The 114437-nt window shown below is 71.6% G+C and carries 102 protein-coding genes and 4 pseudogenes (2 of these 106 cut by a window edge); 50 read left to right on the top strand and 56 right to left on the bottom strand.

The features are described from left to right. The 7 genes from ACFO3J_RS14295 to typA form a co-directional block, all read right to left on the bottom strand. Positions 1–830 carry the 5' portion of a peptide ABC transporter substrate-binding protein gene (locus ACFO3J_RS14295; RefSeq protein ID WP_386429740.1) on the bottom strand. Its footprint begins 823 nt before the window's first position, so the window shows 830 of its 1653 coding nt (coding positions 1–830); it begins with the start codon at positions 828–830; its stop codon lies beyond the left edge, outside the window. Positions 831–1010: 180 nt separating this feature from the next. Next, positions 1011–2054, bottom strand: a complete 1044-nt coding sequence (locus ACFO3J_RS14300) for an ABC transporter ATP-binding protein (RefSeq protein ID WP_386429742.1) — start codon at positions 2052–2054, stop codon at positions 1011–1013. Further along, positions 2047–3075, bottom strand: a complete 1029-nt coding sequence (locus ACFO3J_RS14305; protein WP_386429744.1) for an ABC transporter ATP-binding protein — start codon at positions 3073–3075, stop codon at positions 2047–2049. The genes ACFO3J_RS14300 and ACFO3J_RS14305 overlap by 8 nt, the downstream gene beginning before the upstream one ends. Positions 3076–3086: 11 nt before the next feature. Continuing rightward, on the bottom strand, positions 3087–4019 hold the full coding sequence (locus tag ACFO3J_RS14310; protein WP_386429746.1) for an ABC transporter permease: 933 nt from the start codon (positions 4017–4019) through the stop codon (positions 3087–3089). Further along, complete coding sequence (locus ACFO3J_RS14315) at positions 4012–4935, bottom strand: ABC transporter permease (RefSeq protein WP_386429748.1); 924 nt, start codon at positions 4933–4935, stop codon at positions 4012–4014. The genes ACFO3J_RS14310 and ACFO3J_RS14315 overlap by 8 nt, the downstream gene beginning before the upstream one ends. Positions 4936–5070: 135 nt before the next feature. Then, on the bottom strand, positions 5071–6726 hold the full coding sequence (locus tag ACFO3J_RS14320) for a peptide ABC transporter substrate-binding protein (RefSeq protein WP_386429750.1): 1656 nt from the start codon (positions 6724–6726) through the stop codon (positions 5071–5073). A gap of 408 nt (positions 6727–7134) precedes the next feature. Beyond that, the gene (gene typA / locus ACFO3J_RS14325; RefSeq protein ID WP_386429751.1) at positions 7135–9003 is read right to left on the bottom strand and encodes a translational GTPase TypA; all 1869 of its coding nucleotides are present in this window, start codon (positions 9001–9003) and stop codon (positions 7135–7137) included. A 330-nt stretch (positions 9004–9333) separates the two neighbouring features. On the opposite strand from typA, the gene ACFO3J_RS14330 reads away from it, so the two are divergent. Next, positions 9334–10461 (top strand): hypothetical protein, encoded by a 1128-nt coding sequence (locus tag ACFO3J_RS14330; RefSeq protein WP_386429753.1) that lies wholly within the window; start codon positions 9334–9336, stop codon positions 10459–10461. Between the two features lie 95 nt (positions 10462–10556). Here the strand turns inward: ACFO3J_RS14330 and ACFO3J_RS14335 are convergent, their stop codons facing one another. Next, positions 10557–12371, bottom strand: a complete 1815-nt coding sequence (locus tag ACFO3J_RS14335) for an ABC transporter family substrate-binding protein (protein WP_386429755.1) — start codon at positions 12369–12371, stop codon at positions 10557–10559. 406 nt (positions 12372–12777) lie between these two features. Between ACFO3J_RS14335 and ACFO3J_RS14340 the strand changes: the two genes are divergently transcribed. From ACFO3J_RS14340 to ACFO3J_RS14365, 6 genes are all read left to right on the top strand, one after another. Beyond that, the gene (locus ACFO3J_RS14340; protein ID WP_386429757.1) at positions 12778–13065 is read left to right on the top strand and encodes a hypothetical protein; all 288 of its coding nucleotides are present in this window, start codon (positions 12778–12780) and stop codon (positions 13063–13065) included. 126 nt (positions 13066–13191) lie between these two features. Then, positions 13192–14046, top strand: coding sequence for a hypothetical protein (locus tag ACFO3J_RS14345; RefSeq protein WP_386429759.1), 855 nt, complete (start codon positions 13192–13194; stop codon positions 14044–14046). Continuing rightward, positions 14047–16086 carry a fumarate reductase/succinate dehydrogenase flavoprotein subunit gene (locus ACFO3J_RS14350; RefSeq protein ID WP_386429761.1) on the top strand — a complete coding sequence of 680 codons (2040 nt, stop codon included), beginning with the start codon at positions 14047–14049 and terminating at the stop codon, positions 16084–16086. It begins immediately after the preceding gene. Beyond that, positions 16083–16853 (top strand): succinate dehydrogenase/fumarate reductase iron-sulfur subunit, encoded by a 771-nt coding sequence (locus ACFO3J_RS14355; RefSeq protein WP_386429763.1) that lies wholly within the window; start codon positions 16083–16085, stop codon positions 16851–16853. Before ACFO3J_RS14350 ends, ACFO3J_RS14355 begins: the two co-directional genes overlap by 4 nt. Before the next feature lie 405 nt (positions 16854–17258). Beyond that, the gene (locus tag ACFO3J_RS14360; protein WP_386429764.1) at positions 17259–19592 is read left to right on the top strand and encodes a TPM domain-containing protein; all 2334 of its coding nucleotides are present in this window, start codon (positions 17259–17261) and stop codon (positions 19590–19592) included. Between the two features lie 109 nt (positions 19593–19701). Further along, positions 19702–20418 (top strand): PspA/IM30 family protein, encoded by a 717-nt coding sequence (locus tag ACFO3J_RS14365; protein ID WP_386429766.1) that lies wholly within the window; start codon positions 19702–19704, stop codon positions 20416–20418. A 16-nt stretch (positions 20419–20434) separates the two neighbouring features. On the opposite strand, the gene ACFO3J_RS14370 is transcribed toward ACFO3J_RS14365, so the two are convergent. The 7 genes from ACFO3J_RS14370 to ACFO3J_RS14400 all read right to left on the bottom strand — a co-directional run bounded on the left by ACFO3J_RS14370 (position 20435) and on the right by ACFO3J_RS14400 (position 28672). Further along, entirely contained in the window at positions 20435–22981 is a 2547-nt protein-coding gene (locus tag ACFO3J_RS14370; RefSeq protein ID WP_386430213.1) for a SpoIIE family protein phosphatase, read from the bottom strand. A gap of 251 nt (positions 22982–23232) precedes the next feature. Continuing rightward, on the bottom strand, positions 23233–25698 hold the full coding sequence (locus ACFO3J_RS14375) for a SpoIIE family protein phosphatase (RefSeq protein WP_386429768.1): 2466 nt from the start codon (positions 25696–25698) through the stop codon (positions 23233–23235). A gap of 242 nt (positions 25699–25940) precedes the next feature. Beyond that, positions 25941–26327 carry an NUDIX domain-containing protein gene (locus tag ACFO3J_RS14380; protein ID WP_386429770.1) on the bottom strand — a complete coding sequence of 129 codons (387 nt, stop codon included), beginning with the start codon at positions 26325–26327 and terminating at the stop codon, positions 25941–25943. After that, positions 26324–26500 (bottom strand): SPOR domain-containing protein, encoded by a 177-nt coding sequence (locus tag ACFO3J_RS14385; RefSeq protein ID WP_386429771.1) that lies wholly within the window; start codon positions 26498–26500, stop codon positions 26324–26326. Before ACFO3J_RS14385 ends, ACFO3J_RS14380 begins: the two co-directional genes overlap by 4 nt. Next, a complete protein-coding gene (locus ACFO3J_RS14390; protein ID WP_386429772.1) occupies positions 26500–26949 on the bottom strand; it encodes an RpiB/LacA/LacB family sugar-phosphate isomerase in 450 nt (149 codons plus the stop codon). Before ACFO3J_RS14390 ends, ACFO3J_RS14385 begins: the two co-directional genes overlap by 1 nt. Positions 26950–27142: 193 nt before the next feature. Further along, positions 27143–27895, bottom strand: a complete 753-nt coding sequence (locus ACFO3J_RS14395; protein ID WP_386429773.1) for a GntR family transcriptional regulator — start codon at positions 27893–27895, stop codon at positions 27143–27145. Positions 27896–28006: 111 nt separating this feature from the next. Next, on the bottom strand, positions 28007–28672 hold the full coding sequence (locus tag ACFO3J_RS14400) for a DUF4190 domain-containing protein (protein ID WP_386429774.1): 666 nt from the start codon (positions 28670–28672) through the stop codon (positions 28007–28009). 486 nt (positions 28673–29158) lie between these two features. Between ACFO3J_RS14400 and ACFO3J_RS14405 the strand changes: the two genes are divergently transcribed. Beyond that, positions 29159–30562, top strand: a complete 1404-nt coding sequence (locus ACFO3J_RS14405; protein WP_386429775.1) for a glycoside hydrolase family 18 protein — start codon at positions 29159–29161, stop codon at positions 30560–30562. 129 nt (positions 30563–30691) lie between these two features. Here ACFO3J_RS14405 and ACFO3J_RS14410 read toward each other — a convergent pair whose 3' ends face one another. After that, on the bottom strand, positions 30692–31519 hold the full coding sequence (locus tag ACFO3J_RS14410; protein ID WP_386429776.1) for an oxidoreductase: 828 nt from the start codon (positions 31517–31519) through the stop codon (positions 30692–30694). 146 nt (positions 31520–31665) lie between these two features. On the opposite strand from ACFO3J_RS14410, the gene ACFO3J_RS14415 reads away from it, so the two are divergent. Then, positions 31666–32571, top strand: a complete 906-nt coding sequence (locus ACFO3J_RS14415) for a LysR family transcriptional regulator (RefSeq protein ID WP_386429777.1) — start codon at positions 31666–31668, stop codon at positions 32569–32571. Between the two features lie 229 nt (positions 32572–32800). Next, on the top strand, positions 32801–34243 hold the full coding sequence (locus tag ACFO3J_RS14420) for an MFS transporter (protein ID WP_386429778.1): 1443 nt from the start codon (positions 32801–32803) through the stop codon (positions 34241–34243). A 61-nt stretch (positions 34244–34304) separates the two neighbouring features. On the opposite strand, the gene dhaK is transcribed toward ACFO3J_RS14420, so the two are convergent. The 4 genes from dhaK to ACFO3J_RS14440 form a co-directional block, all read right to left on the bottom strand. Continuing rightward, positions 34305–35300: a dihydroxyacetone kinase subunit DhaK gene (dhaK, locus tag ACFO3J_RS14425; protein WP_386429779.1), complete on the bottom strand. Its 996-nt coding sequence runs from the start codon at positions 35298–35300 to the stop codon at positions 34305–34307. Between the two features lie 103 nt (positions 35301–35403). Continuing rightward, a complete protein-coding gene (gene dhaL, locus ACFO3J_RS14430) occupies positions 35404–36057 on the bottom strand; it encodes a dihydroxyacetone kinase subunit DhaL (RefSeq protein ID WP_386429780.1) in 654 nt (217 codons plus the stop codon). 56 nt (positions 36058–36113) lie between these two features. Next, positions 36114–36926, bottom strand: a complete 813-nt coding sequence (locus ACFO3J_RS14435; protein WP_386429781.1) for an HAD-IA family hydrolase — start codon at positions 36924–36926, stop codon at positions 36114–36116. Positions 36927–36932: 6 nt separating this feature from the next. After that, a complete protein-coding gene (locus ACFO3J_RS14440) occupies positions 36933–37793 on the bottom strand; it encodes a class II fructose-bisphosphate aldolase (protein ID WP_386429782.1) in 861 nt (286 codons plus the stop codon). A 32-nt stretch (positions 37794–37825) separates the two neighbouring features. Between ACFO3J_RS14440 and ACFO3J_RS14445 the strand changes: the two are divergent. The 5 genes and pseudogenes from ACFO3J_RS14445 (at position 37826) to ACFO3J_RS14465 (ending at position 40008) form a co-directional block, all read left to right on the top strand. Beyond that, positions 37826–38034: pseudogene (locus ACFO3J_RS14445) on the top strand (type II toxin-antitoxin system prevent-host-death family antitoxin). Continuing rightward, positions 38027–38290: a type II toxin-antitoxin system RelE family toxin gene (locus ACFO3J_RS14450; protein ID WP_386429783.1), complete on the top strand. Its 264-nt coding sequence runs from the start codon at positions 38027–38029 to the stop codon at positions 38288–38290. The pseudogene ACFO3J_RS14445 and the gene ACFO3J_RS14450 overlap by 8 nt, the downstream one beginning before the upstream one ends. Positions 38291–38974: 684 nt before the next feature. Next, complete coding sequence (locus ACFO3J_RS14455) at positions 38975–39241, top strand: hypothetical protein (protein WP_386429784.1); 267 nt, start codon at positions 38975–38977, stop codon at positions 39239–39241. Continuing rightward, entirely contained in the window at positions 39238–39630 is a 393-nt protein-coding gene (locus tag ACFO3J_RS14460; RefSeq protein WP_386429785.1) for a type II toxin-antitoxin system VapC family toxin, read from the top strand. The genes ACFO3J_RS14455 and ACFO3J_RS14460 overlap by 4 nt, the downstream gene beginning before the upstream one ends. A gap of 6 nt (positions 39631–39636) precedes the next feature. Beyond that, complete coding sequence (locus ACFO3J_RS14465; RefSeq protein WP_386429786.1) at positions 39637–40008, top strand: hypothetical protein; 372 nt, start codon at positions 39637–39639, stop codon at positions 40006–40008. A 107-nt stretch (positions 40009–40115) separates the two neighbouring features. Here the strand turns inward: ACFO3J_RS14465 and ychF are convergent, their stop codons facing one another. Next, positions 40116–41204 carry a redox-regulated ATPase YchF gene (gene ychF / locus ACFO3J_RS14470; protein WP_386429787.1) on the bottom strand — a complete coding sequence of 363 codons (1089 nt, stop codon included), beginning with the start codon at positions 41202–41204 and terminating at the stop codon, positions 40116–40118. A gap of 280 nt (positions 41205–41484) precedes the next feature. Between ychF and ACFO3J_RS14475 the strand changes: the two genes are divergently transcribed. Further along, positions 41485–42036 carry a DUF6542 domain-containing protein gene (locus tag ACFO3J_RS14475; RefSeq protein WP_386429788.1) on the top strand — a complete coding sequence of 184 codons (552 nt, stop codon included), beginning with the start codon at positions 41485–41487 and terminating at the stop codon, positions 42034–42036. Here the strand turns inward: ACFO3J_RS14475 and ppgK are convergent. After that, entirely contained in the window at positions 41957–42694 is a 738-nt protein-coding gene (ppgK, locus tag ACFO3J_RS14480) for a polyphosphate--glucose phosphotransferase (protein WP_386429789.1), read from the bottom strand. The two genes, ACFO3J_RS14475 and ppgK, sit on opposite strands and share 80 nt — an antisense overlap. 30 nt (positions 42695–42724) lie before the next feature. Then, positions 42725–43720, bottom strand: coding sequence for a 4-hydroxy-3-methylbut-2-enyl diphosphate reductase (locus ACFO3J_RS14485; protein ID WP_386430214.1), 996 nt, complete (start codon positions 43718–43720; stop codon positions 42725–42727). A 48-nt stretch (positions 43721–43768) separates the two neighbouring features. On the opposite strand from ACFO3J_RS14485, the gene xseA reads away from it, so the two are divergent. Together xseA and ACFO3J_RS14495 are read left to right on the top strand one after the other, a co-directional pair. Beyond that, on the top strand, positions 43769–44977 hold the full coding sequence (gene xseA, locus ACFO3J_RS14490; protein ID WP_386429790.1) for an exodeoxyribonuclease VII large subunit: 1209 nt from the start codon (positions 43769–43771) through the stop codon (positions 44975–44977). A 99-nt stretch (positions 44978–45076) separates the two neighbouring features. After that, positions 45077–45361, top strand: a complete 285-nt coding sequence (locus ACFO3J_RS14495) for an exodeoxyribonuclease VII small subunit (protein WP_386429791.1) — start codon at positions 45077–45079, stop codon at positions 45359–45361. 51 nt (positions 45362–45412) lie between these two features. On the opposite strand, the gene ACFO3J_RS14500 is transcribed toward ACFO3J_RS14495, so the two are convergent. Next, entirely contained in the window at positions 45413–45964 is a 552-nt protein-coding gene (locus tag ACFO3J_RS14500) for a DUF4245 domain-containing protein (RefSeq protein WP_386429792.1), read from the bottom strand. 218 nt (positions 45965–46182) lie between these two features. Between ACFO3J_RS14500 and glpX the strand changes: the two genes are divergently transcribed. Continuing rightward, on the top strand, positions 46183–47217 hold the full coding sequence (gene glpX / locus ACFO3J_RS14505; RefSeq protein WP_386429793.1) for a class II fructose-bisphosphatase: 1035 nt from the start codon (positions 46183–46185) through the stop codon (positions 47215–47217). 202 nt (positions 47218–47419) lie between these two features. On the opposite strand, the gene ACFO3J_RS14510 is transcribed toward glpX, so the two are convergent. Continuing rightward, positions 47420–47773: a WhiB family transcriptional regulator gene (locus ACFO3J_RS14510; RefSeq protein WP_386429794.1), complete on the bottom strand. Its 354-nt coding sequence runs from the start codon at positions 47771–47773 to the stop codon at positions 47420–47422. Between the two features lie 397 nt (positions 47774–48170). After that, positions 48171–48878 carry a DUF1707 SHOCT-like domain-containing protein gene (locus ACFO3J_RS14515; protein WP_386429795.1) on the bottom strand — a complete coding sequence of 236 codons (708 nt, stop codon included), beginning with the start codon at positions 48876–48878 and terminating at the stop codon, positions 48171–48173. A gap of 273 nt (positions 48879–49151) precedes the next feature. Here ACFO3J_RS14515 and ACFO3J_RS14520 point away from each other — a divergent pair, with 273 nt between their 5' ends. The 12 genes and pseudogenes from ACFO3J_RS14520 (at position 49152) to ACFO3J_RS14575 (ending at position 63475) form a co-directional block, all read left to right on the top strand. Next, entirely contained in the window at positions 49152–50807 is a 1656-nt protein-coding gene (locus tag ACFO3J_RS14520; RefSeq protein WP_386429796.1) for a fumarate hydratase, read from the top strand. Between the two features lie 129 nt (positions 50808–50936). Next, positions 50937–51139 (top strand): annotated as a pseudogene (locus ACFO3J_RS14525) (hypothetical protein). Continuing rightward, a pseudogene (locus tag ACFO3J_RS14530) lies at positions 51123–51677 on the top strand (DUF6879 family protein). Before ACFO3J_RS14525 ends, ACFO3J_RS14530 begins: the two co-directional pseudogenes overlap by 17 nt. Then, the gene (locus ACFO3J_RS14535; RefSeq protein ID WP_386429797.1) at positions 51602–52081 is read left to right on the top strand and encodes a DUF5753 domain-containing protein; all 480 of its coding nucleotides are present in this window, start codon (positions 51602–51604) and stop codon (positions 52079–52081) included. The pseudogene ACFO3J_RS14530 and the gene ACFO3J_RS14535 overlap by 76 nt, the downstream one beginning before the upstream one ends. A 487-nt stretch (positions 52082–52568) precedes the next feature. Further along, positions 52569–53954, top strand: a complete 1386-nt coding sequence (locus ACFO3J_RS14540; RefSeq protein WP_386429798.1) for a class II fumarate hydratase — start codon at positions 52569–52571, stop codon at positions 53952–53954. A 23-nt stretch (positions 53955–53977) separates the two neighbouring features. Then, a complete protein-coding gene (gene fomD / locus ACFO3J_RS14545; protein ID WP_386429799.1) occupies positions 53978–54655 on the top strand; it encodes a cytidylyl-2-hydroxypropylphosphonate hydrolase in 678 nt (225 codons plus the stop codon). 273 nt (positions 54656–54928) lie between these two features. After that, positions 54929–55690, top strand: coding sequence for a class I SAM-dependent DNA methyltransferase (locus tag ACFO3J_RS14550; protein ID WP_386429800.1), 762 nt, complete (start codon positions 54929–54931; stop codon positions 55688–55690). A gap of 67 nt (positions 55691–55757) precedes the next feature. Next, positions 55758–57911 (top strand): ATP-binding SpoIIE family protein phosphatase, encoded by a 2154-nt coding sequence (locus ACFO3J_RS14555; protein WP_386429801.1) that lies wholly within the window; start codon positions 55758–55760, stop codon positions 57909–57911. Between the two features lie 236 nt (positions 57912–58147). Beyond that, positions 58148–59605: a catalase gene (locus ACFO3J_RS14560; RefSeq protein WP_386429802.1), complete on the top strand. Its 1458-nt coding sequence runs from the start codon at positions 58148–58150 to the stop codon at positions 59603–59605. Between the two features lie 224 nt (positions 59606–59829). Then, on the top strand, positions 59830–60354 hold the full coding sequence (locus tag ACFO3J_RS14565) for a PadR family transcriptional regulator (protein WP_386429803.1): 525 nt from the start codon (positions 59830–59832) through the stop codon (positions 60352–60354). Beyond that, positions 60351–61040: an ABC transporter ATP-binding protein gene (locus ACFO3J_RS14570; protein WP_386429804.1), complete on the top strand. Its 690-nt coding sequence runs from the start codon at positions 60351–60353 to the stop codon at positions 61038–61040. Before ACFO3J_RS14565 ends, ACFO3J_RS14570 begins: the two co-directional genes overlap by 4 nt. Then, entirely contained in the window at positions 61037–63475 is a 2439-nt protein-coding gene (locus tag ACFO3J_RS14575) for an FtsX-like permease family protein (RefSeq protein ID WP_386429805.1), read from the top strand. Before ACFO3J_RS14570 ends, ACFO3J_RS14575 begins: the two co-directional genes overlap by 4 nt. A 79-nt stretch (positions 63476–63554) precedes the next feature. Here ACFO3J_RS14575 and ACFO3J_RS14580 read toward each other — a convergent pair whose 3' ends face one another. From ACFO3J_RS14580 to ACFO3J_RS14595, 4 genes are all read right to left on the bottom strand, one after another. After that, positions 63555–65252: an AI-2E family transporter gene (locus tag ACFO3J_RS14580; RefSeq protein WP_386429806.1), complete on the bottom strand. Its 1698-nt coding sequence runs from the start codon at positions 65250–65252 to the stop codon at positions 63555–63557. A 186-nt stretch (positions 65253–65438) separates the two neighbouring features. Further along, positions 65439–66119, bottom strand: a complete 681-nt coding sequence (locus ACFO3J_RS14585; protein ID WP_386429807.1) for an aggregation-promoting factor C-terminal-like domain-containing protein — start codon at positions 66117–66119, stop codon at positions 65439–65441. 463 nt (positions 66120–66582) lie between these two features. Beyond that, positions 66583–67902 carry a PhoH family protein gene (locus ACFO3J_RS14590; protein ID WP_386429808.1) on the bottom strand — a complete coding sequence of 440 codons (1320 nt, stop codon included), beginning with the start codon at positions 67900–67902 and terminating at the stop codon, positions 66583–66585. Positions 67903–68145: 243 nt separating this feature from the next. After that, complete coding sequence (locus ACFO3J_RS14595) at positions 68146–68907, bottom strand: isoprenyl transferase (protein WP_386429809.1); 762 nt, start codon at positions 68905–68907, stop codon at positions 68146–68148. Positions 68908–69169: 262 nt separating this feature from the next. Between ACFO3J_RS14595 and mgrA the strand changes: the two genes are divergently transcribed. Further along, complete coding sequence (mgrA, locus tag ACFO3J_RS14600) at positions 69170–70213, top strand: L-glyceraldehyde 3-phosphate reductase (RefSeq protein WP_386429810.1); 1044 nt, start codon at positions 69170–69172, stop codon at positions 70211–70213. Between the two features lie 148 nt (positions 70214–70361). After that, a pseudogene (locus ACFO3J_RS14605) lies at positions 70362–71569 on the top strand (IS30 family transposase). Positions 71570–71779: 210 nt separating this feature from the next. Here the strand turns inward: ACFO3J_RS14605 and ACFO3J_RS14610 are convergent. Then, entirely contained in the window at positions 71780–72493 is a 714-nt protein-coding gene (locus ACFO3J_RS14610) for a prepilin peptidase (RefSeq protein ID WP_386429811.1), read from the bottom strand. Positions 72494–72573: 80 nt separating this feature from the next. Between ACFO3J_RS14610 and ACFO3J_RS14615 the strand changes: the two genes are divergently transcribed. Next, positions 72574–72930, top strand: coding sequence for a DUF192 domain-containing protein (locus ACFO3J_RS14615; RefSeq protein WP_386429812.1), 357 nt, complete (start codon positions 72574–72576; stop codon positions 72928–72930). A gap of 65 nt (positions 72931–72995) precedes the next feature. Here the strand turns inward: ACFO3J_RS14615 and ACFO3J_RS14620 are convergent, their stop codons facing one another. From ACFO3J_RS14620 to ACFO3J_RS14675, 12 genes are all read right to left on the bottom strand, one after another. Continuing rightward, entirely contained in the window at positions 72996–73526 is a 531-nt protein-coding gene (locus tag ACFO3J_RS14620) for a hypothetical protein (RefSeq protein ID WP_386429813.1), read from the bottom strand. Positions 73527–73642: 116 nt separating this feature from the next. Next, a complete protein-coding gene (locus ACFO3J_RS14625) occupies positions 73643–74290 on the bottom strand; it encodes an OmpA family protein (RefSeq protein ID WP_386429814.1) in 648 nt (215 codons plus the stop codon). A 25-nt stretch (positions 74291–74315) separates the two neighbouring features. Continuing rightward, a complete protein-coding gene (locus ACFO3J_RS14630; RefSeq protein WP_386429815.1) occupies positions 74316–74903 on the bottom strand; it encodes a hypothetical protein in 588 nt (195 codons plus the stop codon). A gap of 31 nt (positions 74904–74934) precedes the next feature. Beyond that, complete coding sequence (locus tag ACFO3J_RS14635; RefSeq protein WP_386430215.1) at positions 74935–75528, bottom strand: pilus assembly protein TadG-related protein; 594 nt, start codon at positions 75526–75528, stop codon at positions 74935–74937. Then, on the bottom strand, positions 75525–75728 hold the full coding sequence (locus ACFO3J_RS14640) for a hypothetical protein (protein WP_386429816.1): 204 nt from the start codon (positions 75726–75728) through the stop codon (positions 75525–75527). The genes ACFO3J_RS14635 and ACFO3J_RS14640 overlap by 4 nt, the downstream gene beginning before the upstream one ends. 275 nt (positions 75729–76003) lie before the next feature. Further along, a complete protein-coding gene (locus ACFO3J_RS14645; RefSeq protein ID WP_386429817.1) occupies positions 76004–76909 on the bottom strand; it encodes a DUF5936 domain-containing protein in 906 nt (301 codons plus the stop codon). 10 nt (positions 76910–76919) lie between these two features. After that, a complete protein-coding gene (locus ACFO3J_RS14650) occupies positions 76920–77927 on the bottom strand; it encodes a type II secretion system F family protein (protein ID WP_386429818.1) in 1008 nt (335 codons plus the stop codon). Continuing rightward, positions 77924–79258, bottom strand: a complete 1335-nt coding sequence (locus ACFO3J_RS14655) for a CpaF family protein (RefSeq protein ID WP_386429819.1) — start codon at positions 79256–79258, stop codon at positions 77924–77926. Before ACFO3J_RS14655 ends, ACFO3J_RS14650 begins: the two co-directional genes overlap by 4 nt. Next, complete coding sequence (locus ACFO3J_RS14660; protein WP_386429820.1) at positions 79255–79710, bottom strand: TadE/TadG family type IV pilus assembly protein; 456 nt, start codon at positions 79708–79710, stop codon at positions 79255–79257. Before ACFO3J_RS14660 ends, ACFO3J_RS14655 begins: the two co-directional genes overlap by 4 nt. Continuing rightward, complete coding sequence (locus ACFO3J_RS14665) at positions 79707–81275, bottom strand: AAA family ATPase (protein ID WP_386429821.1); 1569 nt, start codon at positions 81273–81275, stop codon at positions 79707–79709. Before ACFO3J_RS14665 ends, ACFO3J_RS14660 begins: the two co-directional genes overlap by 4 nt. Next, entirely contained in the window at positions 81272–81994 is a 723-nt protein-coding gene (gene cpaB, locus ACFO3J_RS14670) for a Flp pilus assembly protein CpaB (RefSeq protein WP_386429822.1), read from the bottom strand. The genes ACFO3J_RS14665 and cpaB overlap by 4 nt, the downstream gene beginning before the upstream one ends. A 12-nt stretch (positions 81995–82006) precedes the next feature. Further along, on the bottom strand, positions 82007–82861 hold the full coding sequence (locus ACFO3J_RS14675; protein ID WP_386429823.1) for a hypothetical protein: 855 nt from the start codon (positions 82859–82861) through the stop codon (positions 82007–82009). A 232-nt stretch (positions 82862–83093) separates the two neighbouring features. Between ACFO3J_RS14675 and ACFO3J_RS14680 the strand changes: the two genes are divergently transcribed. Then, positions 83094–84653 (top strand): chitinase, encoded by a 1560-nt coding sequence (locus ACFO3J_RS14680; protein ID WP_386429824.1) that lies wholly within the window; start codon positions 83094–83096, stop codon positions 84651–84653. 109 nt (positions 84654–84762) lie between these two features. Here the strand turns inward: ACFO3J_RS14680 and ACFO3J_RS14685 are convergent, their stop codons facing one another. From ACFO3J_RS14685 to ACFO3J_RS14695, 3 genes are read right to left on the bottom strand one after another with little or no spacing between them, the layout of a single operon-like run. Then, positions 84763–85173 carry a RidA family protein gene (locus tag ACFO3J_RS14685; protein ID WP_386429825.1) on the bottom strand — a complete coding sequence of 137 codons (411 nt, stop codon included), beginning with the start codon at positions 85171–85173 and terminating at the stop codon, positions 84763–84765. Continuing rightward, positions 85170–85970 (bottom strand): IclR family transcriptional regulator, encoded by an 801-nt coding sequence (locus tag ACFO3J_RS14690; RefSeq protein WP_386429826.1) that lies wholly within the window; start codon positions 85968–85970, stop codon positions 85170–85172. Before ACFO3J_RS14690 ends, ACFO3J_RS14685 begins: the two co-directional genes overlap by 4 nt. Beyond that, a complete protein-coding gene (locus ACFO3J_RS14695; protein ID WP_386429827.1) occupies positions 85967–87025 on the bottom strand; it encodes a sugar kinase in 1059 nt (352 codons plus the stop codon). The genes ACFO3J_RS14690 and ACFO3J_RS14695 overlap by 4 nt, the downstream gene beginning before the upstream one ends. A 193-nt stretch (positions 87026–87218) precedes the next feature. Between ACFO3J_RS14695 and ACFO3J_RS14700 the strand changes: the two genes are divergently transcribed. The 3 genes from ACFO3J_RS14700 (at position 87219) to ACFO3J_RS14710 (ending at position 91423) form a co-directional block, all read left to right on the top strand. Further along, positions 87219–88508: an alanine racemase gene (locus ACFO3J_RS14700; protein ID WP_386429828.1), complete on the top strand. Its 1290-nt coding sequence runs from the start codon at positions 87219–87221 to the stop codon at positions 88506–88508. Between the two features lie 19 nt (positions 88509–88527). Then, complete coding sequence (locus ACFO3J_RS14705; RefSeq protein ID WP_386429829.1) at positions 88528–90093, top strand: N-acyl-D-amino-acid deacylase family protein; 1566 nt, start codon at positions 88528–88530, stop codon at positions 90091–90093. A 118-nt stretch (positions 90094–90211) separates the two neighbouring features. Further along, positions 90212–91423, top strand: coding sequence for a pyridoxal phosphate-dependent aminotransferase (locus ACFO3J_RS14710; protein ID WP_386429830.1), 1212 nt, complete (start codon positions 90212–90214; stop codon positions 91421–91423). 45 nt (positions 91424–91468) lie between these two features. On the opposite strand, the gene ACFO3J_RS14715 is transcribed toward ACFO3J_RS14710, so the two are convergent. Then, positions 91469–93352, bottom strand: a complete 1884-nt coding sequence (locus ACFO3J_RS14715) for a phosphoenolpyruvate carboxykinase (GTP) (RefSeq protein ID WP_386429831.1) — start codon at positions 93350–93352, stop codon at positions 91469–91471. Positions 93353–93591: 239 nt separating this feature from the next. Here ACFO3J_RS14715 and trhA point away from each other — a divergent pair, with 239 nt between their 5' ends. Continuing rightward, positions 93592–94290: a PAQR family membrane homeostasis protein TrhA gene (gene trhA, locus ACFO3J_RS14720; protein WP_386429832.1), complete on the top strand. Its 699-nt coding sequence runs from the start codon at positions 93592–93594 to the stop codon at positions 94288–94290. A 28-nt stretch (positions 94291–94318) separates the two neighbouring features. Here trhA and ACFO3J_RS14725 read toward each other — a convergent pair whose 3' ends face one another. Beyond that, positions 94319–96352, bottom strand: coding sequence for a thioredoxin domain-containing protein (locus tag ACFO3J_RS14725; protein ID WP_386429833.1), 2034 nt, complete (start codon positions 96350–96352; stop codon positions 94319–94321). A 121-nt stretch (positions 96353–96473) separates the two neighbouring features. On the opposite strand from ACFO3J_RS14725, the gene ACFO3J_RS14730 reads away from it, so the two are divergent. The 4 genes from ACFO3J_RS14730 to ACFO3J_RS14745 all read left to right on the top strand — a co-directional run bounded on the left by ACFO3J_RS14730 (position 96474) and on the right by ACFO3J_RS14745 (position 99665). Continuing rightward, complete coding sequence (locus ACFO3J_RS14730) at positions 96474–97040, top strand: Uma2 family endonuclease (RefSeq protein WP_386429834.1); 567 nt, start codon at positions 96474–96476, stop codon at positions 97038–97040. A gap of 112 nt (positions 97041–97152) precedes the next feature. Continuing rightward, positions 97153–97518 (top strand): YciI family protein, encoded by a 366-nt coding sequence (locus ACFO3J_RS14735; RefSeq protein WP_386429835.1) that lies wholly within the window; start codon positions 97153–97155, stop codon positions 97516–97518. 81 nt (positions 97519–97599) lie between these two features. After that, positions 97600–98916, top strand: coding sequence for an RNA polymerase sigma factor (locus ACFO3J_RS14740; protein WP_386429836.1), 1317 nt, complete (start codon positions 97600–97602; stop codon positions 98914–98916). Between the two features lie 257 nt (positions 98917–99173). Next, positions 99174–99665: a S26 family signal peptidase gene (locus ACFO3J_RS14745; protein ID WP_386429837.1), complete on the top strand. Its 492-nt coding sequence runs from the start codon at positions 99174–99176 to the stop codon at positions 99663–99665. Between the two features lie 39 nt (positions 99666–99704). Here ACFO3J_RS14745 and ACFO3J_RS14750 read toward each other — a convergent pair whose 3' ends face one another. Together ACFO3J_RS14750 and mca are read right to left on the bottom strand one after the other, a co-directional pair. Next, positions 99705–100001, bottom strand: coding sequence for a hypothetical protein (locus ACFO3J_RS14750; RefSeq protein ID WP_386429838.1), 297 nt, complete (start codon positions 99999–100001; stop codon positions 99705–99707). 14 nt (positions 100002–100015) lie between these two features. Beyond that, positions 100016–100888, bottom strand: coding sequence for a mycothiol conjugate amidase Mca (mca, locus tag ACFO3J_RS14755; protein ID WP_386429839.1), 873 nt, complete (start codon positions 100886–100888; stop codon positions 100016–100018). Positions 100889–101015: 127 nt separating this feature from the next. Here mca and ACFO3J_RS14760 point away from each other — a divergent pair, with 127 nt between their 5' ends. Together ACFO3J_RS14760 and greA are read left to right on the top strand one after the other, a co-directional pair. Beyond that, entirely contained in the window at positions 101016–101474 is a 459-nt protein-coding gene (locus ACFO3J_RS14760) for a DUF4307 domain-containing protein (RefSeq protein WP_386429840.1), read from the top strand. A gap of 254 nt (positions 101475–101728) precedes the next feature. Continuing rightward, positions 101729–102226, top strand: coding sequence for a transcription elongation factor GreA (gene greA, locus ACFO3J_RS14765; RefSeq protein WP_386429841.1), 498 nt, complete (start codon positions 101729–101731; stop codon positions 102224–102226). A gap of 72 nt (positions 102227–102298) precedes the next feature. On the opposite strand, the gene ACFO3J_RS14770 is transcribed toward greA, so the two are convergent. The 3 genes from ACFO3J_RS14770 to ilvA all read right to left on the bottom strand — a co-directional run bounded on the left by ACFO3J_RS14770 (position 102299) and on the right by ilvA (position 105646). Further along, a complete protein-coding gene (locus ACFO3J_RS14770) occupies positions 102299–103153 on the bottom strand; it encodes an ABC transporter permease (RefSeq protein WP_386429842.1) in 855 nt (284 codons plus the stop codon). Next, positions 103150–104232 (bottom strand): ATP-binding cassette domain-containing protein, encoded by a 1083-nt coding sequence (locus ACFO3J_RS14775; protein ID WP_386429843.1) that lies wholly within the window; start codon positions 104230–104232, stop codon positions 103150–103152. The genes ACFO3J_RS14770 and ACFO3J_RS14775 overlap by 4 nt, the downstream gene beginning before the upstream one ends. A gap of 193 nt (positions 104233–104425) precedes the next feature. Beyond that, positions 104426–105646: a threonine ammonia-lyase gene (ilvA, locus tag ACFO3J_RS14780; protein WP_386429844.1), complete on the bottom strand. Its 1221-nt coding sequence runs from the start codon at positions 105644–105646 to the stop codon at positions 104426–104428. Between the two features lie 259 nt (positions 105647–105905). Between ilvA and ACFO3J_RS14785 the strand changes: the two genes are divergently transcribed. The 3 genes from ACFO3J_RS14785 to ACFO3J_RS14795 are packed head-to-tail and all read left to right on the top strand — an operon-like array spanning position 105906 to position 107460. Further along, positions 105906–106496 (top strand): MarR family winged helix-turn-helix transcriptional regulator, encoded by a 591-nt coding sequence (locus ACFO3J_RS14785; protein WP_386429845.1) that lies wholly within the window; start codon positions 105906–105908, stop codon positions 106494–106496. A 32-nt stretch (positions 106497–106528) separates the two neighbouring features. Beyond that, a complete protein-coding gene (locus tag ACFO3J_RS14790) occupies positions 106529–107197 on the top strand; it encodes a sigma factor-like helix-turn-helix DNA-binding protein (protein WP_386429846.1) in 669 nt (222 codons plus the stop codon). Next, the gene (locus ACFO3J_RS14795) at positions 107194–107460 is read left to right on the top strand and encodes a hypothetical protein (RefSeq protein ID WP_386429847.1); all 267 of its coding nucleotides are present in this window, start codon (positions 107194–107196) and stop codon (positions 107458–107460) included. Before ACFO3J_RS14790 ends, ACFO3J_RS14795 begins: the two co-directional genes overlap by 4 nt. A gap of 43 nt (positions 107461–107503) precedes the next feature. On the opposite strand, the gene ACFO3J_RS14800 is transcribed toward ACFO3J_RS14795, so the two are convergent. Next, positions 107504–108670, bottom strand: coding sequence for a cystathionine gamma-synthase (locus ACFO3J_RS14800; RefSeq protein ID WP_386429848.1), 1167 nt, complete (start codon positions 108668–108670; stop codon positions 107504–107506). 95 nt (positions 108671–108765) lie between these two features. Here ACFO3J_RS14800 and ACFO3J_RS14805 point away from each other — a divergent pair, with 95 nt between their 5' ends. After that, on the top strand, positions 108766–110385 hold the full coding sequence (locus tag ACFO3J_RS14805; RefSeq protein WP_386429849.1) for an MFS transporter: 1620 nt from the start codon (positions 108766–108768) through the stop codon (positions 110383–110385). A 104-nt stretch (positions 110386–110489) separates the two neighbouring features. On the opposite strand, the gene ACFO3J_RS14810 is transcribed toward ACFO3J_RS14805, so the two are convergent. Continuing rightward, complete coding sequence (locus ACFO3J_RS14810) at positions 110490–111260, bottom strand: transglycosylase SLT domain-containing protein (protein ID WP_386429850.1); 771 nt, start codon at positions 111258–111260, stop codon at positions 110490–110492. Between the two features lie 777 nt (positions 111261–112037). Here ACFO3J_RS14810 and ACFO3J_RS14815 point away from each other — a divergent pair. Then, positions 112038–113027 (top strand): hypothetical protein, encoded by a 990-nt coding sequence (locus tag ACFO3J_RS14815; RefSeq protein WP_386429851.1) that lies wholly within the window; start codon positions 112038–112040, stop codon positions 113025–113027. A gap of 88 nt (positions 113028–113115) precedes the next feature. On the opposite strand, the gene ACFO3J_RS14820 is transcribed toward ACFO3J_RS14815, so the two are convergent. After that, positions 113116–114437, bottom strand: partial view of a glycosyl hydrolase family 28-related protein gene (locus ACFO3J_RS14820; protein WP_386429852.1) — the 3' portion only. It continues 757 nt past the right edge of the window; only the last 1322 of its 2079 coding nucleotides appear in the window; its start codon lies beyond the right edge, outside the window — the gene reads right to left on this strand; its stop codon occupies positions 113116–113118.

Below are 114437 nucleotides of genomic sequence, written 5' to 3' on the forward strand. Positions count from 1 at the left end.
ATGTCGTCGACGAGGTCGATGTTGCCGGCCTGGAGGTCGGTGTAGGCGGTGTTGTTGTCGGTGTAGACCCGCAGGTCCACGCCCTTGTTCCGGGCCGGGTCGGGGCCCTTGTAGCCGTTCCACTTGCGCAGGCTCATCATCGAGCCGCGGGTGTACGACGAGATGGTGTACGGGCCGTTGCCGACCGGCTTGCGCAGCCAGGCGGCGCGGTCGGTGAAGAACGCCTTGGGCAGCGGGTAGAAGGCCGAGTAGCCCAGCGTGTCGGGCCAGAGCGAGAACTTCTGGTTGAGCTTGACCGTGAACTCCAGGTCGGAGACCTTGCGCAGCCCGGACAGGGTGGTCGCGGTGGGCTTGGCGCCGGTCGCGGTCGGGTGGACCTTGGCGTAGCCGTCGACATAGCTGAAGAAGGGAGCGTTGAGCTGGGCGTTCTTCAGGGCGGCGCCGAAGTTCCAGGCGTTCATGAAGGAGTCGGCGTCGACCGGCTCGCCGTTGCTGAACTTCCAGCCGGACTTCAGCTTGATGTCGAAGTTCTGCGCGTCGGCGCTGGTGACCGACTGGGCGACCCAGTTCTCGGCCTTGGCGGTCCTCGGGTCGTACTTCTTCAGTCCGCGGAAGATCAGGTCGAGCACCTTGCCGCCCTGCACCTCATTGGTGTCGCTCGGCTCCAGCGGGTTCTGCGGGTCTCCCCAGGAGGCGCGCACGACGCCGCTGCTGCCGCCGCTGCTCAGGCTGCCGCTGCCACCGCCGTCCTCGCCGCCACCGCAGGCGGCGGCCGTCAGGCCGACGGCCAGCACACCGACGGCCCACCTCAGGCGGGTGGCTCCACGCATCGCGTGCCTCCTCATGGGTCACAAATGACACTCCCTTCCCCATGACACAGCAATACGGTCGTAGTCGCACATTACGGCTGATACCGGGTCAGAAGTTCACCCGTGCGGGCGCAAACGAAAGGGCGCCCCGGGCCGTTTGTCACGGCTCGGGGCGCCCCTGGTCCGGGCGGCGGACGCGGCTCAGGCGGCCGCGACCTCGGCGGCGAAGTGGCACGCCGACTCGTGTGCGGCCGGGGTGTCCTGACCGGCGAACACCTTCGGGATCGCCAGCAGCGGCGTCTCCTGCGCGCACCGGGCCTCCGCCTTCCAGCAGCGGGTGCGGAAGCGGCAGCCGGACGGCGGATTGGCCGGCGAGGGCACGTCGCCGGACAGCAGGATGCGCTCCCGGTGCTCGCGCGCCTCCGGGTCGGGCACCGGCACCGCGGAGAGCAGCGCCTGGGTGTACGGATGGGTCGGGTGCTCGTAGATCGCCTCGTCGCTGCCGATCTCGGCCATCCGGCCCAGGTACATCACCCCGACCCGGTCCGAGATGTGCCGCACGATGGACAGGTCGTGCGCGATGAAGATGTAGGACAGGCCGAACTCGTCCTGCAGCTTCTCCATCAGGTTGATCACCTGTGCCTGCACCGACACGTCCAGCGCCGAGACCGGCTCGTCGCAGATGATGATCTCCGGATTGAGCGCGAGGCCGCGGGCGATGCCGATGCGCTGGCGCTGGCCGCCGGAGAACTGGTGCGGGTAGCGGTTGATGTACTCCGGGTTCAGGCCCACCACGTCCAGCAGGTCCTGCACCCGCCGCCGGCGCTCGCCCTTGGGCGCGACCTCGGGGTGGATGTCGAACGGCTCCCCGATGATGTCGCCGACCGTCATCCGCGGGTTGAGCGAGGTGTAGGGGTCCTGGAAGACCATCTGGATGTTCCGCCGCACCGCCTTCAGCGCCCGGCCGCTCAGCCGGGTGATGTCCTCGCCCTTGTAGAACACCTCGCCGGAGGTGGCCTGCTCCAGGTTCATCAGCAGCCGGGCCACGGTGGACTTGCCGCAGCCGGACTCGCCGACGATGCCCAGCGTCTCGCCGCGGAACAGGTCGAAGGAGATGCCGTCGACCGCCTTGACCGCGCCGACCTGCTTCTTGAAGACGATGCCCTGGGTCAGCGGGAAGTGCTTGACCAGGTTGCGGACCTGGAGGATCGGCTCACGGTCCTGGGTCGGCTGGGAGTCACTCACCGAGGGTCTCCTTCCAGAAGTGGCAGGCGCTGCCGCGCTCGGGCCCGACCGTGTGCAGCTCGGGTACGTCGGTACGGCAGATGTCCTGCGCCATCGGGCAGCGCGGGTTGAAGGCGCACCCCGAGGGGATGTGCGTCAGGTTGGGCGGCAGGCCCTTGATCGCGTAGAGCTCCTGGCCCTTCTGGTCCAGCCGCGGGATCGACCGGAGCAGCCCCTTGGTGTACGGGTGCGCGGGCCGCTTGTAGATCTGGTGCACGGGGGCGTTCTCGACGATCCGCCCGGCGTACATCACCGCGATCTTGTCGGCCACGTCCGCGACGACCCCGAGGTCGTGGGTGATCAGGATCAGGCCCATCCGGAACTCGCGCTGGAGCTCGGCGAGCAGGTCCATCACCTGGGCCTGCACGGTCACGTCGAGCGCGGTGGTCGGCTCGTCGGCGATGATCAGCTCGGGCTCCAGGGCCAGCGCCATGGCGATCATGATCCGCTGGCGCATACCGCCGGAGAACTGGTGCGGGTAGTCGCCGATCCGCTGCTTGGCGCCCGGGATGCGTACCCGGTCCATCAGCTCGATCGCCTTGGCCTTGGCGTCCTTGCGGGACATGCCCTGGTGCACCCGGTACATCTCGCCGAGCTGGTAGCCGACCGACAGCACCGGGTTCAGCGAGGACAGCGCGTCCTGGAAGATCATCGCGATCTTCCGGCCGCGGATCCGGCGGCGCTGCTCGCCGGACATCTTCAGCATGTCCTGGCCGTGGAAGAGGATCTCGCCGTGCGGGATCCTGCCCGGCGGCATGTCGAGGATGCCCATGATCGCCTGGGCGGTGACCGACTTGCCGGAGCCGGACTCGCCGAGCACCGCCAGCGTCTCGCCGGCGTTCACCGAGTAGTCCACGCCGTTGACGGCGCGGGCCACGCCGTCGCGGGTGTGGAACTCGACGTGCAGGTCCCGCACTTCGAGCAGCGGGGCGGTGGTGACGGCGGGCGCGGAGGCCCCCGCGGTCTCATCGATGACAGTCAACGTAGGCCCTCCTAGCGCAGCTTGGGGTCGAGTGCGTCGCGTACCGCGTCGCCGAGCATGATGAACGCCAGCACCGTGACGCTCAGCGCGCCCGCGGGCCACAGCAGCATGTGCGGGGCGTTGCGGATCTGCTCGGAGGCGGCGGAGATGTCGATGCCCCAGGAGACGGCCGGCGGCTTGAGGCCGACGCCGAGGAACGACAAGGTCGCCTCCAGCGAGATGTACGTGCCCAGCGCGATGGTCGCCACCACGATGATCGGGGCGAGCGCGTTGGGCGCGATGTGGCGCAGCAGCATCCGGGAGTGGCCGGCGCCCAGTGCCCGGGCGGCCAGCACGTAGTCCTGCTGCTTGGCGGTGATCACCGCGCCGCGGGCGATCCGGGCGATCTGCGGCCAGCCCAGCAGGATCATGAAGGTGGACACGGTGGTGACCGTGCCGCCCTTGACCACGGACAGGAACACCACTCCGCCGAGCAGGATCGGGATGCCGAAGAAGATGTCGCTGATCCGGGACAGGATCGCGTCCCACCAGCCGCCGAAGTAGCCGGCCAGACCGCCCAGCACCGAGCCGAGGATCGCGACCCCGAGGGTGGAGAAGATGCCGACCGAGACCGAGGCGCGGGCGCCGTACACCACCCGGGTGTAGACGTCGCAGCCCTGGGTGTCGAAGCCGAAGGGGTGGCCGCTGGTCGGACCGGACTGCGAGTCGATCAGATTGCAGTTCAGCGGGTCGCCGCCGGCGATGAGGCCCGGCCAGATCGAGATGACGATCAGGAAGAGGATCAGCAGGCCGGATATGTAGAACATCGGCTTGCGGCTCAGGTCGTGCCAGGCGTCGTTCCACAGGCTGCGCGGCTTGTCGCGCTTCTCGGTGGGTACGGCCAGGCCGTCCGGGGTGGTGGCGGTGCCGTCTTCGAGGACCGCGGTGGGGGTGGTCTCAGACATACCGGATCCTCGGGTCCAGGACCGCGTAGAGCAGGTCGACGAGCAGGTTGGCGGCGAGGAAGACGATCACCAGGATCGTCACGAAGCCGACCACGGTCGGCGGGTTGTTGCGCAGGATGCCCTGGTAGAGCTGGTAGCCGACACCGTGGATGTTGAAGATCCGCTCGGTGACGACGGCGCCGGCCATCAGGCCGCCGATGTCGGTGCCGAGGAAGGTCACCACCGGTATCAGCGAGTTGCGCAGCAGGTGGACGGTGACCACCCGGCGCTTGGGCAGCCCCTTGGCGATGGCGGTGCGTACGTAGTCGGCGCGGGAGTTCTCCGCCACCGAGGTACGGGTCAGCCGGGCCACGTAGGCCAGCGACACACCGGCCAGCACCACGGCCGGCATGATCAGGTCGCCCAGCGGCGCGCCGTCGGCCACCGACGGGTTGGCTATGTGCCACTTGACGCCGACGAAGTACTGCAGCAGGTAGCCGGTGACGAAGGTGGGGACGGAGACCACGAGCAGGGTGAACGCCAGCACGCCGGTGTCGGCGAACCGGCCCCGGCGCAGGCCGGCCAGCAGGCCGAGTCCGATGCCGACGACCGCCTCGATGGCGAAGGCCACCAGGGTCAGCCGGGCGGTCACCGGGAACGCGGAGCCCATCAGCTGCGTCACCGGCTGGCCGGTGGCGCTCTGGCCGAAGTCACCGGTGAAGATCTGGCCCATGTAGTGGATGTACTGGGCCGGCAGCGAGTGATCCAGGTACAGCTGGTGCCGGATCTGGGCCGCCGTGGCAGGGTCGGGGGCACGGTCGCCGAACATGGCGGCCACCGGGTCGCCGAGCGCGTAGACCATGACGAAGATCAAAAACGTGGTGCCGATGAAGACCGGAACCATCTGGAGCAGTCGCCTGATGACGTAGCGCCCCATCTGCCCTCCAGGGATCGGGCAGACGCCGGCCGGGGCTGGGCCCCGGGCCGGCATCCGTACCGCGAGCGGTTGCTGTCAGTTCCCCCTGCGCGCGCCCGCCCTCCGGGGTCGGAGGGCGGGCGCGTACCGGTCAGGTCACTTGCCGTTGACCGTGATGTCCGTGAAGACGGGGTAGCTGAAGGCGTTCTCCTTCACGTTGGACACCCGCGAGGACCAGGCGGCGCCGCCGTTCTGGTACCACAGCGGGATGACCGGCATGTCCTTGAAGAGGAGCTTCTCGGCCTGCTGGTACAGCGCGGTCGCCTTGGCGGTGTCCGGCTCCGCGTTCGCCTGCTTGATCAGCGCGTCGAACTGCGGGTTGCTGTACTTCGAGTCGTTCGAGCTGCCGCCGGTCGCGTAGAGCGGCGTCAGGAAGTCGTCGATCAGCGGGTAGTCCATCTGCCAGCCGGAGCGGAAGGGGTTGGTCTCCTCGCCCTTGGTGATCTGGTTGCGGAAGTCCGCGAAGGTGCCGGTGGGGGCGCCGACGCAGGCCTTGTTGTCGCCCAGCACCTGGTTGATGCTGTTGCAGACCGCGTCGACCCACTGCTTGTGCGAACCCGTGTCGGCGTTGTAGGCGATCGTCATGTGGCCGCCGGGGATGCCGCCGCCCTCTTCGATCAGCTGCTTGGCCTTGGTCGGGTTGTACGTGGTGGCGTCGCCGGCCAGACCCGGGCTGTAGCCGCCGGCCGTGCCCAGCACCGGGGAGGTGAGGTCGGTGGCCGGGGTACGGGTGCCCTGGAAGATCTTCTCGGTGATCGTCTTGCGGTCGATCGCCATCGACAGGCCGAGGCGCACCTTGTCCATGCCCGGCTTGTTCCACGCCTTCTGGTTCAGCGGGAAGGAGATGGTCTGGTTGATGCCGGCCGGCTGGTTGAGGTAGCGGCCGTCGGTGTCCGCCTTGACGTGGCTGAGGTCCTGGGCCGGGATGGAGTCGTCGACGTCCAGGTTGCCCGCCTGCAGGTCGGCGTAGGCGGTGTTCTCGTCGGTGTAGACCTTCAGCAGCACGCCCTTGTTCTTGGGCTTGCTGGGTCCGGTGTAGTTCGGGTTCGGGACCAGCAGCATGCTGGAGCCCTTGGTGTAGGACTTCACCATGTACGGACCGTCGCCCACCGGCTTGTTCAGGTACGCGGCGTGGTCGGTGAAGAACGACGTCGGCAGCGGCGCGAACGCCTTGTAGCCGAGCCGGTCCGGCCAGGTGGAGAACTTCTGGGTCAACTTGACCGTGAAGGTCTGGTCGTTGACGACCTTCAGACCGGACATGGTCTTGGCGGTCGGCTTGGCGCCTTCGGCGGCGGGGTGCACGGCGTTGTAGCCGTCGATGTCCTCGAAGAAGTACGCGTTCAGCTGGGCGTTGGTGACCAGCGCGCCGTAGTTCCAGGCGTCCACGAACGAGCTGGCGGTCACCGGGGTGCCGTCGGAGAACTTCAGACCGGGCTTCAGCTTGATGGTGAAGTTCTGCTGGTCGTTGGTGGTGATCGACTGGGCGGCCTCAAGGTTGGCCTTGCCCGTCGAGGGGTCGTACTCCTTGAGGTCCATGAAGATCATGTCCATGACCTTGCCGCCCTGGACCTCATTGGTGTTCGCGGGCTCCAGGGGGTTCTGGGGATCACCCCACCAGGCCCGGACTATGCCGTCGTTCGAACCGCCGGCGCTGCTCTTTCCGTCGCTCGATCCGCCGGAACCGCAGGCCGTTGCTGCCAGGGCGATGACCGCCGCCCCCACTACCCACTTGGCGCTGTTGGCACCGCGCATGGGTTGCCTCCTCAGGAGTCACTGTCGCTACGTGAAAGGAAGGCCGAACGCGCTGACACCCCTGACAGCGACTGCGGCCTTCCGCGCTCGTGAGTCGGCGCCGCATACCAGCGCATGACCCATTGACCCGAGCTCAACTTCGTCCACTATCCGTCACGATGGAGGCCGGATGGACCAGCGGAAGGTCTCGCTTTGATCACATCGCAGCGTTACATGTTCCAAAATCCGGACATTCCGTAAGGTGACAGACAGCCTCGAATCGGACGATGTGACATAGCTAACGATGAAGAGCGTCCGAATAGCGGACGGTCAGAAGGCAGACCAAAGGGGTCCGGAGAGTTTTCCCCGGACCCCTTCGCTCACTCAGCGTGTCGGCTCACCCATGGCCCGGTGCCGACACCCGGCGGCTCAGCCGTGCTTGGCGCGCGAGGCGCTGCGGCCGCGCTCCTTCTGGTCCAGCACCACCTTGCGGATGCGGACCGTCTCCGGAGTGACCTCGATGCACTCGTCCTCGCGGCAGAACTCCAGCGACTGCTCCAGGGAGAGCCTGCGCGGCGGCACCACGTTCTCGGTGTTGTCCGCCGACGCGGCGCGCATGTTGGTGAGCTTCTTCTCCTTGGTGATGTTCACGTCCATGTCGTCGGTACGCGAGTTCTCACCGATGATCATGCCCTCGTAGACCTCGGTGGTCGCCTCGACGAAGATCACGCCCCGCTCCTGGAGGTTGATCATCGCGAACGGGGTGACCACCCCGGCCCGGTCGGCGACCAGCGAGCCGTTGTTACGGGTCCGCAGTTCACCGAACCACGGCTCGTGGCCCTCGAAGATGCTGTGCGCGATGCCGGTGCCCCGGGTGTCGGTGAGGAAGTCGGTGCGGAAGCCGATCAGGCCCCGGGCCGGCACGACGAACTCCATGCGCACCCAGCCGGAGCCGTGGTTCGTCATGGTCTCCATCCGGCCCTTGCGGACCGCCATGAGCTGGGTGATCGCGCCCAGGTACTCCTCGGGGCAGTCGATCGTCATCCGCTCGACCGGCTCGTGGACCTTGCCGTCGACGATCTTGGTGACCACCTGCGGCTTGCCGACGGTCAGTTCGAAGCCCTCACGGCGCATCTGCTCGACCAGGATGGCCAGTGCCAGCTCACCGCGGCCCTGCACCTCCCAGGCGTCCGGGCGCTCGGTCGGCAGCACGCGGAGCGAGACATTGCCGATCAGCTCCCGGTCGAGGCGGTCCTTCACCTGGCGGGCGGTGACCTTGTGGCCCTTGCCGCCCTTGCCGACCAGCGGGGAGGTGTTGGTGCCGATGGTCATCGAGATCGCGGGCTCGTCGACCGTGATCAGCGGCAGCGCGACCGGGTTCTCCAGGTCGGCGAGGGTCTCGCCGATGGTGATGTCCGGGATGCCGGCCACCGCGCAGATGTCACCGGGGCCGGCCATCTGGGCCGGCTTGCGGGTGAGCGCCTCGGTCATCAGCAGTTCGGTGATCTTGACCTGGCTCACCGAGCCGTCGCGCTTCATCCACGCGACCTGCTGGCCCTTGCGCAGCTCGCCCTCCTCCACCCGGAGCAGCGCGATACGGCCGAGGAAGTTGTCCGCGTCGAGGTTGGTGACATGCGCCTGGAGCGGCGCGCCCTCGGTGTAGGTGGGGGCCGGAACGGTGGACAGGATGGTGGAGAAGAACGGCTCCAGGCTGTCGCTGTCGGCCGGCACGGTGCCGTCGGCCGGCTTGGTCAGCGAGGCGACGCCGTCCCGCGCGCAGGCGTAGACGATCGGGAACTCGATCTGCTCCTCGGTGGCGTCCAGATCGAGGAACAGGTCGTACGTCTCGTTGACCACCTCGTCGATCCGCGAGTCGGGGCGGTCCGTCTTGTTGACGCACAGGATGACCGGCAGGTTCGCGGCCAGCGCCTTGCGCAGCACGAAGCGGGTCTGCGGCAGGGGGCCCTCGGAGGCGTCCACCAGCAGCACGACCGCGTCGACCATCGACAGGCCGCGCTCCACCTCACCGCCGAAGTCGGCGTGGCCCGGGGTGTCGATGATGTTGATCGTGATGACCTCGCCGCCACCCTTGGGGTGGTACTTGACGGCGGTGTTCTTCGCGAGAATGGTGATGCCCTTCTCGCGCTCCAGGTCGTTGGAGTCCATCATCCGGTCGTCCAGATGCTGGTGCGCGGCGAACGCGCCGGCCTGCTTCAGCATGGCGTCGACCAGGGTCGTCTTGCCGTGGTCGACGTGGGCGACGATGGCGACGTTACGAATGTCGTGGCGCGTGGACATGCTGGGGCGCTTCTCCCGGAATCGTGGATGACGTCGCGCCCCTCATTCGACGCGCTCGCCTGCCGGGCAAGGTCGAGCCACGGCCTCCCCCCATGGTACGGGCCCTGGCCCGTCCCGGTCGCAGGGACGGCTGGCTCGTCCGACAAGCGGCCTTAACCGCTGGTCGGACCGGGTGCAGACCTGCCAGGATCACCACTCGTGTCCACGAACCAGCCCCCGTCCGGGGCAGATTCCCGCCCGATACCCCCTACCACGGCCCTACCACTGCCCGGCGGACCGCCGCCAGGCCCGCGGGAAGCACCCGCGCGGCGGCGGATCTCCCCGCGGCTGGTGGTGCTGCCGCTCGCCGTGGTGATCGGCGGGCTGGCCGGCGGGGGCAGGCTGCACATGGGGGGATCCGACGGGCTGCTGCTGTTCTTCCTCGGCACGCTGCTGGAGGTCAATCTGAGCCAGCTGTTCCTGCTCGCGGCGACCCGTCCCGCCGGGCTGGCCGTGGTGTGGTCCTCGGTCGGTGTCGGCCGGCGGCTGGGATCGACCGTACGCGGCGGCCGGCTGGTGACCTTCCGCTCACTGCCGCTGATCCTGTGCTACGCGTGCGTGGTGGTCACCGAGCGGGCGGAGCAGGGCCTGCGGCTGTGGCGGGCGACGGTGCTCGCCGTGCTGGCGGAGCTGGCCGTCGCGGCGGCGCTGATCCTCTCCGGCGGAGCGGCGGCGCCGCTGGGCTGGGGCATGGCCACCTGGTCGGTGCTGTTCGGCGTCATCAAGCCCGGCACCGTCACCTCCCGGGCCTGGACCCTCTTCCGGCTGCCCTTCGGCGGCCGGGTGTCGGACCTCGCCGAGTGGGCGCACGACCCCGTGTCACTGGCCGCCGCCCGGGCGCTGGCGGCCGGGCGGATCGACGTGATGCGGGCCGCGCTCGCCGGGGCGGAGCCGTCCCGGCGGCCGCAGCGCCGGGCGATGGAGGCGGCGCTCGCCCTCGCCGAGGGCCGCTACGACGACGCGGCGCGGGAGAGCTGGGCGCTCCGTACCGAACTGGAGTCACGCCGGCTGCGACTCGACGCGCTGCGGACCTTCGCGGCGACGCTGGCCTGCGCCATGGAGGCAGGCCACTGGGCGCCGCAGGACGCGCTGCCCCGGTTCAACGCGGCCATGGCGGAGCTGCGCGACGAGCAGGGCCCGCAGCTGCGGGTCAACGGCCTCGCCGCCCTTGCCGCGCTCTTCGAGGGGAACCCCTCGCAGGCCGAGAAGAAGGCGGCCTACGCCGTCCGGATGGCCCCCGATTCCTCGACCCTCACCGAGGCGCATCTCACCCGCGCGGCCGCTCAGTCCGCCCTGGGCCGCCACGACGCGGCCCGGGCCTCGCTCGCGAAGGCGGCCGCGCTGGCCCCCGGCCTGCGCCGGGTGGCGGTGGTGGCCGCCGTGATCAGCGGCACGCCGGTCCGCGTCCCGGCGGGGTGATCCCCGGCGGACGAAGCCGGCGGGCCGGGACCAGGGCAAGCGCCCTGCCCCCGGCCCGCCGGGAAGCCCGCCGAGTCGCCCCGGAGCTGCCGGAGCTATTTGCGGAAGCCGAGATCCTGGTAGGCGGGGGTCTGGAAGCCGAAGGCTCCCGCGTTGGCCACCGAGGTGCGCAGGCCCACCACCTGGGGGCGCTGGTAGAGCGGGATGGAGCCGGCCGCGGCCCAGATGCGGGCGTCGGCCTTGGCGGTGAGGTCGCGGGCGGCGCCGCTGTCGAGTTCGGAGCCGGCCCTGGTGAGCAGCTGGTCGATCTGGTCGGTGCCGACCCGGGAGTAGTTCTGCGCGACGTTGAGCGAGCCGTCCGAGGCGGGGACGGGCTTGGCGAAGATCGGCGTGTCGTCGGTGGCCGGATAGGCGCTGCCCGGCCACGACCACAGGGCCAGGTCGAAGTCGCCCGAGGCGATGTGGTCCTGGAAGTAGGTCGCCCCGCTCACCTTGCTGATCTCGGTACGGATGCCGATCCCGGACAGCATCCGGGCGATCCGCCCGCCGACGTCGTCCAGCGTCGGCGAGTCCGACGGCAGGACGAAGCGCAGCGAGAGCTGCTTGCCGCCCTTGGTGACCACCCGGCTCGGCTCCACCACGGTGAGCGCCCCGGAGGCCGCCGCCCGCCCGGGCCCGGCCGCCTTCTCCCCGGTCTCGGCCGCGGACCGCTTCCAGCCGGCCGCGCCCAGCAGCGCCTGTGCCTGCTGGAGGTCGGCGGCTCCCAGGGCCGAGCTGTGGTCCGCGTAGCCGCGCTGCGAGGGCAGCACCAGGTGGTTGCCGAGCGCCACCGCCGGCAGCCCCAGCGGCTTGAGCACGGCCGCGGCGATCTTCTTGCGGTCGATGGCCCGCGCCACCGCGTGGCGGACCCGCTCGTCGGTGAGCGGGCCGCTGGTGCCGTTGATGGCCAGCTGCGCGTAGGCGGCGTCGGGTGCCTTGCGCACGGCGAGGCCGGCGGACCCGCGCACCGCGGCCAGCGCGGTCGGGTCGATCTCGGCGAGATCCAGTGTGCCGGCCGCCAGCTGGGTCGGCCGGGCGGCGCGCGGCACCGCGGTCAGCACGATCCGGTCGAGCTTGGCGGGCTTGCCCCACCAGGACGGGTTGCGCACCAGGGTGACCGTCTTCGCCTTGGCGTCCACCGCCTTCAGCGCGAAGGGCCCGGCGGAGACCGGCAGTGCGGTGCGGGCGCCCTCGTTGAAGGCGTCGGCGCTGCTTGTGACCGAGGTCGGGTAGAGCGGGCTGAACAGCGAGCGCCAGTCGGCGTAGGGCGTGGCGAAGGTGACCTCGACCTGGTGGGCGTCGGCGCCCTGCCGGATGCCGGCGATCCGGTCGTAACCGGCGTTGCGGGCGGTCCAGTAGGCGGAGTCGCGCCCGCCCAGCGCCTTCCACTGGGCGATGAAGTCGGCCGCGCCGATCGCCTTGCCGTCGGTCCACTTGGCCAGCGGGTTGAGCTGGTAGGTGACCACCTGGCGCGGTGCCTGCTTGCTCACCTCGGCCTTGGCGACGTAGTCGGGGTCGGCCTTCGGGTCGCCGTGCGCGTCGAGCCGGAACATCAGCGGCAGGGTCGCGCCGGCCACGGTGGTGGTGTCGGAGTCCGCGTCGGCCTGGAAGGCGTTGAGGGTGCGCGGCAGCTGGTCCACCGCCCAGCGCAGGGTGCCGCCGTCGCGGACCCCGCTCCGGGCGACGGTCGCCACATCGGTGCCGGCGGTGCCGGCCGCCTTGGTGCTCCCGGAGGAGCACGCGGTCAGCGTCAGCGCGGCCCCCGCGGCGAGCGCCACGGCGATCCGCACCGCCGGGCGCCGGGGCGCCGCGACGGGGAGGGCCGGTGGCGCGCCACCGCTCAGGGGGCTGCTCAGGGGGCTGCGGTTCATGGGTGTGCTACCTCCGCGGAGCCGGCGGCGGCCCGTACGGCCTGCGTACGCCATACGCCGGGGACATGATCGGCTGCTCTTATATGCCGCTGATAGGACGATTCTTGGGCTTATGCCATCGCACCCGTACCCCGTGCCGGGCCCGACGCGCCGGCCGGCGCCGCCGACACCACCCGTCCGGCCGCACGGATCACCCGAGGCGCCGGGTCCGGCCCGGCATCGCCTCCGGCACACCCCCCTGCCCCGGCCCCCGGGCCGCGCGAGGCCCCGCGTGGCCCGAACCGTGAATCCCTGCAGCCGTCTTCACAAGACGCGGTGTGACGCGCGACACTCGCATGCGCGGCAGCGTCACCACCGCGGATCACGCGTCACCCACCGCACGGCGGCAGATGGTGAGGGCACCCCCATGTCCCTGCACGACGACCTGACCTCGGTTCAGCGCCGGCTCGACGACCTGATGCGCTGCGTAGCCCGGCTGGACGAGCACGCGGGCGACAGCCTGGACATGCGCCGGGTCCGGGCGGACGCGGGCCATCTGCGCGAAAGCCTCCATCTGCTCCAGGACTCGGTGCCGATCACGGCCGGCAACCGCACCGTCGAGATGGTGTCGATCCCGGACGCGCCCTACGACCGCGGACTGTGGACGGACGCCGAGGACGAGGGGCTGGGCTCGCCCCACCGGCACGCGCCCTGACCGCGCCCGACCGCGCGCCTCCCCGTACCGGCCCCCTGTTACCGGCGCCGCCGCTCGGCGCCGCCCGGCCGGCCGCGGCGCGCCCGTCGCGCCATCCCCTCACCCCCCGCTCCTTCGGAGTCCCCTTTGGCCACCGGAACGACCCCCTCGACCGCCACCAGCCCGCCGCAAGCCGGGCCGCCGAAAGCCGCCCGCGGCGTCCGTACGCCCGGACGCGCCGCGATCACCGCCGCGCATCTGCGGACCGACCGGTGGTGGGTGCCCCCGCTGGTCACCGCGCTGGGCCTGGCCGCCTTCGTGGCCTACTCCACCTGGCGGGCCTTCGCCAACTCGCACTACTACGCGGCCCCGTACGTATCGCCCTTCTACTCGCCCTGCCTGGCGTCCAACTGCGCGGACATGAACGGCGGCGCCGACTGGCACCTGTTCGGCTCCTGGTGGGGGCTGTCCCCGGCGCTGCTGGTGCTGGTCTTCCCGCTCGGCTTCCGGCTGACCTGCTACTACTACCGCAAGGCCTACTACCGCGGCTTCTGGGCGTCGCCGCCGGCCTGCGCGGTCGCCGAGCCGCACGCGAAGTACACCGGCGAGACACGGCTGCCGCTGATCCTGCAGAACGTCCACCGGTACTTCTTCTATCTGGCGCTCCCGGTGGCGGGCATCCTCACCTTCGACACCGTGCTCGCCTTCCGCGACCCGCACGGCGCCTGGGGCCACGCGGGCCTGGGCACCCTGGTCCTGGTCGTCAACATCGCGCTGATCTGGGCGTACACCCTGTCCTGCCACTCCTGCCGGCACATCATCGGCGGCAAGCTGCGCCACTTCTCCGCCCACCCGGTGCGCTACCGGCTGTGGGGCTGGGTCGGGGTGCTCAACTCCCGCCACATGCTGCTCGCCTGGTCCTCGCTGATCAGCGTCGCCGTCGCGGACTTCTATGTGTACCTGGTGGCGAGCGGCGTCTTCGACGATCCGAGGTTCTTCTAGATGACGAACGTTGAACGGCACGCCTACGACGTGGTCGTGGTCGGCGCGGGCGGCGCGGGCCTGCGGGCCGCGATCGAGGCGCGGGAGCGGGGCATGCGGACCGCTGTGATCTGCAAGTCGCTGTTCGGCAAGGCCCACACGGTGATGGCCGAGGGCGGCATCGCGGCCAGCATGGGCAATGTCAACTCCGGGGACAACTGGCAGGTGCACTTCCGCGACACCATGCGCGGCGGCAAGTTCCTCAACCACTGGCGGATGGCCGAACTGCACGCCAAGGAGGCGCCGGACCGGGTCTGGGAGCTGGAGACCTGGGGCGCGCTGTTCGACCGCACCGCGGACGGCCGGATCTCGCAGCGCAACTTCGGCGGCCACGAGTACCCGCGGCTCGCCCATGTCGGCGACCGCACCGGCCTGGAGCTGATCCGCACCCTCCAGCAGAAGATCGTCTCGCTCCAGCAGGAGGACTTCGCCGAGACCGGCGACTACGAGGCCCGGCTGAAGGTCTTCCAGGAGTGCACGGTCACCAGGATCCTCAAGGAGGACGGCGCCCCGGACGGTTCGGGCGGCGCGGGCGGCGCGGGCGGCGGCGCCCGGGTGGCCGGCGTCTTCGGCTACGTACGCGAGTCCGGGCGGCTGTTCGTGATCGACGCGCCCGCCGTCGTGCTGGCCACCGGCGGCATCGGCAAGTCCTTCAAGGTGACCTCCAACTCCTGGGAGTACACCGGCGACGGGCACGCGCTGGCCCTGCTGGCCGGGGCGCCGCTGATCAACATGGAGTTCATCCAGTTCCACCCCACCGGCATGGTCTGGCCGCCGTCGGTGAAGGGCATCCTGGTCACCGAGTCGGTGCGCGGTGACGGCGGGGTGCTGCGCAACAGCGAGGGCGAGCGGTTCATGTTCGGCTACATCCCGGACGTCTTCAAGGAGAAGTACGCCCAGGACGAGGCCGAGGCGGACGGCTGGTACGCCGACCCCGACCACAACCGCAGGCCGCCGGAGCTGCTGCCCCGCGACGAGGTGGCCCGGGCGATCAACTCCGAGGTCAAGGAGGGCCGCGGCACCCCGCACGGCGGGGTCTTCCTGGACGTGTCCACGCGGCTGCCGGCCGAGGAGATCAGGCGGCGGCTGCCGTCGATGCACCACCAGTTCAAGGAACTGGCGGACGTGGACATCACCGCCGAGCCGATGGAGGTCGGCCCGACCTGCCACTACATGATGGGCGGCGTGGCCGTGGAGCCGGACACCGCGGCGGCGCTCGGGGTGCCGGGCCTGTTCGCGGCCGGCGAGGTGGCCGGCGGTATGCACGGCTCCAACCGGCTCGGCGGCAACTCGCTGTCCGACCTGCTGGTCTTCGGGCGGCGGGCGGGACTCTTCGCGGCGGAGTACGCGGCGGGACTGGCACCGGGCGCGGGCTCGGCGGCCGGTACCGGCGGCGCGCGGCCGGTCGCCTCCCAGCAGCAGATCGACGCGGCGGCGGCCGAGGCGCTGCGGCCGTTCAGCGCGGAGGCGGAAGCGGAGACCGCGGCCGGCGACGGGCCGCCGGAGAACCCGTACACCCTGCACCAGGAGCTCCAGCAGGTGATGAACGACCTGGTGGGCATCATCCGGCGCGGCCCGGAGATGGAACAGGCGCTGGACCGGCTGGCCACGCTGCGGCGGCGGGCCCGGCGGGCCGGTGTGGAGGGCCACCGGCAGTTCAACCCCGGCTGGCACCTGGCGCTCGACCTGCGGAACATGCTGCTGGTCAGCGAGTGCGTGGCGCGGGCCGCGCTGGAGCGCACCGAGAGCCGCGGCGGCCACACCCGCGACGACCACCCGGGCATGGACCGGGTCTGGCGCAAGGTCAATCTGGTCTGCGAGCTGGCCGGGCCGGCCGGCGGCGCGGACAGCGCGGGGTCCCGCGCGGAGCTGCCGGGCCTGGCGGACAGCCGGATCAGCCTGCGCCGCAGTCCGATGGACCCGATACGGCCGGATCTGCTCGCCCTGTTCGAACGGGACGAGCTGCTCAAATACCTGACGGACGAGGAGCTCGACCGGTGACTGGCTACACGGCGCGTTTCAAGGTCTGGCGGGGCGACGCGGCGGGCGGTGAGCTGCGGGACTACGACGTCGAGGTCAATGACGGCGAGGTCGTGCTGGACATCATCCACCGGCTGCAGGCCACCCAGGCGGCGGATCTGGCGGTGCGCTGGAACTGCAAGGCGGGCAAGTGCGGGTCGTGCAGCGCGGAGGTCAACGGCCGGCCGCGGCTGATGTGCATGACCCGGATGTCGGTCTTCGAGCGGGACGAGACGGTCACGGTGACCCCGATGCGCACCTTCCCGGTGATCCGGGACCTGGTCACCGATGTGTCCTTCAACTACGCCAAGGCCCGTGAGATCCCGGCGTTCGTCCCGCCGGAGGGCGTGGCGGCCGGCGAGTACCGGATGCGGCAGGTGGATGTGGAGCGCTCGCAGGAGTTCCGCAAGTGCATCGAGTGCTTCCTGTGCCAGGACACCTGCCATGTGGTGCGCGACCACGAGGAGAACAAGACCTCCTTCGCCGGTCCGCGCTTCCTGATGCGGATCGCCGAACTCGACATGCACCCGCTGGACGCCGCCGCCGACACCGGCCTGACCCGCGCCTCCTCCGCCCAGGAGGACCACGGCCTCGGCTACTGCAACATCACCAAGTGCTGCACCGAGGTCTGCCCCGAGCACATCAAGATCACCGACAACGCGCTGATCCCCCTCAAGGAACGCGCGGTGGACCGCAAATACGACCCGCTGGTCTGGCTGGGCTCCAAGATCGGCCGCCGCCCGAAGTAGCGACGCGCAGGCCGGGCGGCCTGCCGGGCCCGCGGCGTGCCCGGCTGCCGCCGGGAGGTGCCCCCACCATGGCCCCCGGCGAGGCAGCCGGGGCAGGCCGCCCGCGTGCCGGGCGGGCCGGGCGGCTCCAGCAGCGCGGCTGGCGCCACGGCCGAAAAACCCTGCCGGGGTGCGCGGCGTCCGGCACGCTCCCCCGGCCACCGCCGGGAGGTGCCCCCACCATGGCCCCCGGCGAGGCAGCCGGGGCAGGCCGCCCGCGTGCCGGGCGGGCCGGGCGGCTCCAGCAGCGGCGGGGCTGGGGCGGGGCGCGGAGCCGAGTCAGCGGTCGCGCCGCAGGCCATGCGGACATAGCCTCCCAAAAGGAGCCACGCGGTGGGTCGTGGCGCGGCAGCGGGAGGCGGCGCGGTGCGCAAGAGACGTCGGGCGGTCCCAGCGTTCCTCGCGGCTGTCGGTGCCGTCGCCGTATGGCTGAGCCTGCCGGCCGGGGAGGCGCGGGCCGACGACCCGGCCCGGCTGGCCCGCGCCGGGCGGATCACCGACACCGTCGACGCGCTGGGCCGCCGGGCGCCGTCCGTGCGGGCCGCGCTGCGCCTGCTCTACGACGACCGAGGCATCCAGCTGTTCGTGGTCTACGTCGGCGGCTTCTCCGGCGACAGCCCGCAGGACTGGGCCAACGCCACCGCCGTGAAGAACGGCCTCGGCCGCAAGGACCTGCTGCTGGCGGTGGCCACCCACGACCGGCAGTACGCGGTCTCCGCCGACCAGGACTCCGGGCTCACCCAGCGGCAGCTCAACGAGGTCAGCGACGCGGCGATCGAGCCCGCGCTGCGCTCCAACGACTGGGCGGGCGCCGCCATCGGCGCCGCCGACGGCTACGAGGCGGTGCTGGCCGGCCGCCCGGTGAGCGCGCCGGCCATCACCCCGGGCTCGCCCGACCCCGGCGATCCGGACACCGGTGACGGCGCCGCCGAGCTGTGGATCCCGGCGGCCGCGCTGGCGGTGGCCGCCGGGGTGGGCCTGTACGCCTACCGCCGGCGGCGCGGCGGCACGAAGCCCGCGGTCCGTCCGGCGCCGCGGGCGGCCGTCGCCTGGGAGGGCGCCCGGCCGCGCCCCAGACGGACCACTCCCATCACCCCGCTGCCGGAACTGGACGAGCAGGCGCGGCAGCTGCTGGTGGCCACCGACGACGCGGTCCGCACCAGCCAGGAGGACGTCGGCTTCGCGGCGGCCCAGCTCGGGGACGACGCGGCCCGGCCCTTCGGGGAGGCGGTGGAGTACGCCCAGAGCGAGCTGACCGCGGCCTTCCGGCTGCGCCAGGGCCTGGACGACGCCTTCCCCGCGGACGACGAGACCCGGCGCCAGATACTGGACGAGATCCTCTCCCGCTGCACCCAGGCCAACCGGCGCCTGGACGCCGAGTCGGAGGCGTTCGACCGGCTGCGCGCGATGGAGGAGAACGCCCCGCAGATCCTGGAGCGGGCCGAGGCCGCCGCCACCGCGCTGCCCGACCGGATCGCCGCCGCCGAGACCGCGCTCGGCCCGCTCGCGCGCCGCTACGCGGACTCCGCGCTGGAGCCGGTGGCCGGCCACCCGGCCGAGGCCCGCGACCGGCTCGGCTTCGCCCGTACCAGCCTCGACCAGGCCCGCGCCGCCCTCGGCGCCGACCACGGCCGGGTCGCGGTCTTCGTCCGCGCCGCCGAGAGCGCGCTCGACCAGGCGGCCACCCTCGCCGACTCCGTACCCCGCCGGGAACGCGAGCTGGCGGCCGCCGACAGCGGGCTGCGCGACGCGCTGGCCCGTACCGACGCCGGCCTGGAGCGGACCCGCGGCCTGCTCGGCGGCGGCACCCCGGGCGGGCGGCCGGGCGCGGGCCGGGAGGACAGCGTGATCGCGGAAGCGGGCCCGGCCGCCGGCCCGGGTACGGTCCCGCGCACCGAACCCGAGGCCGCCGCCCGGCCCCCGGCCGGCGGCGGGGACTTCGGGCCCGGGGTGGCCGAGGCGCGGTTGCGGGAGGGGGTCGCGCGGGCGGCGGCGGTGCTGGCGGACGTACGGCGGGAGCTGGCGGCCGGCCGCTACGACCCGATCGCCGCGCTGCGCCGGGTGGAGGAGGCGGCGGCGGAACTCGACCCGCTGCCGGCCGGGGCGCCGGAGCGGACGGACGGCGGGCCGGAGGACGGCGGGCCGCGCGGCCGGGTGCTGCTGGAGCAGGCCCTGCTGGCGGCCCGCAGCGAGGTGGCCGCCGCCCGGGACGTCGTCACCACGCACCGGGGGGCGATCGGCAGCCGGGCGCGTACCCGGCTCACCGAGGCCGAACGCCGGCTGCGGCTCGCCGAGTCGGCCGCCGACCCCGATGTCCCGGACGCGCTGGAGCACGCCCGGCGGGCCGACCGGCTGGCCCGCGACGCCCAGGCCCTGGCCCGGCAGGACCTGACCGGCTACGGGGAGCCGGGCGGTCCGGGCGGTCCCGGTGACGCCGGGGAGTCCGCCGAGCCCGGGCGGCCCGGCACCGGCCGGCGCGAAGGCGGCGGTACGGACGGGACGGTCGGCGCGGTGCTCGGCGGGATCCTGCTCAGCGGCGACCCCGGCAGCCGCGGCGACGCCGACCGCGACAGCGACAACGAGACCGACGACGGCGACAGCGACAGCGGCCGGGACCAGGACGGAGACGGCGGCCCGGGCCCCGGCAGCTTCGGCGGCGGCCGGACCCGGGGCCGGATGGGCGGCGGCGGACGGTTCTGACCGGCGCCCCGCACGGCGCCCGCATCACGCCCCCACCGCGCACGGGAGATCACCGCACGAGACCGCCAGCCGGATGGCCGAACGGAAGATCGAGGCACAGGGAGTACGTATGTCCAAGCAGACCGTCCTCGGCCGGGTGGCCCAGCTCGCCAAGGCGAACGTCGACGCGCTCCTCGACCAGGCCGAGGACCCGCAGAAGATGATCGACCAGCTGATCCGCGACTACCGGGAGACCATCACCGCCGCCGAGGAGGCCGTGACGGCCACCGTCCGCAACCTGCGGCTGATGCAGCAGGACCACGCCGAGGATGTCGGGGCCGCCGCCGAGTGGGGCACCCAGGCTCGCTCCGCGAGCCGCAAGGCCGACGCGCTGCGGATCGCCGACCGGGGAGCCGAGGGCGACCGGTTCGACACCCTCGCCAGGATCGCGCTGAGCCGCCAGTTCCAGTGCGAGAAGGAGGCGAAGATCGCCGAGCCGAGCATCGTGGCACAGACCGAGCTGGTGACCACCCTCAAGTCGGGTCTGGACAAGATGAAGCGGAAGCTGGACCGCCTCCAGACCGCCCGGGACGAGCTGGTGACCCGCTCGCGGTCCGGCACACCGCGCGATCAGCTGCTGGACGCGCTCAAGAGCATCGATGTGCTGGACCCGGCGGGCGAGTTGAACCGCTTCGAGGAGAAGATGCGCCGCGAGGAGGCCCGGGTGGCGGGAAAGCACGCGCCGGCCGCGTCCACGCTGGACGGCTGGTTCGAGCGGCTCGACCCGCAGTCGGACACCGCCGAGGTCGAGGAGCGGCTGGCCCGCCTGAAGTCGGGGACCGCCTAGCGGGCGTGCGCCGCGCTCAGAACATGCTGAGCAGGTCGTCCACCGAAGGGCCGGCCGACGCGGGGCCCGCCCCGCCGCGCAGCGCCAGTTCGAACCACACCGTCTTGCCGCGGTGGGTGCGGCGGCTGCCCCAGCTCTGGCTGAGCATCGCGACGAGCTGGAGGCCGCGCCCGCCCTCGTCGGTGTCCTGGGCGCGCCGGCGGCGCGGTTGCATCAGCGCGTTGTCCCAGACCTCGCAGACCAGCGTCCGGTCCAGCAGCAGCCGCAGCCTTATGTCGCCGTAGCCGTGCCGCAGCGCGTTGGTGACCAGCTCGCTGACCAGCAGTTCCGTGGTGTCCACCAGCTGGTCGAGACCCCAGCCGAGCAGCTGCTCATGGGCCAGCTCACGGGCCCTGGCCACCGAGGTGGGCTGCGGCTCCAGCGTCCAGTCGCCCACCTTGTCCGGCGACAGGCCGGCGATCCGGGCCATCAGCAGCGCGATGTCGTCCTCGCCGTGCGCGGTGTCCAAGGTGGCCAGCACATGGTCGCAGACGTCCTCCAGCGGCCTGGCCGGGCCGGCCAGCGCGGCCCGGAAGGCGTCCAGGCCCTCGTCCAGCGGATGGCTGCGGGACTCCACCAGGCCGTCGGTGTACAGGGCCAGCAGCGCCCCGTCGGTCAGCTCGACCTCGATCTCCTCGAACGGCTCACCGCCGACCCCGAGCGGCACCCCGCGCGGCACCTCCAGCAGCAGCGGGGTCTCGCCCGGCTCGACCACCACCGGCGGCAGATGGCCGGCGTTGGCGATGGTGCAGCGGCGGGTGACGGCGTCGTAGACCACGTAGATACAGGTGGCGAGATAGACCTCGCTGAGGTCGGCGTCACCGCGCTCCTTGGCCCGGCGGGTGCCGCCCCTGGCGGGGGCGCCGAGCCCGCTGGCCACTTCGTCCAACGCTCCCAGCACCTCGGCGGGTTCGAGGTCGAGCATGGCCAGGGTGCGTACGGCGGTGCGCAGTTCGCCCATCGCGACCGCGGCCCGCAGCCCGCGGCCCATCACGTCGCCGACCACCAGGGCCGTACGGTGGCCGGGCAGTTCGATGACGTCGAACCAGTCGCCGCCGACCTCGGTCTCCATGCTGCCGGGCAGATAGCGGCAGGCGATGTCCAGGCCGGCCGCCTCCGGGTCGTCCGGCGGCAGCAGGCTGCGCTGGAGGATCAGGGCGCGTTCGTGCTCGCGGCGGTAGAGGCGGGCGTTGTCGATGAATATGGCGGCGCGGGCGGCGAGTTCCTCGGCCAGCATCCGGTCGCGGTCGGTGAACGGCTCGCTGCCCTTGGCCCGGGAGAACTGCACCAGGCCCAGCACGATGTCCCGGGCCACCATCGGCACCACCAGGGTGGACTGCACCAGCGGGTTGCCGTGGTCCTGCTCGCTGTCGAGCACCTGCGGCTGGGCGGTGCGCAGCGCCCGGGCGCCGGCCGAGCCGAACCGGTAGCGGTGCACCGCGCCGACCGGGACCGGGCCGTCCCCGGTGCTCTCGCCGTCGTCGGCGGCCATCGCCACCGGGGCGTCCGAGATCGCGCTGGCGAACGCCACCCGGCGTACGTCGCCGCTGCGGTCGGTGGTGCTGGCCAGGTCCTCGACGCCGGACAGCAGCGCCTGGTAGAGGTCGACCGAAGCCAGGTCGCAGAAGTGCGGGACCGCCACGTCCAGCAGTTCCCGCGCGGTGGTCTCCAGGTCCAGCGAGGTGCCGATCCGGGAGCCCGCCTCGTTGAGCAGCGCGAGATTGCGGCGGGCGTGCGCGGCCTCGCGTTCGGCGCGCTGCCGCCCGGTGACGTCCATCGCGAGCCCGGCGACACCGATCGGGCGCCCGTCGCCGCTGTGCAGCCGGTAGAGCGACATCGACCAGCGGCGCCGGCGCGGGTCGCCGGGCACGGTGCCGACCAGCGGCATGTCCAGCACCGGCTCGCCGGTCTCCAGCACCTGGCGCAGCGCGCCGTTCAGCCGGTCGGCCTCCACCCGGGACAGGAAGTCGTGCGGGCCGCGGCCGTGGTGCTCCTCGGCGGAGCGGCCGAAGACGGCGGCGAATCGTTCGTTCACCCGGATCAGGCGCAGTTCGGTGTCGAAGAGCACGAAGCCCATCGGGGACTGCCCGAAGACGGCCTGCGAGGCGGCCAGGTCGGTCTCGATCTGGCGGAGGGTGGCCACATCCACCGCGATGCACAGCGCGCCCTGGTCGGAGGGCATCAGATAGACCTCGGCGAGCCCCTCGGCGCCGCTGGCGTCCTTGTACGGCACCAGGCCGTTCCACTCGCGGCCGTCGAGGATCTGAGAGAGGCGCTCATGGCCGCGCGCCTGGACGTCCGGCGGGGCGAAGGCGGCGATCGGGTCCTGGCCGAGTGCCTCGGCGGCGGTGACGCCGAAGAACTCCTCGGCGCGGTGGCTCCACTGCTCGATCCGGCCGTCCCGGTCCAGCGCGAAGGCGGCGAGGCGTATGTAGTCGTAGATGGAGCCGGGCGGACTCGACCGCCAGACGGCGTCGCGCGCCTCGTCGGTGCCGTCTGGGGGCGGAACCGCACCTGCTGGCATGTCGCTCACTCGCCCGACCCCTCCAGCTCAGCACACATGGACCGGTTGGAGCTGAGTATTCAGCATGACGACCGTCCAGCACACGGTCTTGTCGATCACAGCATCATCTCGGCCCCTGGGGTATGCGGCTCGTCCCCGGAACACCACGGCCACCCTTCTGTCTCCTGCCCCTTCGGCATACCCGGCACGATGCCTTCGAACCATGGCGGCGGACCGCCCCGCCACCCGGGTGACCGCCCGCACAGCGGCCGTCATGGCAGCGCCAGTTCGAACCAGACGGTCTTGCCCTGGGAGCCGTGCCGCGTCCCCCACCGCCGCGAGGCGCCGGCCACCAGTTGCAGGCCCCGGCCGCCCTCGTCGTCCACCGCGGCCACCCGCTCGCGCGGCGGGTCCGGCAGCGGGTCGGAGACCTCCACCAGCAGGGAGGCACCGCGGACCATCCGGACCCCGATCGGGCCGTGCGCGTACCGCAGCGAGTTGGTGACCAGCTCGCTGACCAGCAGCACCGTGACATCCGACAGCGGGGCCAGGCCCCACTCCACCAGGGTGTCACGGACCCTGCCGCGCGCCAGTCGTACGGCGCCGGCCTCGGCGGGGAAGTTCCAGTGCGCGGTGGAGCCGGCCGGCAGCCCGCCGAGCCGGGCCATCAGCAGCGCCACGTCGTCCGGGTCCCCGCCGGGCACCATGGCGGCCAGCAGGTCGTCGCAGGCGTCCTCCAGCGAGTCCAGCCGGCGGCACAGCGTGACCCGCAGCCGCTCCAGGCCGGTGCCGATGTCCTGTCCCCGGGACTCGACCAGGCCGTCGGTGAACAGCACCAGGACCGAGCCGTCGGGTACGTCCAGCTCGGTGGTCTCGAAGCGCACTCCGCCGACGCCCAGCGGCACTCCGGTGGGCAGGTCGAGCAGCCGGGCGTCGCAGACCGTGGGGTCGGCCTTGGCCTCCACCAGCACGGGCGGCATATGGCCCGCCTGGGCGATGGCGCAGCGGCGCGAGGAGGGGTCGTAGACGGCGTAGACGGCGGTGGCCATCCATCCCTCGGCCTGGCTCTGGGCGAGGTCGTCGCCCAGGTCGTTGACCCGGCGCAGCAGTTCGTCGGGCGGCATGTCCAGACCCGCGAGGGTGCGTACCGCCGTCCGGAGCCGGCCCATGGTCGCGGCGGCCCGCAGTCCGTGGCCCATCACATCGCCGCAGACGAAGGCGATCCGGCCGCCGGCCAGCGGGATCACGTCGAACCAGTCGCCGCCCACCTCGGCGCCGCTGCTGCCCGGCACGTACCGGAAGGCGATGGTCACGCCCGGCGGGGTGGCCACGCGCTGCGGCAGCAGGCTGCGCTGGAGGGTGAGGGCGCCCTGGCGCTCCCGTACGTACAGCCGGGCGTTGTCCAGGGCGGTGCCGGCGCGGTCGGCGAGCTCGACGGCCAGGGTGAGGTCCTCGCCGTCGAAGGGTTCGCGGCCCCGGGCCCTGGCCACCACCAGCAGTCCCAGCACCACGCCCCGGGCCCGCAGCGGCAGCACCAGCATCGAGGCCAGGCCCAGCTCGATCGACGCCAGCACCGAGGGGTCGCCCGGATAGGTGATCTGCCGCAGCTCCTCCACCGAGTTGATCATCCGGGGCTGGCCGGTGTTCAGCACGCTGGCGAACACCGAGTCCTCGTAGTAGCCGATCCGGCCGCCCGGCCGCAGCATCTGGTGCACCAGCGGCCCCCAGTGCACCGCGGCGCTGCCGATGTGCCGCAGCTCGGTGCCGACGTTGTAGGGCAGGGTGGGCAGGTCACCGCCCGAGGCGATCCCGGTGTCCATGATCACCCCGGCGAAGTCGGCGAAGGTCGGTACGACCGCCTGGGCGAGGGCCTCGGCGGCCCGGCGCACATCCAGCTCGTCGGCGATCCGCGAGCCCACCTCGTCGAGCAGCAGCAGCCGGCGGCGGGCGCGTTCCGCCCGTTCGGCGGCCAGCACGCGTTCGGTCACGTCGATGACGGTGGCACTGACGCCCAGCACCCGTCCGGCCCGGTCCACCAGCCGGTGGTAGGACAGCGAGCGGTAGCCCTTGCCGGTCGGGGAGAAGGCCACCAGGTCGATGACCGGGCGCCCGGTGGCCAGCACCTCGCGCTGCAACTCGGCCAGCTCGCCCGCCGAGACCGGGTCCAGCACCTCGGTGACGGTACGGCCGAGGTGGGCCGAGACGGGCAGGCCGTTCATCCGGGCCAGCGCCTCGTTCACCCGTACGTAGCGCAGTTCGCTGTCGTAGATCGCGACGCCGAGCGGGGAGGTGGCGAACAGCGAGTCCAGGGCGGCGAGGTCGTGCTCCAGGGTGCGCAGCCGGCTGGTCTCCACCATCGACGCCAGTACGAAGGGACGGCCGTCGCCGTCGAGCAGCAGGCTGGCCCGGGTCTCCACCTGCACGGCGTGCCCGTCCCGGTGCCGCAGCGACAGGATGCCGTTCCACCGGCCGTCGCGCAGCAGTTCCCCGAGGATCTTCTCGGCCGGACCGGGCTGCTCCGCCCCGCCGGGCCCCGCCCGGGGCGGCCCGAACAGTCCGCCGACCCGCCGCCCCACGATGTTCTCCCCGGACCAGCCGAGCACGTCCTCGGCGAGGGGGCTCCACAGCAGGACGCGGCCGCTGGTGTCCAGCATGACGACGGCGACCCGGAGCGAGTCCAGCAGGGTGCCGCCGCGCGGGTCCCCCACCCGCCACTCCCGCTCGGCGTCGCCGCCCATCCGTCCACCCCCGCACCGGGTCCGGTCCGGGCCGTACCCGGCTCCACAAGAGGTTTCATCCCGTCCTACCCGATATTGCCCCGATCCGTACGCATCCAGCGACCGGGCGGCGGCCGTCGGCGGGGAGGGCGCGGCGGGGGCGCGGGGCGCGGAAACTCACCCGGGCGGGTGGTCCGTCCGGGTGGTGGCGGCGGTTGGGGCGATGGCGGGGGAAGCGCGGGCCGGAGGGATCAGGGCCCGTCTCAGAGGCGGCGGGCGGCCCAGTCGACGGCGGGGCGGTCGGGGTCGAGCCAGTCGAGCGCGGCGGCCTCGGGCGCGCTCACCCAGCGCAGCACGTCATGGTCCTGGAGGGCCCGCGGCTCGCCCTCCAGCAGGGCGGCCGTCCAGACCTGGAGGACGTATCCGGAGTGCAGCTCCCACTCCCCCGGCACCCGCTCCAGCGGCAGCACCGTCACCCCCAGCTCCTCGCGCAGCTCGCGCACCAGCGCCTGCGGCGGGGACTCGCCGTCCTCCACCTTGCCGCCGGGCAGTTCCCAGCGGCCGGCCAGTTCGGCCGGCGCGGTGCGCCGCGCCGCGAGCAGCCGCCCCCGGCGCAGCAGCGCCCCGCCGACGACGACACGTCCGCTCACGCCGGCGCCGCCCGGGGCGCGGGCACCCGTTCGATCACATAGGAGACGCGCTCGCGCCCGCTGACCAGCGCGTCGGCGACCCGCTCGGCCTCGGCGCGGGTCGCGTAGCGCCCCACCCGGTACCGGTTGGCGCCGCCGTCCTGCCGTATGAGGACCCACATCAGTTCGGCCATCACGAGGAAACCCCCTCCAGCGCGCTCACGTGCGCCACGTTCTGCCGGTCCTCCGGCTCCCGGCTCGGCGAAGCCGCGAACCACGCGTCGAGGATCTCCCCGAGCACCGGTCCGGACAGCGTACGCAGGCTCAGCGCCAGCGCGTTGGCGTCATTCCAGACGCGCGCCCCGCGCGCGGTGTACGCGTCGGCGCACAGCGCCGCCCGTACGCCCGGGACCTTGTTGGCGGCGATGGAGGCGCCCGTCCCGGTCCAGCAGCAGACCACCGCCTGGTCGGCCGCACCCTCGGTCACCGCCCGCGCGGCGGCCTCCGCGCTCCACGCCCAGTCCTTGCGGTCACCGGGGCGCAGCGCCCCGTAAGCCAGCACGGTGTGGCCGCGACGTCTCAATTCGTCGACGGCGTGACGGGCCACGGGTTCATCCATGTCCGATGAAACGGCGATGCGCATATGCCCGACCCTACGCCCGAGGTTCACAGCGCGGGTACGGAATAACACGAAGAGGCACTGATCCGGCCAGCCGTTCGACCAAAAGTTGACGCAGCGTCAATTCAACCTGGGAGCAAGGGTGTTACCGCTGCCACGCGTCACGGGCCGTCGTACGCGCCGCGGCGCGTACGACCGCGCGCACTACGGCGCGCGCTCACCGCACCGGGAGGTGGTAGACCGCGCGGTAGCGCTCCGCCGGGATCACCACGTCCGCGGTCTCCACCGGGCGGCCGGACGCGAAGTAGGTGCGCCGGATCTCGATCACGATGTGCCCCGGCACCCCGCCGAGCGCCGCCGTCTCCTCGGCGAGCCCCGGGCGCGCGGCCACCTCTTCGGCCATGTGGTCCACGAGGACGTCGATCGCGGCCATCCGGGGCACCACGCCCTGTCCGCCGACCGGCCCCTCCTCCGGCAGCAGCACGGGGGTGCGGGCGGTCAGCGCCATCGGCTCCCAGGAGGTGGAGATCATGGCCGGCTCGCCCTCGGCGCGCAGCAGATACTGCGTGCGCATCACCCGGTCGCCCGGCTCGATGCCGAGCCGCTCGGCGACCTCCACCGACGCGGCGTCCTGCACGGTGCGGGACTCCCAGGTCCCCTCACTGGCCTCGTCGGCCTGCTCCTGCCGGTAGACACTCGGGGCGCCGGAGGGGCGGAAGCCGCTGCGGACGATCCGGCGCGGCCGGGGTCGCTCACGCACGTACGTCCCCGAGCCGGAGCGGCCCTCCACGAAGCCCTCGGCCATCAGCACCTTGCGGGCTTCCAGGGCCACGGTGTCCGATACGCCGTATTCGGTACGGATGCGGGCCTGTGACGGCAGCCGGGCGTGCGGCGGCAGCGTTCCGTCGAGGATCTTCCGCCGCAGATCCCCCGCCACGCGAAGGTAGGCGGGCTGCTCACCGAAGGCCACGTGCCACTCCCAGGGGTTGACTGTGTGCGACAGCTTGGCAACGGTCGGTACTCGACCGCAAGCCTTCCCCTGAGCATTACCCTCCGCAGTGCGAGCCGCCCCGCCGCCGGATCAGACCCCGAAGCCGGACCCGCTGCCGGCGTCCGCCACCGAACCGGTGACCTTGCCCGACGGGCTGCCGAAGAAGCAGGTCACATCGCGGTCGCCGCGGTCCCAGCTCACCTCCGCGGGCGTGAAGGAGTAGATGTCCATGCTGTCCGACAGCGCGTTGCCGGCGAGATAGTCGTCCGCGGAGTCGGCGCACTGGGCACCGGCCGCCTCCGCGGCTTCGTGCTGTCCCGGATAGCCGCCGTCGAGGCCGGCGTTCAGCGGGAAGACCCGGAACGTCTCGGCGTCGTGCCGGTCCGAGCAGGGCACCACGTCCACGGTCGCCGCCCGCAGACCCACCCCTCCGTCGGCGGGCAGCGAGCCGTGCACCGTGTTGAAGCAGTCGCCGGCCACCAGGTCCGTCACCCGCGTATTGCCCTCGTCCAGCGCGCCGGTCACCGCCAGGGCGATGAGCAGCGCCGCCAGCACCGTCATCACGGCGGAGACGACGACGCCGGCTATCGCCAGGCCCTTGCCGCGCTCGCCGCGGCGCCTGATCTGCACCAGCGCGACGATGCCGAGGATCAGACCGACGGGGTACGCACAGCACAGGGAGGTCACCAGCGAGGCGACGGCCAGCCCGTTCATCGGCCGCTGGACGTACCAGCCCTGCTGCTGCGGGTAGGGCATCGGATAAGGGGCGGGGTAGGGGGCCGGATACTGGCCCGGATAGCCGTACGGGCCGGGAGCGCCGTAGGGCCCGCCCGGGTAAGGCGGCGGCGTCCCCGGGCCCGGGGCGGCGTGGACCGGCTGCCCGCCGTAGGGGCCTTGCGGATACGTGGGCAGGGCGCCGTGCGGCGAAGCCGGGGAAACCGGCGCACTCGGCGCGTCCGGCGCACCCGGCGCGCTCGGCGATGGAGACGGCGGGGGCGGCGGAGGCGGCGGTCCGACCGGCCCGGCACCGGGCGGCGGGGTGTCGTCCGGGGACGGCGGCGGAGGCGGCGGAGGTATGTCCACCAGGGGAGTTTACGGTCTGTTCGAACACCCAAGTCCCCGGCCGGCGCCCAGGATCGCGGCCGGACGGCGCCCGCTCCGGTACGAATTCCCGTACGCACCCGGCGCCGGTTTCCCCGTTCCGCTTGACCGGCATTGGTCCAGACCAATACGTTGCCCGCCATGCGTCGAAGAATCCTCGGCCGTATGGCCGCGACGGCCGCCACGCTTTCGGTGGTCGCCGTCCTACCCGCCCTCACCGGCGGCAGCTCCGCGCAAGCCCACGACGGGCACGGCTCCGGCGGGCATTCCGCCCCCGCATCCGCCGACTCGGCTTACAAGAGCGTCGGTTACTTCACCCAGTGGGGCATCTATGCCCGCGATTACCAGGTGAAGAACGTCCAGACCTCCGGCACCGCCGCCAAACTCACCCATCTCAACTACGCGTTCGCCAACATCGGCGCCGACGGCAAGTGCTTCGAGGCCAATGTCGCGGGCGAGGGCGACGCCTGGGCCGACTACCAGCACCCGGTGGACGCCGCCACCTCGGTCGACGGCACCGCCGACACCGCCGAGCAGCCGCTGGCCGGCAACTTCAACCAGCTGCGGGAACTCAAGGCGAAAAACCCGAAGTTGAAGGTGCTGATCTCGATCGGCGGCTGGGGCTGGTCCACCAACTTCTCGGACGCGGCCCGGACTCCCGCCTCCCGCAAGGCACTTGTCGCCTCCTGCCTGGACATCTTCGTCAAGGGCAATCTGCCGCTGCTCGACGGCAAGGGCGGCCCGGGCTCGGCGGCCGGCCTCTTCGACGGCGTCGACATCGACTGGGAGTGGCCCGGCTCCTCCGGCGACGTGGACACCGTCTACCGCCCCGAGGACAAGCAGGACTTCACCGCGCTGGCCGCGGAGTTCCGCAAGCAGCTCGACGCGTACGGCCGTACGACGCACAAGCACTACGACCTGACCGCCTTCCTGCCCGCCGCCCCGGCCAAGATCGACGCCGGCTTCGAGGTCAGGAAGATCTTCAAGTACCTCGACTTCGGCACCGTGCAGGGCTACGACTTCCACGGCCCCTACGAGGCCACCACCAACCAGCAGTCCGCGCTGAAGGCCCCGCGCGCCACCCCGGTGCCGAACGACTTCAGCGACACCCAGGCGATCGGCGACTGGCTGCACCGCGGCGCCCCGGCCCGCCAGCTCGTCCTCGGCGTGCCGTTCTACGGCCAGGGCTGGACCGGCGTCCCGGACGGCGGCACGGCCGGCCTCTTCCAGTCCTCGACCGGCCCGGCCCCGGCCACCTGGCAGGCCGGCAACGAGGACTACCACGCGCTGAAGGCGCTGGCCCAGTCCGGTACGTACACCGTCCACCGCGACACCAAGGACGGCTTCGCCTGGCTGTACGACGGCACCAACTTCTGGACCTACGACGACCCGCAGGTCATCGCCCAGAAGACCGCGTACATCCGGCAGCAGCACCTCGGCGGCGCCATGGCGTGGTCACTGGACGGCGACACGTCCGACGGTGAGCTGATGACCGCGATCCACAGCGGCCTCAACTCGGCCCCGCCGCACCACGGGCACCACTGACGCCCGTGACCCCTGGGGCTCCGGCCTCCTGATCCGCCCGCTCGACGACCGTGCCCCGGTCTCCCCCCACCCTGCCGGGGGGAGCCCGGGGCACGGTCGTGGTGCGGGCTGTCGTGGTGCGGCTTGCCGCTACGCGTCGAACGCGGTGGCCCGGGCGCGGCTCTCCCACCGCTCGATCTGGGCCCGCGTCGCGTCGAGGTGGCCCAGCACCGCGTCCACCCCGTCGTCGCCGAGCGGCAGCCGCAAGGGCGTGTCGTCCGCCTGGAGCGCCTCGATGATCAGTGCGGCGGCCTTCGCCGGGTCGCCGGGCTGGGCGCCGTCGCCGGCCGCGACCATCTTGCGGGTGGCGCCGACCGTGGGCTCGTAGTCGGGCAGTTCGGCGCTGACGCTGCCGTTGCCCATCAGCGAGGTGCGGAAGGCACCGGGCTCCACGATCAGCGCCTTGATGCCCAGCGGCCCGACCTCGTCGATCAGCGCCTCCGTCATCCCCTCCAGCGCGAACTTCGTACCGCTGTAGGCGGAGAAGCCGGCGAAGGACATCTGTCCACCCATACTGCTGAGCTGCACGATCGCCCCCGAGCGGCGGGCCCGCATCCCCGGCAGCACCGCCCGGACCAGCGCCGCGGGGCCGAAGACATGGACGTCGAAGAGGCTGCGCAGCTCCGCGTCCGTGGTCTCCTCGAACGCCCCGACATGGGTGCGCCCGGCGCTGTTGACCAGCACGTCGATCCGGCCGTGCCGCCCGCTCACATCGGCCACCGCCGCGTCCACCGCGGCCAGGTCCGTGACGTCCAGCCGCAGCGGCTCCACCTGGTCGGGGTGCTCGGCCACCAGATCCGCCAGCGCCTCCACCCGGCGGGCCGCGGCCACCACGACGTCCCCCGCGGCCACGGCGGCCTCGGTGATCGCCCGGCCGAAACCGCTGTTCGCACCTGTGACCAGCCAGACCTTGCTCATCGCTGTCTCCCCTTGTTCGGCTCGCGTCTTCGACCCGAGTGTTCGGCCCGCGTGTCCGGTCCGCGCTCTCGCGTCCCGTGTTCCCGCGTCGTCCGCAACCCTGCCGGGAGGCGCCCTTGCCGGTCCAAGACCTCCCGTGATAACCGATGGTTATGGATGTTCACGGGCGGGACCTGCGCTACTTCGTCACGGTCGCCGAGGAACTGCACTTCACCCGCGCCGCCGAGCTGCTCTACGTCTCCCAGCCCGCGCTGAGCAAGCAGGTGCGGGCACTGGAGCGGCAGTTGGGCGCGACCTTGTTCGTACGGGACCGGCAGGGCGTCGCCCTCACCCCGGCCGGCCAGGCCCTGCTGCCGTACGCCCGGCAGCTGCTGGAGACCTGGGACGAGGCCTGGACGGTCGTGGAGGGGGCGAAGGCGGCCCAAGTCAGCACCCTGGTGGTGGGGATGAGCACCAGCCCCGGCCGCGGCGGCCTGCTCCCGGCGATACGCTCCCGCTTCACCGCGGCCTGCCCCACCGCTACCCTGCGGCTGCGCCAGGTCGGCTGGGACGATCCCACCGCCGGGCTCGCCGACGGCGACTGCGATCTCGCCTTCGTCTGGCTGCCGCTGCCGGACCAGGGGCGCTACGACCATCTGCTGGTCGCCGAGGAGCCCCGGCTGGTGGCCCTGCCGGACACCCACCCGCTGGCCGCCCGGGACAGCGTGGACTTCACCGATCTGCTGGACGAGCCCTTCCTCGCGCTGCCCGCCTCCGCCGGTCCGCTGCGCGACCACTGGCTCGCCGTCGACGCGCGCGGCGGCCGCCCGCCGGTGGTCGGCGCCGAGGTGGCCAGCAGCGAGGAGACGTACGAAGCCCTCGTCGCCGGGCTCGGTGTGGTGCTGCTCGCGGCCGGCAACGCGCCCCTGATCAGCCTGGGCGGCGTCACCACCCGCCCGGTGCGCGGGCTGGCCCCCAGCCGTTTCGCGCTGGCCTGGCCGCGTACCGCCGCCAACCCCCTCGTCCGCGCGTATGTCACCGCCTGCCGCCAGGCGCGCGACCGGGTGCGATGAGCGGCACGCGGGTGGATTTGTCCGCATGGTGTGTCAGATGTGGAATGGGGTGATCTGCGGCATACGCTGAGTCGGCGACCTGGGCAGATCGCATGAGACGCGCCAGAGGATGCCACAGCTGCCGGTGCCGAGCCCGTGTCCGGGAGGTGCGTCTTCCCCGCTCACGACCTCGGAGGCGACCATCCAACCCAGTTCCTCGACGCCTCCCCACCCCAGGGGAGTCCCGCTGGTGGGCAACTACCCCGCCGCAGTGGCTCTGGTGCTGCTGGCGCTGAGCCCCTTCCTGGTGCTCACCACCGCCGTCTCACTGTTCCAGCCGACGCTCATGAAAGACCTGCACGCCACCCGGTTCGAGCTGCAACTGGCCGGCGGCATGTCCAACGCCGGCTACGCGTTCGGTGCGGTCGCCGCGGCGGACCTCACCCAGCGCCTGGCCCGCCGCCATGTCTACATCTTCTGCGAGGGCGGCTTCGTGGTCGCCTCCGTGGTGGCCCTGACCGCCACGGGCATCGGCCAGTTCGCGACCGGTGTGGTGCTCCAGGGCCTGTTCACCGGCATGCTGCTGGTGGCCGCGCTGCCGCCGCTGATCACGACCCACGGCGCCGACAAGGTGCCGAACACCGCCGCGGTCATCAGCCTCGGCCTGTTCGGCATGGTGACCGCCGGGCCGGTGGTCGGCGGTCTGGTCGGCAGCGAGGGCGGCTGGCGGCTGCTCTACACCTCCGTCACCGTCCTGGCCGCGATCGGTCTCACCATCGGCGCCATGACCTTCGAGGGCAACGACCCGCCGGCCCGCCGGGCCCGCTTCGACTGGCTGGCCATCCCGCTCGCCGCCGGGACCACCGCGCTGCCGTTCTTCGGTGTCTCCTGGCTGTCGCGCGGCGACTTCAGCGACACCGAGTTCATCGCGCCGGTGGTGGTCGGCCTGGTCATCGGCATCATCCTGGTGGCGGGGCAGTACCAGAAGGCCGTCCCGCTGATGCCGATGCGGCCGATCAGCAACACCCTGCCGGTCACCGGCGTCGCCGCCGCGATGGTCGTCGGCGCCACCTTCACCACCCTGCTGGAACTGTCCGAGGTCTATCTGGTCCAGGTGTCGCACCTGTCCCCGGTCCGGACCGGCCTGCTGCTGGCGCCCCAGCTCCTCGGCGTGGCCATCTCCGCCGCCGTCTTCCACCGGCTGGTGCTGACCCGGTACACGCCCTATCTGGCGCTGTCCGGCCTGATCAGCGTGGCGGTCGCGGCCGGGATCCTGCTCGGCATCACCCCGTCGAACTCCTCCCCCATCGTCGCGGTGGCCGCGTTCTTCCTCGGCTACGGCGCCGGCGCGGGTGTGACCCCGGGCCTGTTCCTCGCCGGTTTCTCCGTATCGGCGGCGCAGCTGGGCCCCACCTTCGCCCTGGTCGAGCTGCTGCGGTCCGAGGCGGCGTTCCTGCTGGGCCCGATCCTGCTGCGCCTGGCGGAGACCCAGACCTCGTTCCACAAGGGGTTCCACCTGTCGGTGCTGGTGATGCTGATCTTCACCGCGGTCTCCGGGGTCCTCCTGGTCGGCCTCTTCTGGGCCGGCGGACGAGCCCCCAGGGCGCCCGACATCGACTCCTGGATGGCCGCGACCGGTCCCGGCTACCACTCCCCGCCGCTGAACGCGCGGTTCCTGAAGAACACGGGATGACCTGGTCCGGCCCGCTCGATCACGAGCGGGCCGGACGCCGTTGGACCAGAGAGGGGTCCGGTCAGAAGACGTGGACCGGGATCTCGGCGGGCGCGGCCAGCAGGTCGGAGATCTCGTCGTCCAGCCGGAGCAGGGTGATCGAGGCGCCGGCCATATCGAGCGAGGTGCAGTACTCCCCCACGTAACTGCGGCGGATGTCGATCCCGCGCTCCACCAGCTGCTTGTGGGCCAGCCCGTACACCAGGTAGAGCTCGCCGAGCGGGGTGCCGCCGAGGCCGTTGACCATCAGCGCGACGCCGTCGCCCGAGGTGTAGGGCAGGTCGTCCACGACCGCGGTGAGCAGTTCCCGTACCAGCGCGTCGGCGGGCTGCAGCTTCTCGCGCTTCCGGCCCGGCTCGCCGTGGATGCCCACACCCATCTCGACCTCGTCGGCGGGCAGGTCGAACAGCGGGGACCCCTTGGCGGGCGGGGTGCACGCGGTCAGCGCCATGCCCATGGTGCGGGCCACCGAGTTGACCTTCTCACCGATGCGGTACAGCTCGTCGAGGTCGACGCCGCGCTCGGCCGCCGCGCCGACCGCCTTCATCACGAAGAAGTTGCCCGCCACACCGCGCCGGCCGACCGTATAGGTCGAGTCCTCCACGGACACGTCGTCGTCGATGAACAGCGTACGGACCTCGATGCCCTCGGCCTGCGACAGCTCCTCGGCCATCTCGAAGGCCATCCGGTCGCCGGTGTAGTTGTTGACCAGCAGCAGGACGCCCTTGGGGGACGCCACCAGCTTCACCGTCTCGTACACGAAGTCGGCCGGCGGGGCGGAGAAGACATCACCGGGGCAGGCCGCGTCGAGCATGCCCTTGCCGACGGTCATCACATGCGCCGGCTCATGGCCGGACCCCGAGCCCTGGACGATAGAGACCTTGTTCTCCTGCGGGGCGTCGGCACGCATGATCAGGTTGTACTCGGGGACGTAGCGAAGGGTCTCGGGGTTGGCCAGGGCCAGCCCCTGGAGCATCTCCGCGACGTAGTTCTTGGGGTCGTTGACGAACTTCTTCATGCGTCGCTCCAGGGTCTCGTCGTCGAGTTCGGCGGTCTCGCTTCCGGGGAGGTCTCCGGTGGGAGAGGGTCGGGGATCGGATTTTCCGGGGGTCGGGTGCGGCTCAGCGGTGGTCGGGCCATCCGGCGGCGACCCGTTCGGCGATCACCGCGACGGCCACCGCGCCCGGGTCCGGTGAGCCGATGCTGCGCTCACCGGTGTAGCTCTGGCGCCCGCGCATGGCCCGCATCGGGGTGGTCGCGTCCGCCGCCGTACGGGCCGTCGAGGCGGCCACCGCGGCGAGTTCGGCCGGCGCGCCCGGGTCGCCCGTCCCCAGGTGCTGTTCCAGCGCCTCGGTCATCGGGATCAGCGCGTCCAGCATGGTCTTGTCGCCGAGATCGGACTTCCCCCGTACCTTGATGCCCTCGGCTGCCGCGCGCAGCATCGCGACCGCGTCCGAACCGTCCAGCTCAGCCCGGTCCTTGACCGCGCCGGACGCCCGGAGGAAGGCGGTGCCCCACAGCGGGCCCGAGGTCCCGCCGACCCGCTTGGAGATCACCAGGGCGACCTTCTTCAGGAACTCCGCGGGCGAACTGCGGTCGAGCGTGTCCCAGTCGGCGAGCACGATCTCGAAGCCCCGGGCGAGCGAGTAGCCGAAGTCGCCGTCGCCCGCGACGGCGTCGAGTTCACCGAACTCGCGTTCGTTGTCCACGGCGGTCTGGGCGATCGTCCTGACGACGAACTCGAGATCACCGGCTGTTGTCGAAGGCGAAGACATGTTCTCTCCTGACTGCCGTGACACCGGTTCGGCGGGGGTCGGGGGGATGGACGGGTTCACCGGGACGGGCGGGGCCCGGTGGCCGGGTCGGTCCCGGTGGCGAGCAGGAAGGCCAGGTCGGCGAGCCGTACCAGCGAGCGGGGCTCCGAGCCGAGCGGATCGCTCAGCACCCGGGTGACCGTCTGCTCCGGCGGCGGGTCGCCGAGTGACGTCACGACCAGCGACGCCCCGGTGAAATCCTCTTCCCCGGTGTAAGCGCTGGTGGTGACGGTGCAGACCAGGCCGGCGCCCAGCGCCGACAGCATGCCGTTGCGGCTGTCCTCGACCACCAGGACGCCGGAGGGTTCCAGTCCGAGCCGGTCCACGGCGAATTCGTAGATGTCCGGGGCGGGCTTCTTGCAGGGCACGATGTCGCCGGCGAACACACTGAAGTGCGGGCTGAGTTCGGGCCCGGCGGCCACTTCGAGCACACTGCGCACGGACGGCTCGGCCGAGGTGGAGGCGACCGCCAGCGCCCAGCCGGCGTCGTGCGCCTCGGTGGCGAGGCGCCGTACGCCGGGCCGCGCCGGGATCGCTCCGCTGCGGATGATCTCGGTGTAGATCTCGGTCTTGCGCCGGTGCCAGCGGGCGACCTCGTCGTTCAGCGCCTCGGGATCACCGGGCAGCCCCGCCTCGGCGACGAACTCCGGCGTGAGCAGCGTCTTCATCCGCTCCTTCCCGCCGCCGACCTTCACCTTCTCGGCGTACTCGCTGTCGCTCCACCGCACCGGCAGGCCGAACTCGTCGAAGGTCTGGTTGAACGCGGGCAGATGCCCGTAGCGCTCGGTGTCGGCGAGGACACCGTCGCAGTCGAAGACCAGAGCGGGCATGGCGGCTCACCTCGCCCGGCCGGCGCTGCCGAAGAGGGTCATGAGCGACCCGGTCATCCCGATCACGTCCTCGCGGACCGAGCGGAAGAGGGACGGCGGGTCCCATTTCTGCTTCTCGGCCGCCGATTCGAGAAACTCCAGGCTCGACTTCATGAACTTCTCTTTGAGCGCCGTAGAGATATTGACTTTCGCGCATCCCCGCGAGATCAAATCACGGAACTGCTCGTCCGAAAGCCCGCTGCCGCCGTGCAGCGCGATCGGCATCGGGTAGGCCTCCACAATGTCCGAAACCCGCTGGAAGTCGAGTTCCGGCGCCTGCTTGTACGACCCGTGGGCGTTCCCGATCGCCGGCGCGAAGACATCGACCCCGGTGGTCCTGAGGAATTCCAACGTGACATCGAGGGCCTGCTGCTCGGCCGCCCGATCGGACCCGACGCCGTCCTCCACCCCGGTGATCGACTCGATCTCGCCCTCGACCTGCGCCCCGTATCCGCGCGCTTCGGCGACCACCTCGACGGTCTGCCGCATGTTCTCCGCCACCGGCAGCTTGGAGGCGTCGAACAGCACGGAATTCCAGCCCTGCCGCAGACACTCGGTGATCACCGCGCGCTCCGGGCAGTGGTCGAGATGCAGCGTGACCGGCACTTCGATTCCGGCCGTCATCGACGTCCACATCGTATAGAGCACATCGCTGCCGATCGATTTCACCGTCTTGACGGACGTCTGCACGATCAACGGCGACGACTTCTCCACGGCGGCGGCCAGCACGGCCTCCAGCGTCAGATCGTTGAACACATTGATCGCGGGCACGCCGTAACGCTCTTTGAACGCGTCCGACAGGATTTCGTTCAGGGGTACGACAGACAAGATGCCCTCCAGAGCTCGTTCTCGCCCATCCCATTCCACGCCCCCTGAGCACCCCCCGCCACTCGGGCGGTCCACCCCACGGTGAGCAGGTCGCCGCCGTCGTTTCGACGACGTCCTGCGCAAGTACCAGGAATGGGAAGAGCGGGAGATCAACCGGATCATCGATGAGCGGATGGCGAACCCCTCGGCCGGCACCGCGATCGAGGACGTCATGAGGGAGACGCTGGCGCGCGGTGAGTGACTACCGGACCGTTTTCCACCCCGAGGCCCAGGCCGAGCTGCGAAAGATCCCACGGGCCATGGCCCTCCGCATCCTGGCCAAACTGACCGAACTGGAAGGCGACCCTTTCGGCTTCAACACCACCGCCCTCGTCTCCCACCCGGAACGCCGCCGCCTACGGGTCGGCGACTACCGGATCAGCTACACCCTCGACCACGGCGAACTCGTCGTGTGGGCTGTCCATGTCGCCCACCGTTCCACGGTCCACGACGCCTGAAATTCCGTCGTCCACAGGTCCTACGCCACCGGCTACGGAGGCGGACGCCCTGGTGCTCAGTGCCTCGGCATGGGTGGCGTTGTACTGCGCACGGGCCGCTTTACCCTCCGCCTCCAGCTTCGCGTAGAAATCGTCCCCCGATCCGTCCTCACGCCTACCTGCCGCCACCAACCACTGCAGATCCGCGTCTATCCAGACAGCTCCACGCCGGCGCTGCACCTTGACCTTGAACAAGACGTGGTCGTCGATGGCAGGAATACGCTCGTGTTTGGCCTCGATATCGGCGAACTGTTCCGCCACCTTGGCGATGATCGGATGATCGGTCTCGTCCAGTGGCGCAGTGACCGGCGGGAGCGGAAGCCCCAAGTCCTCCCGCGGACAGCGCAGGGTAGGACGTGCTGAGCGCATGAGGTTCTCGGTCCGTTACTCGTCGATCCCGCCGCCGACAAGCGTTTACGACTGTCCTGCGGACTGTTTGCGGACCGATTGGCCAGGCCGTTTCGTTCGGCTCATCACGTGGACCTGATGAGCCGTTGCTATGAGCACGCTTGCGGATTCGATACCGACCTCTGGTCTCGCCCTGACCGCTCCGCCGGGGTCAGGCGGGCTCAACTCGGGTCCGGCAGTCTCGTCGGCAGGTGATCCCGTACGCCGACATGAGGCATACCGTAGTATGGTTGATGTATGGCTACCAAGAAGGTGACTATCACTCTCGACGAATCTCTGGTCGAAGCCCTGGCCGGAGCCGCCGAGGAAGAAGGCATTCCGCTCTCCCGCCTCGTTGCCGGAGCAGCCGAACGCGAGCTGCGGCTGCGGGCCGGGCGGGCGGTCATCCAGGAGTGGCAGGCAGAACACGGCTCGTTCACCCCGGAAGAGCTCGCCGCCGCCCGCGCGGACTTGGCCGGCGCCGACGCCGAGTACCTCAGCAGCCCGGGAGCCTCCGCCGCGTGAACATCCCTTACCTGTACGACGCGGGCGTACTGATCGCAATCGACAACGACGACCGGCGCATGTGGGCACGCCACAGCCTGGCACTGGACGACGGCCGGGACATCCACGTCCCGGCCGTCGTCGTCAGCCAGGCATGGCGGGACTCCCGCCGCCAGGTGCGGCTCGGCAGGTTCCTCGCCGGGTGCCACGTGGTGCCCGTAGGCCTCGAAACCGCCAAAACCGCAGGCATTCTCTGCGGCAAGGCCGGCACCTCCGACATCGTCGACGCCACCGTCGTGACCATGGCAGCCAGCCTCGGCGCCATTATCTGGACGTCGGACCCCAACGACATCCGCACCCTCATCGACGCCCAGGACGTCAAACCTGCCCCCGTCATCCGCACTGTCTGACCATCGATGGCACGCTGCGTGTGCAGGTCGGGCAGCGCGACGGGAAGGTCCCGCAGCACGTCGCGTGAGATCGTCTTCATCGCCAGGCTCCCCCGTCGAACGGGCTTCCAGCCGTGCGCGTGCGCCAGGAGTGCACAGGTAGGTGGCGAAGTAGTCGGCGTCCAGTTCGGCGGGTGGACGAAGCACGAAGCACCCCGTGCCGCAGATCCGGCCTGCCTGCTCGGCTCGGACCACCGCGCAGCGACCCAGCTCGCCCCGCCGGGCGAGTACGACATCGCCGGGCTGAAGGTGGAAGCGGGCCAACCGCTCGCCGCCGTCGACAAGGCGTACGCGGACCGCCCCGACGAGGGCGACGCGACGGCGGACAAGGCCGCGTAACTACTCCCCCGCACTGACCGCACGTCAGCGCGCTTGCGGACTGGGTGCGGACCGCCGAGCCGCCCAACCCGCTCCGCCGCAGGTCAGACGGCCTTCCGCCCGGTCAACTAGACGTTGAAGCGGAACTCCACCACGTCCCCGTCCTGCATGACGTAGTCCTTGCCCTCCATGCGCGCCTTGCCCTTGGCGCGGGCTTCGGGGACGGAGCCGGTGGTGAGGAGGTCGGTGTAGGAGATGACCTCGGCCTTGATGAAGCCTTTTTGGAAGTCGGTGTGGATGACGCCGGCGGCTTCGGGGGCGGTGGCGCCGCGCTTGATGGTCCAGGCGCGGGTTTCCTTGGGGCCGGCGGTGAGGTAGGTCTGGAGGCCGAGGGTTTCGAAGCCGACGCGGGCGAGGGTGGCCAGGCCCGGTTCGGGCTGGCCGACGGACTGGAGGAGTTCGAGGGCCTCGGCGTCGTCGAGTTCGGCCAGTTCGGATTCGAGCTTGGCGTCGAGGAAGATCGCCTCGGCGGGGGCGACCAGGGCGCGCTGATCGTTCTTGAAGTCCTCGTCGGCGAGTTCGTCCTCGTCCACGTTGAAGACGTAGAGGAACGGCTTGACCGTGAGCAGGTGCAGCTCGCGCAGCAGCGTGCCCTGTTCGGTCTCCTTGGTGATGCCGTGGGAGAAGAGCGTGTCGCCGGCCGCCAGGATGGTGTGGGCGGCCTCGGTGGCGGCGAGGACGGCGGCCTTCTCCTTCTGGAGGCGGGCCTCCTTGGTCAGCCGCGGGATCGCCTTCTCGACGGACTGGAGGTCGGCCAGGATCAGCTCGGTGTTGATCGTCTCGATGTCGTCCTTGGGCGAGACCTTGCCGTCGACATGGACCACATTGTCGTCCTTGAAGGCCCGGATGACCTGGCAGATCGCGTCGGACTCCCGGATGTTCGCCAGGAACTTGTTGCCGAGGCCCTCGCCCTCCGAGGCGCCGCGGACGATGCCGGCGATGTCCACGAAGTCCACGGTGGCGGGCAGTACCCGCGCCGAGCCGAAGATCTCGGCCAGCTTGGCCAGCCGGGGGTCGGGGACGCCGACCACGCCGACGTTGGGTTCGATGGTGGCGAACGGGTAGTTGGCCGCCAGGACGTCGTTCTTGGTCAGGGCGTTGAAGAGGGTCGACTTGCCGACGTTCGGCAGGCCGACGATTCCGATGCTGAGCGACACGTGGCGGACTTTCCGTAGCGGCCGAAGGTGACAGACGTGCCCAGTTTACGGGCCGTCGCCCGGCCCTCCGTCTCCCGTCCGGCGGGCACCGAGCGGTGGGCGGGAGCGGTGGACGGACCGGCCGACGCGAGACAGCGGGACGACAGCGCCACGACGGCGGGAAGACGGCGCCAAGACGGCGGAAATCACCCGTACGGCCGTACGGCCGGCCGGAGCCCAGCCGGGCGAAAGAGCGTGTTTCGCCATGCGGTCACCCATCCGCCGCACCTACTGTGAGTATGTGGATCAACACACTGCGCGTACGCCGCCCACCCCCGGGCCGAAGGGCGGTGACACCGCCGCCGGGGTCTTCCGGCCGCCGCCGCCCCCGGCGCACCCGGTGGCCGTGCTGGTGCGCCGGCTGCGTGCCGTCCACCGCCGCCGCCCCCGGCTGACCGGCCTGGGGACCGGACTGCTCACCACCGGGGTCACCGTGCTGGGCGGGGCCGTCGACTCGCTGCTCTTCGGCGGCCCCGGCGTGCTGTTCGGGCTGGTCTTCGTGACGGTCAGCGTGGCCGGCGCGGTGTACGTACGTCCATACGACCTGGTGGCCGCACCGGTCGCCGCGCCGATCGCGTTCGCCACCGGGATCGCGCTGACCTCGGACGGCGGCAGCGGGCTGGTCGGGCACCTGCTCGGCGTCTTCACCGGGCTGGCGCTGCTGACCGGCTGGCTCTACACCGGCACCCTGCTGGCCGCGCTGATCGTCGGGGTCAGAGCTTTGCGGCGGCCATCGCGGCGCCGACGATCCCGGCGTTGTTCAACAGCTCCGCGGGGACGATCTCCGCGCTGATTCCCTCGATCAGCGGTACGAACTTCTCGGCTTTGCGGCTGATCCCACCGCCGAGCACGAACAGGTCGGGCGAGAAGAGCATCTCCACATGGGCGAGGTACTTCTTCAGCCGGTGCGCCCAGTGCTCCCAGCTCAGGTCCTCGTCCTCGCGGGCCTTGACCGAGGCCTTCTTCTCGGCGTCGTGCCCGTGCAGCTCCAGGTGGCCCAGCTCGGTGTTGGGTACGAGGCGGCCGTCGATGAACAGCGCGCTGCCGATGCCGGTGCCCAGGGTGAGCAGGATGATCGTGCCGCCCCGGCCGCGCCCGGCGCCGAAGGTCATCTCGGCGACCCCGGCGGCGTCCGCGTCGTTGAGCACCACCACCGGCACGCCGAGACGGTCGCTGATCTGCTGGCGGGCGTCCAGCCCGACCCAGCCGGGATCGACGTTCGCCGCGCTGCGGGTCACGCCGTCCACCACCACGCCGGGGAAGGTCACACCGAGCGGGCCGGAGTAGCCGAAGTGCGAGACCACTTCGTGCACACCGTCGATCACCGCTTCCGGGGTGGCCGGATGCGGCGTCAAGACCTTGTGGCGCTCCTGCGACAAGGTGCCCGAGTCCAGATCGACCGGAGCGCCCTTGATGCCCGTACCGCCGATGTCCACACCGAACACGTTCATGGCCTCCACGTTAAAGGGCGGCGAAATCGCTCACCTCTTGCCAGATGCCCGGTCGGCGAGCTCGGCACGCAGGTCGCGGCGCAATTCCTTGGGCAGCGAGAACTGAATGGACTCCTCCGCGGACCGCAGCACTTCCACATCGCCGAAGCCGCGCGCCGCCAGCCACTCCAGCACACCCTCGACCAGGATCTCGGGTACGGACGCGCCGGAGGTGACGCCGACGGTACGCACGCCTTCCAGCCAGGCATCCTCGCACTCCTCGGCGAAGTCCACCAGGTAGGAGGCGCCGGCGCCGGCCTGCAGGGCGACCTCGACCAGCCGGATGGAGTTGGAGGAGTTGCGGGAGCCGACCACGATGACCAGATCGGCGTCGGCCGCGATCTCCTTGACCGCGACCTGACGGTTCTGCGTGGCGTAGCAGATGTCGTCGCTGGGCGGGGAGAGCAGATTCGGGAAGCGGTTCTTGAGCGCCTCGACCGTTTCCATGGTCTCGTCCACCGACAGCGTGGTCTGGGACAGCCAGACGACCTTGGACTCGTCGCGGACCTTCACCTTGGCGGCGTCCTCCGGACCGTCCACCAGGTGCATCCGCTCGGGGGCCTCGCCCATGGTGCCGACGACTTCCTCGTGGCCCTCGTGGCCGATGAGCAGGATGTCGTAGTCGGAGTCGGCGAACCGGACGGCTTCCTTGTGGACCTTGGTGACCAGCGGGCAGGTCGCGTCGATGGAGGCGAGGCTGCGCTGGGCGGCCTCGTCGTGGACGGCGGGGGCGACGCCGTGCGCGGAGAAGATCACGATGGCGTTCTCCGGCACCTCCTCCGTCTCGTCGACGAAGACGGCGCCCTTCTTCTCCAGCGTCTGCACGACGTATTTGTTGTGCACGATCTGCTTGCGCACATAGACCGGGGCGCCGTACTGCTCCAGGGCCTTCTCGACGGTGATGACGGCACGGTCGACGCCCGCGCAGTACCCGCGGGGGGCGGCGAGGAGGACGCGACGGCTGGCTTCGGTGGTCATGCGGTCCATCGTACGGGGCGGGGCCGACATGTCGGTGGGGCGCACTAGGGTGCGGGTATGGCTCTGAACACCTCGGCCGAAGCGCCGATTCCGGTCGGTGAGGTGTCGCGGCTCATCGGGGGGTGGATCGACCGGCTGGGCGCGGTGTGGGTGGAGGGGCAGATCACCGAGCTGTCGCGGCGGCCGGGCGCCGGGGTGGTGTTCCTGACGCTGCGCGACCCCTCGCAGAACGTCTCGATCGGCGTCACCTGCTTCCGGGCGGTCTTCGAGCAGGTCGCCGATGTCGTCGGGGAGGGCGCGCGGGTCGTCGTGCACGCCAAGCCCGAGTGGTACGGACCGCGCGGGCAGTTGTCGCTGCGGGCGGTGGAGATCCGCCCGGTGGGCATGGGCGAACTGCTGGCCCGGCTGGAGCAGTTGAAGAAGACCCTGGCGGCCGAGGGGCTGTTCGCGCTGGACCGCAAGCGTCCGCTGCCGTTCCTGCCGCAGCTGATCGGGCTGGTCACCGGCCGCGCGTCGGCCGCCGAGCGGGACGTACGGGAGAACGCCCGGCTGCGCTGGCCGGCCGTCCGCTTCGAGGTGCGCAATGTGCCGGTGCAGGGCGCGACCGCGGTGCCGAAGGTGATCGAGGCGGTGCGCGAGCTGGACGCGCACCCCGGTGTCGATGTGATCATCGTGGCGCGCGGCGGCGGCAGCGTGGAGGATCTGCTGCCGTTCTCCGACGAGCGGCTGGTGCGTACGGTCGCCGAGTGCCGTACGCCGGTGGTCTCGGCGATCGGCCACGAGCCCGACACCCCGCTGCTGGACCTGGTCGCCGACCTGCGCGCGTCCACCCCCACGGACGCGGCGAAGCGGGTGGTGCCGGACGTCCGCGAGGAGCTGGCCCGGGTGCAGTTGGTACGGGACCGGGCGCTGCGGGTGGTCCGCGGGCTGCTGGACCGCGAGGAGCGCGGCCTGACCGCCGCCCTCAGCCGTCCGTCGATGGCGGCGCCCTACCGGATGGTGGACGAGCGGGCGGCCGAGGTCGCGGACCGGGTGGACCGGGCCCGGCGCAGCCTGCGGCACGCGCTGGACCGGGCGGACGCCGACCTCTCGCACACCCTGGCCCGGGTGGTCGCCCTGTCCCCGGCGGCGACGCTGCGCCGGGGGTACGCGGTGCTGCAGCGCGCGGACGGCTCGGTGGTACGGGCGCCGGGCGAGGTGACGGCGGACGAGCGGCTGCGGGCGCGGGTCGCCGAGGGCGCCTTCGAGGTGCGGGTCACGGACTGACGGGGGACCGGGCCGGGCGGGGGCCGGGCCGGGCCGACCGGTCCCGGGCGTCCGGCGGGCGGACCGGGACCGTCGTACCCACGCCCTAGGCTGGCTCCCATGGCAGCAGACCAGAACCCACCGGCGACTCTCGGCTACGAGCAGGCCCGCGACGAGCTCATCGATGTCGTCCGCCGCCTCGAAGCGGGCGGCGCCACCCTGGAGGAGTCCCTCGCTCTCTGGGAGCGGGGCGAGGAGCTGGCGAAGCTGTGCCGTCGCTGGCTGGAGGGCGCCCGGGCCCGCCTCGACGCCGTGCTGGCGGCCGAGGAGCAGGAGGAGCTGGCGGCCGGCGAGGCCGAGCAGGCGGCGGTGGACGCCGAGGAGGAAGCGGGCCCGCGGGGCTGACCCGCCCCGGCCCGGCCAGCCTGGGCTGACCCGCCCGGCCCGACCCGCCGGCTAGGAAGCCACCGCCCGGCCGCCGGCGTCCTTCAGCGCGGCGGCCATCTGGGTGAGCTGGGCGTCCGGCGCGGTGCCCAGGACCACCGTGGTCACGCCCTGCGCCTTGTGGACCAGGGCGGTGTAGCGGCCGCCGACGTAGCGCTGCCAGCTCAGGCCGCCGGCCTGGACCGTACGGCTGCCGTCTCGGTGGGCGTCGAGGGTGACCGAGGAGATGAAGGCGTCGGCGGGGCCGTTGCTCTGCTCGACCGCCACATACTGCTGCTTCGGGTCGATGAAGCCGATGTGCCAGGTGATGGCCTTGCGGTCGGTCCCGCTGTAGGTGACGGAGGTGGACCGCCACTGCGCGCCGAGGCCCTCGGGGCCCGCCACCGGGAAGGGGGCGTCGCGCCGCGCCTGGCCCAGCTCGACGGAGAAGGGGACCACCCGCACCGGGTCCGCCTTGGAGTCGTGCGGGATGAAGAGATAGATCAGGAACACGACGATCCCGAGCACCACCATGGACAGCGCCAGGTCCACCATCGTCTTGTTGCCACGTTTGTCTGCTGCCACGGGCCTATCGTCCCCCATCGCCGTCGGCGCCCCGACCCTCGGGTCGGCCGCTCGCCGAGCGGGTTGGCGGCCAGCGCCCCTTAACCCACCGGGCTCCCGGCCAAACCCTCTGTCACCCGACTGCTCATGTGATGTGCACGCTGCTCATATTTGCGGGTAGCCGATACGATCAAAGGACCCTCATATCCGGCCGTCCTCGTACAGAAAGGTGCGCTGTGATGACCGAGCAGCAGAACTTGCCCCCGCAATTGGAAGTGAGCCCGGAGGCGCCGGACCGCAACCTCGCCCTGGAGTTGGTCCGTGTCACCGAGGCCGCGGCCATGGCCGCGGGGCGCTGGGTCGGTCGCGGCGACAAGAACGGTGCGGACGGGGCCGCGGTCAAGGCGATGCGGACCTTGGTGCACACCGTCTCGATGAACGGCATCGTGGTGATCGGCGAAGGCGAGAAGGACGAGGCGCCGATGCTCTTCAACGGGGAGCGGATCGGCGACGGCACCGGCCCCGAGTGCGATGTGGCGGTCGACCCGGTGGACGGCACCACGCTGACCGCCAAGGGCATGCCCAACGCGGTGGCCGTGCTGGCGGTGGCCGACCGCGGCACGATGTTCGACCCATCGGCCGTCTTCTACATGGACAAGCTGGTGGCGGGCCCGGAGGCGGCGGAGTTCGTGGACATCACCGCGCCCCCGTCGGTGAACGTGCGCCGGGTGGCGAAGGCCAAGGGCGGCGCGCCGGAGGACGTCACCGTCGTGGTGCTGGACCGGCCCCGGCACAACGGCATCGTCCGGGAGCTGCGCGAGACCGGCGCCCGGATCAAATTCATCCAGGACGGTGATGTGGCCGGCGCGATCATGGCGGTACGCGACGGGACCGGTGTGGATCTGCTGCTCGGCATCGGAGGGACACCCGAGGGGATCATCGCGGCCTGCGCGATCAAATGCCTGGGCGGCACCATCCAGGGGCGGCTGTGGCCCAAGGACGACGAGGAGCGGCGGCGGGCGCTGGACGCCGGGCACGACCTGGACCGGGTGATGCACACCGACGACCTGGTCGGCGGCGAGAACGTCTTCTTCGTGGCGACCGGCATCACCGACGGCGAACTGCTGCGCGGGGTGCGCTACCGCGCGGAGACCGCGACGACCTCATCGCTGGTGATGCGGTCGAAGTCCGGCACGATCCGGCAGATCGACTCGGTGCACCGGCTGTCCAAGCTGCGCGCCTACAGCGCGATCGACTTCGACCGGGCGCGCTGAAGGGGCGCGCCGGGACCCGTCGAGAGCCCGACCTGCCGCGTCGCGGACGCTGACGGCGCCATCCGCGCCACCCGCGCCATCCGCGCCGCCTGATCCACCACTCGTACCACCTGATCCGCCGCATCGCGTCCCCCGCCCCGGCCGCCGCTGTCCGGGCCCCGTAATCCCGGAGCGCGGTCGGCGGGCGGGAGATGCGATGCGGTCAGCCGGCGGCCGCGATCGAGGCGGCGGGACGCTGGAGTTCGACCTCGCGGCGGCGCCGGCGGGCCAGCACCACCCGGCGCTCGGCGGCGGTCATCCCGCCCCAGACGCCGTACGGCTCGGGCTGGAGCAGGGCGTGTTCGCGACATTCGAGCATCACCGGGCAGCGGGCACACACCCTCTTGGCGGCCTCCTCGCGCGAAAGACGCGCCGCGGTCGGCTCCTTGGACGGGGCGAAGAAGAGCCCCGCCTCGTCGCTGCGGCAGGCCGCCTCGGAGTGCCAGGGCCCTCCGGGGTCCCGCGGATGGCCTGGTGGCTGAGCGGGGTCCGTGACGGGCTCGATCGGTTGAAGCACGGGTAACTCCTGACGACGGCTCGGCGTTTGCCACGCTGGCGTCGCCGACCGGACCGCGGGCAGGGGATGCCAGAGCAGCCGGGCGACGGCGTGCTCCATCCCCTACCCGCTGTGCGCGACTTCATGCGCACCGTGTTCATCGCCGGATGATTTGCCGCACCCCCTTCGACCTGCGGATGGCGTATACGCGCCGCGTCCCTGGCGTATACACGCACCACATGCGCCCCGGGCGCCCGCTCCTGGGGCGCCGCGGGAGCGTCACGGGGCTCCACCGGAGCGCCGCCCAAGTGCCGCCGGAGTGCCGCTCAAGTGCCGCCGGGGGCGTGACCTCGGCGCCGCCCGAGAAGGGGCTCGGGGACGGCGCGGAGGCATCAACCGCCCAGCGGTCGGCCCCGGTTCAGCCTTCGAGTGTCTTCTTCGTCCAGTCCTTGACGCGCTTGCCGCGCTTGGCCTTGGCCTCCACGCCGCCCCAGAAGGCGAGCCCGTCGATCCGGACCACCGGGGCACCGGGGTCGGGCGCCTCGAACGCCTTGACGTCGGAGCCGCCCATGATGCCGACCACGCCGCCGCCGCGCAGCGTCACGTTCTCCGGCAGCCTGACGCTGACGCCGCCCATGATGGCGGTGCAGTGGATGACCAACTCCGGTGCGGTGAAGGTCGCTTCGCTGAGGTCGATCTCCACGCCGCCCAGGATGGCGACGGCGGTGATCCGGCTCCCGACGCGCCAGCGGCCCTTGCGCTCGGCGCCGCCGAGGATGCCGACCAGCTTGGGGTTCTCTCCGCCCTGGCCTTGGTCGTAGCCGCGTGCGGTGGCGGGCGCGGGCGGCGGGACGGTGGACCGGCCACCCGGCAGATCCCTTACCAGCGGCTCCAGTTGGCCGATCGTCTTGGCCGCGTAGACCTTGTCGATGCGCTCGGAGTGCTCGGCGGCGTCCAGCCGGCCCTCGGCGAGCGCGTCCCGCAGGATGTCGGCGATACGGTCACGGTCGGCGTCCGATGCGCGCAGTTCGGCGTCGGCGACCGGTTGGTCGGTGCTCGCCGGGGCAGTGTCCACCGGTGCGGCCGGCGACTGCTGCGGGCGCTTGTCGAGCTGCGATTCATCCACCCGACCACCGTACACAGACGCGATAGATCGCGACTACCCCGAAGTACGCCGGAGAACGTCCCCTAAGGGTTCCGGGCGGCGCGCGGGCGTCCGGGGCGGGCGCGGGCGGTGAGCCGGGCCGGCGGGCGGCCGGGCGCGGCTGGGCGCGGGCGGACCCGGGCGGACGCTTCCGGATTGAGCCCTACCTCACAGCGGACCGGGTCCGCCGACGTTCTACGCTGGACGCGCTTCAGCGTCGACGCAGCCGAGTAGCCGAGTGAGGATTAACCCCTGATGCCCGATTTCGCCTATACGGACCTGCTCCCCCTCGGCGAGGACCCCACCACCTACCGCCTGCTCACCTCCGAAGGCGTCAGCACCTTCGAGGCCGGCGGCCGGACCTTCCTCCAGGTCGAGCCGGAGGCGCTGCGGCTGCTGGCGGCCGAGGCGATGCACGACATCTCGCACTATCTGCGCCCCACCCACCTCGCCCAGCTGCGCCGTATCCTCGACGACCCGCAGGCCAGCCCCAACGACCGCTTCGTCGCGCTCGACCTGCTGAAGAACGCCAACATCGCGGCGGCCGGCGTGCTGCCGATGTGCCAGGACACCGGCACCGCGATCGTGATGGGCAAGCGCGGCCAGCAGGTGCTCACTTCGGGGGGTGACGAGGAGGCGCTGTCGCACGGCATCTTCGACGCCTACACCAAACTCAACCTGCGCTACTCGCAGATGGCGCCGCTGACCATGTGGGACGAGAAGAACACCGGCTCCAACCTCCCCGCGCAGATCGAGCTGTACGCCACCGACGGCGGCGCCTACAAGTTCCTGTTCATGGCCAAGGGCGGCGGCAGCGCCAACAAGTCCTTCCTCTACCAGGAGACCAAGGCGGTCCTGAACGAGGCGTCCATGATGCGGTTCCTGGAGGAGAAGATCCGCTCCCTCGGTACGGCCGCCTGCCCGCCGTACCACCTGGCGATCGTCGTCGGCGGCACCAGCGCGGAGTTCGCCCTGAAGACCGCGAAGTACGCCTCCGCGCACTACCTGGACGAGCTGCCCGCCTCGGGTTCACCGGCCGGGCACGGCTTCCGGGACAAGGAGCTGGAGCAGCAGGTCTTCGAGCTCACCCAGCGGATCGGCATCGGCGCGCAGTTCGGCGGCAAGTACTTCTGCCACGACGTACGGGTGGTCCGGCTGCCCCGGCACGGCGCGTCCTGCCCGGTCGCGATCGCGGTCTCCTGCTCGGCCGACCGCCAGGCGCTGGCCAAGATCACCGCCGAGGGCGTCTTCCTGGAGCAGTTGGAGACCGACCCGGCGCGCTTCCTGCCCGAGACCACCGATGAGCACCTGGACGACGACGTGGTCCGGGTGGACCTCAACCGGCCGATGGCCGAGATCCGCGCCGAACTGACCAAGTACCCGGTCAAGACCCGCCTGTCGCTGTCCGGCCCGCTCGTGGTGGCCCGCGACATCGCGCACGCCAAGATCAAGGAACGTCTCGACGCGGGCGAGGGCATGCCCGGCTACCTCCGCGACCACGCCGTCTACTACGCCGGCCCCGCCAAGACCCCCGAGGGCTACGCCTCCGGCTCCTTCGGCCCCACCACGGCGGGCCGGATGGACGCCTATGTCGACCAGTTCCAGGCGGCGGGCGGCTCCCTCGTCATGCTGGCCAAGGGCAACCGCTCCCAGCAGGTCACCAACGCGTGCGCCACCCACGGCGGCTTCTACCTCGGCTCCATCGGCGGCCCCGCCGCCCGCCTCGCCCAGGACTGCATCAAGAAGGTCGAGGTGCTGGAGTACGCCGAGCTGGGCATGGAAGCGGTCTGGAAGATCGAGGTCGAGGACTTCCCCGCGTTCGTCGTCGTGGACGACAAGGGCAACGACTTCTTCCAGGACCCCACCCCTTCCCCGACCTTCACCTCCATCCCCCTCCGCCCGGGCGCCTGACCTCGCCGGCCGGGCTTCCGGGGCTCCTGCGGCGGTTTCCTGTCCTGGAAACCCGCTCACCTTGCGCGTACAGGAAGTCACTCACGAGCATGGGAGCGGAGATGCCGGAACAGGCCGAGGAGAGAACCCATGAGGGTCACCGAACTGGTGAGCGTGTGTGACTACAAGGATTGTCCGACCATCTATGCGACGGACAGGGGGACCCTGCTGGTGCAGGGTGAGACCCCAGCGACCATGGTCTGACGATCCCCGCGCACGAGACCGTCGTCGAGATCCCCGCCGAACTCGTACTCGACCTCCTGCGGAAGGGGATCCATGTCCAGAAGCCTTGACGAGCTGTTCGACACTTTCGCGCGTGAGGCTTTTCGGCTCGAGACGTTGAGCGACTACGGCGGGTCGGGCAATACGGGCGCATACAAGGCGTTTCTCGCCGGAGAGCCTCAGCCGTCCGACTACAACGAGGCGTGGATCACCGAACTCCAGTCCCACACGGGCAAAGGAAAGCGTGTTTACCGTGTTCACGTGCTGTCCCGGCCGCTGACCCCCTAGCTGCGCTTCGAATTGGGCTGGGGATACCAGAAGAACGCAACGGGCGGCGAGGAATTCTTCATCCTCGACACCACCGACCGTCCGGACCCCCTCCCGGGCGTCCCCGACTTCTGGGTTTTCGACGACAGAACGCCGTTCGTCCTGAGCTACGACAATCAGGGGGCAGTCTCAGGACGGGACGCGCTGCCCGACGATCGAGCGGCGGAATTCATCGCCTACCGGGACACGGCGCTGGCCGGCGCGGAGTGCAGACGCCCGAGTACATCCGGGCGGTCCTCTCCAGGCACGACCTTGGCGAAGACGTGCTCGCCCGCACCGTGACCGCACGCATGGAGCGCCAGCAGATCCTCTTCGATCCGGCCAAGGAGCTGCGTTTCGTCATCACCGAGCCCGTACTCCGCTGGCGCGTCGTTTCACCGGCGAGGATGGCGGAACAAGTGGATCGGCTCATCTCCCTGTCCCGACTGGCACAGATAGACATCCGAGTGACCCCTCTGTCCGCACGGCAACAGGACATAGCCAACGATGCGTTCGTGATCCGCGACGATCGGACTGTCACGGTCGAGACCGTTCACGCGGAAGTCGTCGTAACAGACCCTCGCGACATCGCCCTCTACATCCGCGAGTTCGAAGGATTCGCCTCCGCCGCGCTGGCCGGTGACGACATGCGTGCCATGCTCGAAGGTATCCGGGACGAATTCTTGCGCGAACAGGAAACCGGATAGAGGTGCTTCTCCCGCGCCCCTACTGTGGAGAGGAGACGCACGTACGGAATCGGGCGGAGGAGCTGAATGATGGATGTCGCACCAGTGATTGCCAGCAGTGGCGGCGGCTAAGAGGGAGACGGCCGCCCGGGAACTCCGTGGACGCCGCCGGAGGGGCCGCCGAAATGCTGGGGGACCTGGATGTCACGCGGTGGTCCGCCTTGTCGTCGCGGACGGAAGGGCATCCGGGCGGTTCACCCGCCTGGTGGAGTTCATGAAGGTGCGAGCCCAGCGGATGACGGTCCGGGAGTTGAGCGCTTCGGCCTCACGGTCGACGCCACCGGCCAGCACGTGTGGCCGGACAGCTCGGCCACGCCCGTTCCGGCCCGCTGACCTGGGGGTGGGATCCCCGGGGACGACCGACCACCGCACGCCGTCCCCCGAGGGCTCGACGCCGGCGGTGTGGCAGGTGGGAACAAAGGGGGGCGGGCGGGGCACTGTAAAAGGTATGGACGAGTATCGGATCGAGCATGACTCCATGGGCGAGGTGCGGGTGCCGCGCGAGGCCAAGTGGGGGGCGCAGACGCAGCGGGCGGTGGAGAACTTCCCGATCTCCGGGCAGCGGATCTCGCGTGCGCACATCGAGGCGCTGGCGCGGATCAAGGCGGCGGCGGCGAAGGTGAACGCGTCGCTCGGGGTGCTGGACAAGGAGGTGGCCGGGGCGATTCAGGAGGCCGCGGCCGAGGTGGCCGAGGGGAAGTGGGACGAGCACTTCCCGATCGACGTGTTCCAGACCGGCTCCGGCACCTCTTCGAACATGAATGCGAACGAGGTGATCGCCACGCTGGCCGGCGAGCGCCTCGGACGCGCGGTGCATCCGAACGACCAGGTGAACGCCTCGCAGTCGTCGAACGACGTGTTCCCCTCGTCCATCCACATCGCGGCGACCGCCGCGGTAACCCGGGACCTGATCCCGGCGCTGAGCCGGCTGGCCGAGGCGCTGGCGGCGAAGGAGACGGAGTTCGGCGCGGTCGTCAAGGCCGGGCGGACGCATCTGATGGACGCCACGCCGGTGACGCTCGGCCAGGAGTTCGGCGGGTACGCGGCCCAGGTCCGGTACGGGATCGAGCGGTTGACGGCCTCGCTGCCGCGGCTGGCCGAGCTGCCGCTGGGCGGGACCGCGGTGGGCACCGGGATCAATACGCCGCCCGGGTTCCCGGCCGCGGTGATCGCCGAGGTGGCGGAGACGACCGGGCTGCCGCTGACCGAGGCGCGCAACCACTTCGAGGCGCAGGGCGCCCGGGACGGCATCGTGGAGACCTCCGGGCAGCTGCGGACGATCGCGGTGGGCCTGACGAAGATCGCCAACGATCTGCGCTGGATGGCGTCCGGGCCGCGTACCGGTCTGTCCGAGATCAGCCTGCCGGACCTCCAGCCCGGGTCGAGCATCATGCCGGGCAAGGTGAATCCGGTGATCCCCGAGGCGGTGCTGATGGTGGCCGCGCAGGTCACCGGCAATGACGCGGCGATCGCCACGGCCGGCGCGGCCGGCAATTTCGAGCTGAACGTGATGCTTCCGGTGATCGGCCGCAACATCCTGGAGTCGGTGCGGCTGCTGGCGAACGTCACCCGGTTGCTCGCCGACCGTACGGTCGACGGAATCACCGCCCATGTCGAGCGGGCCCGCGAGTACGCGGAGTCCTCGCCGTCCGTGGTCACCCCGCTGAATCGCTACATCGGCTACGAGGAAGCCGCGAAGGTGGCCAAGAAATCGCTGGCCGAGCGCAAGACGATCCGCGAGGTGGTCATCGAGGGCGGTTACGTGGAACGCGGACAGCTGACCGAAACGCAACTCGACGAAGCGCTGGACGTGCTGCGTATGACCCATCCGTAACGGCTGGTCCGTAAGCTCTGTTCATGACAGCCGACGTCGACACCACGTTCAGGAACGGACCGCAGCGGCACTTCTGGGCCCCCGGCGATCAGGTGCTGTGGCGCTACCGCGGCAACGGCACCGAAGACGTGCACATCTGTCGGCCGGTCACCGTCGTGCGCGACGACGCGGAGCTGCTCGCGGCCTGGATGGCGCCCGGGACACCGTGTGTGAAGCCGCAGCTGGCCGACGGGACACCGGTGCACCGGGAACCGCTGGCCACCCGCTACCGCAAGCCGCGGGTGGCGGTGCTGGACCAGTGGTGGGGCTCCGGGGTGCTGAAACTGGCCCGTCCGGGTGAGCCGTGGTCGGTGTGGCTGTTCTGGGAGGAGGGCTGGCGGTTCCGCAGCTGGTACGTGAATCTGGAGGAACCGCTGCGCCGCTGGTCGGGCGGGGTGGACTCGGAGGATCACTTTCTGGACATCTCGGTGCAGCCCGACCGCGAGTGGCACTGGCGCGACGAGGACGAGTTCGCCCAGGCGCAGGCCGACGGTCTGATGTCGGCGGAGCTGGCGGACCGGGTACGGCAGGCGGGGCAGCGGGCGGTGCGGCTGATCCGGTCCTGGGGCCCGCCCTTCCGCGACCGCTGGCAGGACTGGCGGCCCGATCCGGCCTGGCCGGTGCCGGCCCTCCCGGCGGACTGGGACCGGCCCGCGGACTGACCCGGCGACCGACTCGCGGACGGGTCCCGGACGGCCCCCGCGTCCGGGTCGGCCCGAGCCGATACCACTGATCCCCTTGTTGCGACCCTGACCTTCGACCGTAGGATCGTGGTCCGGAGGACTGCACAATTGCCAACCGCGGCCTAGAGTTTGACGCCACGTCATGGGTGCGTGATCCGCGCACGCCGACGGCATATGCCGCAGCTTCATCGCATCGCCACATGCCCCACCACACCAGCCAGATCGCGCGGACGGCCAGGGAGGCCCTGAGCAGTGGGAACCGGCAATTACGACCAGGCAGCCGTCGGGACGGCCGACGCCGAGCGCCCGCGGCGGGACCGTAGCGGCCAGGCCGAGGCGTTCGACGCGATCGGCGACCACTACGACGAGGCCTTCCCGCACAAGGAGGGCCAACTCGCGGCCGGCGACTGGCTCGCCGCCTCCCTGCCGGCGGGCTCCCGCGTGCTGGACCTCGGCTGCGGTACGGGGCTGCCGACCGCCCGCCAGCTCACCGACGCGGGGCTGCGGGTGACCGGCGTGGACCTGTCGCCGGGCATGCTGGCCCGGGCCCGGGCGAACGTGCCGGAGGGCGGCTTCGTCCAGGCGGACATCGCCGACCTGGCAGACCTCGCCGGCCTCACCGACTTGGCCGACCTCACCGAAGCCGCTGGCCTCCCCGATCCCACCGACCTCACCGATCCGGCCGCCCCGGGGACCTTCGCCGCGGCGACCGCCTTCTTCGCCCTGCTGATGCTGCCCCGCTCGGAGATCCCCACCACACTGCGGGCGATCCACGACCGGCTGGCGCCCGGCGGGCTGCTCGCCCTGTCGATGGTCGAAGCGGATGTGGACGATGTGCCGATCCCGTTCCTCGGTAACACGATCCGGGTATCGGGTTATCTACGGGACGAACTGCGGCAGATCGTGACGGACGCGGGCTTCGAGGTGATCAAGGAGGATTCGTACGCGTACGCGCCGGCGAGCATCGACGTGCCGCCGGAAGAGCAGATCTTCCTCTACTGCCGACGCGCCTGACCTGACCAGGCCCGAGCCCCGCCGCACGCCGGCCCGCGGCGGCGCACCGACGGATGGAACGACTCGCGTGACCACGGACCCGCCCCGCCCGACCGCAGCGGACCCCCTTCCGGGGATCGCCGCGGACCCGTACGGCCCCCTGCCGGGGGCCGGCCCCTACTCGCTCGCCGATGTCCCGGCGCTCGCGCACCCGCCGTTCCCCACCGGTCCGGCGGGCCCCTGGGACGCCCATGACCGCGGCGCCGATCCCCGCGAGCCGGAGGTCGCGCCGGGCGAACCGCGCCTCGGAGCCGACCCCGAGGGCGCGGCCGGCAGCGCGGACCCCGTACCGTACAGCGGGCCGCGTGCCGAACGGCCGCCGCTGCCGCCGATCCCGGCGCACGGCGGTGGCTGGGCGCCGGCTGCGACGGACGGGAGTGAGACGTTGGGCGCGTATCTGAGCACACCGCCGCGGGGCGGCCCGCTGGAGGCGGCCGGGCATCCGGGCGAAGACGACTCGGTGGGCATGCGGATCCCGATGCCCATGCAGAGCGGGCCGGAGGCCGACCGGCTGCGCTACGTCGGGGCCGCCACCCGGCGGATCGCCCGCGGTCTCGACCTGGACGAGATCCTGCTGGGCCTGTGCCGCTCGGCGGTGCCGGCCTTCGCCGACGCGATCATGGTCTATCTGCGCGATCCGCTGCCGGTCGGCGACGAGCGCCCCTCGGGCCCGCTGCGGCTGCGGCTGCGCCGCGCGGACGGCGGGCTGGACGGGCCGTCCGAGGACGACGCCCCGGTGGGCGCCGTACCGGTGCTGCCAGCGCTGGAGCCGGCCTACGGCTCGGAGCCCATCAGTGTGCTGCTGGACGGCCCGCTGGCCGAAGTGCTGCGCGGGGTGCGCCCGGTGTTCGCCGAGTCGATGCGGGCCGCCGACGCGCTGTCCGAGCTGCTGGGCCACCCGGAGAGCCCGCTGCCGACCGGCCGCCGCGCGCTGCTGGCCCCGCTGCGCGGCCGGCGCCGGGTGATCGGCGCCGCGGTGCTGCTGCGCCGCTCCGACCGGCCACCCTTCGAGGCCGACGACCTGCTGGTGGCCGCCCAGCTCGCCACCCACACCGCGCTCGGGGTGGACAAGGCGGTGCTCTACGGGCGCGAGGCGTACATCGCCGACGCGCTCCAGCGCGAGATGCTGCCCGATTCGCTGCCGCAGCCCACGGGTGTGCAACTGGCCAGCAGATATCTGCCGGCCGCCGAGTCGGCGCGGGTCGGCGGCGACTGGTACGACGCGATCCCGCTGCCGGGCAGCCGGGTGGCGCTGGTGGTCGGCGATGTGATGGGCCATTCCATGACCTCGGCGGCCATCATGGGCCAGCTGCGGACGACCGTGCAGACGCTGGCCGGTCTGGACCTGGCGCCGCAGGAGGTGCTCTACCACCTGGACGAGCAGGCCCAGCGGCTCGGCCAGGACCGGATGGCCACCTGCGTGTACGCCGTCTACGACCCGATCGCGCACCGGCTGGTGGTCGCCAACGCGGGCCATCCGCCACCCGTACTGCTGCACGCCGACGGCCACGCCGAAGTGCTGCGGGTCCCGCCGGGCGCGCCGATCGGCGTCGGCGGTGTGCCGTTCGAGGCGGTGGAGCTGCCTGCCCCGGCCGGGGCGACGCTGCTGCTCTACACCGACGGCCTGGTGGAGTCCCGCAGCCGGGACGTCTGGGGCGGCATCGAGCTGCTCCGGGAGCGGTTGCGCGACGCCGCCAGCGTGGTCTCCCCTCCGCCGCTGGAGCCGCTGTGCGACGAGGTGCTGGAGATCCTCGGGCCCGGCGACCGGGACGACGACATCGCGCTGCTGGCCGCCCGCTTCGACGGGATCTCGCCGAGCGACGTCGCTTACTGGTTCCTCGACCCCCAGGCGCAGACCGCGGGCCGGGCCCGCCGGCTGGTACGCCAGGCGCTGCGCCGCTGGGACCTGGACGACCAGCTGGACGCGGCCGAACTCCTGGTCAGCGAGATCGTCACCAACGCGGTGCGCTACGCCGAACGGCCCATCACCCTGCGGCTGCTGCGCACCGACGTCCTGCGCTGCGAGGTCGGCGACGACGCCCCGCTCCTCCCCCGGATGCGCCACGCCGCCCCGGAGGAGGAAGGCGGCCGCGGCCTCTACCTGGTCAACCGCCTCGCCAAACGCTGGGGCGCCACCCGCCTCGGCGCCGGCAAGGTCGTCTGGTTCGAACTGCCCCTCTAGTCCGAGGGTGCCCCGCCGGGCCCCCTATGACGCCGGACGGTTCGGTGCCCTGACGGGGGACGCCGTCCGGCGTCAGGTCAGCGGGGGGGCGCCCTCCACCCGACCGACACGGAACGTAGTCGGACCGTCGCCTAACGTGCTGACCCGCACATTCGGTGGGAGTGTGGGTAGCAGCCACGTGACGCGACGCGATCCGCGGTGTCCGTGGACGGGCACCGGACGGGAGGACATCCCTGATGACCACAACGAACGTCCAGCGCACCACCAACAACGCCGGTATCCCGGTGGAGAGCGACGAGCACTCGCTGACGGTCGGCCCCGACGGGCCGATCCTGCTTCAGGACCACTACCTGATCGAGAAGATGGCCCAGTTCAACCGGGAACGGGTGCCCGAGCGGGTGGTGCACGCCAAGGGCAGCGGGGCGTACGGCCGGTTCGAGGTGACCAACGACATCAGCCAGTTCACCAAGGCCGACCTGTTCCAGCCCGGCCGGAGCACGAAGATGCTGGCCCGCTTCTCCACCGTCGCCGGTGAGCAGGGCAGCCCGGACACCTGGCGCGACCCGCGCGGGTTCGCGCTGAAGTTCTACACCGAGCACGGCAACTACGACCTGGTCGGCAACAACACCCCGGTGTTCTTCGTCCGGGACACCATCAAGTTCCAGGACTTCATCCGCAGTCAGAAGCGCCGCCCGGACAACGGGCTGCGGGACAACGACATGCAGTGGGACTTCTGGACGCTGTCGCCGGAGTCGGCCCACCAGGTCACCTGGCTGATGGGCGACCGGGGCATCCCCAAGACGTACCGCAACATGAACGGCTACGGCTCGCACACGTACATGTGGATCAACGGCTCCGGTGAGCAGTTCTGGATCAAGTACCACTTCAAGACCGACCAGGGCATCGACTTCCTCACCCAGTCCGAGGCCGACGAGCTGGCGGGGCAGAACGCCGACGCCCACCGGCAGGACCTGTGGGAGGCCATCGACCACGGCGACTTCCCGTCGTGGACGCTGTACGTCCAGGTGATGCCGTTCGGGGACGCGGCCGGCTACCGGTTCAACCCCTTCGACCTGACGAAGGTGTGGCCGCACAGCGACTACCCGCTGATCGAGGTCGGCCGGATGACGCTGGACACCAACCCGGAGGACTACTTCGTCCACATCGAGCAGGCCGCGTTCGAGCCGTCCAACATGGTGCCGGGCATCGCCCCGTCGCCGGACAAGATGCTGCTCGGCCGGCTGTTCTCGTACCCGGACACCCACCGGTACCGGATCGGCCCGAACTACGCGCAGCTGCCGCCCAACCGCCCGCATGTGCCGGTGCACTCCTACGCCAAGGACGGCCCGATGCGGTTCGAGCCGAACCGGGTGGGCGCGCCCTACGCCCCCAACTCGTACGGCGGTCCGGCGGCGTCCCCGCAGGCGTACGGCGAGATGGCCGGCTGGCGGTCCGCGGGGGACATGGTCCGGGAGGCCTACACGGCGCACGCCGAGGACGACGACTTCGGGCAGCCGGGGACGATGGTCCGCGAGGTCATGGACGACGCGGCGCGCAGCCGGCTGGTCTCCAATGTGGCCGGCCATCTGAGCCAGGGCGTCAGCGGACCGGTGATGGAGCGGGCGCTGACCTACTGGCGCAACATCGACCAGCAGGTCGGCGACCGTATCGCGGAGTCCGTGAAGCGGGCCTGACCACCCCGGCGCCCGGCACCTGACACCCGGCGGTACGGGCAGCCGGTCCACCCGAAAGCGCAGCCCCGGAACATGTGATCACATCCCGTGCTCCGGGGCTGCATCGCGTCGCGTCGGCCTGCCGGGAACGGCGCACACCGCTCCCACCAGCACGGATGTCGGTCCCCAGCCTTATTCACCATGGGTATACACGCGATGTATACCCATGGTGTAGTGTGCTCCGCATGTCAATCGGCCACACCCTGCTCGGACTTCTGGAGTCCGGGCCGCGCCATGGTTACGACCTCAAGCGCGCCTTCGACGAACGCTTCGGACACGACCGGCCCCTCGCGTACGGGCAGGTGTACTCGACGATGGCCAGGCTGCTCAAACACGGCCTGGTGGAGGTCGACGGGATAGAACCGGGCGGTGGTCCCGAGCGCAAGCGCTACGCCATCACCGACGCCGGGGTGACCGATGTGGAGACCTGGCTCGCCCAGCCGGAGAAGCCCGAGCCGTATCTGCAGACGACCCTCTACACCAAGGTCGTCCTGGCCCTGCTGACCGGCCGCCCCGCCGAGGACCTGCTGGACGCCCAGCGCGCCGAGCACCTGCGGCTGATGCGCGAGCTGACCCGGCGCAAGAAGACCGGCGACCTGGCGGACCAGCTGATCTGCGACCACGCCCTGTTCCATCTGGAGGCGGACCTGCGGTGGCTGGAGCTGACCGCGGCCCGACTCGACCAGCTCGCCGCGGAGGTGGCCAAGTGAACGCCGACAACGGACCCCTGCTCGTCGCCACCGACCTGCGCAAGGTCTACGGACCCACCCCGGCCCTGGACGGCGCGGACTTCACCATCCGGGCCGGCGAGGTGGTGGCGGTGATGGGCCCGTCCGGGTCCGGCAAGTCCACGCTGCTGCACTGCCTGGCCGGCATCGTCCGGGCGGACTCCGGCGCGGTCCGCTACCGCGGCCGGGACCTGACGGCGATGTCCGACGGCGAGCGCAGCGCGCTGCGCCGCTCCGACTTCGGCTTCGTCTTCCAGTTCGGCCAGCTGGTGCCCGAGCTCACCTGCCTGGAGAACGTGGCGATGCCGCTGCGGCTGGGCGGCCTCAGGCGGCGCGAGGCCGAGGAGCGGGCGGCCGGCTGGCTGGGGCGGCTGGAGGTCGCGGACATCGCGGACAAGCGCCCCGGCGAGGTCTCCGGCGGCCAGGGCCAGCGGGTCGCGGTGGCCAGGGCGCTGGTCGGACAGCCCCGGGTGGTCTTCGCCGACGAACCGACCGGCGCGCTGGACTCGCTGAACGGCGAGCGCGTGATGCGGCTGCTGACCGACGCGGCGCACGACACCGGCGCTGCGGTGGTCCTGGTCACCCACGAGGCGCGGGTGGCCGCGTACTCCGACCGGGAGGTCGTCGTGCGGGACGGCAAGTCCCGCGACATGGAGCGGATGTCATGAGCGGCTCGCCCGGACCCCTGGCCGGCTTCGACGCGATCGGCCCCCGCGGGCCGCGCGGCCACGAGCCCGAGCCGTCCGCCTCACCGCGCACCTGGATACGCGACCTGGCGCTCGGCGTCCGCTTCGCCGCGGGCGGCGGGCGTGAGGGCTGGACCCGTACGCTGCTGACCGCGGCCGGCGTCGGCCTCGGCGTGTCGCTGCTGCTGCTGGCCGCCGCCATCCCCGCCATGATGGCCACCCGCGACCGCAAGGAGGCCGCCCGGGACACCTCGTCGATGACCTACATCGCGAAGCCGACCGACCATACGCTGCTGATCGCCGACGCCGGCACGACCTATCACGACAAGGACATCACCGGGGTGCTGGTGCACCCCGAGGGCACGGCGCCCGGACGTCCGCCGGGCGTCGACGTACTGCCGCCGGCCGGGCACATGCTGGTCTCCCCCGCGCTGAAGAAGCTGCTGGCGTCCGCGCCGCTGCTGCGCGAGCGGTTCCCGTACACCGTCGACGGCACCATCGGAAAGGCCGGCCTGCTGGGCCCCGCGGAGCTGTACTACTACGCCGGCAGCGACCGACTGACCGCGCGGGACGCCGACTACACCACCGGCAACGCCGAGCGGGTCAGCGGCTTCGGGTACCAGCGCGCCTCCGAGCCGATGGGCCCGGTGCTGGACCTGCTGCTGGTGATGGTCCTGGTGGTGCTGCTGCTGCCGGTCGCCGTCTTCGTCGGCACGGCGGTACGGTTCGGCGGCGAGCGCCGGGACCGGCGGCTGGCGGCGCTGCGGCTGGTGGGCGCCGACATCCGGATGACCCGGCGGATCGCCGCCGGGGAGGCGCTGTTCGGCGCGGTGTTCGGGCTGGTGCTCGGCGCGCTGGTCTTCCTGCTCGGGCGGCAGCTCGCCTCGAAGGTCACCATCAGGGGTATCTCGGCCTTCCCGTCGGACATGACGCCGAGCACGCCGCTGACGCTGGTGATCGTGCTCGCGGTGCCGTTGGCCGCGATCGCGGTGACCATGCTGAGCCTGCGCCGCACCGTGATCGAGCCGCTGAGCGTGGTCCGGCAGGGACTGGGCCGGCGGCGCAGGCTGTGGTGGCGGCTGCTGATCCCGGCGGTCGGACTGCTGCTGCTGGCGCCGCTGTTCGGCACGGTCAGGGGCGACGCGAGCGTCAACCAGTACCAGGTCGCCCTCGGCACCGTCATGCTGCTCGTCGGCGTCACCGCGGTGCTGCCGTGGGTGGTGGAGGTCACCGTGGGCCGGATGCGCGGCGGCCCCGTCGCATGGCAGTTGGCCACCCGCAGGCTCCAGTTGAACAGCAGCGCCTCGGCCCGGATGGTCAGCGGCGTCACCGTCGCGGTGGCCGGGGCGATCGCCCTGCAGATGCTGTTCGGCGGGGTCGGCGGCGACTTCCGGAGCAGCACCGGCGCCGACTCGACCCGGGCCCAGGCCCAGGTCAACGTCCCCGTCACCAGTGGCAGCCAGACACAGGCCGCCATGCGGCAGATCGCCGCGACCAAGGGCGTCCGGCAGGTGTACGGGTACGTCGAGTCCGGGGCCACCCAGCCCGACGCGAGTACGGCGAGGACGACCGACTTCGCCTATCTGCCGGTGAAGGTCGGCGACTGCCCGACGCTGCGGCAGCTGGCGGACATCACCTCGTGCCGGCCCGGCAGCACCTTCGTCGTGCCGCCCGGTTCCGACGTCGACGACGGCGGGGCGTTCGCGAAGTACGCCACGCCCGGCGGGCGGGTGGACCTCAACACACCGGACGAGAAGTACACCGGGACACCGGAGTTGTGGACGATCCCGAAGGACGCCCGCCGGGCCGCCGCCCGGGTGGACCCGACCGGCAGCACCAGCTACGGGATCTTCGCGACCCCGCAGGCGGTGGACGTCTCGCTGCTTCGGCGGCCCGGCTCGGAGATCATGGTGAGCCTCGACCCGGAGCAGCCGGACGCGATCGAGTATCTGCGCAACACCGGGGCGACGTTCGGCCCGGACGCGTATGTGTCGATGATCAGGAACGTCACCGAGAAATCCGGCTACATCCAGCTGCGGCGGGGGCTGTTCGCCGGCGCCACGCTCACCATGGCGCTGATCGGGGCGAGCCTGCTGGTGACGATGCTGGAGCAGTTGCGGGACCGCAGGAAGCTGCTGGCGGTGCTGGTGGCCTTCGGCACCCGGCGGACCGCGCTGGCCTGGTCGGTGCTGTGGCAGACCGCGATACCGGTGGTGCTCGGCCTGCTGCTGGCCGGCGTCGGCGGGATCGGACTGGGCGCGGCGCTGCTGGCGATGGTCGGCGAGCCCTTCCGGGCCGACTGGGGCGGTGTCGCTGCGATGTCGGCGATCGGCGCGGGGGTGGTGTTCGCGGTGACGCTGCTCAGCCTGCCGCCGCTGTGGCGGATGATGCGGCCGGACGGGCTGCGCACCGAATGACGCGCTGAGCGGCGGGTGCAGCGGTGGGCGAAGCGGTGGGCGGGGGTGCGCGCGAGGGGCGCGTGCCCCCGCCCGGCGCTCAGCGGACCGGTGTGCGCCTGCCGTCGCCCGCGCCGGAGCCGGTGTCGTCCAGCGGCTCCGACGCCGCCGGATCGGGGTCGGAGGCGGGCGCGGCGCCCGGTTCTGAGTTGGCGCCCGGTTCTGAGTCGGCGGCGGGCTCCGGCGGGGGCTGGAGCAGGGGCTGGGCCAGTGGCTGCGGCAGGGGCGGGGGCTCAGCGGCCGGTGCCAGGGCGGCCGGCGGCTGTTCCGCCGCGTCGCGGGCCTCGGCGACCTCCCGGGCGTAGGACCGCAGATAGCCGACCACGGTATTGCCGACCGCGACCAGCGGCACCGCCGAGACCGCGCCGCCGATGCCCGCGACCAGCGAGCCGGCCGCCACCGACAGCACCACGGCCAGCGGGTGGACCCGTACCGCGCGGCCCAGGATGAACGGCTGGAGGATGTGCCCCTCGATCTGCTGCACGGCCAGCACCACCACCAGGACCATCAGCGCGGTGAACGGCCCCTCGGTGACCAGCGCGACCACCACCGCGATGGCGCCGGAGGCCACCGCGCCGACCAGCGGCACGAAGGACGCCAGGAAGATGAGCACGGCCAGCGGCATCGCCATCGGCACCCCGAGGATGAAGATGCCGATACCGATGAACAGGGCGTCGATCAGCGCGACGAGCACGGTGCCGCGCACATACAGCGTGAGGGTGTGCCAGGCGCGCGGGCCGGCCCCGGCCAGTCCGTCGCGGGCGGGCTCGGGGAAGAGCCGCAGCACCCACTTCCAGATGTTGGGGCCGTCGTAGAGCAGGAACAGGGTGCTGAACATCGCCAGCAGCATGCCGGTCAGCAACTCGACGATGACGGTGACGCCTTGGAGTCCGGCGTCGGTGAGCGCCTGGGTGTTGGAGCCGATGGCGTCGCTGAGGTTCTTGGCGAGCTGGTTGATCTGGGTGTCGGTGACATGGAAGGGGCTGTTGAGCAGCCACTTCTTTCCCTCCGCGACACCGTCCTGGAGGCTGTGCGAGAGGTTGTCGATATTGGCCATCACCTGCCAGACCACGAACCAGCCGACCAGGCCCATCACGATGAAGCCGCCGATGAACACCAGCGCGGTGGCCAGCCCGCGCGGCACGCCCATCCGCTTCAGCCGGGCCACGAAGGGCTGCAGCAGCGCGGTGATCAACAGGGCGGCGGTGAAGGCGAGTACGACCAGCTGGACCGCGCCGATCACCCGCATCAGCACCCATACGGTGCCGGCGAGCACCAGCAGCCGCCAGCCGACCTCGGCGGCGACCCGCATGCTCCACGGCACCACGGACACCGGGTCCGGCGGGGTGCGGACGGCCCGGGGCGCGGGAGCGGCTCCCGGCCCGGCTCCAGCGGCTCCGGCGGCCCTGGCCGTCGCGCCGGTCCGGCCGGTCCCGCCGGAGCGCCGCGGGTCGGCCGGGGCGGTGGCGGCGGTGCCGGACAGCACCGCCGCCGCGGGTATCGCCGCCTCCGCGGGTATCTCCGAGGGCTCGGAAGGCTCTTCCGCGATGTCCGCGGGGTCCAGGACGCCGTCCGCACGTGTGGTGTCGGCCGGGGCGGAGACCGCGTCGCCGGCGGAGCCGCCGGACTGATGTCCCGCGTCACGGGCGGAGACCGCCGCGTACCGGTCCTCGATCCGGCCGGCCAGCCCGGCCAGTCCGGCGGCGAGCGCGGAACTCCAGTGGCGCTTGTCCGGCATCCCGCTTCCCCCTGACCCCTCCGGCTGTCCCCCGACACCGCCGGCCGACTGTGACGCTCCTGTGGGAGACGACGTTACCCGCCATCAGGGTTGCTCAGCTCAGGGGGAGTCGGGCCCGGCCCGGAACGAGAGACGGCACCGCGCCGGGGAACCGGTGCGGTGCCGAAACGACTCGGTCATGGGGGCCTAGTAGTAGCTGTGGCCCTGCCAGAACTCCCAAGCGCCGCACGGGCTTCCGTAGCGGCTGTTCATGTAGTTCAGGCCCCACCTTATCTGCGTGGCCGGATTGGTCCGCCAGTCGGAGGCGACCGAGGCCATCTTCGAGCCCGGGTTGGACTGCACCAGGCCGTAGGCACCGGAGGACGCGTTGGTGGCGGTGTAGTCCCAACCGCTCTCGCGGGAGACGATGTTGGAGAAGCACGCGTACTGGCCGCTGCCCACGATCGTCCTGGCCATCGCCTGGACCGCGGCGACCGAGTAGGACGCCTTGACCGGGAAGGACGCGCTGGCGTCGCCCTGGTCGGCCGCCGCCTCCGCCTTCTCCTTGGCGAGCTTCTCCGCCTTGTCCGCGGCCTTCTTCTTGGCGGACGCGTCCTTGGCCGCCTGTACGCGGGCCGCCTGCTCGGCGTACTGCCTCGCCGTCGCGTCGGCGGCGTCGGACTGAGCCTGGATCTGCTCGGTCAACGAAGCCTGTTGTACTTGCTGCCCATCGGGGATGTCAGCAAGGAGGGTCGTCGTCCCGGCTGCTTCGACGGGCTCGGTGGTGCTGCCCTGTTCGGCGCCTGACGCGACGCCCACGACGGCGCCCACAGTGGTGACGGCGGTGGCGGATGCCACCGCGAGCCCCCGGACCGAGATCCGGCTCACACGGTTTCCTTCCGGCAGCGTCCGCTTGGTGACCGCACGGACGCAATCGTGCCCCTGGCGCTGTCCCCTTGGGTCCGGTCCGCCGTACGGGCCGGTCGGTCACGGGGGTACTGGCCCGGTGCGAAGTCCCTTGCGGGGTCCGCGTGGTGCTCGGGCGGCTCATGGCGAGCGTTGTGGATTTGTTTGGTTCTGCTGGTCCTACCCCCCGAGGGGTGTAGGAGTGCCATAAGCGGGGCCTGACAGCCTCACACCCTGCCGTACGCAGACGCCGCGCGGCAATTTCCGGTTGAGTGGCAAACTTCACACGCTGCGAACGGAGGTAATTGCTGTCGCTCGTCGCCGGGAAACGCTAAGCTGCTGCGCCCTCCGGGGAGGGCGCAGCAGCTTCAACTCACTGTATTCATGGCCAAATCGGGGCATCGTACAAAACGATCACACCCGGATCGATCCGGCTGTCACCCGGTCACGCTCCGCCGTCCTCCAGCATCTCGGTGACGAGCGCCGCGATCGCGGACCGCTCGGAACGGTTGAGCGTCACATGGGCGAACAGCGGATGGCCCTTCAGCTTCTCCACCACCGCCACCACGCCGTCGTACCGGCCCACTCGGAGGTTGTCGCGCTGGGCGACGTCGTGGGTGAGCACCACCCGCGAGCCCGCCCCTATCCGGGACAGCACGGTCAGCAGCACATTGCGCTCCAGCGACTGCGCCTCGTCCACGATCACGAAGGCGTCGTGCAGTGAGCGCCCCCGGATGTGGGTGAGCGGCAGTACCTCGAGCATGCCGCGGGCCACGACCTCCTCGATGACCTCCTTGCTGGTGACCGCCGACAGTGTGTCGAACACCGCCTGCGCCCAGGGGCTCATCTTCTCGGCCTCGCTGCCCGGCAGATAGCCGAGCTCCTGGCCGCCGACCGCGTACAGCGGCCGGAACACCATCACCTTGCGGTGCTGGCGGCGCTCCAGGACGGCCTCCAGACCGGCGCACAGCGCCAGCGCGGACTTGCCGGTGCCGGCCCGGCCGCCCATCGAGACGATGCCGACCTCCGGGTCCAGCAGCAGATCCAGCGCGATGCGCTGCTCCGCGCTGCGGCCGTGGATGCCGAACGCCTCCCGGTCGCCGCGCACCAACCGGACCCGGCCCTCGGCGGTGACCCGCCCCAGCGCCTTGCCGCGGTCGGACTGCAGCACCAGCCCGGTGTGCACCGGAAGATCGGCCGCCTCGGGCAGCGCGATGGTTTCCTGCGCGAAGAGCGCGTCCACGTCCTCGGCCGAGACCAGCAACTCCTCCATTCCGGTCCAGCCCGAGGTGATCGCCAGCTCAGCCCGGTACTCCTCGGCCAGCAGGCCGACCGAGGACGCTTTCACCCGCAGCGGCAGGTCCTTGGAGACGACGGTGACGTCGTACCCCTCGGCCTGCAGATTGCGGGCGACCGCCAGGATGCGCGAGTCGTTGTCACCGAGCCGGAACCCCGCGGGGAGTACCCCGGGGTCCGAGTGGTTGAGCTCGACACGGAGCGTGCCGCCGATGTCACCGATCGGGATCGGTGCGTCGAGTCGGCCGTACCGGATCCGGAACTCGTCGAGCAGGCGCAGGGCCTGCCGGGCGAAGTAACCGAGCTCCGGGTGGTGGCGCTTTGCCTCCAGCTCCGTCACCACGACGATCGGGAGCACGACTTCGTGCTCGTCGAATCGGGTGAGGGCGTTGGGGTCGGCAAGCAGCACGCTGGTGTCGAGTACGTACGTGCGCCGGTCGTGAACACGGCGATTCTTGCTGGTCACCACGTGTGGACGAACCCCCTCGGGAGAGGTGAGTCTGCGGTCCGACAGCCAAAGTCCGGATGCCGGTCTGCCAGTGATATGCCCTGGAAAGCCCACGCCCATGCGAATGCATATGACAGTCGTCCGACGGTCATCGACCGGTCACCGGCCGCTCATCCGTACTTCGGCGAACTCCAGAGCAACCGTAACGCCGCTGGCAGGCTACCCACTAGCCCTTTTTGTCCGTTGCTGACCGACTGTGGGCGGCTACGCTCCGTAACGCCGGTGCCGGGCCGCGTAGTCCCGCAGGGCCCGCAGGAAGTCCACCTTGCGAAACGCGGGCCAGAAGACCTCGCAGAAGTAGTACTCCGAATGAGCGCTCTGCCAGAGCATGAAGCCGGACAGCCGCTGCTCGCCCGAGGTGCGGATCACCAGATCGGGATCGGGCTGGCCGCGGGTGTAGAGGTGCTCGGCGATGTGTTCGACATCGAGGATCTCGGCGAGGTTCTCGATGGTGGTGCCGCGCCCGGCGTGCTCGTGCAGCAGCGACCTTACGGCGTCGGCGATCTCCTGGCGGCCGCCGTAGCCCACCGCCACGTTCACCAGGATGCCCGTGGTGCCGTAGGTGGCCTGCTCGGCCTCCTTCAGCACGGACTGGGTGTGCGCGGGCAGCAGGTCCATGGTGCCGACGTGGTGGACCCGCCAGCGGCCGTTGGCGGCCAGATCGGTGACGGCGTCCTCGATGATGCCCAGCAGCGGGACGAGTTCCTCGGCCGGCCGGTCCAGATTGTCGGTGGACAGCAGCCACAGGGTGACCACCTCGACACCGGTCTCCTCGCACCAGCCCAGCATCTCGGCGATCTTGTCGGCCCCGGCCCGGTGCCCCTGCTCGGTGGTACCGCCGGCCGCCTTGGCCCAGCGGCGATTGCCGTCCAGGATCACACCGATGTGCTTGGGGCCCTGCGAAACGTCGAGCCGGCGTTCCACTCGGCGGGAGTACAGCCCGTACACCAGGTCGCGCAATTTCATCGCGTACCAGCCCCTCCTGCACTTCGACGCCCGGCGGCCACACTACTGCGCGAAGTGCCGTACGGACGAACCGGGTCGGCGGCGTGCGGTGTCGGAGGGGCGGGTGGGGTGACGGGCCGACGGGCGCGAGGCAGCGGCCGGCGGGGCCCGGATGACCTGCGGAGGACGCGGCGCGGCCGAGACGGAGGTGGGGCGGAGGGGAGGCGCAGGCGAGGCGGCAGCGGATAGTAAGCGGTTCAACCGCTCGTGATAAGCAAGGCCCGTGGATATCAGAAACCTCTACCGCGCCTCCGACGAGCGCTACGACTCGATGGAGTACCGCAGGACCGGCCGCAGCGGGCTCAAGCTCCCGGCCGTGTCGCTCGGCCTCTGGCACAACTTCGGCGACGACCGCACGCTGGACTCCCAGCGCGCGATCCTGCGCCGCGCCTTCGACCTGGGCATCACGCACTTCGACCTGGCCAACAACTACGGCCCGCCCTACGGCGCCGCCGAGGCCAACTTCGGCACCCTGTTCGCCCAGGACTTCCGGCCCTACCGCGACGAGCTGGTGATCTCCTCCAAGGCGGGCTACGACATGTGGCCCGGCCCGTACGGCGAGTGGGGCTCCCGCAAGTACCTGCTGGCGTCGCTCGACCAGTCGCTGTCCCGCATGGGCCTGGACTACGTCGACATCTTCTACTCGCACCGCTTCGACCCGGACACCCCGCTGGAAGAGACGATGGGCGCGCTGGCGTCCGCGGTGCGGCAGGGCAAGGCCCTCTACGTCGGCATCTCCTCCTACGGCCCGGACCGCACCCGCGAGGCGGCCCGCATCCTGCGCGAGCTGGGTGTGCCGGCGCTGATCCACCAGCCGTCGTACTCGATGATCAACCGCTGGATCGAGGACGAGGGCCTGCTGGACGTCCTGGAGGAGGAGGGCATGGGCTGCATAGGCTTCGTGCCGCTCGCCCAGGGCCTGCTGACCGACCGCTACCTCGGCGGCATCCCCGAGGGCTCCCGGGCCGCCCAGGGCAAGTCCCTCAACCCGGCGCTGGTCAACGACGAGACCATCGCCCGGCTGCGCGCCCTCAACGACATCGCGGCCGGCCGGGGTCAGTCCCTGGCCCAGCTCGCGCTGAGCTGGGTGCTGCGCGACCCGCGGGTCACCTCCGCCCTCATCGGCGCGTCCTCGGTCGCCCAGCTGGAGGCGAACGTGGCGGCGGTCGGCGCGGCGCCGCTGACCCCGGAGGAGCTCGCCGCGATCGACGAGCACGCGGTGGAGCCGGCGGGGGTCAATCTCTGGTCGGTGAGCAGCGCGGGCTGAGGCCTTTGGGGGCGGGGGGGAGCGGGGGCCCCGGCGGGGGGCCGCAGGGGGTGCCCCGCCCTGCCGGTTCCCGGACCACCCGCCGGTGATCGGCTCGGCGCGCGGTGGTTTCTAGGAGTCGTTGCAACGCCCGAGTTCAGGGGATGCGATGTTCTTCGAGATCCGTGCGGATCGGCGGCCGCAGGGCCGGCGGAAGCTGAGCCGGGAGCGGGCGGCATACTCCCGGCTCATGCGAGAGGGCTACAGCAACACCGAGGCGTGCCGGATCGTCGGGGTGGACCGGCGTACCGGCCAGAAGTGGCGCAACGGGCGCAGGCCCACCGGTACCCAGCGCACCGCGATGCCGCCGATGCGCACCGCGCCCGAGCCGTCCCGGACGGGCCGGTACCTGTGCGAGGCCGAACGGGTCCACATCGCCGACCGGCTCCGTGAGAAGGCTTCGCTGCGGGCTATCGCGGCCGAGCTGGGCCGCAGCCCGTCCACGGTCAGCCGCGAGATCCGCCGCAACCAGCAGCCCGCTACCGCCCGTTCGCCGCCCAGGCCCGCGCCGACGCACGCCGCCCCCGCCCCCGGCCCGGGAAGATCGCCACCCACCCCGGCCTGCGCACCTTCATCCAGGACCGGCTCACCGCGCGGTGGAGCCCCCAGCAGATCTGCCAGGCTCTGCGGGAACACTTCCCCGCCCGCCCGGAGATGCACGTGGTCCACGAAACGGTCTACCAGGCCCTCTACGTCCAAGGCCGCGGCGAACTGCGCCGCGAACTGGCCACCGCCCTGCGCACCGGACGCGCCCACCGCAAATCCCACCGCCGGGCCCGCCAGCGCCGGCCCCGGTTCACCGACCCCATGGTCATGATCAGCCAGCGCCCCGCCGAAGCCGACGACCGGGCCGTGCCCGGCCACTGGGAAGGCGACCTGATCATCGGCAGGGACGGCGCCTCCCAGATCGGCACCCTCGTCGAACGCGCCACCCGCTACGTCCTGCTCGTCCACCTGCCGCACTCCCGCACCGCCGAAGCCGTCCGCGACGCCCTGGTCACCACCGTCACCACACTGCCCACCCACCTGAAACGGTCCCTGACCTGGGACCAGGGCAGCGAAATGGCCGCCCACAAAGCGTTCACCACCGCCACCGACATCCCCGTCTACTTCTGCGACCCCGCCAGCCCATGGCAACGCGGCTCCAACGAGAACACCAACGGACTGCTCCGCCAGTACTTCCCCAAAGGCACCGACCTGTCCGTCCACACCCCCGAACACCTCGCCTCCGTCGCCGCCCAGCTCAACGCACGACCCCGCAAAACCCTCGACTGGAACACCCCAGCCCAACGCCTGCACAACCTCCTCAACACATGACCAGCCCAACCACGTGTTGCAACCACCACTAGAAACCACCCGCAGTTCCCCGCGCCCCTTCGGGGCGCACCCTCGCGGGTGGCGGCAACCACCCAGGGGCGCGGGGAACTGCGCGACCAGCCCAGCACCGGGCAGCAGGCCGGTGACCAGCGCAGGGGGCACCCCGGGCGGCTCCGGTGACGCGCGAAGGGCACCCCGCAGGGGCCCAGGTCAGAACAGGACGCCCGCGAGGGCGCCCAGCAGCATGAAGGGGCCGAAGGGGATCGGGGTCTTGCGGTTGGCGCGGCGCAGCGCGATGAGGACGAGTCCGGTCAGGGCGCCCAGCGCGAAGCCGGCGAACGTACCGGTGAAGACGGTCGGCCAGCCGTACCAGCCGAGGACGAGGCCGAGCGTGGGGGCGAGTTTGACGTCGCCGAAGCCCATGCCGGCCGGGTTGACGAAGAACAGGACGAGGTAGACCGCGCCGACCGCCGCCGCCGCGCACAGCGCCCGAAGCCACGACCCCTGGTGGGACGGCAGCAGCGAAGCCACCCCCAGCAGCGCCACCGCGCCGCCCAGCGCGGGCAGCGTCAGGACGTCGGGCAGCCGGAAGACCATCAGATCGACCCGGGCCAGCACCAGTCCGACCGGCACCAGCAGCAGCCACACCACCAGTTCCGGATGCGCCCCGGTGGCCAGCGCCAGCCACCCGCACACCGCCCCGCAGCCGATCGCCGCGCCGTACCCCAGGCCGTAGCTGCCGCTCGGGCAGTGCGGTGTGCGGCAGCGCGCCGGGCCGAGCCAGCCGCGCACCGGATGTCCGGACGGGCAGGCGGCGGCCCACGGCGTGTCGGCGGGCACGGCGAGCCGGTACGCGGCCCTCGGTGCCAGCAGGCCGCCGGCTATTCCCCAGACGGCGGCGAGCACGATCGGATAGACATGCACCGGCCGACCGTACACGCGGACGCGGGCCGTCAGAGGGGCCTCGGCCGCCTTTCCCGGCGGACCCCAGGTGGGAGGGTTTCATGCGCCGGCGCTGGCGGGACGGGAACGGCACGCTGCGGACCCCGGGCGCGCAGGTGCCGCTGCGGATCGCGGCCTCCTACCGGGCCCGGACCCGTGGACTGCTGGGGGCGGACGGTATCGAGGGCGCGCTGCTGCTCACCCCGGCGGCCAGCGTGCACACGGTACGGATGCGGTTCGCCATCGACGTGGCCTACCTGGACCGGCGGCTGCGCGTGCTGGCGGTCCGTACGATGCCGCCGGGCCGCGTCGGCCGCCCCCGGCTGCGGGCCCGCCATGTCCTGGAGGCGGAGGCGGGCGCGATGGCGGGCTGGGGGGTGCGCAGGGGGGCGGTGCTGGAGGCGATGGCGGAGGCGTGACGGAGGCGGTGGCGGAAGCGGTGACGGAAGCGGAGTGATCGCGCTTCGCCGGCCGGGCGCCGGGCTTACGGAAGTCGCCCGGTGGTGAACTCGATGCTGTTGACGATCTCGGGCAGCAGCGTCGCGTCGTGGCTGGTGCCGTCGACTGACCAGGCGCGGACCAGCAGCGGGCGACCGTCACGGCCGGTGACGCGTACGTCCACATAAGCGGCGGGGCGGCCGTCGGGCGCCGGACGGACGTAGTTGAAGACCTGCGCCGGGTGGCCGTCGAGGGTGAGGGCGTCCTTGCGGGCACCGGCCGGGACGGCTTCGACGCCGGCCAGTGAGCCGGACCCGCGATCCGCCGGCAGCACGGCGAGAACCGCGTCCGTACGGCCCCACGCGTCGCGCAGCACGGCCCCTTCACCGGTCTCCTGCCAGCTCTTGGGGTGCGCGACCGCGATCTGTGCGGCCCGGAGATACCGCCAGCCGTCCGGCGAGCCCGCTCCGACCGAGCAGCCCGCGACGGCGGCCATCGCGCCCGCCGCGCCCGCTACGACCATCGCGATCACTGTGACCGGCGCCGATGCCCCGCCGAGCACCCTTGCGTTCCGCATGCGGGCAATCTACGACGCTCGGGCAAAGAAAAACGGGCCGGCTCGCAGGGGGGGAGAGCGAACCGGCCCGAGGGGGGGAGTTACACCGTACCGCGTCCGACCCCTTGTTCAGGACGTTACGCGGCAGGTGGCGTAAAAGTGATCTCGACCCGGCGGTTCTGTTGCCGCCCGGTTTCGGTGGAATTGTCGGCGATCGGGTAGTCCTCGCCGTAGCCGCGGACCTGGAATGTGTGGCCCGCGTCACCGAGTCCGTCGAGCTGCGTTGCCAGAATTTGGTAAACGGCGTCCGCGCGTGCCTTGGACAGCACGTCGCCGTGCTCACTGCTGCCCAGATTGTCGGTGAAGCCGAAGACACGAATGGGTGACGTCACGTGCCGCGCGTTGATGTCGTTGGCGATCGCCTGGATCCGCCCGGTCGCGGCCGGTGCCAGCTTCGAGCTGTCCTTCCCGAACAGCACCTCGGCCTGGAGCGCGTAGGTGACCGTCGAGTTCGAGGTCTCCTGGCGTTGCTGCGGCTGGCTGGCCGCGACCGCGCTCTCATCGGTCACCGACACGATGTCCAGCACCTTGGGCGGGGCCAGCGTCGCCCCCTCCGGCAGCTTCAGTCCCGGCGAGGTCGGCACGATCGCGACCGGCGCGGACGGCGCGGCGTCCCCGGCGGTCGGCGGCGGATTGGGGGTCGCCGCGGCGACCGTCCCGTTCAGCGCGCCGGCGGCCAGCAGCACGGCGAGCAGGGCGGCAGCCGTCACCGAGCCGGTGGTCATGGAAGCGGCGGGCTTCACTCGCGTCTCACCCCTCGGAGAGCGTGATTTTGGCGGGCGGCATGGTGGGGAGCTCGAATTCGACCTCGGTGGTGGCGGCGGGCGGGGCGGGGAACTGGGCGAAGATCGGGACGGACGTGCCGGGTTTGATGCCGATCAGGCCCGTGCTGCACAGGCAGACGCCATCGGTGTCCCGCAGGACGTAGTAGCGCTTCTTGCCGGCCTCGTCCACGAGGACGGCTCCGGCGACGGACGCTCCGGACGGTACCAAAGCGATCTCCCCGCCTCGCCAGAAGATGGCACTGAAGGACTTGGTGCCGTTGTTCGTGAGGGTGCCCTGGACAGTCACATATCCGTCGTGGTCGCGGACGGCCGAATTGATCGTGACGACCACATTGGCGTCGCCCTTGATCTGCGCGAGGATCTCGGTCGGTTCGGCCGGGGGTGTCTGCTCGCCGCTGGTGGCGCCGGAGCCGACCGGTTGGGTGGTGGTCGTGCTCGGCGTTGTCTCGGTCTCCGCCTTGCCGCCACTACCGCCGCAGCCGGCGAGCAGAAGGGCGAGGGCGGCGATCGCTGCCGCCGCCCCGGCTGTTCTGCTCCCGTGACCCTTGCTCATAACGTGGGAACTCCTCACTGGTCGGCCGACGTCAGTCGCTCAAGTGGACGGTGAAGAAGTCCGACAGGTCCAGGACGAATCCTGTCTGGGTCGGATCGATCTCCAGCGGCCCGTTGTCGCACGTGAAGTCCACCACGGGCTTGATCGCGGGGGCCAGGGTGCAGCGAGGCACGACCACCGCGGTGGCATGCGCCGAGGCGTGGATGTTCTCCGTGCCTTTGACGACGGACGGGCCGACAGTCCCTCGCGATCGCACCTCCACATGGAAACCGGGCGGATCGTTCACAGGGGTGCAGCCGCCGGGCGTCACATCGGCGCCGTTGTCCCCCGCGTACTCCTGTGCGGCGGCGCAGGCGTTCTCCTCAAGCGGCAAATTGGTCAGCAATTGCCCCAGCGCCGCGGTATCGCCGGACAGCAGGTCTGCCAGGAACGCGTCGTGCGCCCCGTCACGCAGTTCGCGCGCCGCCGCCAACGCCGCCGCGTCGGCGGCGGTTTGGGTACGGTTGCGGATGACGGCGGCCTGGCCGACCGCGAAGTAGGCGAAGGCCAGGAAGAAGAGGGCAGCCATGGCGACGATGTAGATGCCGAATGTCTGCCCCGCTTCTCCGCGCGGAGTCCTCCTCAGCCGCCGACGATGTCCCCGATCTTGCCCATGATCCCGTCGAAGATCGCGTTGCCGATGTCGGCCTGGCTGAGGATTCCGATGATCACCGCGATCACCACCGCCAGCCCGAGGTATTCGATCGCGCCCTGGCCGCGGTCCGGTTGGTACGCGGCCACTCGATTGCGCATCCGGACGAAACGCCGGACCAGCCACCTGTTCATGTGTGTTCGCCCCATCCTTTGTCACCTGGCTGATGCGTGGGGCGGCCGTGTGCAGCCCATCGGGCGAGGTGGACACGGCGCACCGCCTCTCGCTGGTCGTAGTGCGGGTTCGCAGAGCTTCATTGCAGGTGCAAATATGGTTGCGAATGCAAAGGTACACCCGAGTCCCGTGCATCCGCAGCCCGTTGAGCCGTGAGAGACCGAAATCCTGCGGGTTCCGCAGATATCGCGGCCCCCATCAGCATGACGCCGAACCACCCTCCGTCGCACCCCCGTCACCCATTTCCGAAGATATTGCCGAAGTTGGTCTGAGAGCCGATGATCGTGCCGGAGATCAGCAGGATCATCGTGGCCGGGACCAGCAGGAGAGTGATCACACCGGTCGCGCGCGGGACCATCCGGGCCGCGCGGCGGCGGGCGTTCTGGGCCTCGGCGCGGCGCATGTCCTGGGCGATCTGGAGGAGGGTGCGGGCGATGGGGGCGCCGAGTTCCTCGCCCTGCTGGAGGGCGGAGACGAACTGGGCCACCTGTTCGCTGCCGTTGCGCTTGCGGAGCTGGTCGAAGGCCTCGCGCCGGCTGACGCCGACGTCCATCTGCCGCAGGGCGACGCGGATTTCATCGGACCATGGGCCCTTGTAGACGGCGTTGACCCGTTCGAGTGCCTGACGGAAGCCGAGGCCGGCGCTGACCACGACGGCGAGGACGTCCAGGAAGTCGGGCAGCGTCCGTTCGATGTCGTCGCGGCGGCGGCGGATCGCCATCCAGATGGTGAAGTCGGCGAACCACCAGCCGTAGGCGAAGACCAGCAGGGCCAGCAGCCAACTGCTCCGGCTGAGCAGTGCCAGGCCGCCCAGGCCGCCGACCACGCCGTAGACGGCGCGGCGGGCGGCATAGCGCTCGACGGTGAGGCCGTAGGGGTGGCCGGCGTGGTCGAGTCTGGCCCGGATCCTGGCGATCCGTGCCGGGCCCATCAGCCGCAGCACCATCGGGACCCAGCGGATGCCGAGCCGGTCGATGGCGTTGCCGGTACGGGTGGTGCGGGTGCGGCCGACTTCGAGGGCGAGGGCCAGGTCGTCGGGGAGTTTGACGTCGGCCCGCAGCAGGCCGACGGCGTAGACGACGCCGACCGCGCAGAGGGCGATCACCAGGGCGAGGAGGAGGCCGAGGCCGAAAGGTGTCATCTCCGGCCCCTCACACGTCGATCCGGGACATCCGGCGGATGAGCACGAACCCGACCACGTACAGGCTCAGTGAGACCAGCACGCAGATCCGGCCGATGCCGGAACCGGTCAGGGCGCCGAGCGCGCCGGGCATCACGCGGTCGATCAGCAGCAGGGAGCCGATGCCCATGATCGGTACGGCGGCGGCCGTCACCGTGACCTGGGACATCTGGGTACGGACCTCCCGGCGGGTCTCCTTGCGCTCCTCCAGAGTGACGGTGAGGTTGCGCAGCGATTCCACGAGGGAGCCGCCGGCCCTGCTGGCGAGCACCAGGGTGGACACCAGCACGATCAACTCCCGACTGGGTAGGCGTTGTTGCAGCTCGGCGAGGGCGTCCTCGACCGATCGGCCGAGCGCCATCGCGTCGGCGACCTGCTTGAGCTCCTCGCCGGCCGGTGCCTCCAGCTCGTCGGCGGCCATCGAGACCGCGGTGCGCAGGGCCAGGCCCGCCTGGGTGGCGTTGGCCAGCACCCGGGCCAGGTCGGGGAGTTGGGCGATGAAGCGCTCGGTGCGGACCCGGCGCCGCCAGGACAGGAAGGAGTAGGCGACCCAGCCGGCGATCAGCGCCGCGATCGGTCCGAAGAAGGGCGCCAGGACGACGGCGGCCAGCAGCCACGCGGCCAGGACCACCCCGGCGAAGGCCGCGCTGAACTGACCGGGGGTGAGTTCCGTGCCGGTGGCGGCGAGCCGGCCTTCGAGCCTGCGGCCCCAGGCGTAGCGCCGTACCCACCGGTCGAGCCCGGAGAACGCGGCCCGGGAAGGGCCGCGGCCGGGATCGCCGGCGAGGCGCTCGACCAGCGCGGCGCGGTCCGCCCGGCCGCCCCGCCAGGTGTGCAGGCCCCCCACGCCGAGTGTCAGGGCGACGAGGGTGAGCACGATCACCAGCACGGGGTAGGGGCCGGCGGCCCAGGCGGGGGCGGCCGACACGACTCCGGAGCCGGGGAGACGGCCGGCGCCCGGCGCCGCGAGCGGGGTCATTTCGCCTCCCGGCTGTCGAGTTCGAGTTCGCTGGCCCCGATCCCGAAGGCGGCGGGCACGGGTTCGCCGGCCAGGTAGAGGCGCTCACCGATCTCCCGCGGCACCGGGCGGTGTTCGTACCAGCCGCGGACGATCCGGTCGACGCCCAGCGGTTCGGCGCGGAAGCGGGAGGCGGCGGAGAGCAGGAAGGTGTTCCGGCCGCGTGAGGACAGGACGGCGATCTCGGCGATCCGCCGGGTGCCGTCCACATGCCGTTGCAGCTGGACGATCACGTCCACCGCCGAGTTGATCTGGTCCCGCAGCGCCTCGAACGGGATCTTCACCTCGCTCATCGAGGCCAGTGTCTGGAGCCTGAGCACCGCGTCGTCCGCGGAGTTGGCGTGCACGGTGGCCAACGAGCCGTCGTGGCCGGTGGACATGGCCTGGAGCATGTCGAGGGTCTCGCCGCCGCGGACCTCGCCGACGATGATCCGGTCGGGGCGCATACGCAGCGAGTTGCGGACCAGGTCGCGGATGGTGACCCGTCCGTCACCCTCCACGTTGGGCGGGCGGGACTCCAGCCGGATCACATGCTCCTGCTGGAGCTGGAGTTCGGCGGCGTCCTCGACGGTGATGATCCGCTCGCCGTCCGGGATCAGCCCGGACAGCGCGTTGAGCAGGGTGGTCTTGCCGGTGCCGGTGCCGCCGCTGACGATGATGTTGCACTTGGCGCGGACGAACGAGGACAGCAGCAGCAGCATGTGCTCGTCCAGCGTGCCCAGCGCGATGAGTTCCTGCAGGGTGTAGGCGCGGGGGAAGCGGCGGATGGTCAGGGTGGGGCCGCTCAGGGACAGCGGCGGGATGATGACGTTGACGCGTTCGCCGGACGGGAGGCGGGCGTCGACCATCGGATTGGACTCGTCCACCCGGCGGTTGACGGTGGAGACGATCCGCTCGATGGTCTGCAGCAGTTGCTCGGCGGAGGAGAAGCGGGCGGCGACCTGCTCGACGCGGCCGCCGCGTTCGACGTAGATCCGGTCCGGGCCGTTGACCATGATCTCGGTGACGGAGGGGTCTTCGAGCAGCGGTTCCAGAATGCCGAGGCCGAGCGCCTCGTCCACCACCCGGCGGATCAGCGCGGCGCGTTCGGCGGTGGACAGCACCGGGCCTTCGCGGCTGATGATGTGGCCGAGCACGCGTTCGAGCCGGGCGCGACGTTCGGCGGCGGCCAGCGCGGACATCTCCGCGAGGTCGATCTCCTGGAGCAGCTTGGCCCGGTAGACGGCCACGAGGTGGCCCTCCTGGGTCTGCGGGGCGGCCTCTTCGACGGCGAGGCGGGCGCGGAGGCTCACTGAGTGTCGTCCTCCTTCGGCATCGTCGCGGTCCGGGTGACGGGACCGAGGAAGCTGAGTCCGGGCATGACGGAGGGGATCTGCACCGTCGCGTTCGCCGTGACGCTGGACCTGTCGGGCTGCAGATCTATGTCCACGTTCACCCAGCCGCTGACTGCGTCCTCCCCCGCCGCTTGCGGGTCGGTCCGCGGATTCGCCTCGGCGGCGGTCCGTGCGGCGGTACGGGCCGCCGTGCCGGCCTGCTCCCCGCAGTAGGCGGCTATGCCGAGCTGGATGCCGGCCAGCGCGATGAGCAGCAGGAAGGGGAGCATGCCGAGGAATTCGAGCGAGGCGACCCCGCGGTCCCGCAGCCGGCCGCGGGTCCGCGGCGGTACGGGCAGGGCGCGGGCCCTTGGCCCTGCCCGGTGGGACGGCGCCCTGGGAGGTCGGCTCAGCCGCGGGGTGGCCCTCATGGGGTGGGCTCCTCGTCCGGGGTGCTGGCGTGGCCGTGGACAGTGACGGGGAAGCTGATGGCGCCGGGGAAGAGGACGGGCACCCGGAGGCCGACGGTCACCGAGACCTGCCCGTCGGAGTGGTCGGGCGGGCCGATGTCCGCGCCGTCCGCCCACGCGCCGGGGAGGTCGGAGGTCGCCGCCGCGCCCGCGTCATGGCCGACGGCCGCCGCACGGGCCGCCTGGTCCGCGGCGTTGCCCGCGAGGGTGAAGGTGTAGCCGGCCAGCACCGCCTGCCAGACCAGGATCAGGGTGATCAGGATGATCGGCGTCATCCCGAGGGCTTCCAGGGTGACTTGGCCGCGGTCGCCGCGCCGCTGCTTCTTGCCGCGGGTGGCGGGCACCGCGGCCGCTCCGGTGACCAGGCCCAACTCCCCGGCCAGCGCCCAGATCCCGGCTTTGACGGTGGAGCGGTTGTCCAGGTCCTGGAGCCGCCCGGCGTCGATGACGGCCTGCAACTCCCGGAAGGCGGCCGGGATCACGGACGCGGCGACCTTCGTGCCGGTGATCCGGCCGATCAGCGAGGGCTGGATCTCGCTGCTGCGGCTGTGGCGGTTGACGACGGTCGTGGTGTCCTGCGGTTTGCGGATCTGGAGGCGGTCCCACATCCGGACCATGCGCTTGGCGGCGCGGACCGCGATGACATCGGGGGTGGTGACGAGCACGGCCATGTCGGCGGTCTCCACCGCCACCGCGTTGGCGCTGGTCACCTGGGTGCCGCAGTCGACCACGACGACCTCGTAGCGCTGCCGGAGCGCGGCCAGCACCAGCCGGGCGGCGCGGTCGGTGACGTCCTCGCCGCGTTCGCCGTCGGCGGGGGCGAGCAGCAGCGCGGGGCCGGACTCGTGGACGTACATCGCGTCGTTCAGGACGCGGGACGAGACGTCCGCTATGTCGGCGAGGTCGGCCACCGAGCGGCGGAACTGGACGTCGAGGTAGGAGGCGATGTCGCCGCCCTGGAGATCGAGGTCGACCAGCGCGGTGGAGCGGCCGGACGCCTGGGCGGCCAGCGCGAGTTGGACGGCGGTGACGGTGGCGCCGACGCCGCCCTTGGCGCCGGCCACCGCGACGAGTGTGCCGCCGGCCACGGCCGGCAGGGCGGCGCGGCCCGGCCCGAGGTGGCGGCGCACCCCGGCCGCCCAGCCCGCCGCGGCCTCGACCCGGGCGCCCAACTCCTCGTAGGACAGCGGGAGTCCGACGACGCCGCGGGCCCCGGAGTTCATCGCGGCGGCCAGCATGGTGGGGCTGGGGTCGGCGGTGAGCAGCACGACGCCGACCGAGGGGAAGCGCAGGGCGACATCGCGGACCAGGTCGAGCGCGGGCATCGGGCCGATCACGTCGTGCAGGACGACGACCTCGGGCAGTTCGTCCAGACCCGTCTCGGCGGCCCGGGCGAGGGTGTCGAGCAGCGTGCCCGAGTCCGGTGCCGCCGGGGCGGGTTCGGCGCCGGGCAGCTGGGCGAGCAGCCCCAGCAGGGCTCTTGCCGCGTCGGGGTCGCCGGTCGCGGCGAGGATGCGTACGCTCACTGCGCGCTCCCGGTGCCCTTGTCCCCGCCGAGTGTGTACGTACGGTCGCCCAGCGACGGTGTACCGGTGTCGTTCGGCGCGACCAGCGCCAGCCGGACATGGACCGCGAACGACTCCGAGTAGGCGATGCGCTGGGCGTCCCGGACATCGAGGGCGAAGGTGATCGGGACGCCCTGCTCGGAGAGCCGCTGGGAGTTGCTGTTCGAGTCGAACGCCTTGATCTCACCGACGTCGATGACCTGGGCGTCGGCCACCATCAGCTTGGAGATGTCGGGATCGCGCTGTTCCTTGCCCTTGAAGGTGGCGAAGATGTTGACCCGCGCCCCTGGGGTGATCTTGCCGGCCACGCCGGTCTCCGCGTCGATCATGATCGCGATCTCCATTTGGCCCGGCTGGAGTTGGGGCTGGTCGGCCACCATGTCGGACTGGAGCAGGGAGCCCTTCTTCAGCGGTACGGCGGCGATCTTCCCCTGGAGCTCGCCCAGGTCGCGGACCGCGGTGTCGGGCAGCCAGCGCTTCGGCACCGATATCCGGCGCACCTTGGCGTCGCCGAGCGCGGTGTACGCCGGTACGTCCGAGGTCAGTTCGTATGCGGTGACCTTCGATCCGACCTGCGAGCGCGCGTTGCCGACGACGGCCACCACCCCGGCGAAGGCGGCCACCGCGCACAGCACGGAGACCACCAGGAGGACGACACCACGGCGCTGACGTGAGTTCATGTGCGGGTGGACCTATCGCTTGTGGGGTTCGAGTTGCGGGCGGCGCGGGGTCTCGACCGCGCGTCCCCGGCCGGCGGGTACGGCGGCGTGTTTGGGCGGGTTGGCCCGCTCGCCGATCCTGGTGCCGCAGAACAGGCACTGGTCGCCGATGACTTCGAGCCCGCACCAGGTGCAGGTGTCGCGCCGTACCGAGGTGACGAGTTGGTAGAGCATGCCGACGTCCGCGATGTAGGCGGTGAACTCGATCAGCCGTGACGTCCCCCACCACTTGGCGGAGTCGGCCGGCAGCGGCACTTCGCGCAGGTGCTGGGCGTGCCAGGCGGCGGCGAGCGGTCCGGTGATCCAGCCCGGGTCGACGCCGGTGCCCGCCATCGCCAGCTGGGTCTGGTAGCCGGGCCCGGGCGGCAGTTGGTCGGGTCCGGCTTCGGCGAGATACGGCTCGGGGTGGGCCAGGACCGCGAAGTTCCGCCCCGGGACGAGGGACTTGACGTGGCTGCCCACGCTCACCGGCACCCGGTCGAGCTTGGCGACCGAGCCGAGCAGCGCACCGGAGTGCAGATAGTAGGAGAGCAGCCGGGCGGCGCCGGCCAGCACGCCGGGGCCGAGGTCCGTTCCGGCCAACTGCCGCAGTTGCTCGGCGAGCAGGGTGGTGGCCAGCGGCGGCAGGCCGATCGGCACGATGGCGATCCGGTCGGCCTCCAGCGCGGACCGCACGGTGTGCATCCGGCGGCGGGCCGGGTCGGCGGGGTCGGCCGGGGCGAGCGCCACGATGTGGCCGTGGGTGTCCAGGGCGGCCGACGTGCTGATGACCTGGTCTTCCAGCGGAAGCGCGAGGTCGTCCGCGGTGACGGTGATGACGCTCGGCATACGGAACCTCCCCTTCTCCGCCTTGCCTGGCAATTCGCGGTCGCCAGCTTATCGATGTGTAGCGGCATGGGTGCGGAAAGTTGCGGATCGGGATCGGTGAACGACAGGTGACCACCGGAGGTCTTGACAACCGGATTGGTCTGGACCAACTTTCTCCCTAATAGGTGTCACCTGTGTTCTCTGTCACCCGCACTCCCACCACCCCCCAACTCCTTGCCCCCAGGAGGCAGTCGTGGAACGTGCATCGCACGCGAATCAGCATCCGGTCGAACGTGCCCGGCGCAGATCAACCGTCCTGCAGCGGACCGTCGCCGGTCTGAGCGCCGCCGCGGTGATCGGCGCCGGCGTCGCGCTGGTGAACGTCGGCGAGGCCAGCGCCGCCACCACCAACCTGATCGCCAACCCCGGCTTCGAGAGCGGCCTTTCCAACTGGAGCTGCACGGCCGGCAGCGGTTCGACCGTCGGCAGCCCGGTGCACTCCGGTTCCTCCGCGCTGAAGGCCGTACCGTCCAACAGCGACACCGGCCAGTGCGCGCAGACCGTCAGCGTGCAGCCCAACTCGCAGTACACGCTGAGCGCGTGGGTGCAGGGTTCGTACGTCTACATCGGCGCGACCGGCACCGGCGGCACCGACCCGTCCACCTGGACCCCGGGCACCAGCGGCTTCCAGCAGCTCAGCGTCAACTTCACCACCGGCGCCAGTACGCGCTCGGTGACGGTCTACACGCACGGCTGGTACGGCCAGCCCACGTACTACGCGGACGACCTGTCGCTCACCGGCCCCGGCGGCGACCCGACCGTGCCGCCCCCCACCACCCCGACCACCAAGCCGCCCACCACCCCGCCGACGACGCCTCCCACCACCCCGCCGACCACTCCCCCGACCACCCCGGTCACCCCGCCGCCCGGCAACCTGCCCAAGCACGTGGTCACCGGCTACTGGCAGGACTTCAACAACGGCGCGACCGTGCAGACCATCGCCCAGGTGCAGAACCAGTACGACATCATCGCGGTCGCCTTCGCGGACGCGACGACCACACCCGGCGCGATCTCCTTCACCCTCGACCCGGCGCTCAACTACAGCGTGGCCCAGTTCAAGGCGGACATCGCGGCCAAGCAGGCGGCCGGCAAGAAGGTGATCATCTCGGTCGGCGGCCAGAACGGCACCATCTCGGTCCGGGACTCGGCCTCGGCGACCAACTTCGCCAACAGCGTCTACTCGCTGATGCAGACGTACGGCTTCAACGGCGTCGACATCGACCTGGAGAACGGCATCGACAGCACCTACATGCCGCAGGCGCTGCGGGCGCTGAGCGCCAAGGCCGGCTCTTCGCTGATCATCACGATGGCCCCGCAGACGATCGACATGCTCTCGGCGGGCAGCGACTACCTGGCCACCGCGCTGAAGATCAAGGACATCCTGACCGTCGTCAACACCCAGTACTACAACAGCGGTTCGATGAACGGCTGTGACGGCGGGGTCTACAGCCAGGGCACGGTGGACTTCATCACCACGCTGGCCTGCACCGCGATCCAGGCCGGTCTCTCCCCCGCCCAGGTCGGCATCGGCACCCCGGCGTCCACCAGCGCGGCCGGCTCCGGCTACATCAGCCCGACCGTCGTCAACAACGCGCTGGACTGCCTCGCCAAGGGCACCGGCTGCGGCAAGTTCAAGCCCAGCACGACCTGGCCCACCATCCGCGGCGCCATGACCTGGTCCACCAACTGGGACGCGAGCGCGGGCAACACCTGGTCCAACGGAGTGGGCGCGCACGTCCACGGCATGTCGTAACCGGCACTAGCGCAGCCGGCCCCCCGCGGCGGTCTCCGGACCGACAGCCGCGGGGGGCTGTTCGCGCCCCCCTCGGGGCGCCCTCGAAGGGGCGCGGGGAACTGCGCGCTCAGCCCAGCACGGCCAGCGCGTCGATCTCGACCAGGAGCCCGCCCGGCAGGCCGACGTAGACGGTGGTGCGCGCGGCCGGCGGCTGCGTGAGGCCGGCGAAGAAGGCGTTGTAGATCTCGTTGAACTCGGTGAAGTGCCCCGTGTCGGTGAGGTAGACGCGGATCATCACCGCGTCCTCCCAACTGGCCCCGCCCGCCTCCAGCACGGCCTGCACATTGGCCAGGGTCTGGAGCGTCTGCTCGCGCAGCGTGGGCCCGGCGGGGGTCGGCGGCTGGCCCGGGACAGCCGGCAGGAAGCCCACCTGGCCGGCCACTTGGAGGATGTTGCCCTTGCGCACGCCGTGCGAGAAACGGGCCGGCGGGGCGGTGTGGGTGGACGGGGTGACGGCGGTCTTGGTCAACTCGCTCATACGGGGCGTTCCTTGTGTTCGTGGGCGGTGGCTGGATCGTTCGGTACGGATACGGGCGCGGCCCCGGAAAGCTCCGCGCTGATCGCCGCGGCGGTCCGCAGCACCTGCGGCCGCAGCCGCAGCAACTCCTCGGCCGTCACGACGACGTTGGGCGCGGAGACCGACATGGCCGCGTACACCCGGCCGTCCGGGCCGCGCAGCGGGGCGCCGAGGCAGTTGATGGACTCCTCGTGGCCGCCCAGGTCGGTGGCCCAGCCCTGCTCGCGCACCCGGGCCAGCTCGGCGAGGAACGCCGCGGCGTCCGGGGTCGAACGGGCGGTGTAGCGCGGGTACTCCAGGCTCTCGGCGAGCGCCCGCCGCTCCGGCTCCGGCAGGTCGGCCAGCAGCAGTTTGGCGACGGCGGCGACCGTGATCGCGACCGGGCGGCCGATCCGGGAGTACATCCGCACCGGGTAGCGGCTGTCGACCTTGTCGATGTAGACGACCTCGCCCTGCTCGTACACCGCCAAGTGGACGGTGTGCCCGGTCCGTTCGTTGAGCGCGGCCAGATGCGGGTGGGCGATGCCCCGGATGTCGAGCGCCTCCATCGCCTGCTGGGCGAGCGCGAACAGCCGGGTGCCGAGCCGGTAGCGCTGGTCCTGCTGGCGGTAGACCAGACCGTGCTCGTGCAGCGTGCGCAGCAGCCGGAGCGCGGTCGACTTGTGCACCTCCAGCCGGTTGGCCACCTGCTCCAGGCCGGCCGGGCCCTCGGCGAGCAGCGGCAGGATGCTCAGCGCCCGGTCCACGCTCTGGCTCACCGCGCTCCCTCTCCGTCCGGCTCCCGCAGCGTCCACCCCGGGCCCAGCCGCAGTCTCCCCCAGGCCCGGTCGTCCAGCGCGGACAACGCGTCCACGTGTTCCCGGCCGGGCGGTACGGCCAGGTCGGCGGGGACGGTGAGGGCCGCCGCCGCCAGCAGGTGGCCGTGCCGCAGCCGGTCCGGCAGCGGCAGGCCGCGCAGGGTGGCGGACAGGAAGCCGGCCGCGAAGGCGTCCCCGGCGCCGACATGGGAGACGACGTCCACGACCGGGGCGGGGCTGTGCAGCCGCTCGCTGCCGGTGAAGGCGGTCGCCCCGGCCGCGCCCTGTTTGACGACCAGCACGGCCGGTTCGGGCAGGGCGGCCCGGATCGCGTCGGCGTCCGGGAGGCCCCAGGCCGCCGCCGCCTCGTCCTCGCCGACGAACACCAGGTCGCAGCCGCGGGCCAGTTCGGCCAGCCGCCAGGGGTCGGCGTCGTGCCACAGGGCGGGCCGGTGGTTGACGTCGTAGGAGACCAGCGGCCGGCCGGGCTCGCGGCGGGTCAGGCGCCGCATCAGCGCGTGGCAGGTCGCGGAGAGCGCGGCGGTGATGCCGGTCAGGTGCAGCACCCGGCCGGACCAGGCGTCGCGCCGCCGGACCAGCGCCGGCGACAGCGCGGAGGCGGCCGAGCCCTTGCGGTAGTAGACGACCTCGGCCTTACCCGGCTCGGCGCCGAGCGTGGTGGCGCGCTCCCCGGCGGTACGGAAGTAGACGCCGGTGGGGCGGCGCGGGTCGCGCTGCACGGCGCCGGTGTCCACCCCGGACGCGGCGATCGTCTCGACCAGGTGGTCGCCGAAGCCGTCCGCGCCGACCCGGCTGATCCAGCGCACCCGGTGCCCGGCCCGGGCCAAGGTGCAGGCGACGTTGGACTCGGCGCCGCCGATGGTCCGGTGGAACGCGGGCACGTCGGCGAGCCGGCCGGCCCGCGACGGCACGAAGGTGACCATGGACTCGCCGAGGCACACCACGTCGTAGTCCCGGGTGCCGGCGGCGGCAGCGTACGGGTCGGCGGCGGTCACGCTGGCTCTCGCCCTCCTCGGGTCGGCGGCCGGGGTGGACGAGCGGAGACGTTGACCCGGCGCAGGCGTGGATGTTAGACAGCTCGGAGCACGATACGCAATGGCCGTTGCACATGATGCAACGCACCAGGGTACGGCACAGGGCCACGGCGGCTACGGCCACGGCTTCGATCGACGCGGGAGGGTGCGGGACATGGGCATCGACATCGGCGAGCGGGTGGCCGCCCTGGACGGGGAGCGGATCGACCACCGCTACAAGGCGGTGCCGCCGGACGCCGACGGGCTGACCTTCGGCGAACTCGCCGCCCAGCGGCGCAACCTCTTCGACGGCGGCTTCACCACCCCTGTCCTCGTCCTGTCCGAGGAGGCCCTCGACCACAACCTCGGCCTGCTGGAGCGCTACACCGCCGAGCACGCCCTCGCCTTCGCCCCGCACGGCAAGACATCCATGGCCCCGCAGCTCTTCGCCCGCCAACTCGCCCACGGGGCCTGGGGCATCACCGTCGCCGTCCCCCACCAGGCGCGGGTGGCCCGCGCGTTCGGGGTGCGGCGGATCTTCCTGGCCAACGAGGTGGTCGACGCCGCCGCGCTGCGCTGGATCGGCGAACAGCTCGACGCCGACCCGGACTTCACCTTCCTCTGCTACGTGGACTCGGTGCGCGGCGTGGAGCTGATGGACACCGCGCTGCGGGCGGCCGGTATCCGGCGCCGGCTCGATGTGGTGCTCGAACTCGGCGCGGGCGAGGGAGCGCGTACCGGTGTGCGTACCGAAGCCGAGGGCGTGGCGGTCGCCGAAGCGGTGGCGCGGGCCTCGGCGTTGCGGCTGGTGGGCGTCGCGGGCTACGAGGGCGAGGTGCCGGACCCCGACCCGGAGCGGGTACGGGCCTGGCTGCGGCGGCTGGTCGCGCTGGCCGCCGGCTTCGACCGGGCCGGGCACTTCGCCGGCGCCGCCGAGATCGTGATCAGCGCCGGCGGTTCCGCCTGGTTCGACGCGGTCGCCGACGTCTTCGCGGGGATTCCTGAACTCAGCTCTCCTGTCCTGAAGTTGCTGCGCTCCGGCGCCTATGTCACGCATGACGACGACCACTACCGCCGCATCACGCCCTTCAACAGGGTGCCCACCGAAGGCAGTCTGCGGCCCGCCCTGCGGCTGTGGGCCCAGGTGGTGTCCCGCCCCACCCCCACCCAGGCCTTCCTCAACGCCGGTAAACGGGACGCCCCTTACGACCTCGGCCTCCCCCGCCCGCTCGCCGTCCGCTCCGCCCGCGACGGCTCGCTGCGCGACCCGCTCGACGGCTTCACCGTCGCCCAGCTCTCCGACCAGCACACCTGGCTGACCCTCCCGGCCGCCGAACCGCTCGAAGTCGGCGACTGGGTGGCCCTCGGCCTCTCGCACCCGTGCACGACCTTCGACAAGTGGCCCCTCATCCCGGTCGCCCGCGAGGACGGTACGGCGACCGCCTTCATCCACACCTTCTTCTGACCGGGGGGAATGGCTGCTCATGGACACGGTGATGCGGGGCGCGCGGGTGGTGGACGGGACCGGCGGCGACGCGTACACCGCCGATGTCGGGCTCGCCCGCGGCCGTATCGCGGAGATCCGGACCTGCGGGCCGCGGCTCACGGGCAGGAGGACGCTGGACGCCGACGGGCTCGTGCTGGCACCCGGCTTCATCGACATGCACGCGCACAGCGACCTGGCGCTGCTGCGCGACCCGGCGCACGAGGCGAAGGCCGCCCAGGGGGTCACGCTGGAGGTGCTGGGGCAGGACGGGCTGTCCTACGCGCCGATCGACGACGGGACGCTGACGGAGCTGCGGACCCAGCTCGCCGGGTGGAACGGCGACGGGCAGGACGTCGAGGTCGACTGGCGGAGCGTCGGGGAGTATCTGGACCGGCTGGACCGGGGCATCGCGGTGAACGCCGCCTACCTGGTGCCGCAGGGGACGGTACGGGCGCTGGCCATGGGGTGGGAGGACCGGCCGGCCACCGAGCGGGAACTGGCGCGGATGAGGCAACTGGTCGCCCAGGGGCTGGCGGAGGGCGCTGTCGGCATGTCGTCGGGGCTGACGTACACGCCGGGGATGTACGCCTCCGACGCCGAACTGACCGAGCTGTGCCGGGTGGTGGCCTCGTACGGCGGCTACTACTGCCCGCACCACCGGTCCTACGGGGCCGGCGCGCTGGAGGCGTACCAGGAGGTGCTGACGCTGGCCGCCGAGGCGGGCTGCGCGCTGCATCTGGCGCACGCCACCATGAACTTCGGGGTCAATCGGGGCCGGGCCCCCGAGCTGCTGGACCTGCTGGACCGGGCGATCGGGGCGGGGGCGGATGTCAGCCTGGACACGTATCCGTACACCCCCGGCTGTACGACCCTGGTCGCGCTGCTGCCGAGTTGGGCGGCGGCGGGCGGGCCGGAGGCGACGCTGGAGCGGCTGCGGGACGACGCGACCGCCGAGCGCGTCCGGCACGTGCTGGAGGTCGAGGGCTCGGACGGCAGTCACGGGGTGCCGATGGACTGGTCCACCATCGAGATCTCCGGGGTCGGCGACCCGGCCCTGTCCGGGTACATCGGCGCCCGGCTGGACGGCTGGCCGACCGCCCGCCGGCTGCTGCTGGCCGACCGGCTGGGCACCACGATCCTCCAGCATGTGGGAGACGAATCGAACGTCCGTACGATCATGCGCCATCGTGCCCACACCGGCGGCTCCGACGGCATCCTGCACGGAGCCAAGCCGCACCCCCGCGCGTACGGCACCTTCCCGCACTACCTGGGGCGCTATGTGCGGGAACTGGGCGTGCTCGGCCTGGAGGAGTGCGTCGCCCATCTGACCGGCCGCCCGGCCGCCCGGCTGCGGCTGCCCGACCGCGGCCTGATCCGCCTCGGCCACCGCGCCGACCTGGTGCTTTTCGACCCGGCCACGGTCGCGGCCGGCGCCACCTACGACCGTCCGCGCACCTTGCCGACCGGCATTCCGTATGTGCTGATCGATGGCCGGTTCGTTGTGGACGAGGGCCGGCGCACCGGCGAACTGGCGGGCCGCTCGGTACGCCGGACAGCGCCCTGACCAGGCTCCGAGCCGGCTCCGCCCGCGATCCGGCCCCCGGGCCGCGTCGGCTGGCGGCGACCCGCAGGTGTCGGAAAACACCGCGCGGCGCGCGTTACGTGGCCGTAAGGTGACCGGCATGCAGGTGATCCAGTCCACGAAGCTCGCCAACGTCTGCTACGACATCCGCGGCCCGGTGCTCGAAGAGGCCATGCGGCTCCAGGCGGCGGGCCACCGCATCCTGGAGCTGAACACCGGCAACCCGGCGCCCTTCGGCTTCGAGTGCCCGCCGGAGATCCTGGAGGACATGCTCAGGTCGCTGGGCACCGCCCACGGCTATGTGAACTCCAAGGGCATCCTCCCGGCGCGCCGCGCGGTCATGCAGCACTACCAGACCAAGGGCATCGAGCTGGACGTCGAGGACATCTACCTCGGCAACGGCGTGTCCGAGCTGATCCAGATGTCCATGCAGGCGCTGCTGGACGACGGCGACGAGGTGCTGGTCCCCGCGCCCGACTACCCGCTGTGGACGGCGGCGGTCTCGCTGTCCGGCGGCACCGCGGTGCACTACCGCTGCGACGAGCAGGCCGACTGGTATCCGGACCTGGCCAACATCGAGCGCAGGATCACCGACCGCACCAAGGCGATCGTGCTGATCAACCCGAACAACCCCACCGGCGCCGTCTACGACGACGAACTCCTGCGCGGCTTCGCGGACATCGCCCGCCGGCACCGGCTGATCGTCTGCGCCGACGAGATCTACGACAAGATCCTCTACGACGACGCGACGCACACCCCGTTCGCCGCCATCGCCCCCGATCTGCTGACCCTGACCTTCAACGGCCTGTCCAAGGCCTACCGGGTGGCCGGCTTCCGCAGCGGGTGGCTGGCGGTGTGCGGACCCAAGGAGCACGCCACCAGCTATATAGAGGGTCTGACGATCCTGTCGAACATGCGGCTGTGCGCCAACGTGCCCGCCCAGCACGCCATCGCCACCGCGCTGGGCGGCCGGCAGTCCATCAAGGACCTGGTGCTGCCCAACGGCCGGCTCACCGAGCAGCGCGACGCGGCGTACGCGGCACTGACCGCGATCCCCGGGGTCACCTGCGTGAAGCCGCGCGGCGCGCTCTACGCCTTCCCCCGCCTCGACCCGAAGGTCTACAAGATCAAGGACGACCAGCAGATGGTCCTCGACCTGCTGCGGGCCGAACGCATCCTGGTGGTCCAGGGCACCGGCTTCAACTGGCCCGAGCCCGACCACTTCCGCCTGGTCACCCTTCCGGTCAAGGAGGACCTGACGGACGCGGTGACCCGGATAGGGCGCTTCCTGGACGGCTACAGCCAGCCGTAGCGGGCCCCGAAGGGGCGCCCTCCCTGCCGGAAGGGCGCCCGGAGGTCAGCCCAGGCGGGCGACCAGTGCCTCGTATTCGGCCCACAGCTCCGGCGGCGTGTGGTCGCCGTACGTCTCCAGGTGGGCCGGGATCAGGGACGCCTCCTCGCGCCAGACCTCGCGGTCGACCGTGAGGAGCAGGTCGAGGTCGGCCGGGGACAGGCCGAGGCCGTCGGTGTCCAGGGCGCCCTGGGCGGGGAGGACGCCGATCGGGGTCTCGACGCCCGCGGCGTCCCCGCTGAGGCGCTCGACGATCCACTTCAGCACCCGGCTGTTCTCGCCGAAGCCCGGCCACACGAAGCGGCCGTCGGCGTCCTTGCGGAACCAGTTGACGTAGTAGATCTTCGGCAGCTTGTCCCGGTCGCCCTTGCGCTCGGCGTCCTTGCCGAGCGCCACCCAGTGGCCGAAGTAGTCGCCCATGTTGTAGCCGCAGAACGGCAGCATCGCGAAGGGGTCGCGGCGCAGTTCGCCGACCTTGCCCTCGGCGGCGGCGGTCTTCTCGCTGGCGATGTTGGCGCCGAGGAAGACGCCGTGCTGCCAGTCGAAGGACTCGGTGACCAGCGGGACGGCGGAGGCGCGCCGGCCGCCGAAGAGGATCGCCGAGATCGGCACGCCCCGGGGGTCCTCCCACTCCGGCGCGATGATCGGGCACTGGGCGGCCGGGACGGTGAAGCGGGCGTTGGGGTGCGCCGCCGGGGTCCCGCTGTCCGGCGTCCAGTCGTCGCCCTTCCAGTCCGTCAGGTGCGCCGGGGGCTGTTCGGTCATGCCCTCCCACCACACGTCGCCGTCGTCGGTGAGGGCGACATTGGTGAAGACCGAGTTGCCGTACATGGTCTTCATGGCGTTGGCGTTGGTGTGCTGGCCGGTGCCCGGGGCGACGCCGAAGAAGCCGGCCTCGGGGTTGATGGCGTAGAGGCGGCCGTCCTCGCCGAACCGCATCCAGGCGATGTCGTCGCCGACGGTCTCCACCGACCAGCCGGAGATGGTGGGTTCGAGCATGGCCAGATTGGTCTTGCCGCAGGCGGAGGGGAAGGCCGCGGCCACGTACCTGGCCTCTCCCCGGGGCGGGGTCAGCTTGAGGATGAGCATGTGCTCGGCCAGCCAGCCCTCGTCACGGGCCATCACGGAGGCGATGCGCAGCGCGTAGCACTTCTTGCCGAGCAGCGCGTTGCCGCCGTAGCCGGAGCCGTACGACCAGATCTCGCGGGTCTCGGGGAAGTGCGAGATGTACTTGGTGGTGTTGCAGGGCCAGGGCACGTCGGCCCGGCCGTCGGCGAGCGGGGCGCCGAGGGTGTGCACGGCCTTGACGAAGGCGCCGTCGGTGCCCAGCTGGTCCAGCACCGCGCGGCCCATCCGGGTCATGGTGCGCATCGAGACCGCGACATAGGCGGAGTCGGTGATCTCCACGCCCATCGCGGACAGCGGCGAGCCGAGCGGACCCATGCAGAACGGGACCACGTACATCGTCCGGCCGCGCATCGAGCCGCGGAACAGGCCGCCGTCACCCGGCCGGCCGAACGGGCCGGATTTTTCTCCGCCGGTTCCGGCGGCTCCGGAGGAGTCTCCGGTGAAGATCGCCCGCATCTCGGCGGGGTCCTTCCAACGGTTGGTCGGACCTGCGTCCGCCTCGCGCCGGGAGCAGATGAAGGTCCGGTCCTCGACCCGCGCCACGTCCGAGGGGTCGGAGGCGGCGTAGTAGGAGTTGGGCCGCAGGGTGGGGTCGAGCCTGGTGAAGGTGCCCTTGGCGACGAGTTCCTCGGCGAGGCGGTGGTATTCCGCCTCGGAGCCGTCGCACCACACGATCTCGTCGGGCTGGGTGAGTTCGGCGATGTCGCCGACCCATTCGATCAGTTCCTGATGTTCGGTGGGAGCCGCAATACCGCGCGCCACGATCGCTCCGTCCCGCCGGGTCCGCACAGACCGGCGTCACACATTGAGGGTTGTGTTCGGCCCCTTGGGGGCTGCGGCCCGGACGCTTGCGAGGGCGCTCATCCGGTGCCGACCGCACTCATATGAGTGTTATCCCCTTCAAATGATTCTGTCCAGAGCACCGCCGGCCACCGTCGCCACGACATCTCCGACTTTCTTACTAACGGGTAACTTACGATGCCGTAGATAGGATTGTCGCCATGAGCGCTCTGGACGAGACGGACGCGGTGCCCACCGCCGCCGATGAGGTCGACCTGCCCACGCTGGTAAAACCCAAGCTCAGGGGCTGGCTGCATGCCGGAATGTTTCCGGCCGTACTGGTTTCCGGCGTGATCCTCACGGCCTGCGCGCAGAGCACCCGAGGGCGGATCGCCTGCGCGATCTTCACCCTTACGGCCTGCGCCCTGTTCGGGGTGAGCGCGCTCTACCACCGCGGAAACTGGGGTACGACGGCCTCAGGAATTTTGCGACGACTTGACCATGCGAACATCTTCCTGATCATCGCGGGCACCTACACACCGCTGGCGATCCTGCTGCTGCCGGGCGGTACGTCCGAGCTGCTGCTGTGGCTGGTGTGGGCCGGAGCGCTGGCCGGCATCGCGTTCCGGGTCTTCTGGGTGGGCGCCCCGCGCTGGCTCTACACGCCGTGCTACATCGCGCTGGGCTGGGTCTCGGTCTTCTTCCTGCCGGACTTCCTGCGGACCGGCGGCGTGGCGGTACTCGTCTGCGTCATCGTCGGCGGGCTGCTCTACAGCGCGGGCGCGGCGATCTACGGCTTCAAGAAGCCGAATCCGTCACCGCGGTGGTTCGGCTTCCACGAGGTGTTCCACTCCTTCACGCTGGCCGCGTTCGCGGTGCACTACGTGGGGATCTCGCTGGTCGCCTACCAGCACGCGTAGCGCGGGCGGCCCCGAGGGGCCGCCCGGGTCAGACGTCGGCGCGCAACTGGGCGCGGAGGGTGGCCGGGTCCGAGGTGGGGGCGTCGCAGACGAAGTGGCGGCAGACGTAGGCCGCCGCGCGGCCGGCCCGGGTCGGGCGGTCGAGCAGCAGCGGGAACTCGGCGGTGCCCTCCTCGCCGACGGCGACGACCGCGCCGGGAGCGGCGCCCAGCAGCGCGGTGCGGTGCAGTTCGGCGGTGAGCGGGTCGGCGGTGGCGCCGACGACGGCCACCTCGCGCGGCCCGTCCAGAGCCGCCTCCGCGACCGCGAGCCCCCAGCCGATGAAGCGCGGCGCCCGGGCGGCCAGCGAACCCACCACGGCCAGGGCCCGCTCGGCGGCGTCGCGGTGCGGCTGGGAGCCGGTGTGGGCGGCGTAGGACAGCAGCGCGCCGGCCGCCGCGGTCCAGCCGGAGGGAGTGGCGTTGTCGGTCGGGTCCTGCGGGCGGCGGATCAGCGTCTCGGCGTCGTCCGCGGTGTCGTAGAGGGTGCCGTCGGCGGCGGTGAAGTGGCGCAGGACGGCGTCGAGCAGCAGCCCGGCGAAGTCCAGCCATACGCCCTCGCCGGTCACCGAGGCCAGCGCCAGGAAGCCCTCGGCGACATCGCCGTAGTCCTCCAGCACCCCGGCGTTGACACCCGCGTCGCCGTCCCGTGAGGTGCGGAAGAGCCGGCCGCGCTCGTCCAGGTGCACCCGGATCAGCAGGTCGGCGGCGTCCACCGCGGCCTGGACGAGGTCGGGCCGGTCGAAGTAGGCACCGGTCTCGGCCAGCGCGGCGATGGCCAGGCCGTTCCAGGCGGCCACCACCTTGTCGTCGCGGCCGGGCCGGGGGCGGTGGGCGCGGGCGGCGAGCAGCCGGTCGCGTACGGAGGCCACCCGGTCGGCGTCAACCACGCCGTTGCCCGGGCTCAGTCGGAGGACGGAGGCGCCCTCCTCGAAGGTCCCCTCCGGTGTCACCCCGAAGTAGGCGGCGGCGAACTCACCATCAGCCTGCCCGAGTTCGTCGGTCAGCTGCCGCGGCGTCCAGACGTAGTAGGCGCCTTCGACATGCCGGCCGGCGCCGTCGTCGCTGTCGGCGTCCAGCGCGGAGGCGAAGCCGCCTTCCACGGTGCCCAGTTCGGCGATCATGAAGTCCGCGGTCTCCAGCGCGACCCGGCGGGCCAGGTCGGAGCCGGTGGAGCGCCACAGGTGGGCGTAGACCCGGGTGAGCAGCGCGTTGTCGTAGAGCATCTTCTCGAAGTGCGGCACGGTCCAGGTGCGGTCGACGCTGTACCGGGCGAAGCCGCCGGCCAGTTGGTCGTAGATGCCGCCGCGGGCCATCGCCTCGCAGGTGTCGCGGGCCATCCGCAGCGCGCTCTCGTCGCCGGTTCGGGCGTGGTGCCGCAGCAGGAACTCCAGCGCCATGGACGCCGGGAACTTCGGCGCCCCGCCGAAGCCGCCGTGCTCCGCGTCGTAGCCGCCGGTGAGCCCCTCCAGCGCTGCGCCCAGCTCGGCCTTGCCCGCCACCGCCGCCGGATCGCCGTATGCGCCGGTCCGCTCGGACAGGTCCCGGGTGATCCGGGCCGCGACCTCCGCGACCTCTTCGCGCCGGTCCCGCCAGGCCGCGACGACTCCTTGCAGCACGTCCATGAAGCCGGGCAGCCCATGGCTCTGCCGCGGCGGGAAGTACGTACCGAAGTAGAACGGCTCCCGGTCCGGCGTCAGGAAGACCGTCATCGGCCACCCGCCCTGCCCGGTGGCCGCCTGCACGGCCTCCATGTACACCGCGTCCACGTCCGGCCGCTCCTCGCGGTCCACCTTCACCGCGACGAAGTGCTCGTTCAGATACCCGGCCGTGCCCTCGTCCTCGAAGGACTCGTGCGCCATCACATGGCACCAGTGGCAACTGCTGTACCCCACGCTCAGCAGCACCGGCACCCCGCGCTCCCGCGCTTCGCCGAACGCCTCCTCCCCCCACGGCCACCAGTCCACCGGGTTGTTCGCGTGCTGGAGCAGATAGGGCGAGGTCGCGTCACCGAGTCGGTTCACCCGGTCACTTTCTCACGCCGTCCCCCGCCCGCGCCCGCTTCCCGTCCCGCCGGGCCAGTACGCTCAGGTCAGCACTGCCACGGGCATGTCGCCGGAGGACCGGAGGATCTGGGAGGTAGGCATGAGCGCCGAGATGATCACGCCTGCGTGGATGCATGAACGGATCACCGCCGAGCAGTACGACTCCTGGTCCGACGAGCAGTGTGCCGGAATCGAAGTCGTGGACGGGATGGTCGTCGTGAGCCCGAGCGCTTCTGTCCGGCACAGCCGCGTCGCCAGGATCATCGCCAACGCGCTGGACGCCGCGGCGGGCCCGGAGTGGAACGCGGACACGGACTTCGACGTACGGCTCCACGACGTCCCGTTGACCAACCGGCGGCCCGATGTGGTGGTGTATCGAGCCGACAGGATCGACAGCCTCCCGATGCGTCCGGAGTACGTGCTTCTCGTCGTCGAGGTCGTGTCACCCGGCTCGGAGACCACCGACCGGATTGTGAAGCTGGACCAGTACGCCAGGGCGGGCATCCCCTGCTACTGGCGGGTCGAGCAGATCGCCACCACCACCTGCGTCGTGCACACCTACCTGCTCGACGCCTCCAGCGGGCGCTACCGGGACGGCGATGTGTTCACCGGCGTGGTCAAGGCGGCGGCGCCCTTTCCCGTGGAGATCGACCTCGGCGCGGTCTGACGGGCCCGGGACTCGCGGGAAAGAAATTTCGGCCACCCTGTCGATTTCGCGAGGTCCCGCTCGACGCAGTGGGTGAGGGCGGGGAGAAGCCCCGCTCGGACCGATCGCAGGGATGGACGACACGATGCGTTACATGGTGCTGCTGAAGCTGGACCCGGCCGCGAACCCCGCCGAGCCGAGTGCCGAGCTGATGGAGGAGATGGGGAAGCTGCTGGAGGAGATGACCCGGGGCGGGGTCATGCTGGACACCGGCGGGCTGCGGCCGGTGGAGGACGGGACGGTGCTGCGGCTGTCGGGGGGAAAGCAGACGGTGGTGGACGGACCGTACGCGGAGGCCAAGGAGGTCATCGGCGGCTACTGCATGCTCCAGGCGAAGTCGCAGGAGGAGGCCGTCGAGTGGGCGTCGCGGTTTCTGGCCATCCACGGGGACGCCTGGGAGCTGAGCGCGGAGGTCCGGCAGGTCGTGGAGGCCGAGTAGGCCGAGTGAGCCGAGTAATCGGTGCCGTGCCCGGGGCGTCCGCTTGGCGCGGGCGGCCCGGGGCTGCTGTGATGGGTGGCTGTGACAGCAGCGGACGACGACGCGGGGCGCGGACCCCAGCCGGCAGCCGGGCCCTCGGTCGGGCGGACCGTCGACGCGGTGTGGCGGATCGAGTCGCCGCGGCTGATCGCCGGGCTGATCCGGATCGTGCACGACATGGACGTGGCCGAGGAGCTGGCCCAGGACGCGCTGGTCGCGGCGCTGGAGCAGTGGCCGCGCGAGGGTGTGCCGCGCAATCCGGGGGCGTGGCTGATGACCACCGCCAAGCGGCGGGCCATCGACCAGATCCGCCGTAACGAGACCTTCGCCCGCAAGCTGCGGCTGCTCGGCCATGAACTCGAACTCGACCAGGACGCCGAGGCGTTCGGCGGCGCGAAGGAGCCCGACGACCCGGCGGAGATCGAGGACGACCTGCTGCGGCTGGTGTTCGTCGCCTGCCACCCGGTGCTGCCGCGCGAGGCGCGGGTCGCGCTCACCCTGCGGCTGCTCGGCGGGCTGACCACCGAGGAGATCGCCCGCGCGTTCCTGGTCGCCGAGCCCACGGTGGCCCAGCGCATCGTCCGGGCCAAGCGGACGCTGGCCCGGGAGCGGGTGCCGTTCGAGGTGCCGTACGGTCCCGCGCTGGCCGAGCGCCTCGCGTCCGTGCTGGAAGTCGTCTATCTGATCTTCAACGAGGGGTACGCGGCCACCGCCGGGGACGACTGGATGCGGCCGGCCCTGTGCGAGGACGCGCTGCGGCTGGCCCGGGTGCTGACCGGGCTGCTGCCGCGCGAGCCGGAGGCGCACGGGCTCGCGGCGCTGCTGGAGATCCAGGCGTCGCGGTCGGCGGCCCGCTCGGGCCCGGTGCCGGTGCCGCTGCCGGCCCAGGACCGGGGCCGCTGGGACATGCTGCTGATCCGGCGCGGTTTCGCCGCGCTGGCCCGCGCCGACGCCGCCGCCAGGGCGCGCGGCGTGGCGCCGGGTCCCTACGCGCTGCAAGCGGCGATCGCGGCGAGCCACGCCCGGGCGCCGACCGCCGAGGAGACCGACTGGGTGGCCATCGCCGCCCTCTACGACGCCCTGGCGGCTCGCGCGCCCAGTCCGGTGGTCGAGCTGAACCGGGCGGTGGCCGTCGGTATGGCGCGCGGCCCGGCGGCCGGCCTGGCCCTGGTGGACGAGCTGGCCGCCACCACGACCCTGGACGCCTACCACCTGCTTCCGGCCGTCCGCGGCGATCTGCTGGCCCGCCTCGGCCGCACCGCGGAGGCCCGTGCCGAGTTCGAACGCGCCGCCGCCCTGACCCGCAACAACGCCGAACGGGCCTTCCTGCTGGAGCGGGCGGCGGCCTGCGCCGGATGACGGCCGGACGGCCTGCGGGGCCGGTCCCCCGCTGATCGCCGGCCGCCGGAGCGGGCGCGTTCCGCCCGGCCCCGTTGACGTGGCGTGGAGGGCGTGCCAGGGTCACCGAGGTCGCCGCAAGAACACGGCTTGCCGCAGCAAGTGGCGGACGTAGAAAAGCAATTTCGCGATGGGCATCATCGCGACGGACCCGGGGGTGGAGCCATGCTCCGCATGATGGGAGCGCGACCGCGCCGCGACGGGGGGCGACCGTCCCGGTGACCGCCCTGATCCTCACGCTGCTCGCAGGCGCCGGGCTGCTCCTTCTGCTCGGCTACGGCGCCGCCCGTGCCCTGCTGCTGGTGGTGAACGTCACCGGGCGGAGCATGCTGCCCACCTTCCGCCCCGGGCGCCGGGTGATCGTGCTGCGCACGCCGCCGGGCCGGCCGCGGGCGGGGGCGGTGGTGGTCTTCCGGCTGCCGCGTACCGAGCCGGTGGCCGAAGCGGTGCCGCCCAAGCCGCTGCTGGTCAAACGGGTGGCGGCGCGCGGCGGTGACCCCGTACCCGAGGTGGTGCTGTGCGCGGTCGGCGCGCGTCCCGGCGACCGGGTGCCCGAGGGCAGCCTCGTCCTGCTCGGTGACAACGGCGACACCACGGTCGCCGGCGGCGACTCGCGCGCCTGGGGCTATGTGCCCCAGGGCGCCCTGGTGGGCGTGGTCATCGGCGGCCCGGGCCGCCGACTGCGGCGGGAGGCCCGGACGCGGGTGTGAGCGACCGCCGGGCCGTCGCCCGAGGGGCGGGGCTGTACGTCAGGCGCCAGGGGTCTTCGGCGCCGCTTCGGGCGCCGCCGAGGCGTGCGCTTCCGAAGCGGGGCGCGGGATCGCGGTGTCGGGACGGCCGGCCGCGGGGGTGCGCTCCGGCTGGTCCTCCGGCGACTCCTCGAAGTCGATCTTCTTCATCTGCTTGCCCATGTTCTTCATGAGCGCCCACAGTCCGAGGGCGATAACAGCGAAGACGACGAATCCGAGAAGCCCCGGCGTCACCTTGTTCTCGTCCAGCTCGGCGGCGAGCGGCACGAGCTGATGAAGGGCGTGGGTGTGGTTCACGCCCTCATTGTCGCCTAGGCGTCCCGGACACCCGCAAAGAGGTCGTCCTCCGGCAGCGAGACGTCCACCCGCGACTTCGCCAACTCGTAGTCCTCGGTGGGCCAGATCTCCCGCTGGAGGTCCATCGGCACCCGGAACCAGCCGCCGTCCGGGTCGATCTGGGTGGCGTGCGCGAGCAGCGCCCGGTCCCGGGTCTCGAAGAACTCACCGCACGGGACATGGGTGGAGATGTTGCGGTCCGGGCGGGCGAACTCCTCCCAGCGCTTGAGCCACTCCTCGTAGGGGGACTCCAGGCCGCGGGCCAGCAGCGCCTCGTGGATGGCCACGGTACGGGCGCGGTTGAAGCCCTGGTTGTAGTAGAGCTTCGACGGTGTCCAGGGCTCCCCGGCCTCCGGGTAGCGCTCCGGGTCGCCGGCGGCGTCGAACGCCACCATCGAGATCTTGTGGGTCATGATGTGGTCGGGGTGCGGATAGCCGCCGTTCTCGTCGTAGGTGGTGATCACCTGCGGCTTGAACTCGCGGATCAGCTTCACCAGCGCCCCGGCGGCCTCTTCGATGTCCTGGAGCGCGAAGCAGCCCTCGGGCAGCGGGGGCAGCGGATCGCCCTCGGGCAGGCCGGAGTCCACGAAACCGAGCCAGGACTGCTTGACGCCGAGGATCCGCCGGGCCTCGTCCATCTCCTTGGCCCGCACCTCGTGCATGTTCTCCTCGATGGAGGGGTCGCCCTGGAGCTTGGGATTGAGCACCGACCCGCGCTCGCCGCCGGTGCACGTCGCCACCAGGACGTCCACCCCCTCGGACACGTACTTGGCCATGGTCGCCGCGCCCTTGCTCGACTCGTCGTCGGGGTGCGCGTGTACGGCCATCAGTCGCAGCTGGTCAGTCAAGGCTGTGTCCTCATCAGGATCTGGTCTCCGGTCTCCCAGCCCCCTCAAATCGGCCGAAGGGGCACCTTCTATAGTGACCGAGCGAGGGGGCGAATAATTCCGTGGTCCCCCGACGGGAGGAACGATCATGACGGCCGTGTCGGGCCCGCCGGACTCCCCGTTGAGCACCCCGCCCGAGGGCCGTTACGGCCCCGGCGACCGCCGCTACGGCCGCGGCGCCGACGCGGACGCCCGCACGGACCGCCATCTGAAGGTCACCGCCATCGTACTGGCCGTGGTGGGCGCGCTCCTCCTCGGCTGGTACGGCTGGCACTCCCTGGCGGGCGACAAGATCAGCGCGCAGGTCGTGGCCTTCCAGGTGGTCTCGGACCAGGCGGTCGAGATCCACCTGGAGGTGCACAAGGAGGCCGGCCAGGTCGCGGAGTGCACGCTGCGCTCGCAGGACGAGGACCACAACGAGGTCGGCCGCAAGGACGTGCGCATCACCCAGCACGCCAAACAGGTGGACACCATCGTGACGGTACGCACCACGGCCCGCGGCGAGACGGGCGAGCTGGTGAGCTGCGGGGCGGCCTCCGGCCACTGAGGCCGCCCCGGCGGGCGGCGCGCGCCGGGTGACCCGCGCGGGTCATCGGGGTCATCGGGCGGGTCATCGCGCGGGTCGTTCGCCAGGTGTGCGTACGCGTGAGTACGCGTCGGTCGCTCCCGTCCACGCCCGGTAATTGTTAGGCTCGTGGTTTCGTCCCGGCAGCCGGTGGCAATGCAATTGTTCACCGGGTACGCGCCCGTACCGGCTCACGGGAAAGCACACGGCATGAACAGTACCGACGAGGAGCACCTGTGACCCAGACCAGCGACAACGTCACCTGGCTGACCCAGGCGGCGTACGACCAGCTCAAGGCCGAGCTGGCGCATCTGTCTGGTCCGGCGCGCGCCGAGATCGTCGCCAAGATCGAGGAAGCCCGCCAGGAAGGCGATCTCAAGGAGAACGCCGGTTATCACGCGGCGCGCGAGGACCAGGGCAAGCTGGAGCTGCGCATCCGCCAGCTCAACCAGATCCTGGAGTCCGCCAAGGTGGGCGAGGCTCCGGCGGACGACGGCGTGGTCGCGCCGGGCATGATCGTCACCATCGCCTTCGACGGCGACCCCGACGACACGATGACCTTCCTGCTCGGGTCGCGCGAGGGCGTGGCCGACGACCTGGAGACGTATTCGCCGCAGTCCCCGCTCGGCACCGGAGTGACGGGCAAGCGGACCGGTGACGACGCGACGTACGAACTGCCCAACGGCAAGACGGCGTCGGTGAAGATCCTCGACGTGAAGCCGTACCAGGGCTGAGGACGCCGCGAAGCCCCGGCCGCCGGAGATCCTCCGGCGGCCGGGGCTTCGTCGGCCGCGGGCGAGGGCCCGCTACACCGTCGCCGAGCGGTACTTGCGGACCGCCAGCGTGCGGAACACCGCGATGATCAGCACCGACCAGAGCAGTGAGGCCCACACCGGGTGCTGCATCGGCAGCGCGCCGGAGTGCACCACGCCCGGATTGCCGAACAGCACCCGCCCGGCCTGCACGGTCGCGCTGAAGGGATTCCACTCGGCGACGTGCCGCAGCCAGGGCGTCATCCCGGTCGGGCTGACGAACGCGTTGGACACGAAGGTGACCGGGAAGAGCCAGACCAGGCCGCCGGAGGTGGCCGCCTCCGGGCTGCGCACCGTCAGGCCGATCAGCGCGCCGATCCAGGAGAACGAGTAGCCCAGCAGGAGCAGCAGCGCGAAGGCCCCCAGCATCTTCGGCACGCCGTTGTGGATCCGCCAGCCGACGATGACGCCGACGATCGCCAGCACGATCACGGTGAGCAGCGTCTGCACCAGGTCGGCGAGGGTGCGGCCGGTGAGCACCGCGCCGCGGGACATCGGCAGCGAGCGGAAGCGGTCGATGAGGCCCTTGTGCATGTCCTCCGCGATGCCGGCGCCGGCGCCGGCGGTGGCGAAGGTGACGGTCTGGGCGAAGATGCCGGCCATCAGGAAGTTGCGGTAGTCGGACGCGTTGGAGCTGCCGGCGATGTTGACGGACCCGCCGAAGACGTAGCTGAACAGCACCACGAACATGATCGGCTGGAACAGGCCGAAGATGATCACCTCGGGGATGCGCAGCATCCGCAGCAGATTGCGCTTGGCGACGACCAGGGAGTCGTGCGCGGACCCGATCAGTCCGCCGCGCGGGGCCGGCGCGAGGGTGCCGCGCGGGCTGTCGGTCACGGCGCTCACTTGGCGGCCTCCTGTACGTCCGAGTCGTCGGTCTTGTCGCTCGCGCCGGTCCCGTCGGTCCGGCCGGACTTGCCGCCCCTGGCCGCCTTTCCGCCCTTGCCGCCCTCGGTGTCGTCCTCGTCCTCCGCCGCCTGCTCGATCTCGGCGGCGTGGCCGGTCAGGGAGATGAACACGTCGTCGAGGGTGGGGCGGCGCAGACCGATGTCGTCGATCTCGATGCTGTCCGCGTCCAGGTCGCGGATCACCTCGGCGAGCAGCTTGGCGCCGCCGGTGACCGGGACGGTGATCTTGCGGGTGTGCTGATCGACCTTGGCCTCGCCCTTGCCGTGCCGGGCCAGTACGGTCGCGGCCTGCTCGATCCGGTCCCGCTCGTGCACGACGACCTCGACGCGCTCGCCGCCGGTCTGCGCCTTGAGCTGGTCGGAGGTGCCGCGGGCGATGACCAGTCCGCGGTCGATGACGCAGATGTCGTGCGCGAGGTGGTCGGCCTCCTCCAGGTACTGGGTGGTGAGCAGCAAGGTGGTGCCGCCCGCGACCAGTTCCTGGATGACCTCCCACAACTGCTGGCGGTTGCGCGGGTCGAGCCCGGTGGTGGGCTCGTCCATGAACATCACCGGCGGGCTCACCACGAGCGCGGCGGCCAGGTCGAGCCGGCGCCGCATACCGCCGGAGTAGGTCTTGGCGATGCGGTCGCCGGCGTCGGTCAGGTGGAACCGCTCCAGCAGTTCGTCGCTCCTGGCCTTGGCGGCCTTGCCGCCCAGTTGGTAGAGCTGGGCGACCATCCGGAGGTTCTCCCGGCCGGTCAGATATTCGTCCACCGCCGCGAACTGGCCCGACAGGCCGATGTGGCGGCGTACCTCGTTCGGGTGCTTGATCACGTCGATGCCCGCGACGACGGCTTTGCCGCTGTCGGGCCGCAGCAAGGTGGTCAGGACGCGGACAGCGGTGGTCTTCCCCGCGCCGTTCGGGCCGAGCAGACCGAGCACGGTGCCTTCCGGTACGTCGAGATCCACTCCCCCCAGTGCCCTGACATCACCGAAGGTCTTCACAAGACCCTCGGCGTAGATGGCGCCCGCCATGTCTTCGCTCCTGTCCATTGCCGTAGACGTGCCCGTAGACGTGCCCGGAGAAGTGCTCGGAAGACGCGCCCGGAGACGCGCCCGTGAAGGTGCCACGCCACGCGATACAACGCGAGGATCCCAGACGCGATATATCGCGTCAAGCGAAAAAAGCGCCGCTCCGTACCGCGTCAGGCGACCACCGGGCCGTGGCTCAGGCGATCACCATGTAGCCAGCCTCCCGCAAAGCGCCGCCGACCGTCACACAATGCTCAGGTCCCTTGGTTTCCAGGTGCAGTTCGACCTCCGCCTCGGTGAGGCCGAGACGCGGGTCGGTCCGTACATGACTGACGTCCAGGACGTTGGCGTCCACCACCGACAGCACGCCCAGCAGCGTCGCCAGCGCCCCCGGGCGGTCGGTCAGCCGCAGCCGCAGCGACAGATAGCGCCCGGCCGCCGACATGCCGTGCCGCAGGGTGCGCTGCATCAGCAGCGGGTCCACGTTCCCGCCGGACAGCACCGCCACCACCGGCCCCTCGAAGGCGTCCGGCGCGGCCAGCAGCGCAGCCACCGGGCTGGCCCCGGCCGGCTCCACCACCATCTTGGCCCGCTCCAGGCAGAGCAGCAGCGCCGAGGACAACTGGTCCTCCGACACCGTCACCACCTCGTCCACCAGGTCGCGGACGATGGCGAACGGGATGTCGCCGGGCCGCCCGACCATGATCCCGTCGGCCATGGTGGCCACCGCGTCCAGCGCGACCGGCCGCCCGGCGGCCAGCGAGGGCGGATACGCCGCCGCGCCCGCCGCCTGCACACCCACGATCCGCACCCCGGGCCGCAGCGCCTTGACCGCGACGGCCACCCCGGCCGCGAGCCCGCCGCCGCCGATGCCCACCACGATCGTGCGCACCTCCGGGCACTGCTCCAGGATCTCCAGACCCACCGTGCCCTGCCCGGCGATGATGTCCGGGTGGTCGAAGGGGTGGATGAAGACGGCGCCGGTCTCCTCGGCGTACGCGATCGCCGCGCGCAGCGTCTCGTCCACCACCGCGCCGTGGTGGCGTACGTTCGCGCCGTACTCAAGGGTCGCGGCGACCTTCGGCAGCGGCGCGCCCACCGGCATGAACACGGTGGAGCGCACCCCGAGCAGCGAGGCCGCGAGCGCCACGCCCTGGGCGTGGTTGCCCGCGCTCGCCGCGACCACGCCGGCCGCGCGCTGCTCGGGACTCAGCCCGGCGATCCGTACGTACGCGCCGCGGATCTTGAACGAGCCGGTGCGCTGGAGATTCTCGCACTTGAGGTGCACCGGTGCCCCCACCAGCGCGGACAGATGGCGCGAGCTTTCCATCGCGGTGACCCGGGCGATCCCGGAGAGCATTTTGTGCGCCCCGCGCACATCGTCGAGCGTGATCGTCCGGGGCGGCCTGTATTCCATGTGCCCAGTCTCCCAGTTCCGCCGCGAAGCGGCCGCAGGCCCCTCACCAGCGGGTACGCGGACGGCCTGGAGCCGTCCCGCGTCCCGCGCGCCGCCGGGCGGGCCGAGGCACCCTTGACACGCGGGCCGGCGGCGGGTGCGCGGTCTGATTGCGGTTTGGCGGGAACGGCCCCGCGGCTGGCCGCTCCGCGTACTCTTCTGCCAACTTCCCGCCGCCCGCCCCCCTTAACAGGACCGACAGAACGCGAGCTTCCAGGTCATGTCCAACCCTCCGGAGACCTCGGCCGAACTCCTTGAGCGGCTCCAGCACCAGGTTGCCGTCTTCGCCCGCCGCGCCGAACAAACCCGGCTCGGCGGTGTCGGCAAAGCCCGCAATTCGATGGACCGCGCCGCCTATCTGCTGCTCAACCGACTCGATCGGGAGGGCCCGATGGGCGTCAAGGCACTCGCCGAGGCGATGGGCATCGACTCCTCCACGGTGACCCGCCAGGTGGCGCCGCTGGTCGACAGCGGCCTGGTGAAACGCACCTCCCACCCGGAGGACGGCCGGGCCGTCGTGCTCGCGCTGTCCCCGCGCGGCCGGGGCCGGCTGGACGAGGTACGCGACTCGCGCCGGGCGCTGATGGCCGAGGTCACCGGTGAGTGGACCGCGCAGGAGCGGGAGATGTTCACCGACCTGCTCGTACGCTTCAACACCTCGCTGTCCGAGTGGCACGCCCGGCTCGGCCAGCGGGACGGCCAGGGCGGCGACCCGGCCGACCCCGCCCACCAGGAAGCCGTCACCGGGGCCGCCGGGGCGCTCGGCGCGGGCGGGGACACCGGGTCGCGGGGGGACGCGCAAGGGGCTTGACCCGCGGTGCCCGGTTGCCGTCCCATGGCCGCGTGGGGAAGCACCGGACGGGAGCGGACCTCCGACGGGACGCCGAGTTCGCGGCGTTCACGGCGGGCGCGGGCGGACGCCTGCTGCATGTCGCCGTCCTGCTGACCGGCGAGCGGCGGGCCGCCGAACGGCTGCTGACCGCCACCCTCGCCCGGGTGTACGCCGACTGGTTCCGCGCCCGCGCGGACGACCCGTACGAGCGGGCCAGGAGCGAACTCGTGCGGCGGTTCGCCTACCGCCCCTGGTGGCGGCGCCCGAGCGGCGGCACCCTCGACCGGCTCACCGGCCAGGAACGCCTCGTGGTGACCTTACGGTTCTTCGAGGGCGTCGCCGAGGAACAGGCCGCGGCCCAACTGGGCCTGCCCGCCGAACGGGTGCGGACCATCGGGGCCCGGGCCACCGCGACCCTGCGCAGCCGGCGGGAGGACCCCGGAGGGCTGTACGGAGGACGGTTGTCGGACCGGGCCCGGCCCGGTGGGGGTCAGGGGCCGGCGGCGCGGCCCGCGCCCCGCTCGGTGGCCGAGGCCCGCGCGCAGGCCGCCGCAGTCCCGCGCCGGGCGGCGCCGCAGCCGGCCTACGGTGAGCCGTCGGAGGCGTCCGGGCCGCCCGCGCCGCCCGGGACGGCGGGCGAGGCGCGGGAGCGCCGCCCGGTCCACGAGGTGCTCCCGTGAGCGCCCCTCCCAACCGCCGCGAGGACGAGGTGCGGCGGCTGCTGGACAGCCCGCACCCGGCGGTCCCGGTGGACCTGGGCGCCCGCGCGGTGCTGCGCGGGCGCCGGATCCTGCGGCGGCGGCGGGCCGTGCACGCCGCGCTGTGGACGCTGCTGGCCGCGGCGGCGGTGGCCGGGATCGTGCTGGCCGTCATGTTCTGGCCGCACACCGACCCGGCCCGGGTGCCGTCGAACGGCACCTGGTGGTCGCCGATGGGTCAGTGACAAGGGCGGGGCGGGACCGTCGGCCGGTCCGGCCCGCGCCGGCTCAGCGCAGCGCCTGCTTGAGGTCGGCCAGCAGGTCGTCCACCGCCTCGATGCCGACCGAGAGCCGTACCAGATCGGCCGGCACCTCCAGCGCCGAACCGGCCACCGAGGCGTGCGTCATCCGGCCCGGGTGCTCGATCAGCGACTCGACACCGCCCAGCGACTCGCCGAGGGTGAACAGCCGCGCCCGGTCGCACACCGCGACCGCCGCCTCCTCGCCGCCCTCGACCTGGAAGGACACCATGCCGCCGAACGCCTTCATCTGCTTGGCGGCGACCTCATGCCCTGCGTGCTCAGGCAGTCCCGGGTAGTAGACCTGGGTGACCCTGGGGTGCGCGACGAGCATCCGGGCGATCCGGTCGGCGTTGGCGCAGTGCCGGTCCATCCGCACCGCGAGCGTCTTGATGCCGCGCGAGACCAGCCAGGCGTCAAACGGGCCGGCCACCGCGCCCATCGCGTTCTGGTGGTAGGCCAGCTCCTCGCCGAGCGCCTCGTCGGCGGTCACCAGCGCGCCGCCGACCACGTCGGAGTGGCCGCCCATGTACTTCGTGGTGGAGTGCACGACGACATCGGCGCCCAGCGCGAGCGGCTGCTGGAGGTAGGGGCTGGCGAAGGTGTTGTCGACCACCAGCCGCACACCGGCCTGCCGGGCCACGCCGGCCAGGGCGGTGATGTCGCTGATGCCGAGCAGCGGGTTGGACGGGGTCTCCACCCAGATCAGCTTGGTCTCGGGCCGCAGCGCGTCCCGTACCGCCTGCGGGTCGGAGGTGTCGGCGACCGACCAGTCCACACCCCAGCGCTCCACCACCTTGGCGAACAGCCGGAACGTACCGCCGTACGCGTCGTTCGGGATCACCACGTGGTCGCCGGGCGCCAGCATCGTACGCAGCAGGCAGTCCTCGGCGGCGAGCCCGGAGGCGAAGGCCAGCCCGCGCCGGCCGCCCTCCAGCGCGGCGAGGTTCCGCTCCAGGGCGGTCCTGGTGGGGTTGGCGGACCGGCTGTACTCATAGCCGCCGCGCAGGCCGCCCACACCGTCCTGCTTGTACGTGGACACCTGGTAGATCGGCGTCACCACGGACCCGGTCCCCGCGTCGGCCGGCTGACCGGCGTGAATCGCGAGGGTCTCGAAGTGCTCGCTGTCGTGGTGTCCGCTGTCCTGATCGCTCATGTGCCGAGCGTATCCGGAGCGCGCCGCCCGCCGTCGCCGCCGCCACCACCGGCCGCCCGGAAGGACCGCACAGACCTCTGGCCTAAGCTGCGCGCATGGTAGGCACCGTAGACACGGGCGGCACCGGAACGGCTGGTACCGCGCCCTCGGCATGGGCGCCGCTGAGGGCCAAGAGCTTCCGGATGCTCTGGATCGCACAGCTCAGTTCGAACGTCGGTACGTGGATGCAGACCGTCGGCGCCCAGTGGATGCTGGTGCACCAGCCGAACGCCACCACGCTGACCTCCGCGGTGCAGGCGGCCTCCTTGCTGCCGGTGCTGTTCCTGTCGCTGCCGGCGGGCGTGCTCGCCGACGTCCTGGACCGGCGGACCCTGCTGATCACCCTGTCCGGGGTGATGGCGGCGCTGTGCGGCGCGCTCAGCGCGCTGACGGCCGGCGGACTGACCACCCCGACCGTACTGATCGCGCTGACCTTCCTGGTCGGCTGCGGGCAGGCGCTGATGGGGCCGGGCTGGCAGGCGATCCAGCCGGAGCTGGTGCCGCGGGCGCAGATCCCGGCGGCGGCCGCGCTGGGCAGCCTCAATGTGAACCTCGCTCGCGCGGTCGGACCCGCGATCGCCGGCCTCGTCGTGGCCGCCACCGGCCCCGACGTGGTCTTCGGCGTCAACGCCGCTTCCTTCCTGGGCGTCATCGCCGCCCTCACGCTGTGGCGGCGGCCCCGACAGCGGGTGACGGCGCCGGAGCGGCTGCGGCCCGCGCTGGCCTCCGGCACCCGGTACGTACGCCACGCGCCCGGCGTGCGGCGGCTGCTGCTGCGCTCCGCGCTGTTCGTGGTCCCGGCGTCGGCGCTGTGGGGCCTGCTGCCGGTGGTCTCCTCGGCCCGGCTCGGCCTCGGTTCGAGCGGCTACGGGCTGATGCTCGGCGCCCTGGGGCTGGGCGCGATAGCCGGCGCCGTCACCATCAAGCGGGTGCGCACCCGGCTCGGCCGCAACACGCTGCTGGCGGTGAGCACGGTCGCCTTCGCCGTCGGTACGGCCGCCTGCGCGACGGTACGTGAGCCGGTCGTGGTCGCCGTCACCCTGGTCGTGGCCGGTGTCGGCTGGCTCTACGCGCTGTCCACGCTCAACCTCACCCTCCAGCTGGCCCTGCCCGGCTGGGTACGGGCCCGCGGGCTCGCGCTCTACCTGATGGTCTTCCTGGGCGGGCAGGGCGTGGGCACGCTGCTGTGGGGCGTCCTGGCGGGCGCGGCCGGCACCGCCACCACGCTGCTCGTCTCGACGGGGCTGCTGCTGGCCTCGGCGGCGACCCTGCTCACCTGGCCGCTGCACGCCCTGACCGGGACCCTGGACCGCGACATCGTCGCGCCCTGGCCGGACCCCGCCCTCGACCTGGAACCCGCCGCCGCGGACGGTCCCGTCCTGGTGGAGGTCACCTACCGCGTCGAGGAGTCGGCGGCGGGCGCCTTCCAGGAGGCCATGGCCTCGGTGGCGGCCTCGCGCCGCCGCACCGGGGCCACCGCCTGGTCCCTCTACCGTGACCCGGCCGGCGAGTCCTGGGTCGAGGTGTTCCAGGTCGCCTCCTGGGGCGAGCACCTGCGCCAGCACGGCGAACGCCTGACCGGCTACGACGCCGACCTGCTCGCCCGGGCCCGCACCCTGGCCGGGGCCGAACCCACCGTCCGCCATCTGATCCCGCCGGTCAGAACCGAGGCGTGAGCCGGGCGCGGGCGGGCGCGAACGCCGAAAGGGCGGCGGGACCTTGAGGTCCCGCCGCCCTTTCTCAGGTCGACCGGTGCTACCGGTGTGCCGTTACGGCCGGATCAGTACGCGGAGTTCACGTTGTCCATCGAGCCGTACCGGGCCGCCGCGTAGTTACAAGCGGCCGTGATGTTCGAGACCGGGTTGTAGATGTTCCACGAAGTCCCGTTCACGTGATACCGGTTGAAGGTCGGGTTGATCACCTGGAGCAGACCCTTGGACGGAATTCCGTTCCGGGCGTTGATGTCCCACAGGTTGATCGCGTTCGGGTTACCGCTCGACTCCCGGATGATGTTCCGGTGAATGCCGCTGTAGCTGCCGGGGATTCCCTTGGCATGCATGATGTCCAGCGACTGCCGGATCCAGCCGTCGAGGTTGTTGGGATAGGTCTTCACGGCCGGCTTCGCGGCCGGGGCCGGGGCCGCCTTCTTGGCGACGGCCGGTACGACGGCCTTGTGAGCGGCCGGGGCCGGAGCGGCCTTCCTGGCCGGAGCGTGTGCGGGCGCGGGCGCCTTCTTGGCCGCGGCCGCGGTGGCCGGGGTCGAGGCGGCCGGCGCCTGCTTGGCCGCCTGAGCCTTGTGGATGGCGCTCTGCGAAGCCATACCCGCCTGCGCGTCAATCGGCTTGACGTGCTGGCCGGTGGAGACGGAGAACCCTGTCGAAGGGCTCGCCGCGGTCGCCGATCCGGCTCCTGCGGTTGCTTCCAGTCCGGTGACTGACAGCACAAGAGCGGTAGCGGCGAGTGCGCCGGCTGTCGTCATCTTCTGCTTCTTCGACAGCCGATTGAACTTGGAGAACGTAGGGAGCTTGTTCGGGATCGTGGGGAGCTGCATTCGGGGATTACCTCTTCCGTTGGTCGGACTCGTGAATTCTTAGTTGTTTCGAATTCACCGGTCAACGACCCCCGCTACGATTGAGATTCGTAGCGGGGTGGAGAGGGGGCGCCGGGTGCGGCGCGCATCGCGCTGAGGAGTAGGGGCCCGGGATTACTAAGCAGCCCTGTATGTGATGTGCGTCCTATGGACGGAATCACAAGAGGGCGTCTTCCGCGTCGCTTTCCGTCACCTGGAAAACGCGGTATGTGGCTGCTTTCCGGTGTCCCGCCGGGGCCCTTTTCCGCCCCGGGCAGGTGGAACGCCCCGAAGGGGCGCGGGGAACTGCGCGAGCAACCACAACGAACCCGTACGCCCGAGCCGACCCGGATCCGCCGAACTCCTTGCGGTTGTCCACGGACATCCGCCCGTCCCGGGCTGGCCGCGCAGTTCCCCGCGCCCCTGCAGGACACCGCCCACCGCAAGCCCACCCCGCACCGAGGGCGCCCGGGACCGCCCCGCCAGGGGCGCGGGGAACTGCGCGATCAGCCCACCACCGGCCGGCGGTCCGAATACGGCGCCCGCCGTCCACCGCCCGGCTTCTTGACGAGGTCTGCGGTGCCCCCTACCGTGAAGCCGCTGAGAGCGCTCTCCGGCTGATCCCGGGCAGGCCGCGCCGCGCCGGAGCCGGGCGGGAAGAGCCCTCCGACCTGGTGCGATGCCTCCCTCGCCGGTCGTTCCCGGGCGCCGTGACCCGCGGCGCCCGACCCGCACCACCCTGGTTCAAGGGAGTGAGCGATGGAGCACCAAGGGAAGGCCCGGCACCACGGGAAGGCCCGGCGCGGCCTGCTGGCGTCGGTGATCGCGACGGCCGCCGCGCTGGCGGTCCTGCTGGCGCCGGGCGCCGCCCAGGCGGTCACCACCTGGCACACCGGCAGCGGCCGGCCCGCACTGGACGAGACCGGCGGCCGGCTCTACGTCGCCTGGGCCGGCACCAGCGGCACCGCCGCCGCGAAGGAGCTGGTCTTCGGCTACTCGACCGACAGCGGCGCCGGCATCGTGAAGCTGGACAGCACCGAGCGGGTGCCGCAGGGCGAGGGAGCCGCGATCGACGGCGACGGCACCGGGGTCTACGTGGCCTGGCCGGCCGGCGACAACGGCGACACCCTGACCGCCTTCTACTACAGCGGCACGGCGAAGACCTGCCGGACCGCGTTCACCGGGGTGGTCAGCCCGCACGCCCCCGCGCTGGCCAACGACACCGCCGGGAACCGCTACCTGGCCTGGACGGACCCGGCCGGCCACCTCACCATCGGGCGGCTGGACAGCAGCGCGTGCGCCACCACCCACACGCTGAGCCTGGTCGACCGGCACACCTTCGCCGACACCTCGCCGGCCGGTCCCGCCCTGATGTGGGACGACAGCGGCAGCAGCAACCTGGGCATCGTGGTCGCCTGGACCGGCGCCGACGCCGCGCACACCCTCGACGTGGCGAGCTACGACGGGGCCGGCGCCCTGACCCGGCGCTCGCAGGTGACCTCCCCGGTCGGCGCCACCCAGGGCCCCGGGCTGTCCGCCGCCGACGCCGACATCTACATCGGCTTCCGCGGCACCGACGGCGGATTCCACCTGGCCTACTCCGAGGGCTGCAACCCCACCTGCTTCAATGACGCCAGCAGCGGGAACCCGCAGGTGACAGCCGGTATCGGCATGTCCGGCGGCGCGCGTACGGCGCCCCGCTGGTCGTACTTCGACCCCGACGGGCACCTGGTCATCGGGCACTTCTGATCCGAGCGGACCAACGCCACCGGCCGCCCGGGCGGAGAGGCCCGGGCGGCCGGTGGCGGGTACTAGATGGAGCGGGGAGAGTGCGGGATCACCACTGGGTGGGGGCGGGCGGGACCACGACCGCCGGGCGGTCGTCGCAGGTGATGGTGTTGGGCAGCTCCCACGGCGCCAGCCACGGGCCGGTCGTGCCGCCCCCGGTGTTGCCGCCGAGGTCGGTGACGGCGAACTCGGAGCCGGCCGGGGTGAAGTTGAACGAGCCGCAGTTGTTGATGCCGACGGCACCGACATTGCGGGCGACCACGTTCTGGAAGGTGGCACCGCCGGCCACCCGGGCGCTGAGCACCGACGTACCGGTGCCGTCGACCTTGATGTCCTTGAAGTGGACGTTGGTGATGGAGTAGAGGTCCTTCACCGGGAAGTCGGAGACGAGCATGATCGCGTTGTAGGTGGAGTCGAGGAAGCTGTCCCCGGTCACCTGGATGTTCGCGTCGATGTTCTTCTCCAGCGCGTAGAACCAGATCGCGCCGAGCCCGATGTTCCAGTTCAGCTCGTACGTACCGGCCCGCACCGTGGTGTTGTCGGTGATGTCCAGGCTGCCGGTGAACGCCTCGGAGCCGAAGCGGGAGCCGACCTGGATGGCGCTGCCCTCGCGGATCGGGTCCGCTATGAGGTTGGCCGAGACAGTGTTGTCGGTGCCGCCGTAGACCGCGACGCCGTTGGCGAGCACGGGGGTCTGGACGGTGTTGTGGTCGATCGTGTCGCTCGCGTCCTCGGTCTTCTCCGACCACAGGGCGATGGCGTCGTCACCGGTGTTGCGGATGAAGTTGTTCGCGATGGTCGAGTGCGTCACGCCGGTGTGGAAGTTGATGCCGTCGGCGACCTGGTCGGCGATCTGGTTGTCGGTGATCTTCAGATTCGTCATCGGACCGTCGAACCACATGCCGACCTTGGTGTGCTGGATGTACAGGCCGTCGATGGTGGAGTTGCTCAGCGAGCCGCCGATGCCGTTGACCTGGTCGGTGTCGATCCGCTCGCGGACGTCGCCCTGGATCGCGAAACCGGACAGGTGGACATTGGAACTGCCGCCCGCCGACGCGTCCTTGCCGTAGAAGCCGACACCGGTGTGGACCGAGCCGTCGGCGGCCGGGGTGCTGAGGGTCACCTGGTGGCCCTTGATGATCGTGTACCAGTTGCCCGCGCCCTCGATCGTCACGTTGTCGACGATGATGTGGCGGTTGACCTGGTAGGTACCCGGCGGGATGTACACCTTGAGGTGGCTGCGCCGGGCGAACGCGATGGCCTGGTCGATGGCGTCGGCCGAGTCGCGGCGGCCGGTCGGGTCGGCCCCGAACAGCAGCACATTGGCGGCGAGCAGGTCCACCTTCGGCGGGGCGACCTGCTGCGAGTCGA

It is taken from the genome of Streptomyces polygonati (assembly GCF_042650325.1).
Taxonomy (GTDB): domain Bacteria; phylum Actinomycetota; class Actinomycetes; order Streptomycetales; family Streptomycetaceae; genus Actinacidiphila; species Actinacidiphila polygonati.

Excerpts from the sequence above, each read along its gene's own strand:
- ACFO3J_RS14310 (WP_386429746.1), bottom strand. The coding sequence starts at position 4,019 with ATGTCTGAGACCACCCCCACCGCGGTCCTCGAAGACGGCACCGCCACC.
- ACFO3J_RS14315 (WP_386429748.1), bottom strand. The coding sequence starts at position 4,935 with ATGGGGCGCTACGTCATCAGGCGACTGCTCCAGATGGTTCCGGTCTTC.
- ACFO3J_RS14320 (WP_386429750.1), bottom strand. The coding sequence starts at position 6,726 with ATGCGCGGTGCCAACAGCGCCAAGTGGGTAGTGGGGGCGGCGGTCATC.
- typA (WP_386429751.1), bottom strand. The coding sequence starts at position 9,003 with ATGTCCACGCGCCACGACATTCGTAACGTCGCCATCGTCGCCCACGTC.
- ACFO3J_RS14335 (WP_386429755.1), bottom strand. The coding sequence starts at position 12,371 with ATGAACCGCAGCCCCCTGAGCAGCCCCCTGAGCGGTGGCGCGCCACCG.
- ACFO3J_RS14340 (WP_386429757.1), top strand. The coding sequence starts at position 12,778 with ATGTCCCTGCACGACGACCTGACCTCGGTTCAGCGCCGGCTCGACGAC.
- ACFO3J_RS14350 (WP_386429761.1), top strand. The coding sequence starts at position 14,047 with ATGACGAACGTTGAACGGCACGCCTACGACGTGGTCGTGGTCGGCGCG.
- ACFO3J_RS14365 (WP_386429766.1), top strand. The coding sequence starts at position 19,702 with ATGTCCAAGCAGACCGTCCTCGGCCGGGTGGCCCAGCTCGCCAAGGCG.
- ACFO3J_RS14370 (WP_386430213.1), bottom strand. The coding sequence starts at position 22,981 with ATGCCAGCAGGTGCGGTTCCGCCCCCAGACGGCACCGACGAGGCGCGC.
- ACFO3J_RS14375 (WP_386429768.1), bottom strand. The coding sequence starts at position 25,698 with ATGGGCGGCGACGCCGAGCGGGAGTGGCGGGTGGGGGACCCGCGCGGC.
- ACFO3J_RS14385 (WP_386429771.1), bottom strand. The coding sequence starts at position 26,500 with ATGGCCGAACTGATGTGGGTCCTCATACGGCAGGACGGCGGCGCCAAC.
- ACFO3J_RS14390 (WP_386429772.1), bottom strand. The coding sequence starts at position 26,949 with ATGCGCATCGCCGTTTCATCGGACATGGATGAACCCGTGGCCCGTCAC.
- ACFO3J_RS14400 (WP_386429774.1), bottom strand. The coding sequence starts at position 28,672 with ATGCCCTACCCGCAGCAGCAGGGCTGGTACGTCCAGCGGCCGATGAAC.
- ACFO3J_RS14405 (WP_386429775.1), top strand. The coding sequence starts at position 29,159 with ATGCGTCGAAGAATCCTCGGCCGTATGGCCGCGACGGCCGCCACGCTT.
- ACFO3J_RS14410 (WP_386429776.1), bottom strand. The coding sequence starts at position 31,519 with ATGAGCAAGGTCTGGCTGGTCACAGGTGCGAACAGCGGTTTCGGCCGG.
- ACFO3J_RS14415 (WP_386429777.1), top strand. The coding sequence starts at position 31,666 with ATGGTTATGGATGTTCACGGGCGGGACCTGCGCTACTTCGTCACGGTC.
- dhaK (WP_386429779.1), bottom strand. The coding sequence starts at position 35,300 with ATGAAGAAGTTCGTCAACGACCCCAAGAACTACGTCGCGGAGATGCTC.
- dhaL (WP_386429780.1), bottom strand. The coding sequence starts at position 36,057 with ATGTCTTCGCCTTCGACAACAGCCGGTGATCTCGAGTTCGTCGTCAGG.
- ACFO3J_RS14435 (WP_386429781.1), bottom strand. The coding sequence starts at position 36,926 with ATGCCCGCTCTGGTCTTCGACTGCGACGGTGTCCTCGCCGACACCGAG.
- ACFO3J_RS14455 (WP_386429784.1), top strand. The coding sequence starts at position 38,975 with ATGGCTACCAAGAAGGTGACTATCACTCTCGACGAATCTCTGGTCGAA.
- ACFO3J_RS14465 (WP_386429786.1), top strand. The coding sequence starts at position 39,637 with ATGGCACGCTGCGTGTGCAGGTCGGGCAGCGCGACGGGAAGGTCCCGC.
- ppgK (WP_386429789.1), bottom strand. The coding sequence starts at position 42,694 with ATGAACGTGTTCGGTGTGGACATCGGCGGTACGGGCATCAAGGGCGCT.
- ACFO3J_RS14485 (WP_386430214.1), bottom strand. The coding sequence starts at position 43,720 with ATGGACCGCATGACCACCGAAGCCAGCCGTCGCGTCCTCCTCGCCGCC.
- xseA (WP_386429790.1), top strand. The coding sequence starts at position 43,769 with ATGGCTCTGAACACCTCGGCCGAAGCGCCGATTCCGGTCGGTGAGGTG.
- ACFO3J_RS14495 (WP_386429791.1), top strand. The coding sequence starts at position 45,077 with ATGGCAGCAGACCAGAACCCACCGGCGACTCTCGGCTACGAGCAGGCC.
- glpX (WP_386429793.1), top strand. The coding sequence starts at position 46,183 with ATGACCGAGCAGCAGAACTTGCCCCCGCAATTGGAAGTGAGCCCGGAG.
- ACFO3J_RS14520 (WP_386429796.1), top strand. The coding sequence starts at position 49,152 with ATGCCCGATTTCGCCTATACGGACCTGCTCCCCCTCGGCGAGGACCCC.
- ACFO3J_RS14540 (WP_386429798.1), top strand. The coding sequence starts at position 52,569 with ATGGACGAGTATCGGATCGAGCATGACTCCATGGGCGAGGTGCGGGTG.
- fomD (WP_386429799.1), top strand. The coding sequence starts at position 53,978 with ATGACAGCCGACGTCGACACCACGTTCAGGAACGGACCGCAGCGGCAC.
- ACFO3J_RS14560 (WP_386429802.1), top strand. The coding sequence starts at position 58,148 with ATGACCACAACGAACGTCCAGCGCACCACCAACAACGCCGGTATCCCG.
- ACFO3J_RS14565 (WP_386429803.1), top strand. The coding sequence starts at position 59,830 with ATGTCAATCGGCCACACCCTGCTCGGACTTCTGGAGTCCGGGCCGCGC.
- ACFO3J_RS14575 (WP_386429805.1), top strand. The coding sequence starts at position 61,037 with ATGAGCGGCTCGCCCGGACCCCTGGCCGGCTTCGACGCGATCGGCCCC.
- ACFO3J_RS14580 (WP_386429806.1), bottom strand. The coding sequence starts at position 65,252 with ATGCCGGACAAGCGCCACTGGAGTTCCGCGCTCGCCGCCGGACTGGCC.
- ACFO3J_RS14595 (WP_386429809.1), bottom strand. The coding sequence starts at position 68,907 with ATGAAATTGCGCGACCTGGTGTACGGGCTGTACTCCCGCCGAGTGGAA.
- ACFO3J_RS14615 (WP_386429812.1), top strand. The coding sequence starts at position 72,574 with ATGCGCCGGCGCTGGCGGGACGGGAACGGCACGCTGCGGACCCCGGGC.
- ACFO3J_RS14620 (WP_386429813.1), bottom strand. The coding sequence starts at position 73,526 with ATGCGGAACGCAAGGGTGCTCGGCGGGGCATCGGCGCCGGTCACAGTG.
- ACFO3J_RS14625 (WP_386429814.1), bottom strand. The coding sequence starts at position 74,290 with ATGACCACCGGCTCGGTGACGGCTGCCGCCCTGCTCGCCGTGCTGCTG.
- ACFO3J_RS14630 (WP_386429815.1), bottom strand. The coding sequence starts at position 74,903 with ATGAGCAAGGGTCACGGGAGCAGAACAGCCGGGGCGGCGGCAGCGATC.
- ACFO3J_RS14640 (WP_386429816.1), bottom strand. The coding sequence starts at position 75,728 with ATGAACAGGTGGCTGGTCCGGCGTTTCGTCCGGATGCGCAATCGAGTG.
- ACFO3J_RS14645 (WP_386429817.1), bottom strand. The coding sequence starts at position 76,909 with ATGACACCTTTCGGCCTCGGCCTCCTCCTCGCCCTGGTGATCGCCCTC.
- ACFO3J_RS14650 (WP_386429818.1), bottom strand. The coding sequence starts at position 77,927 with ATGACCCCGCTCGCGGCGCCGGGCGCCGGCCGTCTCCCCGGCTCCGGA.
- ACFO3J_RS14660 (WP_386429820.1), bottom strand. The coding sequence starts at position 79,710 with ATGAGGGCCACCCCGCGGCTGAGCCGACCTCCCAGGGCGCCGTCCCAC.
- cpaB (WP_386429822.1), bottom strand. The coding sequence starts at position 81,994 with ATGAACTCACGTCAGCGCCGTGGTGTCGTCCTCCTGGTGGTCTCCGTG.
- ACFO3J_RS14675 (WP_386429823.1), bottom strand. The coding sequence starts at position 82,861 with ATGCCGAGCGTCATCACCGTCACCGCGGACGACCTCGCGCTTCCGCTG.
- ACFO3J_RS14685 (WP_386429825.1), bottom strand. The coding sequence starts at position 85,173 with ATGAGCGAGTTGACCAAGACCGCCGTCACCCCGTCCACCCACACCGCC.
- ACFO3J_RS14700 (WP_386429828.1), top strand. The coding sequence starts at position 87,219 with ATGGGCATCGACATCGGCGAGCGGGTGGCCGCCCTGGACGGGGAGCGG.
- ACFO3J_RS14705 (WP_386429829.1), top strand. The coding sequence starts at position 88,528 with ATGGACACGGTGATGCGGGGCGCGCGGGTGGTGGACGGGACCGGCGGC.
- ACFO3J_RS14710 (WP_386429830.1), top strand. The coding sequence starts at position 90,212 with ATGCAGGTGATCCAGTCCACGAAGCTCGCCAACGTCTGCTACGACATC.
- trhA (WP_386429832.1), top strand. The coding sequence starts at position 93,592 with ATGAGCGCTCTGGACGAGACGGACGCGGTGCCCACCGCCGCCGATGAG.
- ACFO3J_RS14730 (WP_386429834.1), top strand. The coding sequence starts at position 96,474 with ATGAGCGCCGAGATGATCACGCCTGCGTGGATGCATGAACGGATCACC.
- ACFO3J_RS14735 (WP_386429835.1), top strand. The coding sequence starts at position 97,153 with ATGGACGACACGATGCGTTACATGGTGCTGCTGAAGCTGGACCCGGCC.
- ACFO3J_RS14760 (WP_386429840.1), top strand. The coding sequence starts at position 101,016 with ATGACGGCCGTGTCGGGCCCGCCGGACTCCCCGTTGAGCACCCCGCCC.
- ACFO3J_RS14775 (WP_386429843.1), bottom strand. The coding sequence starts at position 104,232 with ATGGCGGGCGCCATCTACGCCGAGGGTCTTGTGAAGACCTTCGGTGAT.
- ilvA (WP_386429844.1), bottom strand. The coding sequence starts at position 105,646 with ATGGAATACAGGCCGCCCCGGACGATCACGCTCGACGATGTGCGCGGG.
- ACFO3J_RS14785 (WP_386429845.1), top strand. The coding sequence starts at position 105,906 with ATGTCCAACCCTCCGGAGACCTCGGCCGAACTCCTTGAGCGGCTCCAG.
- ACFO3J_RS14800 (WP_386429848.1), bottom strand. The coding sequence starts at position 108,670 with ATGAGCGATCAGGACAGCGGACACCACGACAGCGAGCACTTCGAGACC.
- ACFO3J_RS14805 (WP_386429849.1), top strand. The coding sequence starts at position 108,766 with ATGGTAGGCACCGTAGACACGGGCGGCACCGGAACGGCTGGTACCGCG.
- ACFO3J_RS14810 (WP_386429850.1), bottom strand. The coding sequence starts at position 111,260 with ATGCAGCTCCCCACGATCCCGAACAAGCTCCCTACGTTCTCCAAGTTC.
- ACFO3J_RS14815 (WP_386429851.1), top strand. The coding sequence starts at position 112,038 with ATGGAGCACCAAGGGAAGGCCCGGCACCACGGGAAGGCCCGGCGCGGC.